Below are 115343 nucleotides of genomic sequence, written 5' to 3'. Positions count from 1 at the left end.
GCTGCAGGTAGCGCTGCAGCAGCGGGTCGGCGGCCTTGCGGAAGGCCGGCATGTCGACCTCGTTGAACTTGATGCCGAAGTCGGCCACGGCCTGGCGGGCGGTGTTTTCCGAGGCATCCCACTGCTCGCGCATCACCTGCACCGATTCACGCGCGGTCTCGATCACCAGGGTACGGTCGGCCGGACTCAGCGCTTCGAAACTCTGGCGCGACATCAGCAGCACGTCCGGTGCATAGGAGTGATCGCTCTGCGACCAGTAGTGCGCGGCCTCGAAATGACGGCTGGAGTGGAAGCTGCGCATGTTGTTTTCCGCACCGTCGATCATGTGCGTTTCCATGCCCGAGAAGGTGTCGCCCAGCGACATCGGCGTCGGGTTGGCACCGAGCAGGCGCATCAGCTGGATGAAGATGTCCGACGACGCCACGCGCAGCTTGAGACCGTGCAGATCCTTGGGCTCCACAATCGGGTGCTTGGTGTTGTAGAAACAGCGCGCGCCGGAATCGTAGATCGCCAGACCGACCAGATCGCGGGTTTCAAAGCCCTGCAGGACCGTATCGGCGACGCCGCCATCGAGTGCGCGGCGCATGTGCGCCACCGACTCGAACACGTAGGGCAGGCACAGGCCCTGGGTCAGCGGAAATGCGTTGTTGAGCGCGCCGGAGTAGACGCGGGTGATATCGATGGCGCCGAAGCGGGCCATGTCGATCGCCTCGGACTCACGGCCCAGCTGGCCGGAGTGGTACTGGCGCAGCCGCAGCCGGCCGCCGGTTTTTTCTTCCAGCGTCTTCCCGATCCATTTCACCGCGGTGACAGTGGGGTAATCGGCGACGTGGACGTCGGTGGCGGTCAACAGCTGCGCACCGGCCGGTGCGGCGTTGGACGACCGCGAACAGGCTGTCAGCGCGGGCGCGGCAAGCGCGCCCAGACTGGTAGCCAGGAAACTTCTGCGAGTGAACATCTGCGCCCTCCCAAGCGTGCTCGCCATGTCCGCGCGGTCAACCGGCGGCGATGGCCTTGCAGGTAATGTCGCCGTAACCGACGAAACGGATCAATGCTTCCTGGCCCACGGCGATGTCGTGGATGCCGGTGGCGTTCCCACTGGCGATCAGATCGCCGGCCTTCAGCGGCCGCCCACGCTGCGCCGAGCGGCCCAAGGCGAACGCGTAGGCGGTACGCAGGCCACCCGGCAGCAGGGTCGCGCCACCGGTACCGACCACCTGGCCTTCGATGCGGGTTTCCGCACGCAGATCGGCATCGTCCAGGCGGGTCCAGTCCGGGATTTCCGGCCCGAGCACCAGGCCGTTGTTGTTGCCGAAGTCCGACACCACCACGCGCGGGCCGAGCTTGTTGATGGTCGCCAACGGGCTGCTGGCCACTTCAACGCCGATGAAGAGCTTGGCGGCCAGCGCCTCGGCTTCTTCCGGGGTCCAGTGCAGCTTGTCCGCCGGCGCGTCTTCCTGCAGCTGGATCACGTACTCGGCCTCGACGGCGCCGAAGCCGCCGACGAACACCGGAATCTCCACTGTTCCACCGGTAGCATTCCAGAGCTGACGCGAAAAGATCGGGCCCAGCAGCCGGTCGTCGCCGGAGACGTCGCGGCGCTCGGCTGCGATGTAGCCGACCTTCCAACCCACCACCTGGTCGTCCCACAGCGCGATGGCCTGGTCCTGTACCTGGTAGGCGGTGACGAGGTCTTCCGGGATGTTTCCCGGGAAGTCCGGCAGGGATTGGCCATGTTGGCGGGCGCTGACGAAGTGGCGGGCGATCTCGCCCAAACCCTGGTCTGGCAGGTCCTGTTTGCCGTGTTCGTTGCTCAAGCGGGTCTCCCGGAAAATTTGTTGCACTGCCAATCGACAGTGGCTGGATGAGCTGTATATGGTAAACCGGTGTCATTGGCAATGTGCAGCGCATCAGAAGTGCTGCCGGTCGGGCACGATGGCCGTTCCCACCCAGCCTGGAAGGATCCCATGCGGATGCCCCGCACCGTGTTGATGCCCCTGTTGACCCTCGGATTGCTGGCCTGCAGCCTGGCCCATGCCGCCGAGCGCGCCGTTCCGGATACCGAGCCGCCACCCGGTGCGCCCGACCGCATTGCACTGTGGCCGGAGGGCCAGGTGCCCGGCGAAGCCGGGCCGGCCACGGCCCCCAACGTGGTCGAGCGCAGCACCGACCCGGCACGGCCGGACCGCTATATCGACAACGTCAGCGCGCCCTATCTGGTGGTGTACCGCCCGGCGCGCCCGAACGGCAGCGCCCTGCTGGTGGTGCCGGGCGGCGGTTACCAGCGCATCGTGCTGGACAAGGAAGGCACCGCGCTGGTGCCGGCGTTCGTCGATGAGGGCGGCGTGACCCTGTTTGTGCTGCGCTACCGGCTGCCGGCCGGCCGCAGTGATCGTCAGGCTGCGCTGGCCGATGCGCAGCGCGCGATGCGGGTGATCCGGGCCGATGCTGCGCGATGGAAGATCGATCCCGAGCGCATCGGCGTCATGGGTTTCTCGGCCGGCGGGCACGTCGCCGCGCGGTTGAGCAGCGGCTTCGATGCACCTGCCTACCCGCACCGCGATGCGATCGATGCACTCAGCGCGCGCCCGGATGTCGCGCTGCTGATCTACCCGGTGATCGACATGGGCACGCATGCGCATACCGGCTCGCGCGAGCGCCTGCTCGGACCTCGCCCGGATGCGGCGCTGCAGCAGCAGTTTTCGATGCAGGACCAGGTCCGCGCCGATACACCGCCGACCTTCCTGGTGCATGCGCAGGACGACGATGTGGTCTGTGTCCACAACAGCCTGATCTATTACCAGGCGCTGCTGCGCGCCGGTGTCACCACTGAAATGCATCTGTACCCGTTCGGCGGGCACGGCTTCGGCGTGCGCATCCCGGCCGGTCTGACCGTCGCTCAGTGGCCCGAGCTGGCCCTGCGCTGGATTCCCTCGCGCCACACGGAGCCTGCGCGCCATGACTGATTCTCCCGCCGATCTGCAGCGGCGCCGTTTCCTGCGCGACAGCGCGCGCTATGCGCTGCTGCTCGGTGCGACCAGCCTGCCGTTGCTGCCCGCCTTCGCCGGCGTGCCCGGCCCGCGCCACGATGCCGCGCCGCTGGCGCGCGTGCGCAGTGGCCGCGTGCGCGGGCAGCTGGAGCAGGGCATCCACGTGTTCCGTGGCCTTCCCTACGGCGCCGATACCGCCCCCCGGCGCTTCCAGCCCGCCGTGCAGGAATCGGCCTGGCGCGGGGTGCGCGATGCACTGGCCTACGGCAATGCCGCACCGCAGGGCGGCAGCGAAGGCCCGGGCAGCGAAGACTGCCTCTATCTCAACGTGTGGACCCCGGCACTGCGCGACGGGGGCAAGCGCCCGATCGTGTTCTACATCCATGGCGGCGCCTACAACAACGGCTCGGGCAGCGATCCGCTGTATGACGGCAGCGCGTTGTGCCGGCGCGGCGACGTGGTGGTGGTCACGGTCAATCATCGCCTCAACGTGTTCGGCTATCTGTACCTCGCGCAATTGGGCGATGCGCGTTTCGCCGATTCCGGCAACGTCGGCCAGCTCGATCTGATCCAGGCACTGCAGTGGGTTCGCCAGCATGCGCACGAGTTCGGTGGCGATGCGGGCAACATCACCGTGGTGGGGCAATCCGGCGGCGGGGCGAAGATCGCCACGCTGATGGCCATGCCCGCCGCGCGCGGTTTGTTCCAGCGCGCGTGGACCATGAGCGGACAGCAGGTCACCGCGGCCGGCCCGCGGGCGGCCACCCAGCGCGCGCAGATCGCGATGCAGGCGATCGGGGCGGCCGATGCCGAGGCGCTGCGCACGATGCCGATGGAAGCGCTACTGGCCGCCACCCGTGCGCGCGACCCCTCGCGCGTGGAAAACAGCAGTCTCTACGTCGGGCCGGTGCTGGACGGGCGTTCGTTGCCGGTACATCCGTTCTGGCCGGAGGCGCCCGCACAGTCCGCCGGGATTCCGATGGTGATCGGCAACACCCACGATGAGACCCGCGCCTTCCTCGGCAACGACCCGGCCAACTTCGCCCTCACCTGGGAGACGCTGCCGGCCAAGCTGGAAAAAGAGCAGTACGTAGACCTGTTGCCGGCGGTGGTGATCGCCGAGTACCGCCGCCTGTATCCGCACTACACACCTTCGGAGGTGTTCTTCGCGGCCACCACGGCCGGTCGTTCATGGCGCGGTGCGGTGGAGGAACTGGAGGCGCGTGCGCGCCAGGGCGCACCCACCTGGGCCTACCAACTCGATTGGGGCTCGCCGCTGGACGGCGGCAAGTTCGGTGCGTTCCACACGCTGGATATCCCCTTGGTGTTCGACACCACCGACCGCCCCGGCTCGCGCACCGGTGACGGCGAGGAGGCCACACGCGTGGCAGCCACGATGAGCGAGGCCTTGATCGCCTTCGCCCGCCATGGCGATCCGAATCATGGCGGACTGCCACGCTGGCAGACCTATTCGCTGGCCCGCCGCGAAACGATGCTGTTCGATGCCACCTCGCAGCAGGCCGACGACCCGCGCGGTGGCGAGCGTCGTCTGTATCAGCAGGCCCCCTTCATTCAACGAGGTACGTTCTGATGCGGTGTACGTCCTGGTTGCTGCGCAGCGCGCTGCTCGGCCTGATGAGCACGGCGCAGGCCGCCGTGGATCCGGCGGTGCTGGACCGCCCGGCACCGACCCCGATCCGGGCCAGCAAGATCGTGCTGGTCGGTGATTCCACCACGGCCGTGCAGGGCGGCTGGGGCCCGGCGTTCTGCGCCCGGCACGTGACCTCGTTCCTGACCTGCACCAACCTGGCCCGTGGCGGCCGCAGCACTTACAACTACCGCGCCGAAGGCTCGTGGGCGCTGGCCGAGGCGGAGATGCGCACACCCGGCTATGCGCGCACGTGGGTGCTGGTCCAGTTCGGCCACAACGACCAGCCCGGCAAGCCGGGCCGTTCCACCGATCTGCAGCGCGAGTTCCCGGACAACCTGCGCCGCTACGTAGGTGAGATCCGTGCCGCCGGTGCGCAGCCGGTGCTGCTGACCCCGTTGACCCGCCGCCAGTTCGCCGATGGCGTGCTGATCGATGACCTGGCCCCCTGGGCCGAGGCGGTGCGCACGGTCGCGCGCGAGATGCAGGTGCCCCTGGTGGACCTGCATGCGCGCAGCCGCGCGGTGGTGCAGGCGCTGGGGCCGGTCGCTTCGATGCCGCTGGCGCAGGCCGCGGCCACACCCGCCCAGGTCAGCGCGGCGCTGGGTGGGACCACCGTGGGTGCTGCGCCCGTGGCTGGCGCACCGGCCACGCAGAACAACGCCGTCACCGAGCCCATGGGGCAGGCCAAGGTCGCCTTCGATTACACCCATCTTGGCCCGGATGGCGCGGCGCTGTTCGCCACGCTGGTCACCGAGGAACTGGCCCGGCAGGTCCCGTCGTTGCGACCGCTGCTGATTCCCTGATCGATAGGCAGACCCTTCGAATTCTCTCGAATGGATTGCTACGTCGGGCATTGTGGGCCGATTGGATGTGATTCAGGTCAAACACGCTGTTCACCGCGATCGCCTAGACTCGGGGTATGCAAGAGCAATGCAACCCGTTTCCTCCGTTCCATGGCCGTGATCGATTGATCGCTGCGGTCGACCATGCCGTCCAGCACGAGCACGCGCACCAGATCGCCGCCACGCTGCGCACGGCGCTGCGCGAGGCGATCGCCGACAGCCGCATCCAGCTGCCGGCCTGCGTGCACCACCCGATCGAGGATCACTACGCCCGCCGTGAGCTGTACCGCAGCCCGGTGCACGGCTACAGCATCGTCGCGATGAGCTGGGGTCCGGGCCAGGGCACGCCGCTGCACGACCACAGCGGGCTGTGGTGCGTGGAGGGGGTCTGGCTGGGGCAGTTGGAGATTACCCAGTACCGGTTGCTGGAACGCGACGGCGAGCGGTTCCGCTTCCGCCCCGAGCCGGCCGTGCTGGGCGACTGCGGCAGTGCCGGCAGCCTGATCCCGCCGCACGAGTACCACACCATCCGCAATACCAGCGATCAGGATCTGGCCATCTCGGTGCACGTCTACCAGGGCGAGATGACCCGCAGCGCCCTCTTCGAACCCGAGGCCGATGGCTGGTACCAGCGCCGGGTGCAGGTGATGGAAACCGACGCGGCCTAGCGCCGGCGGGGTGCCGGCGCGACAGCAGCCATGCATGGCAGGGCGCTACCGGTCGAGCGTCACCACGTTGTTGCGCTGGGTCACTTCCGCCGCACCATCGGCCTGCATGACACGCACGCGCAGACCACGGTGATCCCCGGCGGGCAGCGGCAGGCTGACCGTCGTGGTCTTCGGCACCAGATCGCTCGGCGCGGCCAGGCTGGGGATCTCGACCCGGGCCAGCTCACGGCCCTTGGCGTCTTCCAGCACCGCCGCGCCCACACCGGTTGCGACATGGCCCAGGCTGTGCACGGTGACCTGTACCTGGTGCCCGTCCACGCGCACATCGCCGCGCCCGATGCCGAGGTCGGCACGCTGCTCGACCGGTGTCCCGGCCTGCACCAGCTCGAACTCGAACACCTGGCTCTGGCCCGGCGCGAAGCGCAGCATGGTCGAGGCACTGCGTTCCAGGGTGAGATCACGGGTGGTGGCCTTGCCGTCGATAGTGTCATCGCCGTCGCGGTCCACGCCGCTGGTCATCCGCCATTGCCCGGCGGTGACGTTCCAGGTGCTCATCTCCGCGTCCACTGCACGCGAGCCCAGGTTGTAGGCGATCACCTTGAAACGGTCCGGCGAGGGCGCATGCACCAGCAGCGCGACCTGCTCGGCCGCCTCCGGCTGGGCGAAGCGCCAGCTGACGGTGTGGCCCGGCCAGCTCTGGTTGCGCTTGAGCGCGATGCCGCCCAGGCGCGCACGCTGCAGGAACTCGCTCGGCGCTTCGACACGGTCAGACCACCAGTGCCCTTCGGTGTTCATGTATTCGCGCTGCGCCTTGGCCTGGATGCCATCGGCATGCAGCGCCTCCAGGTACTTCTTGTCGCCGGTGGCCTGCCACGCCATCAGGCTGGCGAAGCCGGTGCTGCCACCGTCGGCATCGCTGATGAAGCGCGGGTTCCACTCGGCACCGCGGCCCAGTGCTTCCACGTAGTTCTCGCCCAGATTGGACAGCGCGCCCGGCCCACCGCGCTCGACGCGGTAGTCCAGCGCCTTGAGGTATTTGTCATCGCCCGTCCAGCGCCATGCCGCCCAGAAGGTATGCATGATGTCGCCGCTGCCCGAGCCGTTGTTGAGCTCGCCGCCACGGGTCTTGCCCGTCGCCCAGTTGATCTCGTTGGGCAGCGCCCAGCGGCCCTTGTCATCGGTGTAGGCGTGGGCCAGGTAGCCATCGGCCAGCCCGGTGACCAACTTGCGACCGGTCGGATCGGCGTTGTACTGGCCGATCAGGAAGGCCGGGTGCAGCACCGGGAAGGAGTACGGCTTCTGCCATTGCCAGTTCGGTTCGCGGTAGACCTTGTTGCCGCCGAACCAGTTGCTGGAAAACAGCAGATGGCCCTGCGGGTTGGGCAGGATGATGCGCTCGTCGAAGGCCTTCACCGTTTCCATCAGGCGCTCGACGGTCAGCGGATCGCCCCAGTTGAGGTAGAGCATCGCACTGTTGGTGTTGATGCCTTCCTCGTACGCGTGCAGCTCATCGGTTTCGATGGTGCTCAAGCCGTTGCTGAACATGCCATTGCGATACACCGCATCGGACAGCGCGGTCAGCGAGGCATTGAGCTTGTCCGGCTGCACGCCCATCAGGGCCAGGCCCGGCCACTGCTGGGTCAGATCGGAATCGTCGGAAATGCCGCCGCCGAAATCACCGTAGGCAATCTGGCGGTGGTCGATCCACCACTCGATGAAGCGGCGCACGTACTTGAGGTCTTCGGTCTGCCGGAACGCCCACAGCGGCACGCCCTTGGGCGCCTCGGGCTGGGTGAACGGCGGCTTGCCCTGGCTGTTGTAGCTGATGTAGTTCCAGTACAGGCGGCCGAGTTCGTGGTCCGGGTCCACCCGCAGCAGATCGCTGAGATCGGCATACACGCGCGCGTACAGGCGCTGGCGCTTGGAGGTGGTGTGCTCTTCGACCAGGAAGCCCCAGTTGTCACGCACCTGGTTGAAACGGTCGGCGATGTGTTCTTTCTTCGCCTCGTCGCGGTCCTTGTAGACCATGCGGATTTCCGCACCGTCCAGCGAGGTGGCGTTGAATCCCGGTGCGGCCGAGGCGATGGAGATCCACAGGCTGTCGGCGGTCAGGATACGATCGCGCAGGTCCAGCCACAGGGTGCGCTTCTGGCCCGGCTTGACCGAGACCGACACATCGATCATGTCGCGCGCCGGCCAGAGCGGGTCCTTGATGCGGATGTTGAGCGGGATCAGGCCGTCATGGGTCGCCGGCAGGTCCAGCTTGGGCAGATCGATCGCGATGCCGTCCAGGCCGTCATACATGTTCTCCCAGCTGTGCGCCCAGCTGCGGATCAGCGGCTGCGCGGCCGGTGCGTCGCTCACGCCGGAGGGAATCAGCACGTGCACGATGGGCAGCGGCTGCGCGGGCAGCGTGTCGGCCGTGCGCTTGCGTGAGCCGGCACCCTTGGGCAGCGCCATCACCGTGCTGCGTTCGGCCACCGGGTAGCGGCCATCGATGTACTCGCGCAGCGCCGCGATGTTGGTGTAGTCCGGCAGGGCCTGGCTGTCGATCAGGTAGCGCTGCTTGACCGTGTCCTCCGGCTCGGCGGCATCGCTCACCTGGTAGGCCCAGATTTCCTGGATCGGGGTTTCCTGCGCCGTGTTGCGGAAGTGCAGCACGCCACCGTCCTGCGCGGGAATCGTATTGACGCTGCGCACCACGCCCTGTGGGCGCTCGAGCAGCGTCTGCGCGGGCTGGCCGTCCCCGCTGTGGCTGAGCACGCCGAAGGCGGCGCCGCGCACTTCGATGCGGTTGACGGTCTCACCGGCCGGCAGGGTCAGGTCGAGCTGCTGGCCACCGTCGACGTAGGTGTTCCAATCGGGCAGCTGGAAATAGTCATCGCGCCCGGCCAGGCGCGAGCGGTTGTACACGCCCGGCCAGGTGGTCTCGGCGATGCCATCGGTCGCCTTCCACATCCACTGCTTGTGGTCCTTGGTATCGGCGAACTCGATCTTGCGGATGGTGGTGGTCGGTGCGGTCAGCGCCGGTGGCGGCGCAGCGTCCCAGCCGTGGCGATGGCGCCAGGCGCGCATCGGGTCCGGCTCGGCCACCGCCGTGCGGGGCGCGGCATTGCGGGCCAGCGCGGCCATGCCGGCCGGGTCGAGCAGGCGGTCATAGACGCGGATCTCGTCGAAATCGCTGCCACGCAGGAAGTTGTAGCGGCTCTGCACCTGGTAGGGCGCCATCACGCGACCGGCCAGGCCGAGCTGATCGAGTGCGGCGTCGTAGTCGGCGGTGGTCTCCTGGCGGGCGACCTCCTTGCCATCCACGTACAGCCGTACGCCGTGGTTCTCATCCCAGCCGAAGGCGATGTGCTGCCACTGCTGGGGCGAGGGGTTCTGGTCGAGCTTGAACGACACGCGCGTGCGCGCCAGGTTGGCATCGGTGACGAAGGCATCGAAGCCGTGGCCATTCCAGTCGATGCGCAGCCAGGCCATGTCCCAGCTGCTGTGGTCGGCATACCCGACCCGGAAGATCACGAACGGCGCTTCACCCACCGCATACCGCGAGCGCCAGAAGAAGCCGAGTGTGCCGCGCTGGGCCTGGATGTTGCCCGGTGCGTTCCACGACAACACGCCGTCATCGGCCCATTCGATCGCGCTGCCTGGCGCGCCGTTGGGCACCCGCTTCACCTTGTCCTGGAAATTCGGGACCGGGTCACCTGCGGCGGTATCGGCCTGCAGGCTCTGGTCGGCCGACACGTGGAACAGCAGCTGCGGCGCGGTCTGCGCCCAGGCGGTGCCACTGCCCGCGAGCAGCAGCGCCAGCAGGCTGGCGGACAGGCGGGAGGGGCGGATCGAGGGGGCGACAACGCGATGCATGAGACCTTCCTTTCGACAGCAGAAACAGTACAGCGGAACCAGCAGCGGGGGTCAGCCGCTCACGGTGGCCTCCCGCCCCGGCACCGCGCCCGCCATCCCGGAGAGAAGGACGGGGACGGGTGCGATAGCGGTGGCGGAAGACGCAGCACGGTCAGAACTTGTAGCGCAGGCCGAGGTAGTACTGGCGGCCGGTATGGGTGTAACGGTCCGGCAGCGACAGCGCCGAATCGACATAGCGCTCATCGGCGGTGTCGAGCAGGTTGATCGCTTCGAAGGTCAGCGAGAGGTTCTTGTTGACCTTGTAGGACATGTTGAAATCCACGTTCTCCACGCTGTACTTGCCCTGCACATCGGCGGTGGCGAACGGGTTGCCGTCCAGGTCCCACACGTTCTCCTGCGACAGGATGGTGCTGATGTACGCGTCGCGGTAGCTGGTGGAGACGCGGGCGCTGAAGCGGCCATCGTCGTAGTACAGCGTGGCGTTGTACGAGTTCGGCGAGAGATTCAGCAGGTCGTTCTCGGTGTACGTGGTGACGATCGTGCTGCCGGTGCCCGAGCTGAACATGTATTTGATCTTGGATTCGACGTGCGTGTAGTTCAGCTGCACGCCGAAGTTGCGCCAGAAGCCGGGCAGGAAGCTGAAAGGCTGCTGGTAGGACACTTCATAGCCCTTGAGCGGGCCGCCCGGGGTGTTGAAGTAGCTCTGCACGTTGAACACGGTGTCCGGGCTGAAGCCGGCCGGCAGCAGGTCCAGGGAGTAGCCCATGTCCGCCCAGGTGGTGAGCAGGCGGGTGCGCTGCACATAGCTCTCGATGTCCTTGTAGAACACCGCAGCCGACAACAGCGCGCCTTCGTCGAAGTACCACTCCGCGCTCAGGTCGTAGTTGGTCGAGCGGAACGGATCCAGCTTGGGATTGCCCAGGTTGATGGAGTAGCTGCGGTCGTCATCGAAGTAGGCGGTGGGACCACCGCTGACGCTCGGCGACAGGTTGGACAGGGTCGGGCGGGCCATGGTCTTGGCCGCGCCGAAGCGCAGCACGAAGGTGTCGCTCAGGTCCCAGGCCAGGTTCAACGAGGGCAGCCAGTCGTCGTACTTGTGGCCGACCCGCGTGCCGACCTGCAGGCGCTCGCCCGGATCAGCCGTGGCGCTGGCCACGCCGAAGAACGGTTCGCACGCCGAGGACAGATCGTTCGCGTTGGTAGCCGTGCACGGCGCATAGCCATCGGCGGTGATGCGGGTCTGCACGTAGCGCACACCCAGGTTGCCGCGGAACGCACGGCCCAGCAGATCGGTGTTGAAGTCCAGCTGCAGGTAGCTGCCGTAGCTCTTTTCGTTGACGTCGAAGTTGTTGTTCGATGCGCCGAAGTGACCGACGCTGGCCAGGCGGTAGTCGCCGCCGAGCGTGCCGGTGTTGCAGTTGCAGTAGATGTCCAGGAGCTTGGCGATCTGGTTGAAGTCCGGCACCAGCCACGCATTGGGCAGGTTGCCGTCCATGCCCTTGCCGAAGCCGCTCAGGGTGTCGCTCAGGTCACCCACGCCCACACCGGCCGGCAGCGCCTGCGACAGGCGCCCGTAGCTGATGTTGCGGAACTCCTGCGTGCTCATGTCGTAGTCCTTGTAGGCCAGACCGCCGCGCAGGGTGAAGGTGGGATTGATGTTGAACGTGAGGTCGACCTTGGCCGTGTCGAAGGCGTTGTCGACATACTGCGGATTCAAGCGCACTTCGCTGATATTGCCGCCACGCGCGGTACCGTTGGCATTGACCGGCGTGCTGCCGTAGCCCAGCCACTTCCAGTTGTCGGCCGCGTTGAGATCGAACGGGAAGGACATCGCCGGCACCTTGCCGTTGCGCATGTCCAGCACGAAGCCATCCAGATTGCTGTTGTCGAAGCTGACCATCGAGAAGATCGGCCGCTCATAGTTCGATTCGGAGTGACCGACCACCGCATCCAGGCGCACCGCGTCGTTGAAGCGATGTTCCAGGTTCAGGCTGAACTGCTTGAACTCGGTGCTCTCTTCGATGGCGGTGGATTCGGTGCGGAAGTCGACGTTGTCGAACACGCCATAGGTCAGGCGGTTCTGTTCATCGGCCTGCGCTTCGCGGACCACGATCTGGGTCTTGCCGCCGTACTGCGCGGTGCGATGCAGGTTGGCGCCGATGGAATCTTCGCGCACGTTCTTGTCGAGCTTGGAGTACAGCATGTCCAGGTTCAGCTGTGTGTCGTCGCTGACCTTGAACTGCAGCGCACCGGTGACGCCCAGGCGCTCGATCTCGTGTTCGGTGCGGATGTAGCGCGGGTAACGCGGAATCCAGGCGTTGGTCGCGGTCTCGTAGGCGGCGATGTTCTCGGCCGTCGCAGCGGGGCGGTCCAGGCCGGGGCCGCAGTGGGTGGCATCGATGCCGTAGCTGCCCCAGCCATTGCTGCGCGCCTGGTTGGCGGCGCTGCCGACACCGGCGGCGGTCTCATTGGACAGCGGATTGCGCGGGGTCTGCGGGTTGTAACCGGCCGGGCTGCAGAAGCCGTAGGTGCCGTTGTTGGCCGCGGTGCTCTGGTTGGAGTTGCGGTAGTTGCCGTGTTCCCAGCGGACCGGGTTGTAGCCTTCCTCGAAGATGGTGCGCTTGCTGTAGGCCACCGACATCAACGCCCCCACCCGGCCGTCGGCCCAGGTGTTGCTGATCAGGCCGGAGATGCGCGGATCCTTGTTCTTGGACAGCTCGTTGTAACCGTACTGGCCACCGAGCGAGGCCTGGAAGCCCTCGAAATCGAACGGGCGCGAACCGCGCAGATCGACCGTGGCACCGAGCGAGCCCTCGTCGGTCTGCGCCGACTGGGTCTTGTTGATCTTGACCCGGCTGAACAGCTCCGAGGCGAAGGTGTTGAAGTCGAAGCCGCGGCTGCGGTTGACGCCGGTGGTGCCGCTGCCGGCGGTGGACAGTGCTTCCAGACCGTTGATGCGCACGCGGGTGAAATCCGAGCCCAGGCCGCGCACGGAGATCTGCTGGCCTTCACCGCCTTCGCGGTCGATCGATACGCCGGCAATGCGCTGCATAGACTCGGCCAGATTCAGATCGGGGAATTTGCCGATGTCCTCGGCGTAGATCGCATCGACCTGTTCGACGCTGTAGCGCTTTTCATCCAGCGACTGCTGCAGGCTTTCACGGTAGGTCGCTTTGACTTCCACCTTGTCCAGGTCGACCGCGTTGAGCGCGGCGGCCTGTTCGGGCGTCTGCTGGGCGGCGGCGATGCCGGCCGCGCTCTGCAGCGCGAACGCGATCGAGACCGCGAGCAAGGTAACCGGTGTCTTTTTGCGGGTAGTGAGTCGTTCCATCGTGTGTAAGCCCCTCCCAGGGTTCGCCGCCATGCGACCGTGCTGTTGATGAGTCATGGACGTCCGGCCTCCCCCGGAACGTCTGTCGCGCATGTGCCGCAGTGATACCGCTGGTCATCCGGAACGTAACAAACCCTTCACGTGCCGGCATCTTGCGCCGCAGCAGCGTGCCCCGTGGGGTGAGGGTGTGGATGGCCGCGAGTGCCGCACGCGCGCAGCCGGCGGCGTGATCGCTCACGCCGCCGGTGGGTAGTGCCGTTGAATCAGAACTTGTAGCGCACGCCGAGCAGGAACTGGCGGCCGGTTTCGGTGTACTGCAGCGGCAGGCGACCGGTGGCCGGCGAGTAGACCCACTCGTCGGACGCTTCGTTGGTCAGGTTGATGCCTTCCAGGCTCAGTTCGAGCTGGTCGCTGATCGTGTAACGGATCGAGGCATCGATGACCGTGGTGCCGGTCATGCCGTGGTAACCGTCGAGGTTGAAGCCGGTTTCCGTACCCGGTGCCTGGGTCAGGTAGTCATCGCGGTTGGTCGCCGAGACACGGCCGGAGAAGACCTTGCCTTCGTAGAACAGCGTGGCATTCCAGGACGACTTGGACAGGCCGGTCAGGTCGGTCTTCATCACCGGCTGGCCAGCGGCGTTGAGGTACTGGATCTGCGATTCCACCCAGGTGTAGTTCAACTGCACGCCGAGGTTGGACCACTTGCCCGGCAGGAAGGTGAACGGCTGGGTGTAGTTGGCTTCCACGCCGTGCAGTTCACCACCCGGGGTGTTGACCGGACGGCTGTAGGTGAAGTCATCCGTGGGCGAGGCACCGGTGCCGATCAGCAGCGACGCAGGCAGACCGCTGTCGGAGTACGGGCGCACTTCGCGGGTGGTCTGCACGAAGCTCTCGATGTCCTTGTAGAACAGACCGATGCCGGCCATCGCGCCTTCGGAGAAGTACCACTCGAAGCCGAGGTCGACGTTGGTCGCGCGGATCGGTTCCAGATCCGGGTTGCCGCTGGAGATGGTGCGTGCACCACCGGCCACGGCCACCGTTGCGCCAGGCGTCAGGCTGCCCAGGCCCGGGCGGCTCATCACCTTGGCCGCGCCGAGGCGGATCAGGAAGTCCGGGCTGACTTCAGCCACCAGGTTGAACGAGGGCAGGGTGTCGTTGTACGTGCGGTTCTCAGTGGTGGACACCGTACCGGTGGCCAGCGTGGACAGGCCGGTGGAGCTCTGCTTGGTGCGCACGTAGCGCACGCCCACGTTGCCCGACAGCGGCAGCGCGCCGATCTCGGTGGAGAACTCGCCCATCAGGTAGGCACCGCGGTCCTTCTCTTCGACGCTGCGCACGTTGTTGGCGCGCGGGGCGACGGCGAAGATGCCGCTGTTGCTGTAGATGTCGAACTGATCGGCGATGGCGTTCAGATCCGGCACCACCCAGTTGGACGGGCTGCCGTTGATGCCTTTCAGGCCCGCCTGGTCGGTCATGTCGACCGGCACGATGCGGGTGCCACCCGGGAAGGTCGGCACGGCCAGTTCGCTGGCACGGCGCAGCTCGGTGGTCTTGAAGGTGTAGTCCTTGGCGAGCACGCCACCCTTCAGGCGGAAGCCCGGGCTGATGTTCCAGTTGAAGTCCAGCTGGCCGGTGTCGAAGTCATTGTCCACGTACTGCGGACGCAGACGGATTTCGGCCAGTTCCCAGCCTGCCGGGTTGGTCGGATCGACGCCGTAGTTCAGCGTCGGGAACCGGCTGTTGCCCCGGTAGTCGTAGCTGTAATTGTCGACGTCGTACTTGTCCATGATGATGGTGGTCTGCACCGGGTTCTCGTGCTTGGAGCGCGAGATGCCGAGCTTGCCGGACAAGGTGAAGTCGTCGCCGAAGCGGTGCTGGCCGTTCAGGCTGAGCTGCTTGAATTCGGTGCTCCACTCGTCGTGACGGTTTTCCGAGCGGATGTCGACATTGTCGAATTCGCCGTAGACCAGTGCGTTGTTCTCGATCACGCCGTTCTTGACGACCATCGCCGGCTTGCCGGCCAGGCGCGGCTGCGCGGTGTTGGCGCCACGGCTGAAGGAGATCGCTTCGATGTAGTGCTCGTCGCGGGTCGCATCGATCTTGGAGTACAGCGCGTCCAGCGAGAACTCGGTGGCATCGCTGGGCTTCCACTGCAGGGTGCCGGTCACGCCCAGGCGCTTCTGCTCATGTTCCATCTGCACGTAACGCGGGAAGCGCGGGTGGTAGACGTTGGCCGAGCGCGCGGCAGCGAACGGCGAGGCCGCGTTGAAGCCACCGTTGCTCGGACCGTTGGCCCAGCGGCCGGTGTTGGAGCCTTCTTCCAGCGCCTGGCGCTCGGAATAGGCCACCGACAACAGCGCCCCGAAGGTGCCGTCGGCGAAAGTGTTGGAGATCAGCGCGGCCATGCGCGGATCGGCCTTCTCGGCCATCGCGTTGTAACCGGCCTGGCCGCTGGCGGCGAAGGTGAAGCCGTCATAGTCGAACGGGCGCGCGGTGCGCAGGTCGACGGTGGCACCCAGCGAGCCTTCTTCGACATCGGCCGAGGCAGTCTTGCGCACCAGCAGCTGCGAGAACAGGTCAGAGGCGAACACGTTGAAATCGAAGCCGCGGCCACGGTTGGTACCGCCGCTCTGGTCACCGGCGCCGACCGTGGTCAGTGCCTCCATGCCGTTGATGCGCACGCGGGTGAAGTCCGGGCCGAGGCCGCGCACGGAGATGTTGCGGCCTTCGCCGGCTTCACGGGTGATGACCACGCCCGGGATGCGCTGCAGCGACTCGGCCAGGTTCAGATCCGGGAACTTGCCGATATCCTCGGCGACGATGGCATCGACCACGCCGGCTTCGCCACGCTTGATGTCCAGCGCCTTCTCGACACTGGCGCGATAGCCGGTGACGGTGACGGTATCCAGGTCGGTGGGGTTGGTGCCCGCATCCTGGGCCAGCGCGGTACCACTCAGCGCCAGGCCGATCGACAATGCCAGCAAGGTAACCGGTGTCTTTTTCTTCGTGTTCTGGACTTGCATGTTTTCCCTCTCCCAAGGTGCTACATGAAACAGCTATCCAACGACATGTCAGTGCAATGACACCGCTGGTCAGGGCGGACGTTAACAGCCCGTTACCGATCCGGCATCTTGCACCGCAACAGACTTTTATTGTCCCGTAGACGCTTGCGGGACAATGCTTCCGACATTCAGGACAGGTGGACGGGCGGTCGTCCATCGCTAGAATGACACCGCTAGTCATTGCTGCCGTCCGCCCTTGCGGCGGTCTGCGGCCCTCACAAGGATCCAGGACCATGAGTCGTGTTGTCTGTTTCGGAGAGTTGTTGCTGCGCATGAGCGCACCCGGCCGCGAGCTGCTGTTGCAGCAGCCGCAGCTGGCGGTGCACGCCGGGGGCGCGGAGGCCAATGTCGGTGTCTCGCTGGCCCACCTCGGGCACGCGGTGGCGGCGGTCAGCACGGTGCCGGCCAACCCGCTGGGCGAGTTTGCGGTGGGGGAGCTGCGCCGGCATGGCGTGGATACCTCGGCAGTTCGCCGTACCGAGGGTCGGATGGGCCTGTACTTCCTGACCACCGGCGCTGTGCAGCGTGCCAGCGAAGTGGTCTACGACCGCGCCGATTCGGCCTTTGCCAACAGCAGCGCCACCGACTACGACTGGGACACACTGCTGGCCGGTGCCGACTGGCTGCACCTGTCCGGGGTCAGCCCGGCGCTCAACCCGGCCATGGCCCAGGCCACGCTGGCCGCGGCACGCGCGGCGTGCGCGCGTGGCGTGAAGGTGTCCTTCGATGGCAACTTCCGCCCGTCGCTGTGGGCGCGCTGGCAAGGCGACGCGCCCGGCATCCTGCGCGAGCTGTTCGCCTGCGCCGATCTGGTCTTCGCTGACTACCGCGACATCGGCGTGGTGCTTGGCGGTGAGTTCGAGCAGGCCGACGTGCGTGAGCGGGTCGATGCGGCTGCCGCGCAGGCCTTCGCCGCATTCCCGCGGTTGCAGTGGATGGCCTGCACCCAGCGCACGCCGCACAGCGTGGACAACCATGCCCTCGGGGCGATGCTGATCGGCCGCGATGGCACCCGCGCGGTGGCGCCGACCCGCGAGATGATCGGCATCGTGGACCGCATCGGCGGTGGTGATGCCTTCGCCGCCGGCATCCTGCATGGCATGATGCGCGGCTTCGCGCCGGACGCGACCGTGCGCTTCGGCCTCGCCGCAGGCTGCCTGAAGCACTCGATCCCCGGCGACTTCAACCCTGTCAGCGAGGCTGACATCATGGCCCTGACGGGCGAGGAGCGATTCGATGTCCGGCGCTGATCCGCGCGTACGCGCAGTCCTGAAACTGGCCCCGGTGATTCCGGTATTCACCCCGGAAGACATCGACGATGCCGTCGAGGTCGCGCGCGCACTGTTCAACGGCGGGCTGCCGGTGATCGAAGTGACGCTGCGCACGCCGATGGCGATGGACGCGATCCAGGCGATGGTCGAGGCCGTGCCCGATGCCGTCATCGGCGCCGGCACCGTGCTGACCGCCGCGCAGATGGAGAAGGTCAAGCAGGTGGGCGGGCGCTTCGCGGTATCCCCCGGCGCCACACCGCGGTTGTATGCGGCAGCGCGCGATACCGATCTGCCGTTCCTGCCGGGCGTGGCGACCTCGTCGGAGCTGATGCTCGGCCTGGAGCACGGCCTGGATACCTTCAAGTTCTTCCCGGCCGTGCAGGCCGGTGGCGCGGCCATGCTGTCGGCATGGAACGGCCCGTTCGGCGATGTGCGGTTCTGTCCCACCGGCGGCATCAGCGCACAGACCGCGCGCGATTTCCTGCACCTGCCCAACGTGCTGTGCGTCGGCGGTTCCTGGCTCACCACACGCGCGCTGCTGCAGGCCAGAGACTGGGCCGGCATCGAGCAGCTCGCGCGCGATTCGGCGGCGCTGGTCGGCTGATCCCGCACGGCCTGCCGCCTCAGTGGCGGCGGGCCGTTGATCCAACCCGGCGATATAGTGTGCTGCGGCTGATGCCCAGCGCGCGCGCCGCCTGGGTGACGTTGCCATTGCTCGCGCGCAGGGCATCGCGCATTGCGGTTTCGGTCATTGCCTCCAACCCTTCCGCGGTGGATGGCAGGGCCGGTGCGGGCGCCGTCTGCAGATAGGCCGGCAGCATGCCGTGCCGGATCACCTCACCCGGATCACTCAGCGCCACCAGCGTGCGCAGGCACGAACACAACTGCCGCACATTGCCCGGCCACGTATAGCCGGCCAGCGCATCGAGCGCGGCGGCCTCGAGTTGCCGGCCCTGGCCCAGCCTGTCCCACAGACCACGCACCAGCGCCGCACGTTCGGCATGCTCGCGCAGGGCGGGCAGGCGCACACTGTGATCGGCGATGCGGTAGTAGAGATCGCTGCGGAACTCACCAGAGGCCATCGCCTGATCGAGATCGCGGTGGGTGGCGCAGATCAAGGCGAAATCCAGCTGCACCGGCTTGCCGCCCCCCAACGGTGACAGCGTGCGCTCCTGCAACACCCGTAGCAGACGTGGCTGCAGCGGCAGCGGCATGTCACCGATTTCATCCAGGAACAGCACGCCGCCCTGAGCCTGGCGCAGCAGGCCGGTATTGCCGCTCTTGCGCGCGCCGGTGAAGGCACCTTCCTCGTAACCGAACAGCTCGGCTTCGATCAGGCCTTCCGGCAGCGCCGCGCAGTTGACCGCGACGAACGGTTTGTCGGCACGCGTGCTGCGCCGATGCAGTTCACGCGCGAACACCTCCTTGCCGGTCCCGGTCTCGCCCTGCAGCAGCACCGGCAGCTGCGCATCCAGCACGCGGCAGGCGCGCTCAAGCACCTGTTGCTGGGCCGCATCGAACAGGGGCGTGGCATCCACCCGCACCGCCGCCGCGGCGACACGCGCGGGTGCGGCGGCGGTTGGACGCGCGGGCAGCGGCGAGCGGACCGTGGTGCCACCGGCGGGGCTCAGGTGGCCGTACAGCGCGCGTCCCTGGCGGTCGACCAACGCGCCATCATCATGCAGCCGCGAGAGCGGACCATCGAACAGCGCCTCGTAGGGCGCCCTGCCGATGTCGCCGTGGTCCAGCCCGAACAGGGCCAGCCCAGCACGGTTGGCGGCCACCAGACGGCCATTGCGGAAGCCCAGTACGCCTTCGCGCGCGGTACCCAGCAGGCCGGCGTCGTGATGCAGGCGGACCACCTCGCAATCGCCCAATCCCGCCTCGAAGTAACGGTGCTCGATATGCGCCACCGCCTGCCGTGCCAGCACACGGGCATGCAGGTGCTGCTGGCGCGCGTCGCCGGAAATGTCGAGTACGCCGACCCGCTGCCCGTAGGGATCGAAAATCGGCGTGGCCGAACAGGTCAGGATCCCGTGCGGTGCGAAGTAATGCTCACCACCACGGACCTCCACCGAGCGGCCTTCGACGATGGCCGTGCCGATCGCGTTCGTGCCCACCGTGGTTTCATCCCAGCGCACGCCTGGCATCAACGCCACCCGCCCGGCCTTGTCCAGGAAGGCGGGGTTGCCCTCGGCATCCAGGATCCAACCCGCCTCGTCGGTCAGCAGCGCGATGCTGCCGGTCGCGGCAATGTCGGCGGCCAGGCCATCCAGCTCCGGTCGCGCCAGCCGCCACAGCGTTTCCTGACGCTGGCGCAGCTCGCGCAGGCGTGCATCCGGCAACGGCTCGACGTCCGGCTGTGCATCGACCGAGAGCCCGCCGCGCCGGCAGCGCTGCCACGACTGCAGGATGGTGTCGGGCACGCTGCCGACCGGCGCCGCGCCGCGCTCGAAAAAGGAGCGTCGCGCATTGCCGACACGGTGCTGGAGCGGGAGCTGGGACACCTGGATTCTCCAGTGTCGCAATCTGCGACAGTTGTAGCGGGGCCTGTTCCGATAAACACCACACCCGGCGTTACCGCGCAATGACCTGCCGTGGTGCACTGCATCAGTTTCCAGGCGCCCCTCCAATACGCGCGCAGGATCAGGCCATGCCGCGCTGCACCACACGGAACCTGGCATCGTCCTTGCGCCATGGAACAGACCCTTATCGGGCCTGTCCACCGCCATCCGGAGATGCACCATGAATGCCGTCACGTCCGCCAAGCCGCACGCCACCGACCCGCAGTCCATCTTCAAGCCGCGCTACGGCAACTACATCGGCGGGGAGTGGGTGGCCCCGCGCAGCGGCCAGTATTTCGAGAACACCACGCCGGTGACGGGCAAGGTGTTCACCGAGGTCGCCCGTTCCAACGCCGAGGACATCGAAGCGGCGCTGGACGCCGCCCACGCGGCCAAGACCGCCTGGGGCCAGACCTCGACCACCGAGCGCGCCAACATCCTCAACCGGATCGCCGACCGCATCGAAGAGAATCTCGAGCTGCTCGCCCATGCCGAAACCTGGGACAACGGCAAGCCGATCCGCGAAACGCTCAACGCCGACGTGCCGCTGATGGCCGATCACTTCCGCTACTTCGCCGGCGCGGTGCGCGCGCAGGAAGGCAGCCTGTCGGAGATCGACAAGGACACCATCGCCTACCACTTCCACGAGCCGCTCGGCGTGGTCGGGCAGATCATCCCGTGGAACTTCCCGATGCTGATGGCGGCCTGGAAGCTGGCGCCCGCGCTGGCCGCCGGCAACTGCGTGGTGCTCAAGCCGGCCGAGCAGACCCCGGCCTCGATCCTGGTACTGATGGAAGTGATCGGCGACCTGCTACCCAAGGGCGTGCTCAACGTGGTCAATGGCTTCGGCGTGGAAGCGGGCAAGCCGCTGGCCTCCAACCCGCGCATCGCCAAGATCGCCTTCACCGGCGAAACCACCACCGGCCGCCTGATCATGCAGTACGCCAGTCAGAACCTGATCCCGGTGACGCTGGAGCTGGGTGGCAAATCGCCGAACATCTTCTTCGCCGATGTGATGGCCGAGGACGATGACTTCCTCGACAAAGCGGTGGAAGGCTTCGTGCTGTTCGCCTTCAACCAGGGCGAGGTCTGCACCTGCCCCTCGCGCGCACTGATCCAGGAATCGATCTACGAGAAATTCATGGAACGCGCGCTCAAGCGCGTGGCCGCGATCAAGCAGGGCAATCCGCTCGATCCCAACACGATGGTCGGTGCGCAGGCCTCCTCCGAGCAGCTGGAGAAGATCCTTTCCTACTTCGACATTGGCAAGCAGGAGGGTGCCGAGGTGTTGATCGGCGGCGAGCAGGCCAAGCTGGAGGGCGACCTGGCCGGCGGCTTCTACGTGAAGCCCACGGTGTTCAAGGGCCACAACAAGATGCGCGTGTTCCAGGAAGAGATCTTCGGGCCGGTGGTCTCGGTGACCACCTTCAAGACCGAAGAAGAGGCGCTGGAACTGGCCAACGACACCCTGTACGGCCTCGGTGCCGGCGTGTGGAGCCGCGATGCCTCGCGCCTGTACCGCATGGGCCGCGGCATCCAGGCCGGACGGGTGTGGACCAACTGCTACCACGCCTATCCGGCGCATGCCGCCTTCGGTGGCTACAAGCAGTCGGGCATCGGCCGGGAGAACCACAAGATGATGCTCGACCACTACCAGCAGACCAAGAACCTGCTGGTCAGCTACTCGCCCAAGAACCTGGGCTTCTTCTGAGCCCGCCCCGGGGTTGATCCCGATCAAGGCGCCGGCATGAGGCCGGCGCCACAGTGCAGTCCTTGGCAATCCACGGAGATACACGCATGAACAAGACCATGAAGGCCGCGGTCGTCCGCGAGTTCGGAAAGCCGTTGCGTATCGAGGAAGTCGAGGTGCCGCGTCCGGGGCCCGGCGATATCCTGGTGAAGATCGAAGCCTGTGGCGTGTGCCACACGGACCTGCATGCGGTGGACGGGGACTGGCCGGTCAAACCCAACCCGCCCTTCATTCCCGGCCACGAGGGCGTGGGTCACGTGGTGGCGGTGGGCGCCGGGGTCAGCCATATCCGCGAAGGCGACCGCGTGGGCATCCCTTGGCTGTACTCGGCCTGCGGCTATTGCGAACACTGCCTGGGCGGCTGGGAAACCCTGTGCGAAGCCCAGCAGAACACCGGGTACTCGGTGAACGGTGGATTCGCCGAGTACGCCCTGGCCAATGCGGCCTACGTTGGCCTGCTGCCCAAGGGCGTGGGCTTCATCGAGGTCGCGCCGATCCTGTGCGCCGGCGTCACGGTCTACAAGGGCCTGAAGGTCACCGATACCAAGCCCGGCCAGTGGGTGGTGATCTCCGGCATCGGCGGGCTGGGCCACATGGCCGTGCAGTACGCCAAGGCGATGGGCCTGAACGTGGCCGCAGTGGATATCGACGACGGCAAGCTCGCCCTGGCCGAGCGGCTGGGCGCGACGATCACCGTCAACGCGCGCAACACCGATCCGGCCGCGTTCCTGAAGAAGGAGATCGGCGGTGCGCATGGCGCACTGGTCACGGCTGTGTCGCCGAAGGCTTTCGAGCAGGCATTGGGCATGGTCCGCCGTGGTGGCACGGTCTCGTTGAACGGCCTGCCGCCGGGCAACTTCCCGCTGGACATCTTCGGCATGGTGCTCAACGGCATCACCGTGCGCGGCTCGATCGTCGGTACCCGCCTGGACCTGCAGGAATCGCTGGCGTTCGCCGAGCAGGGCAAGGTCACCGCGACGGTCACCCGCGATTCGCTGGAGAACATCAACGACATCTTCGCGCGCATGCAGGCCGGCACGATCGAAGGCCGCGTGGTGTTGGACATGAGCGCGTAACCGGCTGCGCGGTGCCGTCCTGCGCCACTACCCCTCTCCCGGTGGCAGCAGGACGGCAGCGCCGGTTCTTACATCCTGCCGGCCACTGGCCGGCGCCCATGGCACCCCGATCATGACCGACCTCCCGCTCCAGGTGATGGCCACGCTCCCGGCCCTGCAGCTGATCGAGACACTGCAGGCCCGCCACGGCGACCTGCTGTTCCACCAGTCCGGTGGCTGCTGCGACGGCTCCTCGCCGATGTGCTTCGCCCAAGGCGATTTCATCGTGGGCGACCGTGACGTGCGCATGGGCGAGATCGGCGGGGCGCCGTTCTACATCAGCCCCGCGCAGTTCGAGTATTGGAAACACACCCAGCTGATCATCGACGTGGTGCCCGGCCGTGGCGGCATGTTTTCGTTGGAGAACGGCGAGGGCGTGCGTTTCCTGGTCCGCTCACGCTTGTTCAGCGATGAGGAGTTCGCTCAGCTCCAAGCCGCCGGCCGGGTCTGAAACTCTCTGCGGCAACGCGTCCATAATGGCGGCTCTCCCGCCGTGATGTCGCCGCCATGCCTGTGTGGTCCGCCCTGAGGAATCCTTTGCTGTCCGTGCTGGCCGTCGTGTTCGCGTTCGCGGTCATGGTGCTGGTCAACAGCGTCGGTTCCTGGCTGGTGCCGTTGCTGCACATTCCGCCGGGCGGCGAGCCCCAGCTGGCGTGGGACCTGGCCTGGACGATCCTCAGCGGCGTCGCCGCGATCGCCTTCGCCAGCCGCTACGCACCTACCTGGCCGCGTGTGCACGGCGGTGTGGTGTGGGCGGTGATCGCGGCCGCATCGATCTACACCGCGTGGGATTTCGGCAGCGATTTCCCGTTCTGGTTCGTGGTGATTCTGCTGGTGTCGCTGCCGGTGCAGGCATTCGCGGGTGTGTGGGTTGGCACGCGGTTCCGGCCCGCGCGCGCCTGATCAGCTGCCGGGCAGCACCTGCTTCACCTGCTCAATGCCCTCCCACGGATCCTGCTTCAACCGCTCCGCGCGCTGCAGTGCCTTCGCCATCGGGAAGGCGTCCGGTGCCGCGATGCGGCCCAGTTCTTCCCAGCGCAGCGGCACCGCCACGCCGGCCCCCGGCCGCGCCCGCAGCGACCACGAGCTCACACTGGTGGCGCCGCGCGCATTGCGCAGCCAATCGATGAAGATCACCCCGTCGCGCTTGGCCTTGCTCATCGTCGCCACGTAGCGGTCCGGTGCCTGGGTGGCCATGGCCTGCGCAAACGCCTCGCAGAAGTCCTTGGCGTGCGCCCAGTCGGCCTTGGGCTGCAGCGGCACCACCACGTGCACGCCCTTGCCGCCGGAGAGCCGGACGAAGCTCTCCAGCCCGGCTTCCTGCAGGCGCGCGCGCACATCGCGTGCGGCGGCCTTGATCTTCGTCCAGGTCACGCCCTCCCCGGGATCCAGATCGAACACCAGCCGGTCCGGGTGCTCGGGATCCTCGACGGTGGCGCCCCACGGATGCAGCTCCAGGGTGTTCATCTGCACCAGCTGCAGCAGCCCGTCCACATCCTCGATGTAAAGGTAATCTTCGAGTCCGCTCTTCTGCTCCAGCGGGATCGCCTTGACCGCACCGCCCAGGCCGGTGCCGTGGTGTTTCTGGAAGAAGCAGGGTTTGTCCACGCCGTCCGGGCAACGCAATACGGACAGCGGACGGTGCGCCACCTCAGGCAGGATCCAGCGCGCCATGCGCCGATAGTAATCGGCCACTTCGCCCTTGGTGATCTTCGCCTTGGCGAACACCACGCGTTCGGGATGGCTGATCGCTACGGCGCTCTCTTCCTGCGCAGCCGCGGCCTTGTTCCGGCCGCTGGTTTTCGCCGCCGGGGCGGAGGCGGACGCAGCGGTGGTAGCGACGTTGGCTGCCGCGCCCAGATCCTTCGGCTGTTTGTCTTCGCGCAGCCGCTTGAAGCTGGCCTGGCGCAGCAATCCTTCCTTGGCCCACCCACGGAAGGCGACCTCTGCCACCAGCACCGGCGTCACCCAGTGCACGCTGCGCGCGGTGAACGGCACATGCGCGGGCAGCTCCACCACCGCGTCCTTCACCGTCAGCGGCGTCAGTTGCTTGGTCAGCGCGCGCAGCGCGGCATCATCGAAGCCGGTGCCGACGCGGCCGACATAACGCCACCCGCCCTTGTCCGGGGTGGCCATCAGCAGCGAGCCGAAGCCGCTGCGCGACCCCTTCGGCTCGGTATAGCCGACGATGAGGAACTCATCGGTGTTCTCGTGCTTGATCTTGATCCAGTCGCGCGAGCGCGCGTTGACGTAGGGCGCATCGATCCGCTTGCTGATGATGCCTTCGAACCCGGCCTCGCCACTGGCGGCGAACACCGCCGGGCCGTGGTCGCGCACATGGTCGCTGTAGGCCAGGGTGTCCGGCTTGCTGCCCAGCAGATCCTTGAGCAGCGCCTTGCGCTCCAGCAGGGGCACCCGGCTGACATCCACCCCGGCGATGCCGGGCATGTCGAACACCACATAGCGCAGCGGCTGTTTCGCGGTGCCGTCGATGACCTTCTGCAACGCGGTGAAGTCACTGCGGCCCTGCGCATCCAGGACCACCAGTTCACCGTCCAGACGCAGATCGCGCACCGGCAGCCGTTCGATCGCCTGCACCACCTCGGGGAAATCCTCAGTCCAGTTCAGTCCGCCGCGCGAGCGCAGCGACACCACACCTTCGCGCACGTCGGCCAGCAGGCGATAGCCATCCCATTTGATCTCGTGCAGCCACTGCGCGCCGTCCGGCGCGGTGGCACGGTGGTCGGTCAGCTGCGGCTTGAACTCGTGTGGGTAGGGCCTTTCGCGTGCGCCTTCAAGCGCCAGCGCGCGTTTGGACCAGCGCGCATCGGCCTTGCGTGCGGCGCGGGTCGTCACCGCCTTGGCGGGGGCGGTTTTCCTGGCCGCAGCGACCTTCGTTGTGTTGGCAGCGGCGTCCTTCCTGGTGCCCGTGCGCTTGGCGGCCTTCGGTGGCGCCTCCAATAGATCATCGGCCTCCATGTCCCTCGCCTCGGCGTCGTCGCGTTTGATCAGCAGCCACTGGTGCTGCTTGCCCTTCATCGCGGTGCGCACCAGCTTCCAGCCCCCTTTCAGCCGCTCGCCGTGCAGCACGAAGTCCACCTTGCCCGCCGCGATCGCCTCCAGCGGATCGCCATCGCAGGCCCAAGTGCCGTGGTCATAGACATCCACATGGCCAGCGCCGTAGTGGCCGCTGGGGATATCGCCGGCGAACGTCGCATAGGACAGGGGATGGTCTTCCACCTCCACGGCGAGCCGTTTTTCGCCGACACGCAGCGAGGGGCCCTTCGGTACCGCCCAGCTCTTGAGCACGCCGTCAGCTTCGAGCCGGAAGTCGTAATGGCGCGAACTGGCATGGTGCAGCTGCACCACGAAGATCGGTCGCCGCGCCAGCGCCCCGCGGCGCTCGGCGTCCGGCTCGGGGGTGCCGTCGAAGCGGCGCTTGCGGCGGTATTCCTGCAGGGACACGTGGGCTTACCCCGCTTTGCGTGCGGGTGCACGCTTGGTGGTTTTCTTGGTCGCTTTGTCTGCGGTCTTGGTCGCCTTTTTGGCTGCCGTGGGTTTGGCGACCTTGGCCGTGGCCTTCTTCGCCGCTGTCTTGGTAGCGGCCGGCGTGCGCTTTTTGGCATCCAGGCTTTTCTGCAGCAACGACATGAAGTCGACCACATTGGTCGCATCGTCGTCGCGCGGGGCCGGCTCTTCCTCCACCTTTGTGGTGCCGCCCTTGGCCTTGATCCGCTTTTTCAGCAGCGTGTGCAGGCGCTCGCGGAATTCATCGTGGTACTCGTCCGGCTTCCACTCGCCGGCCATCGACTCGATCAATTGCTCGGCCATGGCGGTTTCCTTGCTGCTGATGCGGTACTCGGCCAGGCTGCCGCTGGGCAGCTTGTAGTCTTCCGGGTCCACCAACTCCTGCGGATAGCGCAGGATCATCAGCACCAGTGCATCGCCATGCGGCATCACCGCGCACAGGTACTCACGGGTACGCACCACCACCCGCGCGATGCCGACCTTGCCGGTGCTGCGCAGCGTTTCGCGCAGCAGCACGTAGCCTTTCTCGGCTTTCTTGGCGGGCACCAGCAGGTAGGGCTTCTCGTAGTAGCGTGGGTCGATCGTGCCGGCATCGACGAAGGTTTCCACCTCGACCGCCTCGTGACTTTCCGGCGCAGCCGACCGGATGTCATCTTCCTCCAGCACGACGTAGCTGCCCTTGTCGTACTCGTAGGCTTTGACGATGTCCTTCCACGGCACTTCTTCGCCGGTATCGGCGTTGACGCGCTCGAAGCGGATCGGCTTGCGGTCGCGCGAATCCAGCATCCGGAAGTGCAGATCGACGTTGCGTTCGCCGGACATCAGCGACACCGGGACATTGAGCAGCCCGAATGACAGCGTGCCGGTCCAGATCGGTCGGGCCATGGTGGCGCCACTCCAACACTACAGGGAGGGCAGCTGTACCGCGCGGCACGTGAAACGCCCGTGTCCGGCCCGTGCAGGCCGGCTGCACGCCGCGGCTACTGCAGCAGACCGTGCACCGCCGCCGCAGGCATGTGGTCCAGCGCCAGCCACGCATCTTCGACCACGGCGCGGGCCTGGTGCCAGCCCAGTCGCGACTGCCCGCGCATCTGTTCCCAGTGCTCGGCCAGCTCGCCATCGGTGTCATCGGCGCCGCGCGGCCAGTCCGCATAGTGGGTGGTCAGCGCGAAGGCATAGGCGGGGTACAGGTCGCGCCAGCTGCGGCGGCCGTGACTGCGGCGCTGCTCATAATCGCTGCGCATGTACTGCAGGTAGTCCTGTGCAACCGCCTGCGCGTCCTCGGCACGGTCACGGCGCGCGCGGCGCCCGCTCCGTTCCGGCTGCAGGTAGGCGTTGAACAACGCGGGTGCGGCACGGCGGTCCAGGCGGGGCATGACACGACTCCGACAGCGACGGGGCAGGCAGGAATAGTCCCGCCGCCGTTATCCAGCCGTGACAGAGTCGTTGATGCGGCGGGATTCGCAGCGACTTCACCCGCCGCGCGCTGTAGTGGGGCGCACAGCTACTGGAGAACTCCCATGCCACGCGACCCCCTGCGCGACGCCACTGCCCCGATCCCGGGCGAGCAGCGCGCCAAACATGACAATCAGGACGCCGAAAACCGCGGCGCCGATATCCGCCCCTCGGCAGACGCCGATGCTGCGGCCGAGCGTCCGGGCGAGGTGGCACCGCACGCCTACCGCGACCGCAAGGATTCCCCGCCGGGTGCCCAGGGCCCGGCCGGTCATCACCGCCGCGAAGATGAATACCAGCGCCGCCAGCGCAAGGAACACGCCAGCGACAACCAGGACGAGGCGCTGGAAGAGACCTTCCCGGCCAGCGACCCGACCTCACCCTTCGTGCCGGCCAAGCCGCCGCGCTAGGTCAGGGCGCCCACTGCCACTGCAGCCCCACGTTGTAGCGGCGGTCCGGGCCGGGTTCGAAGAAGCGCTGGTTGCCATCGTTGACGATCACCGAGCCGATGTAGCGCTGGTCCAGCGCATTGTCGACCCGGGCGAAGGCTCGCAGGGTGCCCTGCGCGGTCGTCCAGCGCCGCGATACCTCCAGGTTCAACAGGGCATAGCCCGGCGCGCGGTCGGTGGCCAGATCGTTGACCACGGTGTCGCTGGAGGCCACCACCTCGGCCGCCCACTGCCACGGGCCGGGGCGGTACTGCACTCGTGCGTTCCACTGCTGCCTGGGTACACCGGGCAGGCGTGAGCCGGCGGTCACCGTGTTGCAGCCCGCAGCCGCGCACAGCGCATACGGATCACGCACGGTGGCCTCGATCCAGGTGTAGGCCAGCGAAAGGTCCGCCTGCGCCCCCAGCGGCTGCCTATAACTCGCCTCGGCGCCCTGGCGGCGCGTACGGCCGATGTTGCGGTAGGTGCTGCGGCCGCCGCTGTTGCTCGCCACGGCCAGCTCGTCATCGGTATCGGCGCGGAACACCGCCGCCTCGACCTGCGCGCCGCTCTGCCCAAGCCACTTGCTGCCGACTTCCAGGTTGCGGCTGCGGGCGGCCGAGAGATCCAGCGCCAGCCCGGCCTGGCCATCGGCGCGGTAGCCCAGCTCGTTGAAGGTCGGCGTTTCGAAGCCACGTCCGGCCGACGCGTACAGCCGCCAGGCATCGCTGGCACGGAACACCACCCCGGCCACCGGGGTGGTCGCTTCATAGCGACGCGAACCGCTGTCGTCCGGATTGCCGGTGGTGATGTAGTGGTCGTTGGAGCGGAAACGGACCGTGCTGTGGCGCACCCCCAGCAGCAACGACCAACGCGGCGCCCACTGCCACCACGCCTGGGCGAACTGGTCCACGTTCTCGACCCGGTCGCTCTGGTCGCGGCGCAGGCGGCCCTTGATGCCGACCTGATCGCCGACGAAATTCTCGTAACCGCGGCGATCCTGCTGCTGACGGTCGGCATTGGCCCCGATCACCACATCCAGCGGGCGGCCGGCCCAGTCACCGTGCCACGCCCAGCGCGCGTCGAGACCGCCATAGGCCCCGTCCAGATCGATCACCCCGCCGGCATGCAGCGGGTTGGCCTGTGGCCCCGGCGGTATCGCCAGATACTGCTCCACGCTGCGCTGACCGGCATAGCCCATCGCACGCCAGGTCTGCGCGCCCTCGGTTCGGGTGAATACCAGCCCGGCCTGGGCCTGGCGCGCGGATTTGCGGGTGTTGTACTGGGTGGCCACCGCGGTGGCCTGGCGCGGGTTCTCGCGCACCTGGGCGCGCGTGAGACCGAGCGGATCCTGTGCGTCAGGCGCATCGAAGTAGTTCAGGACCAGATCCAGCTGGCCGCCGCCGACATCCGTGCCCAGTCGGGCATTGACCGATTCGCGTCGGGCCTGACTGTGATCGCGCCAGCCATCGGTGCGGAAGTGGTTGGCGGCCACGTTGTAGCGGACCGGGCCCTGCACGCCGCGCACCTGGGCGCCGGCGCTGAGGCTGTTGTCGCTGCCGGTATCCAGCCGCAGGCGCCACGGGTCACCCTCGGCGCCGTCCGCGCTCCACACCTGGACCACGCCGCCGGAGGAGTTGCCGTACAGCGCCGAGAACGGCCCGCGCAGCACTTCCACGCGCTGCGCCGACAGCAGGCTGGCGTGGGAGAGCTGGCCCTGGCCGTCGGGCATGGTGGCCGGCACACCGTCCACCAGCACCCGCACGCCGCGCACGCCGAAGGTCGAGCGCGCGCCGAAGCCACGGATCGAGAGCTGGGTGTCCTGCGCATAGTTCTGGCGATCACGGGCAACCACCCCGGGAATGCCGTTGAGGGCCTCGGAGAGCTGGGCCAGCGGCCCGGTGCGGTCCTCGTCCACCCAGACCGTGGTCAGCGAGGCCGGCAGGTCGATATCGGCCACCTGCGCCACGCGCGCGGCCTGGACCTGGACGGTGGGCAGCCGCTCGATCGAAGAAGAGGGGGCGGGGGTGTTCTGGGCCTGCGCCAGCGATGGCAGCAACACGGCCGAGGCCAGCGCACAGTGGCGGGCCAGCGGGGTAAGACGGAGCATGCGGGGCGGGATCCTCGGTAAATGGGCGTGCCGCACGCCATGGTACGGAAGGTGACGTGACGACGGCCTCGGCGCCCTCGACAGGGCTTTGTTACGATGGGTCGGTTTTGGCTGATTCTGCCGCCAAATCCGCGTCGCGCCACACTCCCCCTTCCGTCATCCGAATGAGTACCGCCGTGTCCTTCTTTGCAAATGTGGAACTGGTCCCAGGCGACCCGATCCTGGGCCTGACCGAGGCTTACAACGCCGACAGCCGCCCGATCAAGGTCAACCTGGGCGTGGGCATCTATTACGACGAGAGCGGCCGCATCCCGCTGCTCCGCGCCGTGAACAAGATCGAACAGCAGCTGGCCGTTGACGCCAAACCGCGCGGCTACCTGCCGATCGACGGCCTGCCGGCCTACACCCAGGCCACCCGCGAACTGGTCTTCGGCAAGGACTCGCCGCTGCTGGCCGCCGGCCGCGTGGCCACCTCGCAGACCATCGGCGGCAGCGGTGCGCTGCGCGTCGGCGCGGACCTGCTGCACAAGCTGCTGCCGCACGCCACCATCGCCATCAGCAACCCGAGCTGGGAAAACCATCGCGCGGTGTTCGGCGCGGCCGGCTTCGACGTGGTCGATTACACCTACTTCGATGCCGCCACCCATGGCGTGGACTTCGACGGCATGCTGGCCGACCTCGGCAAGCTGCAGCCGGGCACCGTGGTGCTGCTGCACGCGTGCTGCCACAACCCGACCGGTGCCGACCTCACCGTCGCGCAGTGGAAGCAGGTGGCCGAGCTGTTGAAGGACCGCCAGCTGTTCCCGTTCATCGACATGGCCTACCAGGGCTTCGACAAGGGCATCAGCGAAGATGGCGCGGCCGTGCGCATCATCGCCGAGGCCGGCATCGACAGCTTTGTGGTCGCCAACTCGTACTCCAAGTCGTTCTCGCTGTATGGCGAGCGTGTTGGCGCGCTGTCGGTGGTCGCCCCGGACGCGAACGCGGCCAAGGCCGTGCAGTCGCAGGTCAAGCGCATCATCCGCACGATCTACTCCAGCCCGTCCAACCACGGCGCCGCACTGGTCGCCGGCGTGCTCAACAGCGTCGAGCTGCGCCAGCTGTGGGAAGCGGAACTGACCGAGATGCGTGAGCGCATCCACGCCCTGCGCCATGGCCTGGTGGAGAACCTGGTCGCCGCCGGCGCACCGGAGTACGCGTTCATCAACGACCAGGCCGGCATGTTCTCGTACTCGGGCCTGAGCCGCGCCCAGGTGGACCGCCTGCGCGACGAGTTCGCGATCTACGCCGTCGGCACCGGCCGCATCTGCGTGGCCGCACTCAACCAGGGCAACCTGGAATACGTGGCCAAGGCCGTGGCGACCGTCAGCAAGGGCTGAGCAGTATTGCCCCGGTGAAGCAGAACGGCCGCCCTGCGCGGCCGTTCTGCGTTACGGCATCGGCAGGACGGGGCATGGCGTGGGAACGGTTACGGCTGCCCGCGCCTCGTAATGGCTCCGGCGAAGGGCGACAATAGGCGCTTCCCCTTTGAAGGCCGCCTGATTCCATGTCCCAGACGTCGCTGACCCGCTATCTGATCGAAGAGCAACATGCCGGCCGCATCAACGCCGATCTGCGTCAGCTGATCGCTGTCGTGGCCCGCGCCTGCACCAGCATCTCCATTGCGGTCAGCAAGGGCGCGCTGGGCGGTGTGCTCGGCGAAGCCGGTACCGGCAACGTGCAGGGCGAGGCGCAGAAGAAGCTGGACGTGATCAGCAATGAGATCCTGCTGGAGGCCAACGCCTGGGGCGGTCACTTGGCTGCCTGTGCCTCGGAAGAAATGGATCACTGCCAGCCGGTGCCCGACACGTATCCGCGCGGTGACTTCCTGCTGCTGTTCGATCCCCTTGATGGCAGCTCCAACATCGACGTCAACGTGTCCGTCGGCACCATCTTCTCGGTGCTGCGCTGCCCGCCGGGCACCGAGCAGCCCAACGACGCCAGCTTCCTGCAGCCGGGCACCGCGCAGGTCGCGGCCGGCTACTGCATCTACGGGCCGAGCACGCAGATGGTACTCACCGTCGGCCACGGCACGCACGCGTTCACCCTGGACCGCGAGAAGGGCGAGTTCGTGCTGACCACGCCGGACATGCAGATCCCGGCAGACACCCAGGAATTCGCCATCAACATGTCCAACCAGCGGCATTGGGAAACCCCGATGCAGGGCTACGTGCAGGACCTGCTGGCCGGCAAGGAAGGCGCGCGCGGCAAGAACTTCAACATGCGCTGGATCGCCAGCATGGTGGCCGACGTGCATCGCATCCTGACCCGCGGCGGCATCTTCATCTACCCGTGGGACACGAAGGATCCGTCCAAGGCCGGCAAGCTGCGCCTGATGTACGAAGCCAACCCGATGGGCCTGCTGGTCGAACAGGCCGGCGGCGCCGCCACCACCGGTCGCGTGCGCATTCTCGACATCCAGCCCGATCAGCTGCACCAGCGCGTGCCGGTCTTCCTCGGCTCGCGCAATGAGGTGGAAGAAGCCACCCGTTACCACCGCGAACACGACAGCGCGGCAGGTTGATTTCCTACACAGGGCTGGCCGTCAGGTCAGCCCTGTTGATACGTGGCAACGGCGTGACATCGGCCACGGCAGCGGTCACCATCGGCCATTCGTGCCCACGGATGACCCCATGACTGCCGACGCGCCGCTCGATTTCATCGAAGTAATCCACAACGCCGTCCCCAACGAGGTCTGTGCGGCCCTGCAGGCCCAGATGCGATCCAGTGCGCAGTTGCAGCCGGGCGAAGTGGGCAGCGGTGTGTTCCCGGAACTCAAGCACAGCAAGGATCTTCGCATCAGCGGGCGCCCCGAGTGGCGGCAGGCGGAAGCAGTGCTGCAGCAGGCGGTTTTCAAGGGTTTGCTGACTTATCTACGCCGTTATCCACAGGCCCTGATCTCGCCGCTGATGCTGCAGATCCAGGACAGTCAGGGGCAACCGCGCCGGTTGGCGGCCGAGGATTTCCCCGACATGGACGACGCCACGCTGTCCGACCTGGCCCGCACCTGCCTGCGGCCCGGTGCCATCAATCTGCAATGGTATGCCGCGGGCGAGGGTGGCTATCCGTACTGGCACTGCGAGCTGTACCCACGCGATCCGGCCGGCGAAACGCTGCACCGCCATCTGCTGTGGACGCTCTACCTCAACGACGATTTCGACGCCGGCGAAACCGAGTTCCTGTTCCAGGGCCGCAAGGTCGCGCCGCGCACGGGCAGCCTGTTGATCGCACCGACCGCGTTTACCCACACGCACCGGGGCAACCGGCCGCAGGGTGGGGACAAGTTCATTGCGACGAGCTGGGTTCTTTTCCAGAGTGCGCAGAAATTGTTTGGTGGGAATTGATCAGCGCGCCCACACCAGCAACACAGCACCCACCACTACCACCACGGCCAACACCATCACCGTGATCAGCACATTGCGCCCGGTGCGCTTCGCCTTCGCCTTCAACCCGGCCAGCACGTCCAGATCCAGATAGAGACGATCAGCGCCCGCGTCGCGGATGACGCCGTTGTCGCGGTAGTACTTCAGCGCTACCTGCAATGCAGGGTCGATGCTGTCCGCCGCGATCGCGCTCTGCGGCGACAGCGCCTGATGGCCGGTGAAGTGTGCGATCAACGCGTCGCGCTGCTGCTGCACCGCGGCGGTGATGGCGGCGTTGATCGCGATGTTGGCCGCGTTCGACGCGGCCGAGGTGGCTGCCGATGACATGTGGTTCCCCCTGGATATCCGATATGGACGTCAGGCCACCGCGGCGCGGTGCCTTGGCCCGATTGTTGGGCGGGTGCGCCCTAAAGTCCATCGGGGGCTGATCAGAACAACGAGCCCTGCGGTGACTCCGCCCGCGGCGGCAACGGCCGCAGGAAGCGGGTGCAGTCCAGCTTCGGCCAGTGGCTGTGCTGCGCGTCGAAGCCCAGGCGCTTGCGGGCCAGCTTGAAGCGGTTGGACAGCAGATCCGCGTAGACGCCTTCGCCGCGCATGCGCGTGCCGAACTGGCTGTTGTAGTCCTTGCCGCCGCGCAGCTGGTTGATGGTGCTCATCACGTGCGTGGCACGGCCCGGATGGTGGGTGTCGAGCCAATCGCGGAACAGCGGCGCCACTTCCAGCGGCAGGCGCAGCAGCACGTAGCCGGCGGTGGAGGCACCGGCATCGTGAGCGGCCTCAAGCACAGCTTCCAGTTCGGCATCGTTGATCCACGGGATCACCGGCGCGACCATCACCCCGACCGGGATGCCGGCATCGCTCAGGCGACGCATCGCGCGCAGCCGTGCATGCGGTGCCGAGGCGCGCGGTTCGAGCTTGGCGGACAGGTGCGGGTCCAGCGAGGTCACCGAGAAGTGCACGCTGACCAGCTGCTTTTCCGCCAGCGGTGCGAGCAGGTCGATGTCTCGCTCGACCAGCGCGTTCTTGGTGATCAGTGAGAACGGGTGCTGCGTTTCCAGCATCACCTCGATCAGCTGGCGGGTCAGTTTGAGCTTGCGCTCGATCGGCTGGTAAGCATCGGTGTTGATGCCCAGCGCGATCGGCTGCGGCACGTAGCCAGGGCGCGAGAGCTCCTTGCGCAGCAGCTGCGGCGCATTGGTCTTGGCGAACAGCTTGGTCTCGAAGTCCAGCCCGGGCGAGAGATTGAGATAGGCGTGCGAGGGTCGGGCGAAGCAATAGGAGCACCCGTGCTCGCAGCCGCGGTACGGATTGACCGACTGGCTGAAGCCGACGTCCGGCGACTTGTTGCGGCTGATGATGCTGCGGGCGGTCTCGGCGCGCACTTCGGTGCGCAGCCGCGGCGCGGCGAACTCCTCGCTCTCGTCCGGCGCCCAGCCGTCGTCCATCGCTTCGCTGACGGTGACCTCGAAACGGCCCGCCAGGTGCGTGCGGGAACCCCGGCCTTTGATCGCAATACCCATGGTCAAAGGCTATCGCCGGGAGGTCTCAGGGAATGAGACGTCGTGGCGTCGGAACGGCGGGCATGGGAGATATCCATGATTAGTAGTATTACTAACCACAGGGCTAATTGGAAGTGAAACCCTTGCCACCAAAGGTCTGCCGGGGGAGGGAATCGGATTGATCCCCAAAATTATCCACAGGGGGGGAGCGCGTGCCAGAGCCGACCAACGGTCGGCTCCAACCGGGTCTCAGCCACGTTACGCGGCACGGGGACGCGCCGGCATCAGAGCAGCCGCAGATATCCCTTCACCGTGGCTTCCAGCCCGTCGTACAGCGCCTCACTGATCAGGGCGTGGCCGATCGAGACTTCCAGCACGTCCGGCACGGTCCGCAGGAAATCGGCCAGGTTGTCCTGCGACAGGTCGTGCCCGGCGTTGACCCCCAGGCCGGCCGCCTGGGCGCGGCGCGCCGCGTCGGCGAACACGGCCAGCATGGCCGAGGCGTCACCGGCGGCATGCGCCTCGGCGTAGGGGCCGGTGTAGAGCTCCACGCGGTCGGCACCGATGGCCGCGGCTTGGGCGATGTCGGGGTTGCCTGCGTCCACGAACAGGCTGACCCGGCAGCCGTACGTCTTCAGCTCGGCGATCAGCGGGCGCAGGCGCTGTGCATCACGGCCGAAATCAAAGCCGTGGTCGGAAGTGAGCTGGCCGTCGCTGTCCGGCACCAGGGTGGCCTGGGCGGGGCGGGTCTGCGCGCACAGCGGCAGCAGCCCGGGGTACCCCTCACGCGGGGGCGCGAACGGGTTGCCCTCGATGTTGAACTCCACGCCGCGCTCGGCCGTCAGCGCGGACAGGGCCAGCACGTCCTCGGCGTGGATGTGGCGACGGTCCGGGCGCGGGTGCACGGTGATGCCGTGCGCACCGGCATCCAGGCAGGCACGGGCGGCCTGCAGGACGTCCGGGTCGGTGCCGCCGCGCGAGTTGCGCAGGACGGCGATCTTGTTCACGTTGACGCTGAGTTGGGTCATGGCACTACGAGGGGTCGGACTCACCCTGAGCGGTCGGGGTGCGCGCCTGGAGGGCGAGCTCCCGCAGCCGACGGAGTTCGTTGGGATCGGTGATGGCCGCACGGGTGGCCTGCACATCGCCGAAGCGGGCCACATAGAGGCCGCGGACCCACGCCAGCAGGAACACCAGGGTGCCCAGCAGCGACAGCGCCATCAGCCCCATGTGGGGGGTCTTGAGCGCCATGCCGAAACAGGCCAGCGCCAACAGCAGAAACAGCCAGTACATGTCGTTCTCCCCGATTGACCGGGCCAGTGTAGCGCTGGCGCCCGGTGCGGTTCCACGGGAAGCAATGGCTACAGCAGCGGCGAGGCCAGGCGCGCGAACGCTTCGGGCACACGGTGCCGCCACAGCGAACGCTGACGATCGTTGTAGACCGGTGAGGCGCTGCTGTACTCGGCCAGCAGGATCTCGGCCAGCGCTGCCACCCGGTCGGTATCGCTGATCATCATCGAGAGCTCGAAGTTGAGGCGGAAGCTGCGGTGATCAAAGTTGGCACTGCCGACGATGCAGACGTCGTCATCGGCGATGAAGGCCTTGGTGTGCAGCATGCGCGGGCCGTACTCGTAGATCTTGACCCCGGCCTGCAGCAGCTCATCGAAGTAGGAGCGCGCGGCCTGGGTGACGAACCAGGAGTCGCTCATCTTGGGCACCAGCAGGCGCACGTCCAGCCCACCGAGTGCGGCCGAGGTCAGTGCCATGCGCGCGGCTTCGCCCGGGACGAAGTAGGGCGTCACCAACCAGACGCGCTCCTTGGCTTCGTGGATCGCCGCCACGTGCAGCCGGTGAATGGTTTCCCACGACGAGTCCGGGCCGGAGACCAGCACCTGCGCGCTGATGCTGCCCTCGTTGCGGCTGGGCATGGTCTCCGGCCACAACTGCGCGATCTTGAAGCGCGCCGGCTCCTGGCCGGTGGCGTAGATCCAATCCTCGATGAAGACCAGCTGCAGGCTGCGCACCACGTGGCCGCGCAGGCGCATGTGCAGGTCGCGATACGCATCCGGGCGGACGCTCTCGTCCTCCTCATCGGTGATGTTGATGCCGCCGGTGAAGGCCTGCAGGCCATCGATGATGACCAGCTTGCGGTGCGTGCGCAGGTTCAACCAGGGCCGCTTGAACGGCTTGAGCAGCTGCCGCGGATGGAACCAGACCACTTCGGCACCGGCATCCAGCAGCGGCTGCAGGAAGCGCTTGCGGATGGACGACGAACCGACCGCGTCCAGCAGCAGCCGCACGCGTACACCGGCGGCGGCACGCTCGGTCAGCGCATCGCGCAGCGCGGTGCCGGCGTGGTCCGGATTGAAGATGTAGTACTCCAGATGCAGATGATCTTTCGCCGTGGCGACCGCAGCGAGCAATGCGCTGTAGGTGGCCGCACCATCGACCAGCCACTCCACTTCGGTGGCCGAGCTCGGTGACAGCCCGGTCGTGGCCTGGGCGATCTTGGCCAGCTCGGTGCAGTCCGCATCCGGTGGGCAGACGCTGCTGTAGTGCTCCATGCCCGAGCGCGAGCGACCGCGGCGCAGGCGTTGCCGTTTGACCTTCTGCGGGCCGAGCAGGTAGTAGATGAAGAGCCCGAGATAGGGCAGGGCGGCCAGCGACAGGATCCAGCTCAGCGTGGCGACCGGCTCGCGCTTCTGCAGCATGATCCAACCGATCAGCCACAGCAGATAGAGAATGTAGGCCGCCACCATGAGGGGGCGCAGGTGGGGGATGGCATCAAGCCAATCCCCGAAGACGTCGAAGGTTGCGAGCATGGCCGGATGATAGCGGTCGGCGTGGCGCTGGCGCGTATGCGCGACCGGTGGCACAAAAAAAACGCCCCTGTTTCCAGGGGCGTTTTCCAGTCGCGTCATGACTGCGTCTTGCGCATTACTGCTGTACGAAGCCGATCTTCTTCATCTGAGCATTCTTCGCGGCAGCCAATACCTTGGCCATCACGTCGTACTCGGAGTCCGGGCTGGCATCAATGCGCAGTTCCGGCTGGTTGGTCGGATCGCGCTGCACTTCCTGCTCCATACGCTGCTGCAGTTCGCCCACAGCCACGGGGCTGTTGTTCCACGACACCTGGTTGCTGGCGTCCACCTTCAGCTCGATCGGCGGCGGCGGTTCGACAGTCACCGGCGGTGGGTTGAGCACACGCTGCGGCAGGTCAACGGCGATCGGGTACGTCATGATCGGCGCGGTGACGATGAAGATGATCAGCAGCACCAGCATCACGTCCACCAGGGGCGTGACGTTGATGTCGGCCATGGGGCCTTTGTTACCACCAGTACTGAACGCCATGGCTTACTGCCCCTTTACTTTGGTGGCGACGAAGCCCACGTCGAGCATGCCCTGTTCCTGCGCGACCTTCGTCATCTCATTGATGACGCGCATCTTGGTGGTGCGATCACCACGCAGGTTGAGGGGCGGCTGCGGGGTCTGCTGGGCGGCGGTCGCCAAGCGCGACTCGAGCGTCTGCTTGTCGATTTCCTCGTCGTTCCAGTAGATCGAGCCGTCTTCCTTGACTGCCAAGGTGATCGGGCTCGCCCGCTTTTCAGCGTCTTCCGGATTCTGCACCAGGTTGGCCTCAGGCAGATCCACCTTGACCTTGTGGGACATCAGGGGCGCCGTGATGATGAAGATGATCAGCAGCACCAGCATCACGTCCACGAGGGGCGTAACGTTGATGTCGGCCATGGGGCCGCCGCTGTTACCACTACTGAAAGCCATAACGGGCTCCGTCTAGATCGTGTTGACTACGTTCTCGCTGGGTGACGCGCGTCGCTATTAGCGAACGCGCGAACCGGTGGCGAAGAAGTCGTGCAGGTCGTGAGCGAACGTATCGAACTTGCTGATCGTGGCGCTGTTGATCTTGCTGAAGAAGTTGAAGGCGAACACGGCCGGGATAGCCACGAACAGACCGATGGCGGTCATGATCAGTGCTTCACCCACCGGGCCGGCAACGGCGTCGATCGAGGCGGAACCGGTGGCACCGATCTTGATCAGCGCGCCGTAGATGCCCCACACGGTACCCAGCAGACCCACGAACGGAGCGGTTGCGCCGACGGTGGCCAGCAGGGTCATGCCCGACTGCAGGTTGTTGCTTTCGCGGGTCACGGCCTGACGCAGGGCGCGATCGACGAACTCCGAACGGCTCAGGTTTTCACCCAGGCCACCCGAGGTGCCGCCTTCCGAACGCTGGTGGTGCGCAGCAGCCTGTGCAGCGTCCAGAGCGATCTTGGAGAAGGGCTCCGAAGCCGGCTGTTCTTCCATCGCACGGATGGCGTCCTGAGCGTTCGGGGTATCCCAGAACAGGCTCACGACCTTGTCGGCAGCTGCCTTCAGGCGGGTGGCGCGGAAGATGTTGATGACGGTCCAGTACCAGGACATGGCCGACATGATGATCAGGGTCAGCAGCACGACCCAGGAGACGGCGAAGTCACCCGGCTGGGTGGTCATCTCGTGGATCAGGTGCTCGAAGCCCATCTGCGACAGGGCGTTGGAGTTGCCCCCGGCAGCAGCGGCGATGAAAAGTTCCTGCAGCATGACGCTTACCTTTGTTGTGTGTGGTGATAAAGGGTATTGCTAGAAATAACCGCTAGAGGCGGTGGCCGGCGGGCCACCGGCCACTATCAGTTCAGCGCAAAGTTGACCGGGACGCGAACGCGACCTGCGACCTTCTTCCCGCCCGATTCCGCGGAACGGAAGCTCCACTTGCGAGCTGCTTCCATGGCGGCGCGGTCAAGGTCACGGTTACGGCTGGACTTCTCGACCGACACATTGGTGACGTTGCCATTGGCATCGACGTCAATGATCAGGATGACTTCACCCTGGATACCAGCACGGAACGCGGCCGGCGGGTAACGCGGGGGGTTCATGTTCTTCGACGAGATGTCGACGCTTGCCTCAATGGTGCTCGGCGGCTGCGGCGGCGACGGCGGCGAAGGCGGCGTGACGATGTCGGTCGGACGCGGGTCCGGGATATCGACCACAGGGGCCTGCGGCGGCGGCGGAACCGGGGACGGCTTCGGCGGCGACAGGTTTTTCACCGGCGGCGGCGGGGTGTCATCCGGCGGCGGCGGCGGCGGCGGCGGTGGGGGCGGCGGCGGAGCGTCGACCAGGGTCACCATGATGTTGCGTTCTTTCTCCGCAGCGGCCTTGGGAGCCACAGCCGGGATCAGAAGCATCATGAAGGCGGCGAGATGCAGTGCGATTACAAAAGCGATACCCACGATACGCGGCCAGGAGAGGCCGGTGTCATCGCGTTGTTCGTACCTGTGAACGACTAGTTGTTCCGTCATGCGCCAAGAGCTCATTAGTGGGGCCGGGTACCCGGGGACAGGTAGCCCATGATCAGCGGTGCATGACACCGCAGGAACCTCCAAGCTTATACCAATCCTGAGCGCCTGCGCATCACTCGTGCAGGCATTCAGGCGTTATTCCTACTTACTTCAGGTTGATGATTTTCTTGGCATCCGCCTGGTTCTTCACACCCTTCGCCAGCGCCTGCTGGGCGGCCTGCTTGGCCTCCGGAATGCGACCTTCCGAATGCAGCACGCGTGCCAGATTCAGGTAGGTCTCGCCGTCCTTGGAAAGCGGGGCAGCCTTCTGCCACGCTTCGATCGCCTTGTCCGCCTGCTGCGGCTCAGAGTAGTAATACGCCTGAGCCAGCGCCAGGTACACCTGATAATCAGGCTTCAGGATGTTTTTCTGCAAGCCATCATTGATAACGGCAATGACGTCTTTTTCTTTGTTCTCGCTGTTGGCGTAGATCGAGTAGAGCTGCTTGTACTCGCGCTCGTCGGTCAGCTGGCCGGCGCTGTACAGCTTGCCCATGATGGCGCCCGCCTGGTCCATCTGGTCTGCCTGCATGTACATGCTGGCCAGGTTCAGCTGAGCCTTCTTGTCATTCGGGTTCTTGGCGGCGAGCGCCTCGGCCTGCTTGACCGCTTCACCGGTCTGGCCCGCTTCGGCCATGGCGGCCATCAGCAGCTGGTTCCAGTTGTCCTTCGGCTCCGGCGAGCCGGCGATGGCCTGCTGCAGCACCGGGATCGCCTCGGCGTAACGCTCGGCCTGGTACAGCGCCTGTCCCTTGGCGATCAGCTCTTCGGGCTTGTTCGACTTGGTCTCGGCGAAATACTTGTCCAGCGTGGCCAGGCCCTCGTTGATCTGGTCGTCCTGCAGCTGCAGCTGGCCGAGCATCAACATCGACTGGTAGTGGCCGTTGTTGTCCAGGCCCCCCATCTGCAGCACCTGCTCGAGGTACTTCTTGGCGGCGGCGGTGTCGTCGAGCTGGTAGGCGGCCTGCGAGGCCAGCTGCGCAGCGAGCGACTTGTCGTAGTTGTTCGCGGCCGGGTTGGCCAGGATCTCTTCGGCCTGCGCGCGGGTTTCCGGGAACTTCTGATCGTTGTAGCTGTCAATCAGCTTCTGCAGCTTCGGGCCGACCTTGGCCGAAGACTTCTGCTCCGGCTCCTGACGGGTCGCGTTCGGGTAGAGCACTTCGGCCTTCGCCTGCTTGCCGCCGCGGTTGCCACGCTCCGAGGAACGGGACTGGGCGAACGCATCGGTGACCATGGCGCCACCGATAGCGGTCGCGATGAGGACGGAAAGGACGGCTTGCTTGTGGTTGCTGAAAATCATCTTTCACCTCGATCGAACCGCCGCGGCGGCATCAAAACGGACTGTCAGAAAAATCTGAGCCGCCAAACGTATCAGAAACTGATGACGTGAGAAATCGTTTCCGATGCTGCAATACAGCATCTTCTGGTCGTATCCGGGTGCGTCAACCGCACTTCGGACGCCGTCCGGCGGCCTGGGCTTGTTGGTATACACCACTGAGCGAGGGTGCGTCTCGCTGAAGTTCACGGATGCGGTTGGCGGGATCGGGGTGGGTGGACAGCCACTGAGGCGAGCGTCCGCCGCTGGCGGCCATCATGTTCTGCCACAGATCCACCGCCTGGGCCGGGTTGAAGCCCGCTTCGGCCATCAAGCGCTGACCGACGATATCGGCCTCGCTTTCCTGGGTGCGTGATCCCGGCAGCAGGAAGGCGGCCTGGGCGCCGGCGCCACCGAGCTGGCTGACGGTACTGGCCGCGCCCTCACCGTAGGCCGCACCCGCCAACGCGCCCAGGACCGACAAGCCGGTCTGCGCGCCCATCTGGCGGGTGATGCGCTCTTCGTGGTGCCGCGAGATGACGTGGCCGATTTCATGGCCGATCACGGCAGCCAGCTGATCCTGGTTTTTAGCGACGGTGAAGATGCCGGTATTGACCCCCACCTTGCCGCCGGGCAGGGCGAACGCGTTGGGTTCTTTGTCCACCATCAGCGCCGTCTCCCACCGTACGCCACGGTACTGGGCGGGGAGCTGTGCAACGAGCGCATTGACCACGCACTGCACGTACGCGTTCTGCTTTGGATCGGTACTGAGCGTGCCTTTGGATTTGGTTTCGGTGAATGCCTGCGCGCCGAGTTGATCCAGCTCGGCCTGCGAGACACCGCCAACCATCTGGCGACGGCCGGTGGGCGAAGTGGTGGTGGCGCACGCGCTCACCAGCATGGCAATGGCAATTCCCAACAGCACCGGTTTCATGTGCATTCCCCCGTGTTCATGTAGGCAGTGTGGAACGCGGCAACGTAAATTTTCGTCAAGCCGCGTGATGGATCAATGCAGACCAAGGAACATCAGCGCGGCCAGGGCAATGCCATTGTTCAGGGCATGCGCGGCGATCGGTGCCCACAAGGTGCCGGTGCGTTGATAGAGCCAGGCGAACGCAGCGCCCATGCCGCCGTAAACCAGCCAGAGTTGGGCGATTTCCAATGGCCCGTTGTCGCTGGTGCCGGGAATTTCATGCACCAGCGCAAAGGCCAAGCTACTCAGCACGATGCCCAGCACGGGGCGGCCAGCCTGCCAGAGGCGGCCAAACAGCACGCGGCGGAACAACAGCTCTTCGTACGCGGGGGCGAGCACCACGGCAAACAGCGCGAGGAACCACGGGAAGCGCGTCATCGCCTGTTCCATCAGCGCCAGATTCGTCGGCACCGGTTCGATGCCCGCCTGTTTGGCCAGCCACGCGATCAGGTTGCTGCCGATGATCACCGCGGTGGCGACCAGGAGCGTCCAGCCCCAGGTCGAGGGGCGGCCTGCGGCTTGGAACGACAACGCACGTTCGGCGGGCGTGGCCCGGCGGCGGAAGAAGTACAGCACCAGTGCAGCACCGCCGGTCGCGGTCAGCGCCATCAGGATCTGGGCGAGGGCACCGGGTTGCCCCAGTTGCTGGGTGAGACCGGCTACGGCGGAGGCATCGGCGCCGTCGCGAGCCGCCTGGTACCCGATGATCGCGCCGCGGTACAGCCCCCAGATCAGGCCACCGATCAGGCTCAGGGACAACAGGACTGCGATGCCAATGCCCAGATCGATGAAGAATCCCGCGAGCGGGGAGCCCGGCTTACGCGGTGACAACGGGGCGGCGGGAGGCAGCGGAGGCGGCATGGACGCCGGAGGGGTAGCGGACATCGGATTCCTGGCATCGGGGAGCGATGGCCGGCCGGATGCAGGTCGCATCCGGGCCGGCCCTGTCCCGATTGTGTCAGATATCCAGGTTGGCGACCTTCAGCGCATTGTCTTCGATGAAGTCGCGGCGCGGTTCAACCACATCGCCCATCAGCGTACTGAAGATCTGATCGGCCGCCACGGCATCTTCGATCCGCACCTGGAGCAGGCGACGGGTGTCGGGATTGACCGTGGTGTCCCACAGCTGCTCCGGATTCATTTCACCCAGACCCTTGAATCGCTGGATCTGGCGACCCTTCTTGGCCTCATCCAGCAACCAGTTGCGCGCTTCGGCAAAGCTGCCGATCTCGGCCGACTTGGCACCACGGCTGATCTTCGCCCCGGCGCGAACCAGGCCGTGCAGCAGCAGCGAGGACTGGTGCAGCGCACGCAGTTCACCGGTTTCAAACGCGCCCAGCGGGAGCACCTGGATCAGCTGCTCGCCCATGTGGCGACGGGTGACCAGCACGGCGGCCGGTCGCTCCTCGGTGGGTTCCTGGAGTTCCAGCGAATAGCGCGGCGAGCCGAGGCTGCCTTGGTTGAGGCGGGTTGCCAGCGCGGCCAGACCTTCGTCGGCGCCGGCCTTGCGCAGGTGCTCCAGATCCATCGGTGTGAAATCGATCAGTGCTTCGAGCACCTGGCGATCGTAGCGATGGCTGTTGCGTGCGATGGTTTCCTGCGCCGACGCGTAGGAGAGCAGCAGCTTCTCCAGCGCCACGCCTTCGATGCCCGGCTCGCTCTCGGCCGGGATCAGCGAGGCATTTTCCACCGCGCTGCTGGCCAGGTACGCATCCAGCGCCGGGTCGTCCTTCAGGTACAGCTCCTGCTTGCCCTGCTTGATCTTGTAAAGCGGCGGCAGGCCGATGTAGATGTGACCACGCTCGATCAACTCCGGCATCTGACGGTAGAAGAACGTCAACAGCAGCGTACGGATGTGCGCGCCGTCGACGTCGGCATCGGTCATGATGATGATGCGGTGGTAGCGCAGTTTGTCCGGGTTGTACTCGTCCCGGCCAATGCCGGTACCCAGCGCGGTGATCAGCGTACCGACCTGATCCGAGGCGAGCATGCGGTCGAAGCGGGCACGTTCCACGTTGAGGATCTTGCCGCGCAGCGGCAGCACCGCCTGGTTCTTGCGGTTGCGTCCCTGCTTGGCCGAACCACCCGCCGAGTCACCCTCGACGATGAACAGCTCGGACAGTGCCGGATCCTTTTCCTGGCAGTCGGCCAGCTTGCCCGGCAGGCCGGCGATATCCAGCGCGCCCTTGCGGCGGGTCAGATCGCGCGCCTTGCGGGCCGCTTCACGTGCACGCGCCGCGTCCACGATCTTGCCGGCGATCGCCTTGGCTTCGTTCGGGTTTTCCTGCAGGAACTCTTCCAGGCGCTGGCCGAAGGCGCTTTCCACGGCCGGGCGCACATCCGAGCTGACCAGCTTTTCCTTGGTCTGGCTGGAGAAGCTCGGGTCAGGCACCTTCACCGACAGCACCGCGATCATGCCTTCGCGCATGTCATCGCCGGTCAGGTTGATCTTGGCCTGCTTGGCGATGCCGTTCTGCTCGATGTAGTTGTTGAGCACACGGGTCAGCGCGCCGCGGAAGCCGGCCAGGTGGGTACCGCCATCCTTCTGCGGGATGTTGTTGGTGAAGCAGTACATCGTTTCCTGGTAGGAATCGGTCCACTGCAGCGCCACGTCCACCACGATGCCGTTGGACTCACCGGTCACCGAGATCACGTTCGGGTGCAGCGGGGTCTTCAGCTGTGCCAGATGCTCCACGAAACTGCGGATGCCGCCTTCGTAATGGAAGTCATCGCGACGGCCATCGCCGCGCTCGTCGACCAGCACGATCTTGACGCCGGAGTTCAGGAAAGACAGTTCGCGCAGGCGGCGGGCCAGGATGTCGTAGTGGAACTCCACGTTGTCGTGGAACGCCTTCACCGACGGCCAGAAGCGCAGGGTGGTACCGCGCTTGGTGCTGGCTTCGACCTGCTTCAGCGAATTGACCGCAGCACCATCAGCGAATTCCTGCTGGTAGTGGAAGCCGCCCTGGTAGATGTCGAGCAGTAACTTCTGCGAGAGCGCGTTGACCACGCTGACGCCCACGCCGTGCAGACCGCCGGAGACCTTGTAGCTGTTGTCGTCGAACTTGCCGCCGGCATGCAGGACCGTCATCACGACCTCGGCCGCGGACACTTCGCGGTCGAGCTTCTTGCTCATCTGCTCGTGCTTGCCGGTCGGGATGCCGCGCCCGTTGTCCGACACCGACACGGAGCCATCGGCGTGGATCATCACCGACACGTGGTCGGCGTGGCCAGCCAAGGCCTCGTCGATGGAGTTGTCGACGACCTCGAACACCATATGGTGCAGACCGGTGCCGTCATGGACGTCGCCGATGTACATACCAGGACGCTTGCGGACAGCCTCGAGGCCTTCCAGGGCGGTGATGCTGTTGGCGTCGTAGTTGCCGCTGTTTGCGGGGATGTTCTGTTCTTCAGTCATTGCGCTTGCCGTAGGCTCCGCAGGTCGGGCCGCCGCCATGAGGCGGGACGCCGAGTAATAAGGGGTTGCAACAGCAATTATACCAGCCGGGCACCGTGGCCCCTGGGGGACCACTATGGCACAGGCTGGACCTGTCCATGTTCCACGTGGAACCGAGTGATATCTGTTGCATCGACCAGCGCCGCCGGCACCTCGGTGGCGGTGATGAAGATCTGCGCAGGGCCGGCCTTCAGCCGTTCCAGCACCCGCGCCTGGTGATGACGATCCAGTTCCGAGGAGAGATCATCCAGCGCGATCACCGGCCACTCTCCGCGCTGCTGGGCATAGTCTTCTGCCTGTGCCAGCAGGCAGGTGAGGGCGGTCAGCTTGGCTTGGCCGCGTGAAAGGGCATCTCGGCCGGGAATGGTCTCGAACCCGACGCTCCAGTCAGCCCGGTGCGGGCCGACTGAGGTGTAGCCAGCCATGCGGTCACGCTCCCGGGCCAGGAGCAGGGCGTCCGACAGCGATACCTCCTGCTTACGCCAACCAGGGCTGAGGCTGAGTGACTGGATCCCCAGATTCGGGGCCAGCACGGCAGCAAGTTCCACGGTTCGCTCCTGCAACCGCTCCAGGTAGTGCTGGCGACGGGTGGTCAGCGGTTCTCCGGCCTCTGCAAGCTCGCGATCCCATGCATCCAGCGCGTGCGGATGCCCGCCTTGTTTGAGCAGGGCATTGCGCTGCTTCAGGGCCCGCGAATACCGCCGCCAGAGTCCCATGAAGTCTGGTTCCACGTGGAACAAACCCCAATCCATGAATCGTCGACGGGGTTCGCCGCCGCCACTGACCAGCGCATGGCTACCAGGTTCGAAGGTCACCACCGCCAGCGCCGCGCAGAGGGTTCCCAGCTGAGCGACATCCTCGCCGTCCAGTCGGCCTTTCCATTCCTGGCCGCTGTGACGAAGCCCGGCCTTGCGGCGGGTTGGGGTCTCGGCGCCTTCGCGCTGCTCATCCCATTCCACGAACACATCCAGCGCATCCCGACCCTGACGCACCAGACCATCCCGGACACGGCCGCGGAAACTGCGCCCGTATGCCATCACGTGCAGCGCCTCCAGGACACTGGTCTTGCCGGCGCCATTGTCACCGGTGATCAGATTGATGCCCGGTTGCGGTGCCAGTTCGACGGTATCGAAGCGGCGGACCTGGTGCAGGGACAGACGGCGGATGTGCATGCGGACGATCAACGCCGCACAGAGCGGCAGATGGGTAGGGGGAATCGATCAGCTTACTGCATTGCCCGGGTTCCACGTGGCCGGATGCGTCGCGCGTCGCGGGTGGGTACCTGAGCCGTCGCCGAGGTCGGAAGGAGCCGATCGGCCTGTCCCGGTGTTCCGCGCGGTGGCGGCTCGGTCTGCCACGCGTCCATTTCGGGTGGCGCCAACGGTCATTGGGTCAGACAAGTGCGATGTTGGCCGCCGACGTCAGCGCCGCGGCCAGGACCGCCACGTGAAACGTGCGTTTACTGCCGCATGGCCCGCCGAAGCGGCCTGAATTTCTTCAAATCTGCGACCTGCGCAGCACTGAGGTGCTGCAGATTTCAACGAATTCGCACCGTTTTCTGCCCGCCTTGCGACTCAGGACGCAGCCAGTGCCCTGTTTTTTTTTAAATCTGGACGTGAGGTTCAATCGCCCCAGAGTAGAACCCGAGCAACGCGCGCAGACCCAAACGAGACTGTCCACACCCGCTCTGTATGGCTTATGCACAGCCTATGGGCAATCTGTGGATAAAAAAGGCCTCTTGAACTACCTCGAAAGATATCCACAGGATCACCCCCAGGCTCAGACCCTGTTTTACCGGGGGTTTCGAGCCTACATTCCTTTTTAAAACCAACCACTTAACCTACTTTTCAACCAAATCTGGCCCTACCACCACCACCAAGCTTTAGATTTATATACAGTTTTTAAAAGCATAGAGCTGTGATCCAGCGGTCAAAACGCCGGGTACCGCAGTGCTTCGGAGCGGACGAGCAATTCGCGCCATTCGCTCGGTTGACGCATGCACAATCGACAGGCGCGGCAGCCGTTCATCGCCAGTCTGCCGATGATCCCGCCGGGTGCCGCACCGACCGAAGGACCAGGGGGGCAAAACGGGGTTGTCACCTCGTGGGCTCGCTTCCCAACCGCCGACTGGCTGCTTGGCATCGGTCTCACGAGAGTTGGGCTGGGTCGGGAAAGGATCAGACCAACAGTCCGGCTACAGCCAAAGCTCTACCGCAAAACAAATGCTCCACGTGGAACATCGCTCTCCCGCCCAAAAAGAAACCCGGCAATGCCGGGCTTCTCAGAACCACTCGGTTCCACGTGGAACCTGCGCGTCTCAGGTCACAGACGCAGCGGCATTACCACGTGACGCGACTTCTCGCTGCTGGCCTCACGGACCAGGGCTGAGGAGTTCGAATCGCGCAGCTGGATCACGACGTGCTCGTCGCGCAGTGCGGACAACGCGTCCAGCAGGTAGTTCACGTTGAAGCCAATCGCCAGATCGCTGACCGTGGTATCGGCCTCGATCTCTTCCTGGGCTTCTTCCTGCTCCGGGTTGTGGGCGCTGATCTTCAGGTTGCCCGGCGAGACTTCCACGCGGATGCCGCGGTACTTCTCGTTGGACAGGATCGCAGCGCGCTGCAGCGAGGCACGCAGGGCTTCGCGATCCACCTTCACTTCGCGGTCGGCACCGATCGGAATCACAGCCTCGTAATCCGGGAACCGCCCGTCGATCAGCTTGGAGGTGAAGGTCACATCGTCGCGCTTGACGCGAACGTGGCTGCGACCGACTTCCAGCTCGATCTCGCGATCGCCGCTTTCCAGCAGACGCTGCAGCTCGGTCACACCCTTGCGCGGCACGATGATCTGACGCTTGGCGCCGCTCGCTTTTTCAAGCTCGGTTTCGCACAGCGCCAGGCGGTGACCGTCGGTCGCCACGGTACGCAGGGCATCGCCACGCAGGTCGAACAGCAGGCCGTTGAGGTAGTAGCGCACGTCCTGCTGGGCCATCGCGAACGCGGTGCGTTCGATCAGTTCCTTCAGGGTCGCTTCGCCGATCGCCACGCGCTCGGTGGCTTCGACTTCGTCGACAGACGGGAAGTCGTTGGCCGGCAACGTTGCCAGGGTGAAGCGGCTGCGCCCGGCCTGTACGGTGATCTTGTCACCGGTCTGCGAGACGGTGATCCGGCTGCCATCGGGCAGGGCGCGGATGATCTCGAACAGCTTACGGGCGGGGATGGTGGTCTCGCCGTCCTGGGCATCTTCCACCGCGATCCGCGACACCATTTCCACTTCCAGGTCCGTACCGGTCAGCGAGAGCTGTCCGTTCTGGACCTGAACCAGGAAATTAGCCAGAACCGGCAGGGTCTGGCGGCGTTCGACCACGTTGACGACTTGTGCCAACGGCTTGAGAAAGGCTTCGCGCTGCAGTGTGAAACGCATGTGGTTCCGTGCCCCTATGCTTTAAAAAAATGTGGAATAAATCAAAAGCTTGGTGGTGCTGGTAGGGCCAGAATCGCGGGAAAACACGACTAAGCCTTTGTAAACAAAAGGGTTTTTGATCTCGAAACCCTCTGCATTACTAGCCCCCAAGGGGTGGGGAAAGGTGTGGATAACTTTACCGCCGAATCGAGCGGCTTTTTTATCCACAACCTATCCCGCGCTTACTACCGGATTCTGCACCGTTTTATGCGATGACGCCTTAGCGGCGTACATGCATCATTCGCTCAACTTCCGGATCAGCTTGTCCCAGTCTTCCCGCAACTTGCCGTCCGCTTCCATCAACGTCCGGATCTGCCGGCAGGCATGCAGCACCGTGGTGTGGTCCCGGCCGGCAAAGGCGTCGCCGATTTCCGGCAGGCTGTGCTCGGTCAGTTCCTTGGTCAGGGCCATGGCGACCTGACGGGGACGGGCCAGCGAACGGGTCCGACGCTTGGACAGCAGATCCTTGATCTGCAGCCCGTAGTAGTCGGCCACGGTTTTCTGGATGTTGGGAATGCTGATCGCCTGCTGCTGGGCGCGAAGCAGGTCGCGCAGGGTTTCCTGGGCGAAATCAGTGGTGATCGCACGGCCGGTGAAGTTGGCGCGTGCGGCCAGGGTATTCAACGCACCTTCGAGGTCGCGGACATTGGAGCGCATCTTCTTGGCAATCAGAAACGCCACATCGTCGGGGATATCGGTGCCACGCTCGCGGGCCTTGGCCAGCACGATCGCTGCGCGCGTCTCGAAGTCCGGCGGCTCGATCGCCACCGACAGGCCCCAGGCCAGTCGCGACTTCAGCCGTGCTTCCAGCCCCTCGACTTCGCGCGGGTACCGGTCGCAGGTCAGGATGATCTGCTGCTTGCCGTCGAACAGGGCGTTGAACGTGTGGAAGAACTCTTCCTGGGTGCGGTCTTTGCCGGCGAAGAACTGGATGTCATCGATCAGCAGCGCGTCCACCTGCTGGAACTGGCGCTTGAACTGGTCCATGGTTTTTTCCTGCAGCGCACGGATCATCGCGCTGAAGAACTGTTCCGAACGCAGGTACAGCACCTTGGCCGCCGGATTGGCCTGACGCATCGCATTGCCGGCCGCGAACATCAGGTGGGTCTTGCCCAGGCCGGTCCCGCCGTACAGCAGCAACGGGTTGTGGGCCCGGTCGCCCGGCTTCTGCGCCGCCTGGAACGCCGCGGCCAGACCCAGCTGGTTGCTGCGGCCTTCCACGAAGTTGGCGAAGGTGTAGTGCGAATCCATGTTGCCGGCGAACGGCACCAGGGGTTCGGCCGGCGCCGCCGGTGCGGACAGACCCGCAATCGGCGCGATCTGCGCCTCTACCGGACGCGGACGCGAGCCGATTTCAAGAAAAACGTCGCCGAAACCGGCGAAATGCGCCAGCAGCTCCTTGATGCGCGGCAGATACAGCTCGCGCACCTGGTCGACGATGAAGGCGTTTGGCGCATAAAGCACCAGGCTGTCCGCGCGCAGATCTGCCTGCAGCGGCTTCAACCAGGTGTGAACATCCTCGGGCGGAAACTCCGCTTCGAGGCGTTCGAGAGAACGAGACCAGGCATCCATCGGCAATAATCGTCTGGGGCCAGCGGATAGGCGAACAAAAGCGCCGCACCGCAGGCCGGAAGGGGGGAAGAATGGATGGCGCAGACTACCACCGACGAGGGGGGCCGGGAATGGTTGTCCCAAAGTTATTCACAAAACGATCCACAGCTATTGCACAGCCCGGTGAATTCCCGTAGTGACAGACACTTGACGGGACCTCGATGAGGTCTATAGAATTTCCGGTTCTTTCCGTCCCCTTCATATAGAGGCCCGCATGGCCACCAAGCGCACTTTCCAACCCAGCAACCTCAAGCGTAAGCGCGACCATGGCTTCCGTGCCCGTATGAAGACCGCTGACGGCCGCAAGATCCTGTCGCGTCGCCGCGCCAAGGGCCGTAAAGTCCTGAGCGCTTGATTGCAATGCCGCTTCCCGCGGCAGACGCAATCCTGACTGTGAGCAGTTCCGACCCGCGCAAGCGATTTCCTCGCTCTGCGCGGGTTCGTACGCGTGCCGAATATACAACGGTCTTCAACGGCGCCCGCCGTGTGTCCGATCCGCTGATGACCCTGCACTGGCTGAAGAGCGATACGCCAGCCAGGTTGGGTCTTGCGGTGTCGCGCAAAGTCGATCCCCGAGCCGTGGGTCGCAACCGAGTAAAGCGTGTGCTGCGCGATGCCACACGCCACCTACGGCCGTGGATGAGTGCCGGCGATTACGTCGTCGTTGCCCGCAGTGCCGCCCGTACCGCCAGCAATCCAGAAATCCGCCAGGCCTTTGAGCGCCTGCTGCGCCGCCTTGGCGCATTGCCCATGCCGGGCGCGGACGGCACAATGCCGCCGCCCCTGGGCGTTGCACCCCTTTCCCAGTCCGAGCCGGCATTGCGTGCCGGCCCCGTCGAGCCTGCACGCTGATGAACCAGACCCGTGTTTTCCTGATTTTTGCCTGGCTGATGGTGGCCGTATTGCTGTGGATGGAGTGGGGCCGCGACAAAGCCGCGCCGCCGACCCCCGCCGTGGCGACCCAGACCACCCAGGCCAGCGTGCCAGGTGCCGCTGCCGGCAGCATCCCCGGTGCGCCCGTACCGCAGGCGGATGGCTCCCTGCCGGCGGCACAGCCGACCGCCCAGACCGAGGCCGGTCCGGCCCGCGTGACCATCACCACCGACGTCCTGCGTCTGGTCCTGGACGGTGGCACGGTGCTGGATGCCGAACTGCTGCAGTTCCCGCAGACCAAGGAAGAAGGCAGTCCGCCGGTCCGCCTGCTGACCGAAGAGGCGACGCACCCGTACCGCGCGGTGAGTGGCTGGATCAGCGAAGACAAGACCATGCCGGTGCCGGCGGCCAACGGCTTCAAGCTGGTCGGCGACAACCACGACTTCGTGCTGGCCAAAGGCCAGGACGAGGTCACGGTGCCCTTCGAATGGACCGGCCCGAACGGCGTGACCATCCGCCGCACCTACTCGCTGGGTCGCAACGAGTACGCGATCACGGTGAGGGATGAAGTGGTCAACGGCGGCAGCGCCCCGTGGAGCGGCTACGTGTTCCGCACCCTGGACCGCACCCCGACCATCCTCTCGCGCAGCATGACCAACCCGGACTCGTTCAGCTTCAACGGCGCGACCTGGTTCAGCCCGCAGGACGGGTACGAGCGTCGCGCGTTCAAGGATTACCTGGACGACGGCCACCTCAACCGCACCATCACCGGCGGCTGGCTGGCGATGCTGCAGCACCACTTCTTCACCGCGTGGATTCCGCAGGCCGACCAGGCCGCGCAGTACTCGCTGGCGCAGAACAACGGCCGCGACCAGATCGAAGCGCGTGGCCCGGCCTTCACCGTGGCCCCGGGCCAGCAGGTCAGCACCGAAGCCCGCCTGTGGGTCGGCCCGAAGCTGGTCAACCTGATCGCCAAGGAAGACGTGAAGGGCCTGGACCGCGTGGTCGACTACAGCCGCTTCTCGCTGATGGCGATCATTGGCCAGGGCCTGTTCTGGGTCCTCAACCAGGTCCACAAGGTCGTCAACAACTGGGGCTGGGCGATCGTCGGCCTGGTGGTGCTGTTGAAGCTGGTGCTGTATCCGCTCTCGGCGGTGCAGTACAAGTCCGGTGCCAAGATGCGTCGCTTCCAGCCGCGCATCGCGCAGCTCAAGGAACGCTATGGCGATGACCGCCAGAAGTTCCAGACCGCGATGATGGAGCTCTACAAGAAAGAGAAGATCAACCCGATGGGCGGCTGTCTGCCGATCCTCATCCAGATGCCGATCTTCTTCGCGCTGTATTGGGTGCTGGTGGAATCGGTGGAACTGCGCCAGGCCCCGTGGCTGGGCTGGATCCAGGATCTGACCGCGCGTGACCCGTACTTCATCCTGCCGGTGATCAACGTGGCGGTGATGTGGGCCACCCAGAAGCTGACCCCGGCGCCGGGCATGGACCCGATGCAGGCCAAGATGATGCAGCTGATGCCGCTGGTGTTCGGCGTCATGATGGCCTTCATGCCGTCCGGTCTGGTGCTGTACTGGGTCGTCAACGGTGGCCTGGGCCTGCTCCAGCAGTGGTGGATGACCAAGCGTCATGGCAGCGATCCGCTGCCGGTCGTCACCGCAAAGAAGTAAGCCACACAGGAGACCCGCCGCAAGGCGGGTTTCCTGCATCTGCGGCCCGGCCAACCGTGCGGTCCGTAGAATGCCCCCTGATTCCCCGCACGCTGCAGTGAGCCCGACATGACCCACGTCCCCGACACCATCGTGGCCATCGCCACCGCGCCCGGCGCTGGCGGCGTCGGCATGCTGCGGCTGTCCGGCCCGCAGGCGCGTCCCATCGCCGAGGCGATCGGCGCGCGCGCGATGCAGCCACGTCATGCGCATTACGCGCGCTTCCGCGATGCGGCCGGCGAGGTGATCGATGACGGCATCGCGCTGTGGTTCCCGGCGCCGAACAGCTTCACCGGCGAAGAAGTGGTGGAACTGCAGGGGCATGGCAGCCCGGTGGTGCTCCAGCAACTGGTCGCGCGCTGCATCGCACTGGGGGCTCGGCAGGCGCGGCCGGGTGAGTTCAGCGAGCGGGCCTTCCTCAACGGTAAGCTCGACCTTGCCCAGGCTGAGGCGATCGCCGATCTGATTGCCGCCAGCGATACCCGCGCAGCGCGCGCGGCACGCCGCTCCTTGGACGGGGTGTTCTCGCGCCGCGTGGACGAGGTGGCAGAACAGCTTGTTCTGCTGCGGATCCACGTGGAGGCGGCAATCGATTTCGCCGACGAACCACTCGATACCCTCGGCGGCGCGCAGGTCCGCAGTGGCCTGGTCACCGCGCTGCAGGCGCTGATCCGCCTGCGCGACGACGCCGAACGCGGGCGCAGACTCCGCGATGGCCTGCACGCGGTGCTGGTCGGCCCGCCGAACGCCGGCAAGAGCTCGCTGCTCAATGCACTGGCCGGCAGCGAGCGGGCGATCGTCACCGACATCGCCGGCACCACCCGCGACACCCTGCGCGAAACCATCCGCATCGATGGCCTGGAACTGACCCTGGTCGACACCGCTGGCCTGCGCGAAGGCGGCGATGCGATCGAGCGCGAAGGCATGCGTCGCGCCCGCGAAGAAATGCAGCGCACCGACCTGGCCATCGTGGTGGTCGATGCGCGCGATCCGCAGGCCGGCCGCGAGGCGGTGGGCGACAGCATCGCCGACGTGCCGCAGCAGCTGTGGATCCACAACAAGAGTGATCTGCTGGACGCGATGCCGGTCGACGTCCCTGCGGACGTGGTGCATGTCTCGGCCGCGACCGGCCTCGGCCTGGATCAGCTGCATGCACGCCTGCGCGCGCTGGCCAGCGGCAGTGCCGGCGACAGCGTGGACGGTGAGTTCTCCGCGCGCGCCCGCCATGTAGAGGCGATCGGTCAGGCCATCGGCCACGCCGAGCGCACCGAAGCGGAGCTGGTCCACGAGCACCTGGAGTTGGCCGCGGAGGAACTGCGTCTGGCCCACGAGGCACTGGGCGAGATCACCGGGCGGATGAGTGCGGATGATCTGCTCGGGCGGATTTTCTCGAGCTTCTGTATCGGCAAGTAGGCACGCGGCCTTTCTTCGCGCTGTCACAGCCTTGCAGCAGACTGACCGGGTTCTTTATCGACAGGGATTTGCAGTGTCCAAGCAGTTGTGGGGATGTGTGTTGCTGGTGTCGCTGGCCGTGGCACCATCGGTGGCCATGAGCGCTGAATCGTCTTCCTCCACGCCGGCCAAGGCCGCCGTCTACGGCCACCGCGGCGCCAGTGCGCTGCTGCCCGAGCACACGCTCGCCGCGTATGCGCAGGCCATCGCCGATGGCGCCGACTACATCGAGCCGGACCTGGTGATGACCAAGGACGGCGTGCTGGTATCGCGCCACGAGAACGAGATCGGCGGAACCACCGATGTGGCCGCGCATCCCGAGTTCGCCAGCCGCAGGACTGTCAAGACCATCGACGGCGAGCGCATCGAAGGCTGGTTCACCGAAGACTTCACCCTGGCCGAACTAAAGACGCTGTACGCCCGCGAGCGCCTGCCGCAGCTGCGCAGCACCGCCTTCGACGGCCAGTTCCGCATCGCCACGCTGGACGAGATCATCGCCTTCCTGGTGCAGCAGGCCGGGCGCGCCAACCGCGGCATCGGGCTGGTGCCGGAGATCAAGCACGGCACCTACTTCACGCGCATCGGCCTGCCGATGGAAGACAAGGTGGTCGCCGCGCTGCAGGGCAACGCCTACACGCGAGTGGCACCGGTGACGATCCAGTCCTTCGAGGTCGGCAACCTGCGTTACCTGCGCGGCAAGCTCGGCCGCGACAGCAACATCCGCCTGCTGCAGCTGCTCGGCGATCCCAAGCAGCAGCCCGGTGACGTGCTGGCCACCAAGGGTAGCCAGCGCTATGCCGACCTGATCACCCCGGCCGGGCTGCGCGAGGTCGCGACCTACGCCGACGGCATCGGCCCGAGCCTGCGCATGGTCATTCCACTGGATGCGCAGGGGAAGCTGGGCACCCCGACCTCGCTGGTGCGCGATGCGCATGCGGCCGGGTTGATGGTGGTGCCGTATACGTTCCGGCCCGAGAACTACTTCCAGGCCGCGGAGTTCCGCAGCGGCGAGCCGAATGCCCGCAATGCCGAAGGCTCGGTCGCCGAGATGCGCGCCTATCTGGCCACCGGTATCGATGCGTTCTTCACCGATGACCCGGCGCTGGGCCGCCGCGCGGTGGATGGGGATGGCACCACCGCAGCGAACCCCTGAGCGTGTAGAGCCACGCCATGCGTGGCGCTACCGTGGCATGCAATCAGATGGCGCTGCCGGTCAGTCCAGCGATGACCCTTCATCGCGCCGCCGGAACGGCAGCACCACGAAGTCGCGGCCCTCGCGCGGTTCCCACAGCACCGGCACGCGGGTCGGGGAGGGCGGTTCCAGATCGGCGTCGCGTGCAGCCTCGATGTCGTCCTCTTCCTCATCCTCCCAGCTGTAGCGCTTGCGCGGCGCCATCGGGTCGGACAAGCGGAACAGCAGCGCGCTGATGATGCCGGCGAAGGCACCGCCCATATGCGATTGCCAAGACACGCCCGGCTCGTGCGGGAGGATGGTCAGCAGCATGCTGCCGTAGAACAGGAAGGCGATCAGCCCGGCGGCGATCGCTGGCCGGTCGCGGCGCAGCAGGCCGAGCACGAACACCAGGAACATCAGGCCGTGGGTGATGCCACTGGCGCCCAGATGGCGGCTGCCCAGATCGCCGAGCAGCCAGGCACCGAGCCCCGAGCCGACCCATAACAGGGGCAGCGCGCGCAGGGTGGCCTTGGGATAGACGCTGCCGGCCAGGGTGCCGAGGATCAGCAGGGCCGCCGCATTGGCGCCCAGATGCTGGATCGAGCCGTGCAGCAGCGGTGCACCGAGAATGCCGAGCAGGCCGGCCCTGTCCAACGGGGCCACGGCCCAGGGACGCCAGTCGAAGTGGCCTTGGGCGGTATAGACCGCGACCAGCAGCAGCACGAAGGCCAGGCTCAGGTTGAACGCCCGCAGTACACCACCACGGTCGTTGCGGGACGGGACCGGCGGCGCGCCGGTGGGCTGGGGCAGGTTGGCGTTCATACCCTTAGGGATGGCGTCGCCCCGGATGAACACAAGGGCAACGCCGTGGGAGAGAGAGGTACCGCCTGCGGGACAATCCCGCAGGCGGCACGGTTGGTCAGGCGTGACCGCCTTCCTTCGGCGGGTTCTTCAGGCTCAACACCACGGTCGCGGCGATGATGACCGCCACCACGCCCAGCGAGATCGGGGTGGGGATCTTGAAGATGTCGATCAGCATCATCTTGATGCCGATGAAGGCCAGCACCAGGGCCAGGCCGTACGGCAGCAGGTGGAAGCGATCGGCCATCCCGGCCAGCAGGAAGAACATCGCACGCAGGCCCAGCACCGCAAAGACGTTGGAGGTCAGCACGATGAACGGGTCCGTGGTGATCGCAAAGATCGCCGGGATGCTGTCCACCGCGAAGATCACGTCGGTCACCGCGATCAGGATCAGCACCACGAACAGCGGGGTGTACCAGCGCTTGCCATCGCGCATGACGCTCATCGCGTTACCGGCGTAGTCCGGCAGCAGGCGCAGGTGCTTGCGCATCCAGCGCAGGGCGGGGTTGGTCTCCAGATCCGGTTCGCTGCCGGCCGAGAACCACATCTTCCAGCCGGTGAAGAGCAGGAACGCGCCGAACACGTAGAGCAACCAGTGGAACTTGGTCAGCAGCACGCTGCCGGCGAAGATCATGATCGTACGTAGCACGATCGCACCCAGGATGCCGATGATCAGCACCTTCTGGCGCTGTTCCTCGGGCACCGCGAAGTAACCCATGATCATCAGGAACACGAAGATGTTGTCCACGGCCAGGGCTTTCTCGACCAGGTAACCGGTCAGGAACTCCAGGCCCACCTTGTTGGCCACCACCTGGCCGGCGGTCTCGTTCAGGTAATACCAGAGGCCACCGTTGAACGCCAGAGCGAGCACGACCCAGCCGATGGACCACCACAGGGCCTCCTTGAAGGTGACCTTGTGCGGCCCGCCGTGTCGCATCAAAACGAGATCGACCAGCAGCGCGATGATCACCACCGCGCCGAAGCCGCCCCACAACCACACATTACCGATCGTCTGCATTGGGTTTGTCCGTTGGAAAAAATAGAGTGCCTCAAGCCGGACGGCGAGGATCTGCAACGGAGGATCGGGGGGATCCAGGGACAGAGCTTCGCCATACGGCGAAGGTCTCGCTCGCAGTCCCGATGGGTGGGACTGCCGTTGCACCGGAGCCTGCGGGCTCGAATTGACGGCGACAACGTCTGGGAGCTACTCCCCTTCTGGGGCCGATTCTGCGGGGTGCCGGGGCCGGCGTCAAATGGTTTCCATGCCCCGTTCGTGATGAATGATCGCCCCCTGAGTCAGGGGGCAGCGCCGCAGGCGCGGGGGTGTGGTTGCGGGTATGACGGGGCCCGCGGTATGCGCAGCAGACCGTGGGGCGGCAGCGCGCATGCGGTGGCGCGTCATACAATGCGTACATGAATACCCCTGCCCCCGTTGTCCGCCTCAAGAACGCCTGGCGCTCCAGCCACCCGTGGATCTTCCAGAAACTGGTCGAAAAGCCGGCCGTCCGTCCCAAACCCGGTGCCATCGTCGACGTCGTCGGCGTGGACGGGGAGTGGATCGGCCGTGGCTTCTACAACGGTCATTCGCGCATTGCCGTGCGCATCCTGGAGACCGATCAGGCCATTCCGGTCGACGCGGGCTGGTTCTCGCGCAAGATCGCCCAGGCGGTGTCGCTGCGCCGTGAGGTGCTCAAGCTGGACGAGATCTCCGACGCGTGGCGCGTGGTCCACAGCGAAGGCGACGGTCTGTCCGGCCTGGTCGTGGACCGCTATGGCGACCTGGTCGTGGTCGAATTCTTCGCCGCCGGCATGTTCCGCCACCGCGAGTGGGTCTACGAGGCCCTGCGCGAACAGTTCCCGGGCTGCCGTTTCCACAGCTTCGCCGACGAACACGTGCAGAAGCAGGAGAGCTTCGACTTCCACGGCAACACCACCACCGAAGCCTCGGTGATCACCGAGTACGGCGTGAAGTTCCGCGCCGACCCGGCCGGCGCGCACAAGACCGGCTTCTTCGCCGATCAGCGTGAGAACCGCCAGTGGTTGAGCCAGCAGGTGGAAGGCAAGACCGTGCTGGATCTGTGCTGCAACACCGGTGGCTTTGCGGTGTACGCCGCCGCGCGCGGTGCGGCCGAGGTGGTCGGCATCGATATCGATGAGGACGTGATCGCCATCGCCAAGGGCAACGCCAAGCTCAACAACGTGCGCCCGAAGTTCATCCAGTCCGACATCTTCCCGTGGCTGCGCGATGCCTCCAACCGCGGCGAGCAGTACGACGTGGTGATCCTGGATCCGGCCAAGATGACCCGCGACCGCGACCAGGTCATCACCGCGCTGAAGAAGTACCTGGACATGAACAAGCTGGCGCTGGGCGTGGTCAAGCCCGGCGGCCTGCTCGCCACGTTCTCGTGCACCGGCCTGGTGGCTGAGGATCAGTTCCTGGACATGCTGCGCCGTGCCGCGTTCTACGCCGGCCGCACCATCCAGATCCTGAAGGTGGCCGGCGCAGGTCCGGATCACCCGTTCATGGCCCACGTGCAGGAATCGCGCTACCTCAAGGCCGTGTTCTGCCGCGTGGTGGATTGAGAAGCACCAGGATCCCGGCCACGTTCGGCACTACCGTTTGTTGTCCTCTCGGCGCTATGGTCTGACGCTTCCCAACCAAGGTGAGGCGTCATGACGTTGCGCAGTCTGTCTTTGCTGGTCTCGCTGGCGTTGTGCACGCCGCTGGCCGCCCACGCGATCGCGTTCACCCCGCAGGAACTGGCCAAGGCGTCCGCGCTGCAGCAGCGGATGCTGACGCTGGACAGCCATCTGGATACGCCGGCCAACTTCCACCGCGACGGCTTCGACATCACCCAGCGGCACGACCACAACGCGCTGTCGCAGGTGGACTACCCGCGCATGGTCGAAGGCGCGCTGGATGGCGGCTTCTGGGCGATCTACACCGATCAGGGCGACCGCAGCGCACAAGCGCACCAGCATGACCGCGATGCCGGCCTGCTGCGCCTGACCGAGATCCGCGAGATGCTCGCCGCGCATCCGGACACCTTCCAGCTCGCGCTGACCGCCGCCGATGCCGCGCGCATCAAGGCCGCCGGCAAGCGCGTGGTCTACATCAGCATGGAGAACGCCAGCCCGCTGGTCGACGATCCCACGCTGCTCAGTTACTACCACCTGGCCGGCCTGCGCCTGCTCAGCACGGTGCACTTCGCCAACAACGAGTTCGCCGATTCGGCCACCGATCCCAAGGGGGCCGAGTGGAAGGGCCTGAGTCCAGCCGGCAAGGCGCTGGTGGATGAAGCGGTGCGGCTGGGCATCGTCATCGATCAGTCGCATGCCTCCGATGCGGTGTTCGATGACCTGATCGAGCGCATGCCGGTGCCGTTCGTGCTCTCGCACAGCTCGGCCAAGGCGATCTACAACCATCCGCGCAACCTCGACGATGCACGCCTGAAACAGCTGGCCAAGGCCGGCGGCGTGATCCAGGTCAACGCCTATGGTGGTTATCTGATCGACACCGCCAAGAGCGAGGCACGCAAGGCGGCCGAGACGGCCCTGATGGAACAGCTCGGTACCGATTACGACGGCATGAGCATCCAGCAGGGTGTCGCGCTGAAGAAGGGGTTGGAGGAGATCGACCAGCGCATCCCGCTGCGCAAGGCCACGCTGGACGATTTCCTCGCCCATTTCGAGCACATCCTCACAGTGGTCGGCCCCGAACACGTCGGCATCGGGCTGGACTGGGATGGCGGCGGTGGCCTGGCGGATCTGCCCGACGTGAGCCAGTTGCCGAAGATCACCGCGTGGTTGCTGCGCAAGGGCTACAGCGAGAAACAGATCGGCGGTATCTGGGGCGGCAACCTGCTGCGCGTCATGCAGCAGGCACAGGATCACGCGGCCAAAGTTGCCGCCGCGAAGTCCTGAGTACAGGGGGCATTACGCGCGCTGCCCGGCAGCGCGGCTTCACCAGCGCCCACAAAGAAAAAGGCAGGCCCAGGGCCTGCCTTTTTCACACCCGGTCATCGCCGGCCGGTGGCCGGCGCGATCGCTCAGCGCTTGCCCAGCACCGCATTGCGACGCCCGTAGGCGAAGTAGGCGATCAGGCCCAGAACGTTCCAGCCCAGGAAGTACAGCTGGGTGGTGCTCGGCAGGCTGAAGAACAGGTACACGCAGCCGATCATCGCCAGCGGGCCGACCACGTAGGCCAGCGGCGTGCGGAACTTGCGCACGCGGTTGGGCTCGCGCTTGCGCAGCACCACCAGGCACAGGCCCACCGCGGTGAACGCGGCCAGGGTGCCGGCGTTGGCCAGCGCGGCGATCTCGTCCAGGCGTGCCACGCCGGCCAGCGCGGCCACCAGCACCGCGGTGAACAGCGTGGTGGCAACCGGGGTGCCGGTGCGCGCGCTGACCTTGGACAGCCCACGCGGCAGCAGGCCGTCGCGCGACATGACGAAGAAGATGCGGCTCTGGCCGTACAGGAAGGCCAGCAGCACGGTCGGCAGCGCGATCACGGCGGCAGCGCCGATCCACTTGGCCGCACCCGGGCTGCCCAGCTCGCGCAGGATCAGCGCCAGCGGTTCGGCGCTCTGGCCGAAGATCGTGTAGCTCATCGCACCCACGGCCGCCAGCGCCACCAGCACGTAGATGATGGTGCAGCCAACCATCGAGCCGATGATGCCGATCGCCAGATCGCGCTCGGGCTTCTTGGTTTCTTCGGCGGCGGTGGAGATCGCATCGAAGCCGTAGAACGCGAAGAAGATGATCGCTGCCGCCGCCATCACCCCGCGTTCGACGCCATCGGCGCCCAGCGACTTGACGAAGCCGAACGGCATGAACGGCTCCATGTGGCCGGTATCGAAGTGCGGCAGGGCGATCGCCACGAACACGGTCAGTGCGATGATCTTGATCACCACCAGGACCGCGTTGAGGGTCGCGCTTTCCTTGGTGCCGGCCATCAGCATGCCGGCCACCACGAAGGTGATGAGCACTGCCGGCAGGTTGATGAAGCCGCCTTCCACGTGGGGGCCGGCGGTCAGCATCAGGGGCAGGTCGATGCCGAAGCCGTGCAGGAAGCCGACCGCGTAGCCGGACCACCCGACCGCGACCGTGCTCACCACCAGCGAGTACTCCAGGATCAGGCTCCAGCCGACCACCCAGGCCACCACCTCACCAAGCGCGCTGTAGCTGTAGGTATAGGCGCTGCCGGCGGCCGGCATCATCGTCGACAGCTCGGCGTAGGACAGGGCCGCGCAGGCGCAGACCGCGCCGGCGATGGCGAAGGAAATCAGCACCGCGGGGCCGGCCAGGTTCGCGCCGACACCGATCAGGGTGTAGATGCCGGTGCCGACGATCGCGCCGATGCCCAGCGCGATCAGGTGCGGCCAACTCAGGGTCGGGATCAGTTGCCTGCCGGCTTCATGGACGGTGACAGTGTCTAGGGACTTGCGCCGGAGCAATGACATGGGGCCTCGCGGTGGATGACTGTGAACGACAAGTCTGCGAGTTTTACCGAACGCGGCGCAGCATTACTACTGCCAAGCGTCGTAAGCGGCTGCACGGTTCCCATGACTGGGGGGAAGGTGACGAAACCGGCACAAAGATCGGCGCCTATCCCCCGTGGCAGACGGTGGCACCTCAGCGGTTCAAGGTTGCCATGGCCGCCGGGGCATAGCGCGCGCCGGCGGCGGCATGGGCCGGGAAGATCGCGTCGATCCGGGCCAACTCGTCGGCAGTGAGCCGCACCTGCAGCGCGCCGAGGTTTTCCTCCAGATACGCCAGCCGCTTGGTGCCCGGGATCGGCACCAGGTCCTCGCCCTGGGCCAGCACCCAGGCCAGGGCGAGCTGCCCGGGGCTCACGCCCTGGGTCTTGGCCATCGCAGTGACCGCATCCACCAGAGCCAGGTTGCGGTCGAAGTTCTCGCCCTGGAAGCGCGGCGACTGGCGCCGGTAGTCATCGGCATCGAAATCGGCCGGGCTGCGGATCGCGCCGGTCAGGAAGCCACGGCCCAGCGGCGAGTAGGGCACGAAGCCGATGCCGAGCTCGCGCACCGTCGCCAGCACTCCGTTGTCCTCCGGATCGCGTGACCACAGCGAGTACTCGGTCTGCACCGCGGTGATCGGGTGCACGGCATGGGCGCGGCGGATCGTGCCGGCTGAGGCTTCGGAGAGGCCGAGGAAGCGCACCTTGCCCTGTTCGACCAGGCGTGCCATCGCGCCCACCGTGTCTTCGATCGGCACCGTGCCGTCCACGCGGTGCTGGTAGTACAGGTCGATGTGGTCCACGCCCAGGCGCTGCAGGCTGGCCTCGCAGGCGGCCATCACATACTCGGGGCGGCCATCGACGCTGCGCGCGGCGGTATCGCTCGGCTCCAGCCGGATCCCGAACTTGGTGGCGAGAAACACCTGGTCGCGGCGGTCGGCGATCGCCTTGCCGACCAGTACTTCGTTGGTGTGCGGCCCGTACATGTCGGCGGTGTCGAGCAGGGTGACACCGCGCTCCAGCGCGCGGTGGATGACCGCGATCGATTCGGCATCGCTGCTGCGGCCGCCATAGAAGGCGCTCATGCCCATGCAGCCCAGGCCGAGCGCGGAAACAGTGGGGCCATCGCGGCCAAGGGTACGGGTCTGCATGCGGTACTCCAGTGGGAAGGGCGGGAACACGCTCAGCATCCTCTTCCGGACTATGTGGATAAACTGGCTTCCCCTGCATCGTCCTTGAAGCCTGTCTTCACAATGAGCGTCCAGCATCCCCTGCCTGCCGTGGTCGCCTTCGCCCGCGTCGCGCACCATGCCAGCTTCACCCGCGCGGCCGACGAGCTGGGCGTATCGCCCTCGGCCCTATCGCAGACGGTGCGCGCGCTGGAGGCCCACCTTGGCGTGCGGCTGCTGCAACGGACCACGCGCCGGGTCGGCCTGACCGAGCAGGGCGCGCGCTTCCTGGCGCAGGTACGCGAGGGCCTGGCCCGGATCGATGCCGCGTTCGAAGACCTGGATCAGGTGCGCGATGTCCCCGCCGGCAAGCTGCGCATCAACGTGCCGCGGATTGCTGCCGAACTGCTGGTGCTGCCGCACCTGCCCGGCTTCCTGGCGCGTTATCCCCAGATCGAGGTGGAGCTGTTCGTGGAAACCGCGCTCACCGATCTGGTTGCCGGCGGCTTCGACGCCGGCATCCGGCTGGGCGAAAGCCTGGCCCGCGGCATGATCGCGGTGCCGATCGGGCCGCTGGAGCGGCAGGTAGTGGTGGCTACGCCGGACTATCTGGCCATGCACGGTGTGCCCGCCACCCCGGCCGACCTGGTTGCGCACGAATGCATCGTGCACCGGCTCAGCACGGGCCGGCGGATGGCGTGGGAGTTCACCCGTGAGGGGCGTGACTTCGAGGTGGAGGTGGCGGGCCGGTTGGTGTTCAACGACGCCGGGCTGATCCATGCCGCCGTGATCAGAGGCATGGGGCTGGCGCAGGGCTTTGAGGCACTCTACGCCGGCGATGTGGCGGCCGGACGCCTGCAGTGCGTCCTGCAGGATTGGCAGCAGCCGTTCGCCGGCTTCCACCTGTATTACCCGGCACGCGAGCAGATGGCGCCCAAGCTGCGGGTGTTCATTGACCACCTGCGCGAGGCGATGCGGCGCTGACGCTCTCGGCTCATCCGGCGCCTAGCAACAGGGCGACCGCCCAGTCCGCGAGCGGGGGATGACCCTGTGGATAGATCACCTGCGCACGCGCCGGGGAGGCGACGTTGGACGATGGCGCCGATTGGACACGTCACCGGTACGCAGGGGAATCTCAATGTTTGCATGAGAACCGAGCGTCGCGATGATGCTGCCTATCCGCGGGCGAACACGACGCGCGCTGTCGTCGTGCACCACGTCTGCCCGCAAGGGCTCAGCCGCTCACGCCCAGCCGCACACCGAACCCGACCAGGAACACCCCCGCCACCCGCCTCAGCCAAAGCCCGACACGCGGGTGCTGAAGAATCCGACGGCGCAGCAGATTGCCCACCCCGATCAGCACCGAGCAGTACGCCAGCCCCATGACGAAAATGATCAGCGCCATGGTCGCAAACGTCACCACGCCCTGGTGACGGGCCGGATCGATGAACAACGGCAGGAAGGCCATGTAGAAGATGATCGCCTTCGGGTTGAGCAGGTTGATCAGTACCGCCTGGCGGAAGTAGTGGCCCGGCGTGAGGCGGATGCCGCCTTCCTCGCCCTGCGCGCGCGGCTGGCGCAGCAGGCCGATGCCGATCCACACCAGGTACGCCGCGCCGAGGTACTGCACCGCGTGGAACACCAGCGGGTTGGCCTTGAGCAGCGCGGCAACCCCGGCCACCGCCAGCCACATCAGGATCTGGTCGCCCAGCAGCAGGCCGAACAGCGCCGTGTACCCGCCGCGCACGCCGCCGCGGCCGGTGGCAGTGAGCAGGGTGAAGGTGCCTGGGCCCGGCAGTGCCAGGAACACCAGCACGGCCGCAACAAAGGTCCACAAATCCTGGATGCCCATCCACGGCATGGCGGCGACTCGACTACGGGGGGAGGGGCATTGTCCGGCAGCCGCGCGCCGGGCGATAGCGTCAGCGCGCGCGGGCCGGCAATCCCGCGAGCAGGGGCTGCAGCCGTTGCGCGAACATCGCATGCAGCTGGCGGATGGCGGGTGAGAACTGCTTGCGGTGCGGGCACACCAGGTTCAATGGCAGGCTGTCGCCGGCGCCGTCCAGCAGCACCTGCAGGCGCCCGGCCTGCACATCGGCGCAGATATCCAGCCATGACTTGAACACGATGCCTTCCCCGGCCACTGCCCAGCGCCGGACCACGTCGGCATCGTCGCAGACCATGTTGCCGCGCACCGGGATGACCGTGCGCCGGCTATCGACCTCGAAGCTCCAGCGGTCATACGGGCGCCCGGCGAGCTGGTAGAGCAGGCAGTGGTGCTCCTTCAAGGCCTCCAGGCTGTCCGGCGTCCCGTGCCGGGCCAGGTAGTCCGGTGAGGCGGCCAGCACCCGGCGGTTGCCGGGCAGCAGGGGCAGGGCGACATAGCTGGCGTTGTCGAAGCGGCCCAGGCGGAAGGCGATGTCGACCGGATCGCGGAACACATCGGCGACCTGGTCGGACAACTGCAGGCGCAGCTGCAGCTTCGGGTGCGCGGCGCGGAACTCGGTCAGCCAGGGCAGCAGCAGGTTGCGGCCCAGATCCGAGGGCGCGGCCACCTGCAGCGTGCCGCGCAGCTCGGCATCCTCGCCCCGCACCCGGGCCTCGCCCTCGCGCAGCGCGGCCAGGACCTCCTGCGCGTAGGGCAGGTACAACGCGCCCTCGGCGGTCAGGCGCAGGCTGCGGGTGGACCGCACGAACAGGCGCAGGTCCAGCTCGCGCTCCAGTCGCGCCACCGCCGCCGCGACCTGGCCTGGCAGCAGATCGGCCTCGCGCGCGGCGTTGGAAAAGCTGCCCAACGCGGCGGTGCGGACGAACAGGGCAAGATCCTCGAACCGGACCATTTTCATTCCTGCTGTGAAAGTGCTGCCCGATTTTGCGCCTTTCTCCACCCCGCCGTGAAGCGCAGGCTGTCCGTCTTCCCCACTGGATCTCCCCCGATGAAAGCCGTCGCCTATACCCAGCATGGCCTGCCGATCAGCGACCCCGCCGCGCTGGTGGACATCACCCTGCCGATCCCCACCCCCGGCCCGCGCGATCTGCGGGTCGAGGTCCGCGCGATCTCGGTGAACCCGGTCGATACCAAGGTGCGCAACGGCGTGGCGGTGACCGAGCCGCGCGTGCTGGGTTTCGACGCGGTCGGCATCGTGGATGCGGTGGGCGAGGAGGTGACGCTGTTCCAGCCCGGCGACGCGGTCTTCTATGCAGGCGCGATCGGCCGCGCCGGCAGCAACGCCGAGTACCAGCTGGTGGACGAGCGCATCGTCGGCCACAAGCCAGCCAGCCTGGATGACGCCGCCGCCGCGGCGCTGCCGCTGACGGCGATCACCGCCTGGGAGTTGCTGTTCGATCGCCTGCGCATCGCGGAAAACGGCGGCGAAGGGCAGACCCTGCTGGTGATCGGTGCCGCCGGTGGGGTCGGCTCGATCCTGGTGCAGCTGGCCCGCCAGCTGACGCGCTTGACCGTGATCGGGACCGCCTCGCGGCCGGATACCCAGGATTGGGTCTATGCGCTGGGTGCGCACCACGTGATCGACCACACCCAGCCGCTTAGCGAGGGCCTGCAGCGCCTGGGGATCGCCGAGGTCAGTCATGTGGCCAGCCTGACCCATACCGACCAGCACTACGACCAGATCGTCAGCGTGCTCGCCCCGCAGGGCCAGCTGGCGCTGATCGATGACCCCGGCCAGCTCGACGTGATGGCGCTCAAGCGCAAGAGCCTGTCGCTGCACTGGGAATCGATGTTCACCCGCTCCAGCTTCAACACCCCTGACGTGCAGCGCCAGCATGAGCTGCTCGAGCGCGTGGCAGCGCTGATCGATGCGGGCGTGCTGCGTACCACGCTCGGCGAACACTACGGCCGTATCAACGCCGCCAACCTGCGCCAGGCGCATGCCCTGATCGAAAGCCACCGCGCGCGCGGCAAGCTCGTGCTCGAGGGGTTCTGACGCAGCCATTGAGACCGGCGCGGCCTACACTTGGCGTATGCAAACCGAATCTCTGATCCTTGGCGGCCTGGTGTGTGCCGTCCTCGTGCTGCAGCTGCTCGCGCTGCTGCGGCGTTCTAGCAACGGCGCCCTCGAACAGACCCTGCGCGAGGAAGCGCGGATCGGCCGCAGCGAACTGCGCGAGCAGCTCGAAGGCCTGGGCCGCCAGCAGGACGCGCGGCTGGAAAGCTTCGCGCGCGCGTTGACCGATCTGTCCACCCGCACCGACCAGCGGCTGGACCTGCTGCGCGACGCGCTCGGCGAAGACGCGCGCAAGGCCCGCGAGGAAAGCACGCTCAGCCAGCAGCGCACCGGCGACCTGCTGGCGCTGCGCATGCAGGAAGTGCGTGCGCAGCTGGAAGCGTTCGGGCAACAGCAGCAGGCGCGCATCGAAGCGTTCGGCCAGCAGCTGGTGGAACTGACCACGCGTACCGACAGCCACATGGCCGCGCTGCGCCAGGCCCTGGCCGACGACGCGCGCCTGGGCCGTGAGGAAACCGGGCAGTCCCAGCAGCGGCTGGGTGAATCGCTGGGCCTGCGCCTGCAGGAGATGACCCAGCGCAACGAGCAGCGTATCGGCGAGATGCGCGCCACGCTCGAGCAGCAGCTCAAGAGCCTGCAGAGCGACAACGCCGAAAAGCTCGACCAGATGCGGGTGACCGTGGACGAGAAGCTGCAGACCACCCTGGAAACGCGGCTGGGCGCTTCGTTCCAGCTGGTCTCCGAGCGGCTGGAGCAGGTCCAGCGCGGCCTCGGCGAAATGCAGCAGCTGGCCACCGGGGTGGGCGACCTCAAGCGCGTGCTCACCAACGTCAAGAACCGCGGCAGCTGGGGCGAGGTGCAGCTGGACAACATCCTCGAGCAGACGCTCACCCAGGAGCAGTACGCGCGTGGCGTCAAAGTACGCCCGGACAGCAACGAGATCGTCGATATCGCCGTGCGCCTGCCGGGCCGCGGCCATGAAGACACGCCGGTCTGGCTGCCGATCGATTCCAAGTTCCCGCGCGAGGATTACGAGCGCCTGCTCGATGCGCAGGAGCAGGGCGACGTCGAGGGGGTGCGCGTGCAGGGCGCTCAGCTGGAGCGCGCGATCCGCATCCAGGCCAAATCGATCTGCGACAAGTACATCGCCCCGCCGCACACCACCGATTTCGCAGTGATGTTCCTGCCTACTGAAAGCCTGTACGCCGAAGTGATCCGCCGCCCCGGTCTGATCGACCTGCTGCAGCGCGACCATCGCGTGGTGGTGGCCGGCCCGACCACCGTCACCGCGCTGCTCAACAGCCTGCAGATGGGCTTCCGCACGCTGGCCATCGAACAGCGCTCCAGTGAAGTGTGGGGCCTGCTCGGTGCGGTCAAGAGCGAGTTCGGCAAGTTCGCCGGCATCCTGGAAAAAGCCGAGAAGCAGATCACCACGGTCGGCCGCAGCCTCGGCGAAGCCAGCCGCAAGACGCGCACCATCGAGCGCCGCCTGCGCAGCGTGGAAACGTTGGGCAGTGAACAGACCCAGGACCTGCTCGGCGACATGAGCGGCGAAGACGAGGACGTGACTGGCGACGAAGCCAGCCCGCTGCAGGACTAAGCGCCGACGCGACGCATGCATGCGATCGCGCATGCTGCGTGGCACGTCTTTTCCCCGCCTTCTCCCATCGTTCAAGGAACCGTCCATGCGCCTGCCCCTGATGCTGTCCCTCCTGTTCGCCCTGGCCGGGTGCAGCAGCACCCCACCTGCAGACACCACCGCGGCCACGCCCGCGACGCCCAGCGCCGCCGAATGCACCGCCGCCGGTGGCAGCCTGCAGCCACTGGGCCGCCTGCAGCGCGTGCAGTGCGTGGTGCCCTACGCCGATGCCGGCAAGGTCTGCAGCGCCAAGGCCGACTGCACCGGCCAGTGCCTGGCCACCAGTGATGTCGCGCCGGGAACGGCCACGCGCGGTGTCTGCCAGCGTGATGTCAGCCAGAACTTCGGCTGCCGCCAGCGCATTGATGGCGGCGTGGTGCTCGGCACGATCTGCGTCGACTGACCCCCCCACGGCACGGCTATGCTGTGCCTCCCCCGATGCAACACAAGGAATCCGCAGTGAGCCAGACCGTCTACGACATCCCCGTGACCACCATCGAAGGCCAGCCGACTTCGCTGGCCGACTACCGCGGCAAAGTGCTGCTGGTGGTCAACGTCGCCTCCAAGTGCGGCCTGACCCCGCAGTACGAAGGCCTGCAGGCGCTGTACGCCGACAAGCAGGCCGCCGGCCTGGAAGTACTGGGTTTCCCGGCCAACAACTTCCTGGCCCAGGAGCCGGGCAGCGAAGCGGACATCCAGCAGTTCTGCCAGCTGGAGTACAACGTCAGCTTCCCGATGTTCGCCAAGATCAGCGTGGCCGGTGAAGACACCCATCCGCTGTATCAGCAGCTGACCGCCGCCCAGCCGGCCGCCACCGGCGAAGGCCCGATGCGCGAGAAGCTGCAGGGCGCCGTGGCCAAGTATCCGGAGCTGGTGGTCAACCCGGCGCCGGGCGTGCTGTGGAACTTCGAGAAATTCCTGATCGGTCGCGACGGCCAGGTCATCGCACGCTTCGCCCCGGACGTGCCGGCTGACGATGCCCGTCTGGTGGCCGCGATCGACGCTGCGCTGGCGGCCTGATCCACGCGCAGTGCATCGCGTGGTGCTTGTGCGCGCCACGCGATGCAGCGAGGATGTTCGATGCCGCTACGCCTGCGGTACGCGACTGGGGAAGGGGACATGGAGTTGTTGACGCTTGAACACTTTGCCGGCTGCGTGAACGAGACGTTCGCCGCCGAGTTTGATGGCATGCAGATGGAGTTCGTGCTGGTCGAGGCGCGGCCACTGCCGCAGACGCGCGTGGATACCGCACGTGCGCCGTTCTCGCTGTTGTTCCGCAATGGCGCGCCGATCGTCTTCCCGCAGCAGATCTATCCGATGCGGCATGCGCGGGTGGGCGAGGTGGGCATCTTCCTGGTGCCGATCGCGCAGGAACGTGCCGGTTTCCTGTACCAGGCCGTCTTCAACTGACAGGACGGTGCGTGGGCTCCCAGCGCATGGGCACGTAGAGTTCGCCCGCCGCCGCCGCGGTGGCGACAAACCCCATCCGCTGGTACAAGCGGAACGCAGCGTGGTTGTGCTGCATCACATGCAGCCGCAGCGCGCGACCTCGCACCGCACAGGCCTGTTGCTGGCAACCGATCACCGCCGTGCCGATGCCGGTGCCGCGCGATGACGGCAACAGGCTGATGTCCACGATGAGATCCTCCTCGCCGTCTTCATCGACATAGAAGCGCCCTACCGGCTGGCCCTCGCGCAGGATCGCCAGGTAATGCGCGCGCGGGTGGTGGGCCAGATAGTGCTGGTGCTGGGCCACGAACTGCTGCGACAGGAACTGCCGCTTGGCAGTGTCCGGCCAGGGCACCGACCGGAGTTCCTCCTCGCGCGTGCTCGCATACAGCGGCACCAGCCAGGGCAGGTCATCGTCGCGCAGCGCGCGCCATTGCCATCCGGTGCCGTCGGCGACCCCGGCCAGCGCCGGGCGCCGCTCCGGAGGGAACGGCGCCAGCGTCGCGGGCAACATCAGTCGAACGCAGGGTAATCGCCCTGCAGGGCAATGCAGAAGTTCACCGCCAGGTAGGGCTGCTGGTTGTCGTGTGGCTGGTTGCCACCGCTGCTGGGGAGCAGCATGGACGGGGACAGCGGCGTATCCGGCGTCGCATTGCTGAAGGGCTTGACCGCGTTGGACCCCGGCTGGGAAAGACCGCCACCGGCCACCGGCACGCCGCTGCGCTTGCCGGTGTCGGTCTGCGCGAACGCGGTCAGCGTGTGCTGATGGGCGGGCATCTCCAACGTGCTCAACGCCACCTGGGAGACGCCGAACGTGTCGCCGATCAAGCGGGGGGTCAGGCCGTTGCCGGTGCCCGTCCCTCCGGCAGCGCGAGCGCTGAAATTGGGCAGCTGGAAGGTGCTGGTGCCGTTGCCGCCGTACTGGATGCCGAGCAGCGAAAACAAGGCGGCATTCTGCTGGATCGCGAGCGTAGCGCCGTTGCAGAACGCCCACCCGTTCGGGGCGAAGTTGAAGCCGAACGGCTGGATCTGTCCGATGTAAGGTTCGGTCATGTCGGTTCTCTGCGCGTAACGAAGGAAGGGTCAGGACTGCGAGGGGAAGACGCCGGCCCAGGCGATGCAGTACTGCACCGTCAGGGTGGGCATGCAGTTCTCGTGCGCCTGGTTGCCACCACTGCTGGTCACGGCCAACGCCTCCATCGCCAGTGGGGTCGCCCCGTTGGTGTCGGTGACATAGAAGGTCTCGCCACTGACGGCGCCCGGCAATGCGGTGGCGGCGGGCGTCTCCAGGGTGGCTGCCGCGGTGCTGACCGACAGTGCATGGGTGTGGGCCGGCATCTGTGGCAGGGTCAGCGTGACCGTCTCGGACCCGGACATCATGCCGGGCAGGCGATTGCTCAGCCCCGGGCCCTGGCCCATGTGCAGCGGCACGCGGCCGCGCAGGTCCGGCACGCCGAAGGTGCTTTGGCCGTCACCGCCGTAGGTCGTGCCGAGCAACATAAAGAGCACGTCGTAGTCTGCGATCGATACCACTGCGCCGTTGCAGGCAAGCCATCCACTGGGAACGCGGTTGAATCCGAACATCCGGATTTCGCCGATGAAAGGTACGCTCATCTGATCATGCTCCTTGTGAGTAACGCATGGCCGGCCACGGCCGGCCCCGTGATCAACCGCGGGAGGGGAAGATTCCCTGCAGCGCGATGCAGAAGTTGAGCGTGGTGTAGGGCTGCATGTTCGGATGGGCCTGGGTGCTGCCCGCCGGGGCGACCGACGACGGTGCCTGTGCAACCAGGGCGCCGCCCTGGGCTGCATACAGCTTGGCCGTGCCGCCGCCGGCGAACGTGCGCCCGGTGGGGTTGCGGTTGTCGCCCGCGGCGGCCACGCCCACCACCTGGTGGCCATGCGCAGGCAACTGCGTGGGCAACAGCGTCACGTTCTCGGTCCCGGCCCGCTGGCCGATCTGCAGGGTCGGTGGCTGCCATGTCGCATCGACCGAGGGCGCATACGCGACGGGTGTGCGCCCGCGCAGGTCGGGCAGGGCGAAGTTGGTGACGCCATCGCCGCCGTACTGCGTGCCCAACAGCGAAAACAGGGCTTGGTTCTGGTTGATGGGCAGCAATTGCCCGTTGCATTGCGCGAAATACCTGGGTGCAAAATTGAACCCGGCCATCATGATCTGGCCGACGAAGAATTCGCTCATCTGATCCCCCTTGGATGCTGAGCGCGGCGCCGGACTGGCGCGCAACTACTCTGAACGCCATTCAGGCTGTTCACAAGTCCCGCCGCCGCGCCCCTTTCCTCGCCACGGGGACTCTGTTCCAATGGCGCCAAAGGGGGGAGGCGTGGAATGCCTGCCGCTGGCGACGTCAGGGAACGACGGGAGCAGCATGCTCCCGGGGCAGCCGGCACGGGACGCGCACCTCGATGGTGTTCTGCATCCAGGTGGATTCTTTCCAAGGGGGAAAGGTCATGGCATTCCGTACCCGATACGCGCGTACCGCGCGTGTTTTCTCGACCCTGATCGTCCTGTTCTGCGCCGCGCTGTGGTCCACCGCCGCGTGGGCCGCGCACACCTCGCTGATCTGTCCGGCCCAGTCGGCGACCGTCGGCAATGGCGGCACGGTGGCGATCAACGTCTCGGCCTGCGCCAATCCGGTCGCCCTGGCCGGCGAGGGCCCCGTGGACGGTCCGCAGTTGCCGCAGCACGGCACCGCCAACCTGCGTATCACCAGCGGCAACTGGTTCGTCGATTATGGTCACGGCGGCGACACCGCCACCAGTGATGTCTTCGAATTCTCCGACACCGATGGCGACACCGTCCGCGTCACGGTCACCATCTCCCCGGCCAACTCCACGATCGTGGTGGCACCGGCCGCGCTCACCCTGACCGCCGGCACGGCGGTATCGCAGACGCTCAGCGCCAGCGGCGGCACCGCGCCGTACACCTTCACGCTGCAAGCCGGTACCCCACCGCCTGGCATTACCCTCAACGCCGGAGTGATCAGCGGCACGCCCACCCAGCGCGGCGCGTACACCTTCACCGTACGCGCCACCGATGCCACCACGGCCACCGCCGACAAGACCTACAGCGGCACCGTGCAGAACCCCAGCCTGAGCCTCACCCCGGCGGCGGCCACGGCCATCCAGGGCGTACCGTTCTCGCAGACGCTGGCCACCACCGGTGGCGTTGCGCCCTACACCTACGCGATGGAAGCCAGCAGCCTTCCCGCCGGTTTGACGCTCAATGCAGGCGTGATCAGCGGTACCACCGCCGTGGCCCCCGGCGCCTATCCGGTCACCATCCGCGTCACCGACAGCAGCACCGGCACCGGCAGCTATTTCGAGGTGGAGAACTTCACCCTGACCGTGAGCGCGGCGCCCAGCGTCAGCATCGCCGTGGCGCCGGCCAGCGTCAGCGAGGACGGGGCGACCAACCTGGTCTACACCGTCACCCGCAGCCTCAACCTGTCCTCGCCGACCGTGGTCAACCTGACCACCGGCGGCACCGCGACCAGTGGCGTGGATTACACCGGCGGCGTGGCGACGGTGAGCATTCCTTCGGGCGCCACCACCGCCACGGTCACCATCAACCCGACCGCCGATGCCACCGTGGAGGCCAACGAAACGGTGATCCTCACCGTCGCGGCCGGCAGCGGCTACACCGTCGGTGCGCCGGCGAGCGCCACCGGCACGATCCTCAATGACGATGTGCCCATTGCATCGATCACGGTGTCCCCGGCCTCCGTCAACGAAGACAGCGGCACCCCGCTGGTCTACACCGTCACCCTGGACCAGCCGAGCCTGGTGCCGCTGTCGATCGCCTACACCGTGGGCGGTACCGCCACCAGCGGCACCGACTACGCAGCGGTGTCCTCGCCGCTGTCGATCGCAGCCGGGGCCACCACCGGCACGATCACCGTCACGCCCACGGCCGACAGCGCCGTGGAAGCCAATGAGACCGTGGTGCTGACGCTGGCTGCAGGCTCCGGTTATGGCGTCGGCGCACCGACAAGTGCGACCGGCACGATCATCGACGACGACCAGCCGGCGTTGAGCATCAATGACGTCAGCCTCAATGAAGGCGACAGCGGCACCACGGCGTTCACCTTCACCGTGTCGCTCAACGCGCCGGCGGGCCCGGGCGGGGTCAGCTTCGACATCGCCACCGCCAACGGCACCGCCACCGCCGGCAGCGACTATGTCGCCCAGGCACTGGCCGGGCAGACCATTGCAGCGGGCAGCAGCAGCGCGACCTTCACCGTGCTGGTCAACGGCGACACGTTCAACGAGCCCAACGAAACTTTCCTGGTCAATGTCAGCAACGTCACCGGTGCCACCGTCGCCGACGCGCAGGGCTTGGGCACGATCATCAATGATGATGCGCTGCCGTCGCTGTCGATCAATGACACCTCGGTAACCGAGGGCAACGCCGGCACAGTCACCGCCACGTTGACGGTGACGTTGTCGGCGGCCAGCGGGCAGACGGTCACCGTCAACTACGCCACCGCCAATGCCAGCGCGGTCGCGCCCACCGACTACACCAGCGCCAGCGGCACGCTGACCTTCGCACCCGGCGCGACCACCCAGACCATTGCGATCACCGTCAACGGCGACACCACGCCGGAGAACGACGAGACCTTCGCGGTCAATCTGACCGCACCCACCAATGCCACTCTCGCCGATGCGCAGGGCATCGTGACCGTGCTCAATGATGACCAGCCGGTCACCGTCGCGCCGGCGGCGCTGCCGCCTCCGGCGATCGCCGTTGCCTACAGCCAGGCCCTCGTCGCCAGCGGCGGCAGTGGCAGCTACAGCTATGCGGTCACCACCGGCTCGCTGCCGCCGGGCCTGACCCTCAGCGCGGGCGGCCTCCTGGCCGGTACGCCCACCGCCGGTGGTTCGTACGCCTTCAGTGTTACCGCCACCGATACCAGTACGGCACCTGGACCCTACACCGGTACGCAGGCCTACGTGCTCACCGTGGGCGCACCCACGCTGGTGCTGCCGGGTGGCCCATTGCCGGGGGCTACGCTCGCCCAGCCGTATACCGCCACGGTCGGCCCGGCCAGCGGCGGTACCGCGCCGTATGCCTACACGATCACCGCCGGCAGCGTGCCGCAGGGATTGAGCATGGCGGCCAGCGGTGTCTTCAGCGGCACCCCGACCGCGTTGGGCACGTTCAACTTCACCGTGACCGCCACCGACAGCAGCACCGGCGTGGGTGCGCCGTATTCGACCAGCACCCCGATGTCGATCACCGTGGCCGACGGCCTGCCGGTGGCCGGCAACGTCAACACCTCGGTGGCCTACGGTGCGCCGGCCGCGGCGGTGACGCTCGCGCTGTCGGGCGGGGCGGCCAGTTCGGTCGCCATCGGTACGGCCCCATTGCACGGCACCGCCACGGTGACCGGCCCGACCTCGATCAGCTACCAGCCGGCCGCAGGCTTCGCCGGCACTGACAGCTTCACCTACACCGCCAGCAACGGCACCGGCACTTCATTGCCGGGCACGGTGACGGTCAGCGTGGGCACCCCGACGATCACCGTCAGCGCCAACAGCGTGTTCTCGGCGGTGGCCGGCGTGCCTTACAGCCAGACCTTCACCTGGTCCGGCGGCGCTGCGCCTTACAGCGGCTACCAGGTGGCCAATCTGCCGGTCGGCCTGTCGATCACCGCCAGCACCGCCGACAGCGTCACCGTCAGCGGTACCCCGACCCAGGCCGGCAGCTTCAACCTGCAGGCCTCGGCGACCGACAGCAGCACCGGCACTGGCCCGTTCACCACCGGCCAGGGCTTCGTGCTGAACGTGGCCAGCCCGACCCTGACAGTGACCCCGGCCACCTTGTCACCGGCCACGGCGGGCAGTGCGTACCAGCAGCCGATCACCGCTGCCGGCGGCGTCGCACCGTACACCTACGCGTTGAACGGCACGCTGCCCAGCGGCGTGGCGTTCGACACAGGCACCGGTGTGTTGTCGGGTACGCCGACCCAGGCTGGCAGCTTCGCGCTGATCGTCACCGTCACCGACAGCACCACCGGTACCCCGGCCAGCGTGGTCCAGAACTACACGCTGCAGGTGGCCACGCCCACGCTGAGCCTGACGCCGGCCGCCGGCGCCCTGACCCCGACCACGGCGGGCAGCGCCTACCAGGTAGCCTTCGCTGCCGGCGGCGGCGTAGCGCCGTACACCTTCGCCATCACCACTGGCACCCTGCCGGCGGGCCTGGCGCTGGATGCTGCCAGCGGTGGCCTGTCGGGGACGCCCACCGCGGTGGGCACGGTTGCCTTCAGCGTGACCGCCACCGACAGCACCACCGGCACCCCGGCCACCGTGACCCAGGCTTACACGCTCAGCGTGGCTGCGCCGGTGCTGACGCTGACCCCGTCGACCCTGCCGGCCGGGTTGTTCGCCAACGCCTACCAGCAGCAGCTCTCCACCAGCGGTGGCACCGCCCCGTACACCTACGCGGTAACTACCGGCGCGCTGCCCGGCGGCCTGGCGCTGGCAGCATCCGGCGCGCTGACCGGCACGCCCACCGCCGCGGGTGCGTTCGCCTTTACCGTCACCGCCACCGATGCACTGGGCTTCACCGGCACGCGCGACTACACCGTGCAGGTGACCCAGCGCCCTGACCCGACCCGCGACCCGGAAGTGCGTGGGTTGCTGTCGGCGCAGGCCGACGCCGCGCGGCGCTTCGCCAGCTCGCAGATCGAGAACCTCCAGCAGCGCATGCAGCGCCTACATGGCGCCAGCCGCAGCAACGGCTTCAGCAACAATCTGGGCCTGGCCTACGGGCCGCAGCGCTGCGATCCGGCGGTGGGCAGTCTGCCCGGAAGTGACTGCGACGCTCAGCGCCGCCAGCCGTTCGATCGGGAACCGGGGCTGGATGCGCCGGCCGCGACCGGCACTGGCTCGCAGGCACCGCTTGGCTTCTGGGTGGGCGGCACGATCCGCAGCGGCCGGACCAACGGACACGGGAGTGCCGGCGGTGACTTCAACACGGACGGCGTCACCCTTGGCAGCGACCTGCAGGTGGGCGACGACCTTGCCGTCGGCGTCGGCCTGGGCTATGGCCGCGACCGCACCGATGTAGGTGAGAACGGCAGCCGCAGCGATGGCCAGGCCTTCACCCTGGCGGTGTACGGCAGCTACAGCCCCGGCCAGCATCTGTTCGTGGATGCACTGTTGGGCCACCAGTTGCTTGACTACGACCTGCGCCGCTACGTGACCAGCGACGGCAGCTTCGTGCATGCCCGTCGCGATGGCAGCCAGTGGTTCGGTTCGCTGTCTGTCGGTGCCGACCTGCTCCGTGGCAGCTGGCAGTTCACCCCGTATGCGCGACTGGACGCGTCGCGCGGCACGCTCGACCGCTATGTCGAGCAGGGCAGCGACCTGTTCTCCCTGCGCTACGGCGATCAGGACGTGGACACCAGCACCGGTAACGCGGGCTTGCGCATCGAGTCGCGAAAGACCGCAGCATGGGGTGCCTGGACGCCGCAACTGCGGGTGGAGTACCAGCACGACTTCAGCGGCAGTGGCACGGCCACGATGCAGTACGCCGACCTGGTCGGGGTGCCGTTCTATCGCACCACGCTGGATGGCTTCAACCACAACCGCTGGATGCTGGGCGCCGGGGTGATGTTCGACTTCGGCCGGGCATGGGGCCTGCGGGTGGACTACCGTGGGCTGGTCGGCAGTGATGACCGCGACCACGGCGTCCAGATCAGTCTGGACAAACAGCTGTAGGACATCGCCACCGACCCGCGGTGGCACAATGCAGAGCAATAAAAAACCCCGCAGTGGCGGGGTTTTTTATCTGTCTTCAGTTACCCCAGTTCGGCATCGGCATCGCATCGACCGGGATCGGCGCGGTGTCGTCGGCGTCCTTGCCGCGCGCATGCTTGCCACGCAGGTCGTTTTCGATCTGATAGTTGCGGCGCTGCAGCCATGCGTCGCGGGTAAGGGCGTACTCGTCAACGGCGTTGTCGCGGATGTCGTCCAGCGCCATCAACTGCGATCGCATGTCCACCAGCTGCAGACCCTGAAGACCAATTCGGACCTTGTCTTCTTCGATGGTCCGGATCGGCGAGAGCGGGATGTCGCCCGCCAAACCGAACACGTCGCGCACCGTCCGCGGGCCGAAGAAGGGCAGTTCCACATAACGCGAGCCGCGCCAGCCCCAGGCACCCAGGGTCTGGCCGAAGTCCTCGCTGCGTCGCGGCACCATCGCCTTGCTGGCCGGATCAAACAAGCCACCCAGGCCCAACGTGGAGTTCATCAGGAAACGACCCAGGCTGTCCCACGCATCATCCGGACGGCCCTGGAGCAGCTGGTTGGTGATCGTCACCGGCGCGCGCAGGTTGCTGAAGAAGTTGGTGACACCGGTACGCGCAAAACGCGGAACCACGCGCGTGTAAGCGGTGGCGAGCGGTCGTGCCACGGCGCGGTCGACCACGTTGTTGAAACTGTGCACCTTGCGGTTGAAGGGTTCCCAGGGGTCATAGGCAGCACTGCCGCCTTCACTGCCCTCCGCCGTGGGGGCCGGACCGCCGTACAGCGCAGCGAAGTCGTCCTCGGCATTGGTCGGCGCGGTGCCGGTGGTGGCCGCTGCGGCCGCCGGATCGGTGCTGGTCTGCGTTGCTTCGGTGGCCGTGTCGGCGACGGCCTCGGCCGGTACCGCATCGGTGTTGGCGACATCGGCAGCCGGTGCCGCCGTCGGGGCGACCTCGACGCTGACCGGTGCGCTGTCGCGTGCGGGTTTGCCGGCACAGGCGCTCAGGGCCAGCGTCAGTACAAGGAGGGGGAGGGTGCGTATGACGTTCATGTCAGCTCGCCGCCGAAAGGGCATGGAAATCCAGGGTGGGTGCCAGCCGGTAGGCAGCACTGAGGTCGGTGAAACCGTCCGGGCTGCCGACGATCGTCGGCGTTGTCCCGTTTGCACGCAGGCGTGCGGCCAGCTCGGCCAGCAGCGCCAGACCGGCGCTGTCGAGCCGGCTCACCGCCGCCAGATCCACCTGCTGCACGCCGTCCAGCGCGGTCAGCGAGGGCCACAGGGCCGTCACCGCCGCGCGGTCGAGCGGCCCGCTGAACACCAGCGAGCTGCCATTGCGCTGCACGCTGGCGCTGTTACTTGCCACGCGGGGCCTGCCCGGCCTGCATGCTGCCGTTGCGCAGTTCGGTGGCCACCTGCTGGATCGACTTCTGGCGCAGCGGGGCGTCGAACTGGGTCTTGAAGGTCTGCACGTAGGAGATGCCTTCGATCATCACGTCGAAGATCTTCCACTGGCCGTTGACGTTGCGCATCAGGTAGTCGACCGGGGTCGGCTCACTGCCGGCGCGGATCAGCTCGGTGGACACGCGCACGCCGCGGTTGCCCGGCAGCGGCGACTCGCTCTTCAGGCGGAAGGTGGGCTTGCCCTGGATCTCGAGCAGGGCCGAGCCGTAGCGCTGCATCAGGTTGTCAGCCATGGCATCGGCGAACAGCTTGACGTCGGCATCGGACGCGCCGCGGCCGTGCACGCCCAGCACCAGGCGGGCGGCGTAGTCGCGATCGAAGGTCTTGTTGAGCTCGCTGTTGATGAAGTCACGCAGCACGGCCGGGTTGGCGCGGAATTCGGTGCGGCGCTGCTGCAGCGAAGTCAGGATGCGGGTGCTGGCGTCCATCACCGCCTTGCCGGCCTGGCCCTGCTGGGCGGCGGCGGCAGCCGGAGCGGCCTGGGCGAAGGAGAGCGAGGGCGTGGCGGCGAGCAGGGCCGAGGCGAGCAGCGCCGGGATCAGGGTCTTTTTCATGGTTGCGGTTCCGTTGCAGGCGCGGGCGCGCCGTTGCCATCGTGGGAGTCAGCGCTACCGGTGTTGGCCGGACCGCTGAACATGTACTTGCCGACCAGCTGGAGCAGGTCCACCGCCGGCTGGGTGAAGACGATCTCGTCGCCGGACTTGAGCACGTCCGGATCTCCGCCCGGCTGCAGTCCGATATAGCTCTCGCCGAGCAAACCGCTGGTGAAGATGCCGGCCGAGGTATCGGCGGGCAGATCCTTGAACTTGCCGTCGAGCTTGAGGGTCACGATCGAGTCGAACTTCTGGGGATCCAGTTCGATGCCCGAGACCTGGCCGATGGTGACGCCACCGATCTTGACCGGGGCCTGCTTGCGCAGCTGGCCGATCTGGGTGAAGCGCGCCTTGAGTTCGTAGCCGCTGCCACCGGTGCCCCACCGTTGATTGGTGGAGGCCACGGCCAGCACCAGCAGCGAGGCCAGCGCCAGCAGCAGGAACGCGCCGACGGAAAATTCGAGTCTGGGACCGCGGATGGCCATGGGATATCTCACTGTTCTTTGTCAGGTGCCTGGACAGGTGTCCGGGCGGGAAGTCTTTGCGTATCGAAGACGCGCACCGACCAACGGTCGGTACCTACTGGAACATCATGGCCGACAGCACGAAGTTGAAGACCAGCACCAGCAGCGAGGCGTTGACCACCGCACGCGTGGTGGCGACCGAGGTGCCTTCGATGGTGGGTTCGGCATGGAAACCGACATAGGAGGCCACCAGGGCCGCCGTGCCGCCGAAGATCGCCGACTTCAGCATCGCCACGCCGAAGTCGTCCCAGAAGTCCACGCTATTGCTCAGCGCCGACCAGAACACGCCATTGTCCAGGCCGAGCACATGCACGGCCTCGAAGTAGCTGGCGCTGATCGCCAGCGAACAGAAAATGCCGGTCAGCAGCGGCACGGTCAGCACCGCCGCCCAGAAGCGCGGCGCGACGACCTTGGCGACCGGGTCGATCGCCATCAATTCCAGCGCCTTGATCTGATCGGTGGCCCGCATCAGGCCCAGTTCGGCGGCGATGGAGCTGCCGGCGCGGCCGATGAACAGCAGCGCGGTCAGCACCGGGGCCAGTTCGCGATACAGCGACAGGCCGAGCAGGGTGGACAAGGCATCGGCGGCGCCGAAGGTGGTCAGCGTGCGGTAGCCCTGCAGCGTCAGCACCAGGCCCACGAAGGCCCCGCCCACGGCGATGATCGGCAGCGAACGTGCGCCGATCTTGTAGATCTCGCGGGTCAGCTCGGCCAGGAAATCGGCGGTCGGCAGCGAGCCGCGCAGCACCGTCAGCGAGAACAGGCCGGCGCGACCGAGCGAGCGGGTGGCGTCAACGAACGGCATCAGGCAACCCTCGCACGCGGCGCGGCATCGAACGGGATCGGGCCGTCCGGCTCTCCATGCAGGAACTGCCGCAGCAGCGGGTCCTGGCTGGATTCGAGCGCGGCCGGGCTGCCCTGGAACACGATGCCGCCGTTGGCGATCGCGATCACCTGGTCGCAGATCGGCAGAGTCTCGTGCACGTGGTGGCTGACGATGATGCTGGTCAGCCCCAGGCTGTGGTTGAGGCGCTGGATCAGGCTCATGATCACGCCCGAGGCGATCGGGTCCAGCCCGGTCAGCGGCTCGTCGTAGATCATCAGCGGCGGGTCCAGTGCCAGCGCGCGTGCCAGGGCCACACGGCGCGCCATGCCGCCGGACAGCTCGCGCGGCCAGGCATCGGCAGCGGCCAGCAGGCCGACCGCATGCAGCTTCATCTGCACCAGGCGGCGCAATACGGGCTTGGGCAGGCGGGTGTGGGTGCGCAGCGGCAGGGCCACGTTCTCGGCCACGGTCAGATCGGTCAGCAGGCCGTTGCCCTGCAGCAGCACGCCCACGCTCTTGCGCATCTCCAACAGCGCGCGTGCGCCGGTCGGGATGGGCTGGCCGAACAGGGTGACCTGGCCGGCAACGGGGCGCAGTTCGCCGGTCAGCGCGGCCAGCAGCGTGGACTTGCCACTGCCCGACGGGCCGAGCACGGCAGTGATGCTGCCGCGCGGAACGGTCAGCGAAACGTCGCGCAGGATCGTACGTCCGCCGCGGTCGATGCGGACGTTGGACAACTGCACCAGACTTTCTTCGGAAACCGTCATGGGCGCCATTAACAAAATTCCAACGTTGTAAGATCGTGGTGAACGGCTGAACATAACCGAACTGGACCGTGCAGTATTGTCGCACGGGCAGGTGGGAGCAGCGCCCCGGAGACCATGCCGAGGGCTGCAACACAGCGTGTCGGGCCGGTGTCGGCCGCTGCCTTTTCGGCGTCCAGGTACGCGTCGGCGCTGCGTTCGTGCGCGGGCTGCGGCACACTCCTGCGATGACCGACGCTGCTTCAGACTTCCGCCTGTACCACTCCAACTCGCTCGATGTGCTGGCCGCCCTGCTGGCCACGACGCTGCGCACGCCGGTGCCGGGCCAATCGATCCTGGTGCCGGAGGTGGTGCTGATCCCGCAGGTCGCCATGCGCCGCTGGCTGCAATCGACCCTCGCGGCCGAGTATGGCATTGCCGCCAATCTGGCGTTCCTCACGCCCGGCGAGCTGGTGGCGCGCGCTCTCAACGCCAACGTGCCCGGCGAACATGACGATCTCAATGCCGAAGGCCTGCGCTGGCGGTTGTATGCCGCGCTGCGTGATCCGGTGCTGATGGCCCGGCCGCCGATGGCGGCCCTGCAGGCGTATCTGTCCTCAACCGATCCGCTCAAGCCATGGGCCTTGGCCGGCGAACTGGCCTCGGTGTTCGAGAAGTACCAGGCATGGCGTCGCGATTGGCTGCTTCGTTGGGAGGCCGGCGCAGCACCGAATGACCCGCAGGCCATCCTGTGGCGGCACATCGCCCAAGGCGAGCAGTACCGCGCGCGCCGCATCGATGCCTATCTGGCCCGCTTCGAAGGTGCCGGGCAGCCGCTGCCGCAGGGCCTGCCGGCGCGTGTGTTCGCCTTCGCCACGCTCAACATCTCCCCGGACGTGCTGCGGGTGATGGCCACTCAGGCGCGGGTCGGCACGATGCACTTCTATCTGCCCACGCCGACCCAGGCCTATTGGGGTGACCTGCAGACCCTGGGCGAGAAGCTGCGCAGCGGCGCGCCCGATCCCTTCGGCGAGGCGGCCGGGGAGAACCGCCTGCTGCAGGCCTGGGGCGCGGCCGGGCGCGACTTCATGGCGGTGCTGGGCAGCTATGAAGTCGTCCACCCCTCCGGGGAGATCGCCGCCTACGATGATCCCGAAGACGATGCGCGCCCGGACATGGCCGACGGCGGCTTGTCCGACAGCCTGCTGCACCGCCTGCAGCGCGACCTGTTCCACCGCCGCGGGCAGCCGGCCGGTGCGCTGCGCGATGGGCTGCGCTACGACGACCCCAGCCTGCAGGTGCATGCCTGCCACACCCGCCTGCGCGAACTGCAGGTGTTGCACGATCAACTGCGCGGCCTGCTGCAGGACCCGCGCTTCGATCCACCGCTGCAGGCGCGCGACATCGCGGTGCTGGCACCGGATATCGATCCGTACGTGCCGTACCTGGAAGCGGTGTTCGGCGGCCGCAGTGGTGGCGACGAGCACATTCCCTATGCGTTGGCCGACACCAGTCCGCTGGCCGGTGAGCCGTTGGCCGATGTGTTCGTGCACCTGCTCGGGCTGCCGGTCTCGCGCTTCGGCTTGAACGAAGTGCTGGATCTGCTCGCCAGCGCGCCGCTGGCCGAGGCGGCCGGTCTGGACGCGGCGGCGTTCGACCGCCTGCACGACTGGCTGCAGGCTGCCGGTGCGCGCTGGGGGCTGGATGCCACCCATCGCGGCCAGCACCAGGCCCCGGCCGATGATGCCTTCACCTGGCAGTTCGCACTTGATCGCCTGTTGCTGGGTCATGCCAGCGGCAGCGACGGCGATATCGCCGGGGTCGCGCCGTGGCCGGAGCTGGAAGGCAGCGCGCTGGATGCGCTGGACCGGCTGCTCGGTCTGCTGCGGGTGCTGGCGCGATACCAGAAAGCATTGGGTGAGGCGATGTCACCCGGCCAGTGGCGGCAGCGTCTGCTGGCCCTGCTGGACGCGCTGCTGCCCGAACCGCCGCAGGCGGCCAACAGCCAGCGCGCGCTGGAGCGCCTGCGCAAACTGATCAACGAGTTCGCCCGCGACGCCGATACCGCCGGCTTCGAGGGCGACGTGCCGCCGGAGGTGCTTCGCGCGCATTTCGCTGGCGTGCTTGCGCAGGCCGATACGCGCGCCCCGCTGCTCACCGGCGGGGTCAGCTTCGGGCGGATGGTGCCGATGCGGCTGCTGCCGTTCCGGGTGATCTGCGTGCTCGGCCTGAACGATGGCGATTTCCCGCGTCGCGATCCGGCTGCCGGGCTCAACCAGCTCACCGCCGAGCTGGGCACCGACAAGCGACGCCACGGCGACCGCTCGCTGCGCGAGGACGACCGCTTCCTGTTCCTGCAGCTGTTCGCCTCGGCGCAGGACGTGTTCTACCTGAGCTACCTGGGCGCCGACCCGCGCGATGGCAGTGTGCGCGAGCCCTCGGTGCTGGTCAGCGAGCTGATCGATGCGGCGGCCGAGTACCACCTGGATCCGCCCGCGGCGGCCAAACGGATGACCGTGCGGCATTCGCTGCAGCCGTTCGCCCCGGCCGCGTTCGGGGGCGGTGAGGAACCGCGGCGTTTCAGCTACCGCCAGCAATGGCACCCGGCCGCCGGCTCGCTTGGCGGTGCACGGCGCGCGCTGGCGCCCTGGTTCGCCAAGCCGCTGCCGCCGATGGAGAGCGGGGTGGGCGAGGCGGAACTGAGCGTGGATGCGCTGCGTCGCTTCCTCACCGATCCGGCCAGCCAGTTCCTGTCGCAACGGCTCGGCCTGCGCCTGCCCGACGACGTCGACAACGCCGAGGATGTCGAACCCCTGGTGATGGCGGCGCGCGGTGGCGACACCGTACTGCTCCAGCAGGCGGTAATCGAAGCTACCCTCGGCGAAGAGGCCGCGCCGATGTACCCCCGGCTGCGCGCACGTGCGCTGCTGCCCTCCGGTGCACTGGGCGAGCGCCAGTTCGCGCTGCTGCAGGTGCAGACTGAGCCCTACGCGCAGGCCCTGGCCCAGTGGCAGGCCGGTACCGCGGCCGGCAGCCGCCGCTACGAGGTGGAGATCGATGGCGTGCGCCTGCACGGCCGCGTGCAGGGCCTGCATCCGCACGGTCTGGTGCGCCTGCGCCCGGGCCCGCTCAATGGGCGTGCCGCGATCCGCCAGGGGCTGGACTGGCTGCTCGCCAACGCCGCCGGCGATGCGCTGCCGCTGGTGCAGTTCCACGAGGCGGGCGATGACGGGCTGGGGCCGCACACGCTGCCGCCGCTGGAGGCCGAGCGCGCGCGCCAGGTGCTGCGCCGCCTGCTGCAGCTGCGCAGCGAAGGGCTGCGTGCGCCGCTGTTGTACGGCCCGTCCACCGGCTGGGTGCTGTACACCGCCGCCGAGGCCAAGCGCGAAGCCGAGGGCCGCGCCAAGTGGCATGGCAGCGATCGCACCTGGGGCGAAGCCACCGGCGCCGGCTACCAGCTCGCGCTGCGTGGCCATGATCCGTTCGCCAGCGCGGACAGCTACCGACAATTGCTGCACAACAGCTTCGTGGTGTTCACCGCGGTGCGGGAGGGCCGGGTGTTCCCGGGCTTTGACGAGGAAGGAGCCCTGCGATGATCGACCACGACCTGCTCACCGATCCCTATCTGGCGCTGCCGCTGGAGGGCGTGCGCCTGATCGAGGCCAGCGCCGGTACCGGCAAGACCTTCACCCTGGCCACGCTGTTCACCCGGCTGGTGGTGGAGAAGGGCTGGCGCATCGGCCAGATCCTGGCGGTCACCTTCACCGATGCCGCGACGCAGGAACTGCGCAAGCGCATCCGCGAGCGCCTTGCATTGGCCGCACAGCTGGTCGAGCGCGCGCCGAGCGAACAGGACAGTCCGGAGGTCGTCCTGACCCGGGTGATCCTCCACCGCCAGCTTGCCCTTGGCGAAGAAACACCGGCCGCGCTGGCGCGTCGGCTGCAGACCGCCGCCGATGAAATCGATCTGGCCTCGATCTTCACCATCCATGGCTTCTGCACCCGCGTGCTGCGCGAACACGCGCTGGAGAGCGGCCACACCTTCGATCCGCCCACCCTGCTGCCGAGCGAACGCGCGCTGCACGAGGAACTGGCCGCCGACCTGTGGCGCGTGCATGCCACGGATCCGGCTACGGTCGATGCGTTGACCTGGCTGTGGGCCTCACCCGAGGCGCTGGCCGGCGATCTCTCCACGTTGATCAAGCCGTTGCCGTTGCTGCCAGCGCGGCCGAGCCACACCTTCGACGACCCCGCCCCGCAGCTGCGGCTCACCGCGACTGCTTTGGCCGATGCCATCGCAGCGCACGCCGAAGACGCGCAGACGCAGATCGCCACCGCCTTCGATCGCAAGGTCTTCGATGGTCGCCGTGCCAAACGGCCCAGCTTCGACAAGGCCTTCGGCGAGCTGTTTGCCGGCCGCAGCGCGCAGCACTGGCCGCGCGGCGACAAGAGCCACCTGGGCAAGCTGCTGCCGGTGCAGTTGCTGGCCTTCTGCAAGGACGGCATGGAAGGCCAGTGCCCGGCGTCGCCGCTGTTCGATGCGTTGCAGGCCTGGTGGCATGCGGCCGATGCGCGCGAGCAGTGGCTGCGCCAGCAGGCCACCGCCTTCCTGCATGACCTGCGCGATGAAGCGCGTGCGCGCCTGGCCGAGCTCAAGCGGATCGGACGCGTGCAGACCTACGATGACCTGATCGACGGCGTCGCCGATGCACTCGACGGCCCGCATCGCGCCACCCTGGTGCAGCAGCTGCGCGCGCAGTACGCGATCGCGCTGGTGGACGAGTTCCAGGACACCGACGACCGCCAGTGGGGCATCTTCCAGCGCGTGTTCGGCGATTCGCAGGAGACCCGTGAGGCCGGCCTGGCCCCGGCGCTGTTCCTGATCGGCGATCCCAAGCAGGCGATCTACGGTTTCCGCGGCGGCGATATCCACACCTATCTCAAGGCCAAGCGCCAGGCCGACGCAGCGCCCGCGCTGGACCGCAACTTCCGCTCGCGCCCGACGGTGCTGCACGCGATCGAAGCGCTGTACGCCAACGCGGGTGAACGCGCCTTCCTCGAAGCCGACATCGCGTTCGAACCGGTGCACCCCGGCAGCACCCGGGTGGATGCGGACTTCGTGCGCGACGGTGTCCCCGCGCCCGGCCTGACCGTGCGCGTGCTGCACAACACCGAGGGCGGCGACCTCAAGGCTGATCCTTCCCGACAGCAGGCCAGCGACGCCTGTGTCGCCGCGATCCACCAGATCCTCAGCGAGGCCCGGCAAGGCCGCGCGCTGCTGCGCGATGTGCCGGTACAACCCGGCGACATCGCGGTGCTGGTGCGCTCGCACAAGGAGGCCACGCGCATCCAGCAGGCGCTCGGTGCGGTGGGTATTCCCGCCGTCGCCGCGGGTAAGCAGAGCCTGTACGCCACGCCGGAAGCGCACGACCTGCGCCTGCTGTTGCTGGCCCTGCTGCAACCGGCCGATGAAGGACGGCTGCGCGCGGCGCTGTCGACCGTGCTGCTTGGCGAAGATGCCGAGGCGATCGATGCGCTGGAGCGCGAAGGGGATGCACAACGCTCGTTCCAGGTGCGGCTGCTGGAATGGCGTGAGCGCTGGCAGCGTGGCGGCCCGTTCGCGGTGATCGCCGATCTCTGTGCCGAACACGCCGAGCGCCTGCTCGGCCTGCTGGATGGTGAGCGCCGCTTGACCAACTACCTGCAGCTGGGCGAACTGCTGCAGCAGGCCGCCGGACAGACCCTGGGCATGCACGGCCTGCTGGACTGGCTGCAGGTGCAGATGGCGCATGCCGACCAGGACGACGAACAGCAGCTGCTGCGCCTGGAATCGGATGCGCGCCGCGTGCAGATCATCACCCTGCACAAGAGCAAAGGACTGGAGTATCCGCTGGTGTTCCTGCCGTTCGTCGGCATCGGTGGTGGCGCGCCGAACACCGAGGCGAACTGCACGGTGTACGCCAACGGTCGCCGCGAGCTGCACTGGAAACTGGACAAGGACGACAGCTGGAATGCGGCCAGCATGCGCAGCGCGCAGGAACAGGAAGCCGAGGATGCGCGCCTGCTCTATGTCGGGCTGACCCGCGCCGAGCACGCGCTGTGGATCGCCGCCGGCGATCTCGCCGGCCTGGCAAAAACCCGACTGGCACCGATGCTGTCGAACATGGCCGCCCTGCGTGACCACCCGGACATCGCCGTGATCGACGGCCCGGTGGAACCCCGCCCGGCACAGCTTGCGTTCGAACGCGAGGGCGAACTGCCGCCGGTGCGCGCGCTGACCCGCCGCGTGCCGCACGACTGGTGGGTCTACAGCTTCACCCAGTTGGCGCATGCCGACGCCGGCCACGACACCGACGCCGCCGCGACCGAAGTGCCGGCGCCTGCGGCCGACGAACCGGCCGGCGTGGATCTCACCCTGGACGCCGAACAACCGGCCATGGTCAGCGACGACGTCGACCCGCGCTTCATGGGCAGCCGCTTCGGCAATGTGCTGCACGACGCGCTGGAGAACACCGATTTCGCGGTGTGGGGCGGCTGGCAAGCCGGGCAGCCCGCACCCGGCGAGGAAGCCGACGTCCTGCGCGCTTCGCTGCGCGCCGAAGGCTATGCCGAGCAGGACCTGGACGATGGCGTGGCCATGCTGACCGGGCTGGTCGGCCAGACCCTGACCGCGCCCCTGCCGGAAGGCGGCGCATTGCACGACCTGCCGGCCGATGCACGCCGTGCCGAGATCGAGTTCCACTTCGCGATGCAGCCGACCGCCGTGCCCGCCCTGCTGAGCCTGCTGCACGCGCACGGACTGGTCCGCGACCGCCATGGCTTCGGCACACGCCGGCGGCTGGAAGGCCTGATGACCGGCAAGATCGATCTGACCTACGTGCGAGCGGACCGCTGGTATGTGCTCGACTACAAATCCAACCGCCTGCCGAGCTACGACGCGGCCCGGCTGACGAGCGCCATGCAGCGCAGCGAGTACGACCTGCAGGCGCTGATCTACACCGTGGCACTGCATCGCTGGCTGCGCTTCCGGCTGGGTGCGCAGTACGACTACACGCGTGACATGGGCGGTATCCGCTATCTGTTCTGCCGTGGACTGGATGCCGGCCGCGACGACAGCCCCGGCCTTTACGCGCATCGCTTCGATCCCGCTCTGGTGGATGCACTGGATGCGCTGTTCGCCGGTGGCGAACACGCCCAGGCCCGCATGGCCGCGCGCGCGCGGGGGGACGCATGAGCCTGCTTACCACGCTGTACCGCGGCAACGCGCTGCGCACACTCGATCACGCACTGGCGCAGAGCCTGCGCCGGTTGCGCCCGGACACGCCCGAGGCGGTGCTGCTCGGTGCTGCACTGGCGTCGCTGGCGGTCTCGGAAGGGCATGCCGGTCTGGATCCGACCCAGCCGCAGCGCTTGATCGAGGCCGATGTCGACTGGCCGGCACCCGACGCCTGGCTGGCGCAGCTGCAGGGGTCGCCGTGGGTGGACGTGCCGCATGCAGATGACGTGGTCGCCGGCGATGCACCGCTGGTGCTGGAAAACGGGCTGCTCTATCTGCGCCGCTACCGTGAGTACGAACGTCGGCTCGCTGAAGGCCTGCAACGCATCGCCACCCATCCGCTGGCCGAGGCCGATCCCGGTACCTTGGCCAGCCTGTTTGGCCAGCTGTTCCCGCAGGCGCGCGAGGGCATCGATCACCAGGCCCGCGCCGCCGCCGTCGCGCTGCGCCATCCGCTGGTGCTGGTGACCGGTGGTCCCGGTACGGGCAAGACCACCACCATCGCACGCCTGTTGGTGCTGCTGGCCGCCCAGGCAGTGCAGGCAGACCAGGCATTGCCACGGGTCGCGCTGGCTGCGCCCACCGGCCGTGCCGCCGAGCGCATGGCCGAGAGCCTGCGCCTGGCCGTGCAGCGTCTGCGTCTGCTCGGCATCGCCCCGGCGCTGTGCGATGCGATGCCGAGCACCGGCACCACCCTGCATCGCCTGCTCGGGGTGATCCCGGATTCGCCGCGCTTCCGCCATCACGCCGACAACCCGCTGCCGTATGACGTGGTGGTGGTGGACGAGGCCTCGATGATCGATCTGCCGTTGATGACCAAGCTGGTGGAGGCGGTCGCCGATGGCAGCCGGCTGGTGCTGCTCGGCGATCCGGACCAGCTGCCCTCGGTGGAAGCCGGTGATGTGCTGAGCGCGATCCTGCGCGCCAGTGGCGATGGCCTGGGCACCCAGGCCGACGATGCGCAGGCATTGCGCGCGCTGCTCGCGCCCGAGGCGCTGCAACCGCTGGCACCGCCACGCCGGTTCGCGGGCCGGCGCGTGCAGTTGCAGCGTGGCTACCGGCAGACCGACGCACTCGATCTGGCGCCGCTGGCGCATGCCGTGCGCGAGGGCAACAGTGCCACCGCACTGGCCCTGCTACGCGTGGGCACGCTGGCCGGTGTGCACTTCCACGAGGACCAGAGCGATCCGCTGCAGCATCATCGCGAACACCTGTTCGGGCATTGGCGGGGCCTCGGCGAAGCCGCCGATCCTGGTCAGGCGCTGGCCAATGCCGGCCGCATCCGCCTGCTCACTGCTGTGCGCGAAGGTCCACAGGGTGCGCGCGGGCTGAACGCGCGCATCGAAGCGCTGCTGGCCGGTGTGCCGCGGCCGGGCATGGCACCGGGCTATTTCCACGGCCGGCTGCTGCTGGTCACCGAGAACAGCTACCGGCACCGCCTGTTCAACGGCGACATCGGCATCTGCCTGATCGACCGCCAGGGCAGTGTCACCGCCTGGTTCCCCGGCGAGACACCGGATCAACCGCGCGGTTTCCACCCGGGGGCGTTGCCCGCACATGAAAGTGCGTTCGCGATGACCGTGCACAAGGCACAGGGCTCGGAGTTCGATGAGGTCTGGCTGCAGCTGCCGCGACGCGACAACCGCGTGCTCTCGCGCGAGCTGATCTATACCGGCATGACCCGTGCGCGGCAGTCGCTGCACGTGCTGGGCAGTGCGGAGGTACTGGAGGCCGCATTGGCGCGGCATGCCAGCCGTTTGTCGGGCCTGGCGGCGCGCCTGCAGGGCGGCCAGGGGGACGCGGTGGCCGACACCGTCGTGACAGCGCCGGCCCAGGGGCAGCTTTTCTGATGACAGCCGCAATGAACAGATGCTCTGTAGTTTCTGTCTCGTGACGCCTGCCTGCAGGAATCTCGCTCTGGTCTTTTGACCGCCTCTGACGCGCTGCTATCGTGCGCGTTGTACTGACTGCTGGCAGGATCGCAACATGGCGATGGTAGGACTCGATGACCCCCGCTGGGCACAGCTGAGCCATGCATATGGTGCAGCGGATGACATTCCCCAATGGCTTGTCGCCATTCGATACCCAAGCGGTACGGATCATGCTGAGCATGGTGAGGGAGAGCCGTGGCATGAGCTCTGGAGCAGCCTATGTCATCAAGGCGATGTTTACAGTGCTTCCTTCGCTGCGGTACCGCACATCGTCGATGTGATTATCCAGCATCCGGATCGGGCGACGTGGGAGTTCTTCGCTCTGCCTGTCTGCATTGAGATTGAGAGAAGACGAGCAGGCATCGAGGTTCCGGAGGAAATGGAGCCGGAGTACTCCCAGGCGCTTCAGCACATGGGGCGGTGCGCCGCTCGATTGGCGTCAGCTCAGCAGGATCAGACAATGAGTGTGTCTTTGCTGGCGGCCATCGCATTGGCACATGGAAATCTCGGCATCGCCAGGATGCTCATAGAGATTCCTCCAAGCGAGGCTGATGAGGCGGTTGAGTTGTTTATGAGTCGCTGATGCGGGACAAGAGGTCAGAGCGCTGCTTCTGAAGAAACAGGCTCCAACCCCGTAACCGTGCCCGTTCTTACTCCGGAATCACCACGGTGCCATCCGGGAACACGATGGCGCCGTCGCCGCTGACATCGAAGAAGCCCAGCTGGTGTGTATTGGCCAGCACCTGCACCAGACCATGTGCGTTCTCGGCCACTTCGTCATCGAACGAGGCATAGACCACGTGCTGGCCGATGCTGTAGTCGGTCACTTCCGGGCGGTCATCTTCGTCATCGGACAGCGGGCCATCCATCGGCGGGTAATGCTCGGCGAGCGCGGCGAAGAACGCCTGCAGCGCCGGCACCGACACCTTCGGGTCGTCGTAGTCGTGCGTCTCGTTCCACTCGGTCTGCGCGTCGTACCACTGCAGGAAGGCCTCGGCCTCGCGCGGGGCGACGGCGGGGTCGAACACCATCAGGTCGTAACTCATCGGGAATCACCTTGATCCATGCGCAAATGCATGCGTCAGGATAGCCCTGATCGGTGGGGGCCGGCCGGCCCGCGGCCAGGCCGGTTCAGCGCGGCGCGGGCAGGCCGGGTGCCGCAGTGGCGGTCTCGGCCGGGGTATCGACCACGGCCGACTCGGGGAAGAGGGCGAAGCGCAGCCCGATCAGACCCATCAGGGCCTCATCGCGGGCCTTGCCAGCCTCCACGGTCTGCACGCGCTTGAGCGAGGCCTCCAGCCTGGCCTGCAACCCGGCCGGTGCAGGCAATGGCCGCCGCCGGGCGGCCTGTGCACGGTAATGCGCCGCCACCTCGTCCAGGATTGCGTCGATCGCGGCCACGCTGGCCGGGGGCAGGCCGTGCCGTGAGCGGCGCAGCTGCAGGATATTCAGGCCGATCCGCGCTTCGGTGAGCATGTCCACCGAGGCGATGTCGCTGCCTTCCGGCGTGGCCGCCAGGCGCGGCGCGAGCAGGCCGAGCAGATCGAGCATGCGCGCGGCGAACTGCTGGCGGTCCTGCTGGCCACGGCCCTCGGCCGCATCGGCCAGCGTGTTCCAGCCCTGGCGCACCAGCCGGCGTGCGGTCCACTCGGCGCCCACCGAGCGGAACAGCCGGGTCATCACCACCGCAAAGCCGATCCCGATGAACATTGCGACGGCAGAGTTGATGAAGCTCTGGATGTTGGCGCTGTAGGTGTTCTGCACGTTCAGCAGCGCGACCAGATTCACCGTCAAGGGCAGGCCGATCAGCGCGGTCTTGGGCCGGTGCAGCAGCAGGCCCAGCGGCAGGAAGATCACCGCCAGCACCAGGGCCAGGCTGCCGAAGTCGTGCACGGCGGGGAAGATCCCGAACAGGTACACGCCGGCCACCAGACTGGCGACGATGGCCCAGAGCAGGAAGGACAGCATGCTCGGTGCGGGATCGTCCTGCGCGGCGAAGAACGCGGCGGCCACCGCAGCCATCATCGCGCCGTTGCCACCGCCCTCCCAGCCAAGCCCGATCCACAGCACGCAGTACGTCATCAGCGCAACGCCCGCACTGGCGGCGGAGAACAGTGCCATGCCGTAGTCCACGTGGCGCACGTGGTCCACGCGCTGGGTGCGCACGCGGTAGTGCGCGGCATCGCTGGGCGCGGTGCCGGCATCGATGGCGGCGTGCAGGGTGGTGCAGTCCTGCCAGAGATCCACCAGTTCTTCCAGGCGCAGCAGCAGGGTGACCAGCAGCAGGTGATCCAGCTCGCCATCCACCGCCGGCTTGAGCGCGACGATGCGCGCGCGCAGCGTGGCGTACGCGCTGGCGCTGGAGCGGCCGGGCTGCTCCAGCCACTGGGCCAGATCGGCGATCAGCGTCTCCAGCCCGGGCGGCAGCGCACGGCCACCCGCACGCAGCGCGCCCAGCCGGTCGGCGATCGAAGACAGCACCGGCAGCATCAGCAGCATGCGCTCGCGCAGCCGCTCCATCGAGACCGCCGCACCGGCATGGCGCGGGTCGTCGCGACGCATGAATTCGATCAGCGCCTCGAACTGGACCAGATCGGCGGCGAGCCGGTTGCGCGGGCCATGCGCGTGGCCGCGCGTCAGGATCTGCCGGCACCAGTCGGCGGCATCCCCCATCCAGTTGCCGATCCGTGAGCGCAGCATCGGCCGCACCGAGGCCGGGAAGAACAGCGAGGCAAACAGCACCGCCACCACCGTGCCGAGGATGATCTCCTCGCTGCGCGCCACCACGGTGTCGAAGATGGTGTCCGGCGAGGTCACCGCCGGGAAGCCGATGAAGGCGGTGGTGTAACCGGCCAGCAGGAACGCGTAGCCGCGCGGGCCGCGGTTGAGCAGGGCGATGAACAGACAACCGGACAACCACAGCGACATCGCCGCGCTCAGCAGCAGCGGCGTTTCCACCAGGTGCGGCAGCATCCACAGCGTGGCCGCACCGGCGATCAGCGTGCCGAGGATACGGTAGGCGCCCTTGGCGCGCGTCGGGCCCAGCATCGGCTGGGTCACGATGTAGACGGTGGCCATCGCCCAGTACGGGCGCGAGAGATTGCCGGCCAGCCCGATGTACAGCGCCGCGAGCGCCGCCAGGAAGGTCTTGACCGAGAACAACCAGGCTTGTCTGTCCAGCAGCAGCATGGCTTACCTCGCGGCCGTGCCGGTGGCGACGGCATCGGCATTCCAGCCGCCGCCAAGCACCAGGAACAGCTGGATCTGGTCGCGCGAGACCTGCGCCTGGGCCTCGGCCAGGGTCGCGTCGGCGCTGGCCAGGCTGCGGTCGGCATCCAGGCTGGCCAGATAGGGCGTGCGCCCGCCCTGGTAGAGGCGGCGGTTCTGGCTGGCGGCCAGATCGGCCTGCTGCTGCGCCTGCTGCAGGAACTGCAGGCGCTGCAGGTCCTGGGCATAGCGGCTCAGCGCGGTCTGGGTTTCGCGCAGGGCCTGCAGCACGCTGTGGTCGAACTCCGCCTGCGCGGCATCGGCACCGGCTTCGGTGGCGTGGATGCGCGCATGCGTGCCGGAAGAGGGCAGCGTCCAGGAGATCAACGGGCCGATCGACCACTGTTGGGTCAACGGCGTGCCGAAGTCTTCCAGCAGGCCAGCCGCACCGACCGAAGCGCCGAGGCGGATGTCCGGGTAGAGCTCGGCGGTGGCGACGCCGATCCGCGCGGTGGCGGCCGCCAGCTTGCGCTCGGCCTGGCGGATGTCCGGGCGGCGCTGCAGCAGCGCGCGGCCATCACCGATCGGCAGCGCCTGCGCCAGGGTCGGGGCCTCGCTGCAGTCGCTCACGCCCTCGGGCAGCTGGCCCGGGGTGCGGCCGAGCAGAGCGGCCAGCTGGTATTCGGAGGCCTGGCGGCGCGCGCGCAGCGGCGGCAGCGCAGCCTGCAGCATCGCCACCTGCGCATTGGCGCGGGCCAGCTCCGGCGGGGTGCCGCGGCCCGCCGAGATCAGGCGCTGGGTGACCTCGCGGCTGCGCTGCTGCAGCTGCAGCGAGTGCTCGGCCACGTGCAGCTCATGGTTGGCATGGCAGATGTCCACGTAGCTGCCAGCCACCTGCGCGACCAGCGACACGCGCGCCAGATCCATCGCGGCGGCGGTGGCCTGCTCGTCGGCATGCGCGGCCTCGGAGGCGCGCTTGAGCTTGCCGAACAGATCGAACTGATAGGACACCGCGAACTTGCCATCGGCCAGGTTGATCGGCGGCAGTTCGTGTTCAAGCAGGAAGGATTCGGCGGACAGCTGCGCGCGGCTCACGCCGGCCTCGGCCTCGTACTCGAAACCACCGGCATCCAGCGTCTGCTCGTACACCGCGGCGGCGCGGCGCAGGTTGGCATCGGCGACCTTCAGTTCGACGTTGTCGCGCAGCGCCTGCTGCACCAGCGCATTGAGGGTGTCGTCCTGGTACAGCTCCCACCAGCGCGCGGGCAGCTCGGCCCCGGCGGCGACCTGCGGGTTGCCGGTGTCGAGGAAGGCGGCGTTCGCCTCCGGCCGCTGGAAGGCGGACCCGGCCGGCACGGCGTAATCCGGGCCGACGGTACGGCAGGCGGCCAGCGTGGTCAGCGCCAGCCCCAGCGCGATGCGGTGCAGCGCCGGGCGGTTCACAGCGCCGTCCGTGCCGGTTGCGCCGGCGTGGCCGGGGCGGTGTCCGGCTGGATGGTGACCGTGGCGGTACGCCCAGCGATCAGGTTGACGCCGGCCGGCACGCGGTCGATATGGATGCGCACCGGAATGCGCTGGGCCAGCCGCACCCAGTCGAAGGCCGGGGTCACGTTCGGCAGCAGGCTGCTGCCCTCACTGCGATACCGGTCTTCGATGCCGGCGGCGATGCTCTGCACGTGGCCCTGCAGCGGCTGCGCTTCGCCCATCAGGCGGATGTCGACCTTCTGGCCGGCATGCACGCCCTGCAGGCGGGTCTCTTCGAAGTAGCCGTCCACGCGGAACGAGCCGGTATCGAGCACCGCCATCACCGGCCGCCCGGCGGTCACGTAGTCGCCGGCGCGTACGGTGCGGTCGTTGACGTGGCCAGCGCTGGGGCTGCGCACTTCAGTGCGGGCCAGATTGAGCTTGGCCAAGTCGACCGCCGCCTGCGCGGTGGCCATCGAGGCCTGCGCGGCGAGCAGCTTGGCCCGGCGCACTTCGGCGTCCTCGGCGGCGACCAGATCCTGCAGGCTGCGGTCGCGCGCGATCTCGCGGCGCAGCTGGTCCAGCGTGGCGCGGCGCTCGCCCAAGGCGGCCTGGGCCTGTTCCAGCGCGATCTCATAGCGCGCGCGGTCGACCACGAACAGCACCTCACCGCGCTTGACCGGCTGGTTGTCGGCCACCTTTACGGCCTCCACCAGCCCGGACACGTCCGGCGCGACCTGGACCACGTCGGCGCTGACGTGCGCATCGCGCGTCCACGGTTCGTCCATGTAGTACGCCCACAGGTGGCGCAGCACCAGCACGGCGGCCACTACGGCCACGGCGGTCAACACGACCGGGAATGTCTGCTTGAGGATCTTGTTCACGATTGCATCCAACGCATCAGGGAAAACAACCCGCCGAGCACGATCACGTACACGGCCAGGTTGAACAGGGCGGGGTGCCAGATGTGGCGGTAGGCGCCGGTGCGCTGCAGGACCACGCGCAACCCGCTCTTGAGCAGGTAGGCAAGCAGCATCAGCCCGAGCAGGGTCGGGACGAACACACCATAGAGACTGAATTCACCGTACATCGAGGCAAAGGATTCGCAGGGGAGCGGAAAGGGGATCGCCCGGCGTCGAGGGACGACACCGGGCGGTACAACGGGGGAACGGCTTACGTCACGCGGTCGGCCGCATCGGCCAGCAGCTGCCACAGCTTCAGCACGGTGCGCAGTTCGTCAGTGCTGAGTTCGCCGAACACGTCCTGGCGCAGGCCGATCAACTGGGTTTCCAGCTGGCTGACCAGCGCCTGGCCCTTGTCGGTCAGCCACAACAGATTGGCGCGGCGATCGCTGGCATCGCATTCGCGGCGGACCAGATCGCTGGCGGCCAGCTTGTCCAGCAGGCGTACCAGCGAAGGGCCTTCCATGCCCAGCTGGTGGGCCAGCGCCACCTGGCGGATCCCGCCGCCGGCGCGCCCGATCATCAGCAGCGGCATGGTGCAGGCGGCCGAGATGCCATAGCTGCCCAGGGCCTGGTCGGCCAGGCGCTGCCACTGCCGCCCTGCGTAGAGCAGGCCGGAACTGAGCTGCATCTGCAGCTGGGTACGTTCGTCGAGGGATCGGTTCATCAGAATAGATAGGATACTACTAATTTCCATCCTATCAATACCCGTGGCACAACCGTCGCCCAACGGGGGCCTGCGCGGGCAGGGCGGCCGCGGCCGGGCGCAGGACGCCCGAGGGGTCTGTCGGGTACGATGCTCGCCCCCCTTCGGGTGCTGTATGTAATGAGCAAGCAAGACAACGACGCCAACCCCGTCACCCAGGCCGAGGCCGAATCGGCGGTGCGCACCCTGCTGCGCTGGGCCGGTGAAGATCCGACCCGTGAAGGCCTGCTGGATACCCCGCGCCGCGTCGCCGAAGCCTATGGCGACTGGTTCAGCGGCTACCGCGACGACCCGCGCGCCTACATGGAGCGGACCTTCGAGGAAGTGGCCGGCTACGACGAACTGATCGTGCTGCGCGACATCGAGTACGAAAGCCACTGCGAACACCACATGGCGCCGATCATCGGGCGCGTGCACGTCGGCTATCTGCCGGCCGGCAAGGTGGTGGGCATCAGCAAGCTGGCCCGCGTGGTCGAGGCGTACGCACGCCGCTTCCAGGTCCAGGAAAAGATGACCGCGCAGATCGCCCAGTGCATCCAGGACGTGCTGCAGCCGGTCGGCGTGGGCGTGGTGGTGGAAGGTGCCCACGAGTGCATGACCACCCGCGGCATCCACAAGCGCGGCGTCAGCATGGTCACCTCCAAGATGCTGGGCAGCTTCCGCGAGGACGCGCGCACCCGCGCTGAGTTCCTGCGTTTCATCGAAGTGGGCGGCAAGCGCTGATTCCCCGCGCTGTCGCGCGCGGCCGGCAGGCGCTGGGCTTCGGCCCGGCCCGGCCGGTGCGTGCGCGTCCCGTTTCCCTCCCGGCCGCCGCGACCCGCGCGGCCCGTTTTCCTGTCCCCGGTCTCGAATGAAACATCGCGAGCGCATTACCCGTTACCGCCACCTGCGCGAACAATCGCAGTGGAAGCTGCTGGCGGCCGATCACGCGCCGGAGATCATCGGCCTGCTGCAGAGCCTGCTGATGCAGGACGAGCGCACCCTGTCCACCGCGGTGCTGCACGAACGCCTGCAGCGCGCGCTGGACGATCTCAAGGCCGATGAGCTCTCGCGCGATCTGCCGCGCACCGCGCAGGCCTACATCGCGCATTGGCTGGCCCAGGGCTGGCTGGAACGCCGCCTGCCCGAAGGCGCCGACCAGGAGCAGTACGAACTGTCCACCCAGGCCGCGCAGGCGATCCGCTTCGCCGACAGCCTGGAGCAGGCGCGCGCCGCCGCCACCGAGAGCCGCCTGGCGCTGGTGATCGAGCAGCTCTCGCAGCTGGCCGCGCTGACCGAATCCAATCCGGATGCGCGCCTGTCCGCGCTGCGCGACGAGCGCGACCGCATCGATGCCGAGATCGCCCGCGTCAGCGGCGGCAAGGTGTCCTCGCTGGATGGCAAGCGCGCGCTGGAACGGACCCGCCAGATCATCGGCCTGGCCGACGAGCTGACCGAAGATTTCCGCCGCGTGCGCGATGACTTCGAACGCCTCAACCGCGAATTCCGCGAGCGCATCATCGATGACGAGGGCGAGCGCGGCGACGTGCTGTCCAAGTTGTTCGAGGGCGTGGACGTGATCGGCGACAGCGACGCCGGGCGCAGCTTCGAGGCGTTCTGGCGCCTGCTCAACGATGCCGAACAGAGTGCCCAGCTCGATGCCGCGCTGGAGACCGTGCTCGCACGCGGCTTCGCCCGCAAGCTCGATCGCAACGAGCGCACCTTCCTGCGTGGCTTCACCACCACCATGCTTGAGCGCGGCAGCCAGGTTCACGACGTGCTGCAGCACTTCGCGCGCAGTCTGCGCGGTTTCGTGCAGAGCCGCGGCTATCTGGAACAGCGCCGCCTCAACCAGCTGCTCAAGCAGGCCCAGGGCGAGGCGCTGGGCCTGCGCGACCACATCCCGGCGCAGCGCGGCATCGGCCGCGACCTGCAGCTCACCACCAGCCGGCTGCGCTCGCTGTCGCAATGGAAGCTGCACGATCCGCGCCAGGCGCAGGTGGATGGCAGCGTGCAGCGCAACGACACCGCCGCGATCTCGCTGGAAAGTGTCGGCGACCTGGTGGCCGCCTCTGAAATCGACTTCCGAACCCTGCGCCGCGATCTGCACGACCTGCTCGGCGCGCAGCCGCGGCTGTCGATCGCGCAGGTGCTTGAACACCGCGAGGCCCCGCAGGGGCTCGGCAGCATCATCGGTTACCTCTCTCTCGGCACCCGCCACGGCGAGGTCGCCACCGATCAACAGGAGATCGCGCAATGGCGCGGCGGCGATGGCCAATGGCGTCGCGCCCGCATTCCGCTGATCTGGTTCACCCAGGAGAAACGCCATGAGCTGGCATGAACAATCCACCGACACCCCGATCGACGGCGGCGCAGACGAGCACGACGACGAACCGGTCGTGGTGACGCCCGTCCTGCGGCGTAACAACGACGTGTTCTACATGGGCGACACCGGCCGGCTGCCGCTCGATGGCCGCCGCGCGCTGTGCCAGCTGCTGATCGGCCCGAGCATCGACCAGCTGCGCCACGCCAAGCTGTGGCCGGCGCTGATCCGCAGTGAAGCGGCGATCCGCTCGGCGCTCTCGGACCTGTTCCTGGAACTGGTGCTGGACCGCGAGAGCGGGGTGGCCTTCACCCGCCAGGCCGACACCGAGGATATCGAGGCGCCGGTGCTGCTGCGCACCTCGCCGCTGACCTTCATCGATTCGGTACTGCTGCTGCACCTGCGCCAGCAGCTGGCCGAAGCCGATGCGCGCGGCGTGCGCGCCGTGGTCGAGGACGGTGAACTGGCCGAAGCACTGGCCGTGTACGAGCGCCACTTGTCCACCGACCGCGCCGGCTTCAACCGCCGCGTCGCCAGTGCCGTGCAGAAGATGAAGGACAACCACATCCTGACCCGCCTCGGCGGTGACGATGCGCGTCATGAAGTCTCGCCGGCACTGAAACTGATGTTCTCCGCCGAAGATGTCGCCGCCCTGGCCCAGGTGTACCGCCGCCTGCGCGAAGCGCCGGCCGACCTCGACGCCTGAGCGCGCGCCCGCGCGCCGCTGCCCTGCCTGGATTGCTAGCCCTGCCATGACCGTCCACATTCCCGCACCCGCCCTGTTCCCCGGCGACCAGCCCGACCCGCGCGCGCAGCAGTTCCGCATGCGCCGCCTGCAGGTCCACAACTGGGGCACCTTCTCCGGCCTGACCGAAGTGCCGATCGCCGAACGCGGCTTCCTGTTCGTCGGCCGCTCCGGCTCGGGCAAGTCGACCCTGCTCGATGCGATGTCCGCGCTGCTGGTGCCGCCGGCCCTGGTCGACTTCAATGCCGCCGCGCGCGAAGCCGAACGCAGTGGCCGCGACCGCAACCTGGTCTCCTACGTGCGTGGCGCCTGGGCCGACCAGCAGGACAGCGGCACCGGCGAAATCGCCACCCAGTACCTGCGCAAGGGCGCTACCTGGACCGCGCTGGTGCTGGAATACCGCAGCAATGACGGCCGCATCGTCAGCCTGGTGCGCCTGTTCTGGATCGCCGGCAACGGCGCCGCGGCGGCCGATGTGCGCAAGCACTACATGGTGGCCGAGCGCAGTTTCGACATCGCGCGTGACCTTGGCGGCTTCGACCTGGACCTGCGCAAGCTCAAGCAGCGCCTGGGCGATGTGCATCACTTCGACAGTTTCGCCAGCTATGCCGAACGGTTCCGCCACGTGCTCGGGATCGAGAACGAGATGGCGCTGCGCCTGCTGCACAAGACGCAGTCGGCGAAGAACCTCGGCGATCTGAACGTGTTTCTGCGCGACTTCATGCTCGATGCGCCGCGCACCTTCGATGCCGCCGAGCGGCTGGTCGATGATTTCGCCGAACTCGATGGCGCCCACCAGGCCGTGGTCACCGCGCGCCGCCAGGTCGAAACCCTGCTGCCCGCACGCGGCCACTACGCCGATCTGCAGGCACTGCGCCGCCAGCGCGAAGACCTGGACGAGATGAAGCTGGGCATCGACGGCGTGCGCGAGCAGCGTCGCCTGGCCCTGCTCGAGGCGCGCCTGCTGGAACTGGATACCCGCGACCGCGGTCTGTCCGGGGAAGAAGGCCAGCGCCGCAGCGCGCTGGACAACCATGAAAGCCACCTCGCCGAACTGGAAGCGCAGCGTCGCCAGCAGGGCGGCGAGCGCATCGAGGAACTGGAGCGCGAGCAGGGCCGTGTCGCCCAGGAGCGCGACCGCCGCCTGGCCAAGCGCAGCCAGGCCAACCATGCCAGCCGCGAACTGGGGGAAACCCTGGCCGAGACCGCGCACGGGTTTGCCGAGCAGCTCGCCCGCGCCCAGGCCCGCCTGGACGACGGCCAGCGCGCCGCGGCCGAGCTGGATGAAGCCATCGCCGAGCGCATGGGCGGCAAGCGCGACGACGAACGCCGCTTCGCCGAGGTGCGTTCGGAACTGGAGGCGCTCAAGCGCACCCCGTCCAGCATCCCTGCACCCATGCAGCAGCTGCGCGCACGCCTGAGCAGCGATACCGGCATTCCCGAGGCGGCGCTGCCGTTCGTGGGCGAACTGCTGCAGGTCCGCGACGAAGACGCCGCCTGGCAGGGCGCTATCGAGCGCGTGCTGCACGGCTTTGCGCAGTCGCTGCTGGTCGATGAGCGCCACCACGCCCAGGTCTCGGAGTGGATCAATCAGACCCACCTCGGTACCCGCCTGGTCTATTACCGGGTGCGCCGCAACGACGATGCACTGCATGGCCGCGAGCCGGGCGCACGTTCGCTGCTGCACAAGCTGGTGCTGCGTGAGCACGGCTATGCCGGCTGGCTGCGCCGCGAGCTGGGCAAGCGCTTCGACTACGAATGCGTGGATGCACGCCACCTGCGCGATACCGACCGCGGCATCACCAAGGAAGGCCAGGTCAAGCACCCGGGTGAACGCTTCGAAAAGGATGATCGCCACAACATCAGCGACCGCCGCCGCTGGCTGCTCGGCTTCAACAACCGCGACAAACTGGACCTGTACGAGCGCGAAGCGATCGAACTGGCCCAGCGCATCGCCGCCTGCGACAGCGATGTGGCCAGCCTGCGCGCGCAGCGCGAACAGGACGGCAAGGCGCGACTGGCCTGCCATCAACTGTGCACGCTGGGCTGGGACGAGATCGATGTGGCCGCACCGCTGCAGCGCCTGGACGACATCGCCCAAGCCCTGCACGACCTGCGCGAAGGCAATGCCGATCTGCGCAGGCTGGGCGAACAGATCGAGAAGACCCGGGCCGATGTGGCCCAGGCCAAGCGCACCTATGAAGACGTGCGCGTGGAGCGCGGCCAGCTCGGTCGTGAGCACGAACGCCTCGAACGCCTGCACGAGCAGTGCGTGCCGCTGGCCAAGCGCGTGGTCACCCCCCTCCAGCAGCAGGGCCTGGACGAACGCCTCAAAGCGCTCGGCGTGCTCAGCCTGGAGAACCTGGAAGCCCACTTCCGGCAGATCAGCAACACCCTCAATGAACAGCTCGGCGGTTCCCAGGCCGAACACAACCGGCTGGAGAACCTGCTGCTCGGCTGCTTCCGCCGCTACTGCCAGGCCTGGCCGGAAGACAGCGGCGATTTCACCGTCAGCTTGTCCAGTGCCGAAGATTTCCTGGCCCGCCTGCAACGGCTGGAGAACGATGGCCTGCCGCAGCACGAGGCACGCTTCTTCGATCTGCTCCAGAGCCAGAGCAAGAACAACCTGCTGGCGCTGCAGCGCCACACCGCCGAGGCGCGCAAGTCGATCGCCCAGCGCCTGGACGAGGTCAATGCCTCGCTGGAGCAGGTGCCGTTCAACCGCGGCACCCTGCTGACCATCGAACTCACCGACCGCCGCCTGCCCGAGGTACTGGATTTCCACCAGCGCCTGCGCGACGTGCTGTCCCAGCAGCAGACCGACCAGCGCGAGCTGGCCGAAGCACAGTTCGCGGTGCTGCGTGAGCTGGTCGCCAAGCTCGGCTCGCAGGAAGGCGAGGACAAGCGCTGGCGCGAGCTGGTGCTGGATGTGCGCCTGCATGTGGAGTTCGTCGGCGTGGAGCTCGATGCCGCCACCCGCCAGCAGGTCGAAATCTACCGCAGCGGTGCGGGCAAGTCCGGCGGCCAGCGCCAGAAGCTGGCCACCACCTGCCTGGCCGCCGCGCTGCGCTACCAGCTCGGTGGCGCCGACGGCCAGCTGCCCAGCTACGCGGCGGTGGTGCTCGATGAAGCCTTCGACAAGGCCGACAACGAGTTCACCGCGCTGGCGATGAACATCTTCGACAACTTCGGGTTCCAGATGGTCGTGGCCACCCCGCTGAAGTCGGTGATGACGCTGGAACCGTTCATCGGCGGTGCCTGCTTCGTGGAGATCAGCGGTCGCCATGACTCTGGCGTGTTGCTGATCGAATACGACGACGAGGGCAAGCGTTTGAAGCTGCCCGAGCGCGCCCGCACCGGCGAGACGACAGCGGCACCGGCACCGGCCGTGATCGCCGCGCCTGACGTGGTCGATGCCCCCGAGGTGATGGCCAATGAGGTGCTGGCGGCCTCGGTCGACGAGGAAGCCCACGTCGCGGCCGAGGTCGTGGCCGTGGAGGCACCGGCAGCGGTGCCGGCGTCGCGCCCGAAGAAGGCCGCGCCCAAGGCACCGGCAAAGAAAGCGGCAAAGAAGACGGCCACCAAGGCCGCACCCAAGGCAGCTGCAAAGAAGCCGGCCAAGCCCAAGCGCTGAGCAATCAACGGGTCAGCCCCGGGGCTGACCCGTCCTGCTAACCGGCGAAGGTATCCCAGCCCATCCGGGCGATCAGCACCACCACCAGGCCGACGAACAGCTTGCGGATGAAGGGCGTGCCGCCGCGCAGCGCCATCCGCGTACCGACCACCGAGCCGATGATGTTGGCCGCGGCCATCGGCAGCGCGAACAGCCACAGGATGTTGCCGGTCGGCACGAAGAACGAGATCGCCGCCACGTTGGTCGCCAGGTTCACCACCTTGGAGGCGGCCGACGCACGCAGGAAGTCCAGCCCGAAGAAGCGCACGAACAGGAAGATCAGGAAGCTGCCGGTGCCGGGCCCGAAGAAGCCGTCGTAGAACCCGATCACGGCACCGATGGCCAATGCGGTCACCAGCTCCTTGCGGCCGATCTCGCGCGGGCGGTGCAGGGCACCGAAGTCCTTCTTCCACAGCGTGTAGCCGAGCATCGCCACCAGCAGCACCAGCACCAGTGGGCGTACTGCGTCCTTGGGCAGCAGGCTGACCGCCGTGGCCCCGGCAAACGAGAACACAAATGCCGTGCCCGCCGCGAACAGCACCGGCCGCCACGGGAAGCGCACATTGCGCGCATAGCGGAACGCCGCCGCGGCGGTGCCGAACATCGAGCTGAACTTGTTGGTGCCGAACAGCATCGCCGGCGTGTGCTGCGGCAGGACGGTGAACAACCCGGGCAGCTGCACCAGCCCGCCGCCGCCGACGGCGGCATCGACCAGGCCGGCGATGAAGGCGATCGCCACCAACCAGAACAGCTCAGGGGGAACCATCTCAAGCACGGCGGGGCATCGCAACGCAGGGCGCGCAAGCATACGCCCGGTCATCGCGCGACAATACCCCCATGACCACCGTCTCTTCCGATCCCTGTCCCTGCGGCCGCCCGCTGGCCTACGCCGCCTGCTGCGGCCTTTACCATGCCGGCACCCCCGCGCCGGATGCCGAAGCGCTGATGCGCTCGCGCTACAGCGCTTACGTACGGCATCTGGGCGACTACCTGCTGGCCAGCTGGCACCCGTCCACGCGCCCGGCCGAGCTCTCGCTGGCCGAAGCACCCGGCCAGCGCACCCAGTGGCTGGGGCTGACGATCCACGCCCACACCCGCTCAGATCCCGACCACGCCCAGGTCCGCTTCACCGCGCGCTACAAGGTCGGCGGCGGCAGTGCGGTGAAAATGCTGGAACACAGCCGCTTCGTCCGCGAAGACGGCCGCTGGTTCTATCTCGACGCGCTGCCCTGAGCCAGTGCGGTCGCGCGCACCGGCACGGTGCCCTGCTGGCCAAGTGCACACACACAGTTGCGGCCGGCGTCCTTGGCCGCATACAGCGCCTGGTCGGCGGCCTTGATCACCGCTTGCGCGCTGTCGGCAACCCGGCTGTCGGCCACGCCGATGCTCACCGTCACCTGCACCACCGCACCGTTGCCACCACGCCCACGCTGCAGCTGCCCCACCGCATCGTCGCGGCTGCGCGCGGCGCGGTCGCGCAGATGCATACGCACCCCCTCGATCCTCGCGCGGACCTCTTCCACGGCCGCCACGCAGGCCGGGGCAGGGCGATCCAGGAACACCAGCGCGAATTCCTCACCGCCATAGCGGAACGCGCGGCCACCCCCGCCCACCTCGGCCAGGCGCGCGGCCACCAGCTTGAGCACGTCATCGCCGGCATCGTGGCCGTGGGTATCGTTGAAGCGCTTGAAGTGATCCACATCGACCATCGCGATGGTGTAGGTGGTGCCCACGCGCTGCAGATACTCATTGAACGCGCGGCGCCCGGGCAGGCCGGTGAGTTCATCGCGGAAGGCCATGTGGAACGCCTCCTGCAGCATCGCCGAGACGATCAGCAGCAGTGCCATGCAGCTCACCGCCGGCAGCAGCGCCGGCGACACGAACACCCGCGGCAGCAGCCACCACAGGCAGAGCAGGGCGATCAGCAGGGCGGTATGCAGCGGGCGGGGGCGTCGCCAGGCCTGGACAGCCAAGGCCACCGTCGTAATGAGAAACAGCAGCGCCGGGAGTTGGGCCAGCGCATTCCAGTCGCTGGGCAGCCAGGCCAGGTGGCGATCGGACAGCAGCGCCTGCATGCCGTCGGGAACCTGCGTGGCCAACAACAGGAAGATACCCAGGGCCGTTCCGCTGACCACGCCTCGCAGCAACAGATCCTGGCGCAGCCGTCCGCGTTCAGGCCACAGCCCATGCAGCAGAAACAGCAGCGGCAGCCACCATGACACCGCGTGGAAGACCAGGGGCGTCTGTGCCGAAATCACCCCATCACGCAGGAATGTGCCGACCACACCATGCAGCAGGGCGAACGCCAGGGCGATGGCCAGCATCAGGCACAGCGCCCGGACGCGGTTGTAGATCAGCGCCAGGCCGACGCCCAGGCAGGCCAGCACCATCGGCAGCAGGCGATGCACCGGGCTGCCGGCTTCCGCCGCGGGGGTAGCCGCCCACAATCCCAGCGCGACCAGTACTGCAGGCAGCACGAACAGATAGTGACTGGGCTGGCGTAGCAGATGCGTCCGCAAGAGGGGGGTCCACGTGGTGGCCGGCGCGCCGTGGCTGCAGCGTGCAAACCGGACTACACAGGCGATGGGTCTTCCCCGGTAGCGGCCTGGGCGTATTCAACTTGAGCAATGTCACCGAATCGATGCGGTGCCATGACGTGGCACTCACCCCGGCTGGTCGATCCTCACCGCAATGAATACCGCCGTCGCTGCCGCACTACCGCACACTGCCGCCCCGCCATCGCCGCTGGCCGTCCGCTACGCCACCGTGCGTGCGCGGACGCTCGCCTTGGCCGCCCCGCTCAGCGCGGAAGACGCCATGGTCCAGAGCATGCCCGACGCCAGTCCGGCGAAATGGCACCTGGCTCATACCACCTGGTTCTTCGAGCGCTTCGTGCTGGCGACCCGCCCGGGCTACGCGCCGATCGACGCGGACTGGCACTACCTGTTCAACAGTTATTACCAGAGCATCGGTCCGGCCCATGCACGCCCGCAGCGCGGTCTGCTCTCGCGCCCGACGCTGGACGAGGTGCTGCACTTCCGCGCGGAGATCGATCAGCGCGTGCTGGCCGCACTGCAGGCCGGCAACCTGAGCGAACAGGCGCAGCATCAACTGCTGCTTGGCCTGCACCATGAGCAGCAGCACCAGGAATTGCTGTTGACCGACATCAAGCACGCGTTCTGGTCCAATCCACTGCAACCGGCGTACCGCACCGATCTCCCGGCAAGCCCGGCGCGTGCGCTTCCGCTGCAGTGGCGCAGCAGCCCGGAGCAGATCGTGCAGATCGGCGCACCGGTCTGGCCCACCCAGCCGGCGTTTGCGTATGACAACGAATCGCCCGTCCACCGTGCGTTGGTGCCCGCACATGCGCTGGCCAACCGCCCGGTCAACAACGAGGAGTACCGTCAGTTCGTCCAGGCCGGCGGCTATCGCGAGCCACGCTGGTGGATGAGCGAGGGCTGGACGCTGTGCCAGGAACAGCAGTGGCAGCACCCGCTGTACTGGGATGACGCGCTGGAGCGCGAGTTCACGCTGGGCGGCTGGCGCGCGCTCGATCCGCACGCACCGGTCTGCCACCTGAGCTATTTCGAAGCCGACGCCTACGCGCGTTGGTGCGACGCCCGCCTGCCCACGGAGTTCGAATGGGAAGCGGCGACGGTGGGTCGGCCGCTGCGGGGGCGGTTCGCCGATGCCGACCAGCTGCACCCCGGCGGCGCGGACGAGGCCGGCGATATCGTCCAGTTGTTCGGCGATGTGTGGGAATGGACCAGCAGCGCCTACGGGCCCTATCCCGGCTTCCGTACTTTCCCGGGCAACCTGGGTGAGTACAACGGCAAGTTCATGTGTGGGCAGTGGGTGCTGCGGGGCGGCAGCTGTGCCACCCCGGCCGATCATCTTCGCGCCAGCTACCGCAATTTCTTCGCACCGTCGGCCCGGTGGCAGTTCGCCGGGGTCCGCCTGGCCCGGGACGTCGCATGAGCTCGGTCCGCGATGCGCTGGGTGCACTGACCGATCTGCAGCCGGATCGCGGCCAGATCACCGCCGAGATCCTGCACGGGCTTTCGGCTACGCCGCGGCAGCTGCCGTCCAAATACTTCTACGATGCGCAGGGTTCGGCCCTGTTCGAGCAGATCACCCGGCAGCCGGAGTACTACCCCACCCGCACCGAACTGCAGCTGTTGCAGGACTGTGCGCATGACATCGCCAAGGTGGTCGGCCCGCGCCTGCACGTGGTGGAACTGGGCAGTGGCAGCGGGCGCAAGACCGAACTGCTGCTGCATGCGCTGCGTGACCCGGTCGCCTACACCCCGATCGAAATCTCGCGCGCCGCGCTGCTGGACAGCATCACCCGGCTCGCACCGTCGCTGCCGGACATCGAAATGCTGCCGGTCTGCGCTGACTTCACCCAGCCGGTGCAGCTGCCCATCCCGCAGCGCGAGCCGGCGCGCCACCTGGTCTTCTTCCCCGGCTCGACGCTGGGCAATTTCGCCCATGACGACGCCATCGCACTGCTGAAGGCGATGCGCCAGACAATGGGTCCGGATGGTATGGCCCTGATCGGGATCGATCTGCACAAGGACGCGGCGTTGATCGAAGCGGCGTACAACGACGCTGCCGGGGTCACCGCCGAGTTCACCCTCAATCTGCTGCGTCGGCTCAACCGCGACATCGGCAGCGATTTCGATCTGGACGGCTTCCGCCACCGTGCCCGCTACAGCGTGCCGCGGCTGCGCATCGAAACCGAGCTGGTCAGCCAGCGCGACCAGCGCGTGCAGGTGGATGGTCAGAGCTTCGATTTCGCCGAAGGCGAGGCGATGACCGTCGAGTACAGCCATAAATACACTGACGCGGTGTTCTCCCGTATGGCCGCCGATGCCGGCCTGCAGGTGACCGCGCATTGGAACGCGACGGATCCGGCCTTCGGCCTGCGCCTGCTGCAACCGGTCTGACCTGCGCGGCATTGCCGCTATGATGCAGGTCCACTGGCTGCAAGGATTCCTGCCAATGCGATGGTCGCCCCTGTTGTTGGCCGGGCTGTGTCTCGGCGCACCGTTGATCGCGGTTGCCGCGCCGGACGCATTCTCCACGTGCCTGGTCACCCTCAAGGCCCAGGCCGGCAAGCAGGGCATCACGGCCGAGCGCTTCGACGCACTTACCGCCGGGCTGACCCCCGATCCCAGCGTGCTGCCGCTGCTCGATGCGCAGCCGGAGTTCACCACCCCGTTGTGGGATTACCTGGCCGCATTGGTGGATACCCAGCGCGTGGCGGATGGGCGCGCCCGCCTGGTCGAGCACCGTGATCTGCTGTCCCGGGTATCGTCGGAGTACGGCGTGGACCCGGCCACGATCGTCGCGGTCTGGGGCGTGGAGAGTGATTACGGCCGTGTGTTCGGCAAGCGCCCGCTGTTGCAGTCGCTGGCCACGCTGTCCTGCGAGGGCCGCCGACAGCCGTTCTTCCGCGGCGAGCTGCTGGCGCTGCTCAAGCTGATCGACGCTGGCGACCTGCGTGCCGAAGGCCTGACCGGCTCGTGGGCCGGCGCCTTCGGCCACACCCAGTTCATGCCCTCCACCTATGCGCGTATCGCGGTGGATGGCGACGGTGACGGTCGCCGCGATCTGGTCGCCTCCATTCCCGATGCGCTGGCCTCCACCGCCAACTACCTCAAGAAGGCGGGCTGGCGAACCGGGCAGCCATGGGGCATCGAAGTGAAGATTCCGGCTGGCTTCAACGCCAGCGTGGCCGGGCGTACCCAGCGCAAGCCACTGGCCGACTGGCGCGCGCTGGGCATCGTCCCGGTGGCCGGTGGTGCTCTGGCGCCCGCCGGGCTCCCGGCCGACAGCAACGCCGCGCTGCTGCTGCCCACCGGGACCAAGGGCCCGGCCTGGCTGGTGTTCCGCAACTACGATGCGATCTACGCCTACAACGCCGCCGAGAGCTACGCGCTGGCGATCGCAACACTGGCCGATCGCCTGCGTGGCGGAACCGGCATCGCCGCCGCCTGGCCAACCGATGATCCCGGCATCGGCCGCACCGAACGCCGTGAGCTGCAGACCCTGCTGCTGGCCCGTGGCCACGATATCGGTACGGCGGACGGCATGATCGGCAACGCCACCCGCCGCGCCATCCAGGCCGAGCAGCAGCGCCTGGGCTGGACCCCCGCCGATGGCCGCGCCGGCCAGCGCATCCTCACCGCCCTGCGCGGTGCTCCTCCTTCTTCAACGCCGACCATGCCCGCATCCACCGTATTCACCCTGCCGCCCAACCACGCCCAGTACGTCCAGTCCCCGGCCGCGCCGCGCGCTGCCCTGCCCAAGGTGCCTGGCCTGAGCCTGGCCGACATCCAGGGCTTCCCGGCGTGGACGGTCCAGACCCCGTTCGCCACCGCCGCGATCAGCGTGTTCGGTGGCCAGCTGCTGTCCTACGTGCCCAAGGGCGGGCAGGACGTGATGTGGCTCTCGCCGAGCGCCCAGCCGCTGCCGACCCCGATCCGCGGGGGCAGCCCCGTGTGCTGGCCGTACTTCGGCCGCCAGGGGCAGGGCAATGACGTGCCCTCGCATGGCTTCGTCCGCAACGTGCCGTGGACCTTGCAGCAGGCCCGTCGCGAGGCCGATGGCACCATGGTGCTGACCCTGGCGCCGCCCGTGCTGGAGAACCTGGACCTGCGCCTGCGCATGGAGCTGCGGATCGGCCGCACCCTGGAGCAGCGCCTGATCACCGACAACACCGGCCGCCAGCCGATTGCCTTCACCCAGGCGCTGCACAACTACTTCCAGGTCAGCGATGCGATGCAGGTCAGCGTGGAGGGCCTGGACGGCCTGTCCTATCTGGACAAGTTCGAGAACTACGCGACCCCGCGCCAGCAGCAGGGCGATTGGAGCCTGCGCGACCCGCGCGATCCCGGCCGCAGCGACCGCATCTATACGCAGGCCGGCGGCCGCTACGTGCTCAAGGACCCTGGCCTGAAGCGCCGCATCGAGATCACCACCACCGGCAGCCGCTCGCTGGTCGCCTGGAACCCGGGTGAGGCCGGCGCCAGCAAGATGGCCGATGTCGGGGCCGGCTGGCGCAACTATCTGTGCCTGGAAGCGGCCAACGCCGGTCCGGATGTGGTGACGCTGGCGCCGGGCGCGCAGCACGTGCTGCAGCAGACGCTGGCGGTCCGCCCGCTATGAGCAAGGTTCCGCCCTCGTCCGGGACGGACGAGAGTGTCGACAATCCTTATCGCGCGCCCAGCACCGCCATGCATGAGGCCATGATCGACGCCCAGATCGACGCGGCCGTGGCGGTGCATGACCGCCATCCGCTGCTGGCGAAGGCGGTGGGCGACAACTTCGCGTTGTATGCCCGTCGCTGGCATCTGGATGACGCCGGTGACCGCTGGCCGCGTCCGTGGCACTGGCCGGCCGTCCTGTTCGGCTTCCACTGGCTCATGTACCGGCGCATGTACCTGGTGGCATTGGCGGTGCTGGTTGCCGATTTCGCCATTGGCATGGCGATGGTCCTGCTGGACCTGGCCGTGGGCGGCGTCGTGTTATCGCTGGGTGTGCAGCTCTCTCTTGGCATCTTCGGCAATGCCCTGTACCGCTGGCATTGCCGCCGTATGGTGGCGCGGGCGCAGGCCCGTTTTACCGGGCAGCCGGAGCGGATCAACGCGGAACTGGTGCGCCGCGGGGGGACCAGCCGGCTTGCCCTAGGCCTGGGCCTGGCACTGTTCGTCGTACTGCGTATCTTCGAAGGCGCCTGAAGCGCGTGAAGCGTCAGCGGGCGCCCGGGCGCGGTCGCAGCGCTACCAGGCAGATGCCGCCGGCGACCAAGCCCCAGAACGCTGAGCCGATCCCGGCCAGCGACAGGCCCGAGGCGGTGACCAGGAAGGTCACCAGCGCCGCTTCGCGATCAGCCTCCTCACGCAGCGCCGTCGCCAGGCTGTTGGCGATGGTGCCCAACAGTGCGATGCCGGCCACGCAGGCCACCAGTTCCTTGGGGAAGGCGGCGAACACGGCCGCCACCGTCGCCCCGAACAGGCCCACCACGATATAGAAGGCGCCCGCGGCCACCGCGGCGGTATAACGGCGGGCCGGATCCTCGTGCGCCTCGCGGCCCATGCAGATCGCGGCAGTGATCGCCGCCAGGTTGAGTCCATAGGCGCCGAACGGGGCGAGCAGCGTATTGACCACCCCGATCCAGCCGATCACCGGCGATACGGGAGTGTCGTAGCCGGAGGCACGGATCACCGCAACGCCCGGGATGTTCTGCGAGGCCATGGTCACCACGAACAGGGGCAGGGCGATGCCGAACACGGCCGACCACGACAGCGTCGGCCAGGTGAACACCGGCGTCGCCAGTTCCAATCGCACCTCGTCCATATGCAGCAGGCCCTGACCGGCGGCGACCAGGACACCCACGAGCAGGGTGGCGATCACCGCATAGCGCGGCACCACCCGTCGACCGATCAACCAGGTGACGAACATCGCCAGTGCCATGCCGAGCTGGGTGCCCATGGACACGAACACATCCAGTCCGAAGCGCAGCAGCACACCAGCAAGCATGCCCGCAGCCAGCGCCATCGGCACACGCTTCATCAGCTTCGCGAAGATGCCTGAGAAGCCGGCGAGCATCCCCAGCACGGCAGCGAGAACAAACGCACCGATCGCATCGCTGTAGCCGGCCGCACCCGCACCCACCACGAGCATTGCCGCGCCCGGCGTGGACCATGCAGTGACGACCGGCATCCGATAGCGCAGTGACAGACCAATACACGTCACGCCCATGCCAAGGCCCAACGCCCACATCCACGAGGCGATCTGCGCCTGGTCGGCACCCACCGCGCGTGCGGCCTGGAACACGATCACCGCCGAACTGGCGAAGCCCACCAATACGGTAATGAAGCCTGCCATTACCGCAGGCAGGGAGAGATCGCGCCACAACGAACGTTTGCCTACCGCCGACATCGCATGCATTCCTGATGACTAGAGATGCATTGTTAGCAAGCCTTCGGCAGCACGCGCAACGCGCGTGCTGCCGCGCTTGTTGATGAGCAGCACGTACGGATGACGCGTTGATGAAAAAGATCGACGAAAACGCTTGACGAATTTTCAGAAGTCTTTAGTATTCGCTCCCTCGCTGCGACGCGGTCTTCACCCCGGTGAACACCCACCCGCAGCGACGGCAACAAGCTTCGAAAGAAGGTGTTGACGGAAACGAAAAGCCTGACATAATAGGCGGCTCGCTTCGACGAAAAGACCTCCGGGTCGCACGACGAAGCGGCATCGGCAACAACGTCTCACTTCGGTGAAACGGCCTTGAAAAAAGGTGTTGACGAAGCAGATAAGCCGGCTATAATGGGCGGCTCGCAACGACGGAAACGTCGGGGCACACGGAGGAAGGCGCTGAGGCCGACTCCAAAGTTCTTTGACAGTATGCGCAGGTATCTTGTGAAGGCGCCTGCAGGAAGGATGTATGTCCATCTTGCAGACGTTTGATCAAGCAACATATCAATTGTTTTAAAGCAAGCGAAACGTTGCCAGCGGTCAAGCATCTGCAGCTTTAAATTTTTAGTCCTCGGACTATGCGTTTTTAAGTGAAGAGTTTGATCCTGGCTCAGAGTGAACGCTGGCGGTAGGC

General features: G+C 67.2%; 92 protein-coding genes and 1 rRNA gene (2 of these 93 cut by a window edge). 42 read left to right on the top strand and 51 right to left on the bottom strand.

The window, feature by feature from the left end; genetic code table 11:
• Together AC13F7_RS13600 and AC13F7_RS13595 are read right to left on the bottom strand one after the other, a co-directional pair.
• Window positions 1-958, bottom strand: the 5' portion of a protein-coding gene (locus AC13F7_RS13600) for a TRAP transporter substrate-binding protein (protein WP_483001301.1). The gene continues 47 nt to the left of window position 1, outside the view; only the first 958 of its 1005 coding nucleotides appear in the window; its start codon is at window positions 956-958; the stop codon falls past the left edge of the window.
• 37 nt (window positions 959-995) lie between these two features.
• Window positions 996-1817, bottom strand: a complete 822-nt coding sequence (locus AC13F7_RS13595; RefSeq protein ID WP_483001299.1) for a 2-keto-4-pentenoate hydratase — start codon at window positions 1815-1817, stop codon at window positions 996-998.
• A gap of 150 nt (window positions 1818-1967) precedes the next feature.
• Here AC13F7_RS13595 and AC13F7_RS13590 point away from each other — a divergent pair, with 150 nt between their 5' ends.
• The 4 genes from AC13F7_RS13590 (at window position 1968) to AC13F7_RS13575 (ending at window position 6151) form a co-directional block, all read left to right on the top strand.
• Entirely contained in the window at window positions 1968-2966 is a 999-nt protein-coding gene (locus AC13F7_RS13590) for an alpha/beta hydrolase (protein ID WP_483001298.1), read from the top strand.
• Entirely contained in the window at window positions 2959-4581 is a 1623-nt protein-coding gene (locus tag AC13F7_RS13585; RefSeq protein WP_483001293.1) for a carboxylesterase/lipase family protein, read from the top strand. Before AC13F7_RS13590 ends, AC13F7_RS13585 begins: the two co-directional genes overlap by 8 nt.
• Entirely contained in the window at window positions 4581-5444 is an 864-nt protein-coding gene (locus AC13F7_RS13580) for a rhamnogalacturonan acetylesterase (protein ID WP_483001289.1), read from the top strand. Before AC13F7_RS13585 ends, AC13F7_RS13580 begins: the two co-directional genes overlap by 1 nt.
• Before the next feature lie 116 nt (window positions 5445-5560).
• Window positions 5561-6151, top strand: coding sequence for a cysteine dioxygenase family protein (locus AC13F7_RS13575; RefSeq protein ID WP_481467681.1), 591 nt, complete (start codon window positions 5561-5563; stop codon window positions 6149-6151).
• A gap of 45 nt (window positions 6152-6196) precedes the next feature.
• On the opposite strand, the gene AC13F7_RS13570 is transcribed toward AC13F7_RS13575, so the two are convergent.
• The 3 genes from AC13F7_RS13570 to AC13F7_RS13560 all read right to left on the bottom strand — a co-directional run bounded on the left by AC13F7_RS13570 (window position 6197) and on the right by AC13F7_RS13560 (window position 16369).
• A complete protein-coding gene (locus tag AC13F7_RS13570) occupies window positions 6197-10015 on the bottom strand; it encodes a LamG-like jellyroll fold domain-containing protein (protein ID WP_483001286.1) in 3819 nt (1272 codons plus the stop codon).
• A 151-nt stretch (window positions 10016-10166) separates the two neighbouring features.
• Complete coding sequence (locus AC13F7_RS13565) at window positions 10167-13346, bottom strand: TonB-dependent receptor (protein ID WP_483001283.1); 3180 nt, start codon at window positions 13344-13346, stop codon at window positions 10167-10169.
• Window positions 13347-13609: 263 nt separating this feature from the next.
• Window positions 13610-16369, bottom strand: coding sequence for a TonB-dependent receptor (locus AC13F7_RS13560; protein WP_481467675.1), 2760 nt, complete (start codon window positions 16367-16369; stop codon window positions 13610-13612).
• Window positions 16370-16641: 272 nt separating this feature from the next.
• Here AC13F7_RS13560 and AC13F7_RS13555 point away from each other — a divergent pair, with 272 nt between their 5' ends.
• On the top strand, window positions 16642-17658 hold the full coding sequence (locus AC13F7_RS13555; RefSeq protein WP_483001279.1) for a sugar kinase: 1017 nt from the start codon (window positions 16642-16644) through the stop codon (window positions 17656-17658).
• On the top strand, window positions 17645-18283 hold the full coding sequence (gene eda / locus AC13F7_RS13550) for a bifunctional 4-hydroxy-2-oxoglutarate aldolase/2-dehydro-3-deoxy-phosphogluconate aldolase (RefSeq protein ID WP_483001278.1): 639 nt from the start codon (window positions 17645-17647) through the stop codon (window positions 18281-18283). The genes AC13F7_RS13555 and eda overlap by 14 nt, the downstream gene beginning before the upstream one ends.
• 19 nt (window positions 18284-18302) lie before the next feature.
• Here eda and AC13F7_RS13545 read toward each other — a convergent pair whose 3' ends face one another.
• Complete coding sequence (locus tag AC13F7_RS13545; RefSeq protein ID WP_483001277.1) at window positions 18303-20186, bottom strand: sigma-54-dependent Fis family transcriptional regulator; 1884 nt, start codon at window positions 20184-20186, stop codon at window positions 18303-18305.
• Window positions 20187-20424: 238 nt separating this feature from the next.
• Between AC13F7_RS13545 and adh the strand changes: the two genes are divergently transcribed.
• The 4 genes from adh to AC13F7_RS13525 all read left to right on the top strand — a co-directional run bounded on the left by adh (window position 20425) and on the right by AC13F7_RS13525 (window position 24011).
• Complete coding sequence (adh, locus tag AC13F7_RS13540; RefSeq protein WP_483001276.1) at window positions 20425-21954, top strand: aldehyde dehydrogenase; 1530 nt, start codon at window positions 20425-20427, stop codon at window positions 21952-21954.
• 86 nt (window positions 21955-22040) lie between these two features.
• Window positions 22041-23069, top strand: coding sequence for an alcohol dehydrogenase AdhP (gene adhP / locus AC13F7_RS13535; RefSeq protein WP_483001275.1), 1029 nt, complete (start codon window positions 22041-22043; stop codon window positions 23067-23069).
• Window positions 23070-23181: 112 nt separating this feature from the next.
• Entirely contained in the window at window positions 23182-23559 is a 378-nt protein-coding gene (locus AC13F7_RS13530) for a DUF779 domain-containing protein (RefSeq protein WP_121043783.1), read from the top strand.
• Between the two features lie 56 nt (window positions 23560-23615).
• Window positions 23616-24011 (top strand): hypothetical protein, encoded by a 396-nt coding sequence (locus AC13F7_RS13525; RefSeq protein ID WP_483001274.1) that lies wholly within the window; start codon window positions 23616-23618, stop codon window positions 24009-24011.
• On the opposite strand, the gene ligD is transcribed toward AC13F7_RS13525, so the two are convergent.
• The 3 genes from ligD to AC13F7_RS13510 all read right to left on the bottom strand — a co-directional run bounded on the left by ligD (window position 24012) and on the right by AC13F7_RS13510 (window position 28012).
• The gene (gene ligD, locus AC13F7_RS13520; RefSeq protein WP_483001273.1) at window positions 24012-26573 is read right to left on the bottom strand and encodes a DNA ligase D; all 2562 of its coding nucleotides are present in this window, start codon (window positions 26571-26573) and stop codon (window positions 24012-24014) included. It abuts the gene before it with no gap.
• Window positions 26574-26579: 6 nt separating this feature from the next.
• Complete coding sequence (ku, locus tag AC13F7_RS13515; protein WP_483001272.1) at window positions 26580-27521, bottom strand: non-homologous end joining protein Ku; 942 nt, start codon at window positions 27519-27521, stop codon at window positions 26580-26582.
• A gap of 95 nt (window positions 27522-27616) precedes the next feature.
• The gene (locus AC13F7_RS13510) at window positions 27617-28012 is read right to left on the bottom strand and encodes a hypothetical protein (RefSeq protein WP_121043771.1); all 396 of its coding nucleotides are present in this window, start codon (window positions 28010-28012) and stop codon (window positions 27617-27619) included.
• A 144-nt stretch (window positions 28013-28156) separates the two neighbouring features.
• Between AC13F7_RS13510 and AC13F7_RS13505 the strand changes: the two genes are divergently transcribed.
• Window positions 28157-28501, top strand: a complete 345-nt coding sequence (locus AC13F7_RS13505; RefSeq protein WP_483001271.1) for a hypothetical protein — start codon at window positions 28157-28159, stop codon at window positions 28499-28501.
• Between the two features lies 1 nt (window position 28502).
• Here AC13F7_RS13505 and AC13F7_RS13500 read toward each other — a convergent pair whose 3' ends face one another.
• Window positions 28503-30629: a TonB-dependent receptor family protein gene (locus AC13F7_RS13500; protein ID WP_483001270.1), complete on the bottom strand. Its 2127-nt coding sequence runs from the start codon at window positions 30627-30629 to the stop codon at window positions 28503-28505.
• Between the two features lie 176 nt (window positions 30630-30805).
• Here AC13F7_RS13500 and AC13F7_RS13495 point away from each other — a divergent pair, with 176 nt between their 5' ends.
• The 3 genes from AC13F7_RS13495 (at window position 30806) to AC13F7_RS13485 (ending at window position 34012) form a co-directional block, all read left to right on the top strand.
• Entirely contained in the window at window positions 30806-32008 is a 1203-nt protein-coding gene (locus tag AC13F7_RS13495) for an amino acid aminotransferase (protein WP_483001269.1), read from the top strand.
• A gap of 167 nt (window positions 32009-32175) precedes the next feature.
• Entirely contained in the window at window positions 32176-33192 is a 1017-nt protein-coding gene (locus tag AC13F7_RS13490) for a class 1 fructose-bisphosphatase (RefSeq protein WP_088435276.1), read from the top strand.
• A gap of 109 nt (window positions 33193-33301) precedes the next feature.
• Window positions 33302-34012 (top strand): 2OG-Fe(II) oxygenase, encoded by a 711-nt coding sequence (locus tag AC13F7_RS13485; protein WP_346471675.1) that lies wholly within the window; start codon window positions 33302-33304, stop codon window positions 34010-34012.
• Here the strand turns inward: AC13F7_RS13485 and AC13F7_RS13480 are convergent, their stop codons facing one another.
• From AC13F7_RS13480 to dnaA, 16 genes are all read right to left on the bottom strand, one after another.
• Complete coding sequence (locus AC13F7_RS13480) at window positions 34013-34378, bottom strand: hypothetical protein (protein WP_483001268.1); 366 nt, start codon at window positions 34376-34378, stop codon at window positions 34013-34015.
• Between the two features lie 101 nt (window positions 34379-34479).
• The gene (locus AC13F7_RS13475; protein ID WP_483001267.1) at window positions 34480-35571 is read right to left on the bottom strand and encodes a PA0069 family radical SAM protein; all 1092 of its coding nucleotides are present in this window, start codon (window positions 35569-35571) and stop codon (window positions 34480-34482) included.
• A gap of 263 nt (window positions 35572-35834) precedes the next feature.
• Window positions 35835-36578: a pyridoxine 5'-phosphate synthase gene (locus AC13F7_RS13470; RefSeq protein WP_481467651.1), complete on the bottom strand. Its 744-nt coding sequence runs from the start codon at window positions 36576-36578 to the stop codon at window positions 35835-35837.
• A 4-nt stretch (window positions 36579-36582) separates the two neighbouring features.
• Entirely contained in the window at window positions 36583-36843 is a 261-nt protein-coding gene (locus tag AC13F7_RS13465; protein ID WP_481467649.1) for a hypothetical protein, read from the bottom strand.
• Window positions 36844-36911: 68 nt separating this feature from the next.
• Window positions 36912-38372: a cardiolipin synthase gene (gene cls, locus AC13F7_RS13460; RefSeq protein ID WP_481467647.1), complete on the bottom strand. Its 1461-nt coding sequence runs from the start codon at window positions 38370-38372 to the stop codon at window positions 36912-36914.
• 115 nt (window positions 38373-38487) lie between these two features.
• On the bottom strand, window positions 38488-38901 hold the full coding sequence (locus AC13F7_RS13455; RefSeq protein ID WP_046272258.1) for an ExbD/TolR family protein: 414 nt from the start codon (window positions 38899-38901) through the stop codon (window positions 38488-38490).
• Window positions 38902-38904: 3 nt separating this feature from the next.
• Window positions 38905-39330, bottom strand: a complete 426-nt coding sequence (locus AC13F7_RS13450; RefSeq protein WP_046272259.1) for an ExbD/TolR family protein — start codon at window positions 39328-39330, stop codon at window positions 38905-38907.
• 57 nt (window positions 39331-39387) lie between these two features.
• Window positions 39388-40146 carry a TonB-system energizer ExbB gene (exbB, locus tag AC13F7_RS13445; protein WP_019184055.1) on the bottom strand — a complete coding sequence of 253 codons (759 nt, stop codon included), beginning with the start codon at window positions 40144-40146 and terminating at the stop codon, window positions 39388-39390.
• Between the two features lie 86 nt (window positions 40147-40232).
• The gene (locus AC13F7_RS13440) at window positions 40233-40901 is read right to left on the bottom strand and encodes an energy transducer TonB (RefSeq protein WP_429000542.1); all 669 of its coding nucleotides are present in this window, start codon (window positions 40899-40901) and stop codon (window positions 40233-40235) included.
• Window positions 40902-41046: 145 nt separating this feature from the next.
• On the bottom strand, window positions 41047-42240 hold the full coding sequence (locus tag AC13F7_RS13435) for a tetratricopeptide repeat protein (RefSeq protein ID WP_481467645.1): 1194 nt from the start codon (window positions 42238-42240) through the stop codon (window positions 41047-41049).
• 142 nt (window positions 42241-42382) lie between these two features.
• Window positions 42383-43189: a M48 family metallopeptidase gene (locus tag AC13F7_RS13430; RefSeq protein WP_019184052.1), complete on the bottom strand. Its 807-nt coding sequence runs from the start codon at window positions 43187-43189 to the stop codon at window positions 42383-42385.
• A gap of 72 nt (window positions 43190-43261) precedes the next feature.
• Entirely contained in the window at window positions 43262-44113 is an 852-nt protein-coding gene (locus AC13F7_RS13425; protein ID WP_481467642.1) for a CPBP family intramembrane glutamic endopeptidase, read from the bottom strand.
• A gap of 73 nt (window positions 44114-44186) precedes the next feature.
• Window positions 44187-46646 (bottom strand): DNA topoisomerase (ATP-hydrolyzing) subunit B, encoded by a 2460-nt coding sequence (gene gyrB, locus AC13F7_RS13420; protein WP_483001243.1) that lies wholly within the window; start codon window positions 46644-46646, stop codon window positions 44187-44189.
• A 113-nt stretch (window positions 46647-46759) separates the two neighbouring features.
• Window positions 46760-47857 carry a DNA replication/repair protein RecF gene (gene recF / locus AC13F7_RS13415; RefSeq protein ID WP_481467894.1) on the bottom strand — a complete coding sequence of 366 codons (1098 nt, stop codon included), beginning with the start codon at window positions 47855-47857 and terminating at the stop codon, window positions 46760-46762.
• Between the two features lie 1150 nt (window positions 47858-49007).
• Window positions 49008-50108 carry a DNA polymerase III subunit beta gene (dnaN, locus tag AC13F7_RS13410; RefSeq protein ID WP_019184048.1) on the bottom strand — a complete coding sequence of 367 codons (1101 nt, stop codon included), beginning with the start codon at window positions 50106-50108 and terminating at the stop codon, window positions 49008-49010.
• Window positions 50109-50384: 276 nt separating this feature from the next.
• On the bottom strand, window positions 50385-51719 hold the full coding sequence (gene dnaA, locus AC13F7_RS13405) for a chromosomal replication initiator protein DnaA (RefSeq protein WP_481467640.1): 1335 nt from the start codon (window positions 51717-51719) through the stop codon (window positions 50385-50387).
• A 253-nt stretch (window positions 51720-51972) separates the two neighbouring features.
• Between dnaA and rpmH the strand changes: the two genes are divergently transcribed.
• The 5 genes from rpmH to AC13F7_RS13380 all read left to right on the top strand — a co-directional run bounded on the left by rpmH (window position 51973) and on the right by AC13F7_RS13380 (window position 56951).
• A complete protein-coding gene (rpmH, locus tag AC13F7_RS13400; protein ID WP_006404565.1) occupies window positions 51973-52113 on the top strand; it encodes a 50S ribosomal protein L34 in 141 nt (46 codons plus the stop codon).
• Between the two features lie 5 nt (window positions 52114-52118).
• Complete coding sequence (gene rnpA, locus AC13F7_RS13395; protein WP_483001235.1) at window positions 52119-52610, top strand: ribonuclease P protein component; 492 nt, start codon at window positions 52119-52121, stop codon at window positions 52608-52610.
• Entirely contained in the window at window positions 52610-54307 is a 1698-nt protein-coding gene (yidC, locus tag AC13F7_RS13390; RefSeq protein ID WP_483001232.1) for a membrane protein insertase YidC, read from the top strand. The genes rnpA and yidC overlap by 1 nt, the downstream gene beginning before the upstream one ends.
• Before the next feature lie 108 nt (window positions 54308-54415).
• Window positions 54416-55759 carry a tRNA uridine-5-carboxymethylaminomethyl(34) synthesis GTPase MnmE gene (gene mnmE, locus AC13F7_RS13385; RefSeq protein WP_483001230.1) on the top strand — a complete coding sequence of 448 codons (1344 nt, stop codon included), beginning with the start codon at window positions 54416-54418 and terminating at the stop codon, window positions 55757-55759.
• A gap of 136 nt (window positions 55760-55895) precedes the next feature.
• The gene (locus AC13F7_RS13380) at window positions 55896-56951 is read left to right on the top strand and encodes a glycerophosphodiester phosphodiesterase (protein ID WP_481467892.1); all 1056 of its coding nucleotides are present in this window, start codon (window positions 55896-55898) and stop codon (window positions 56949-56951) included.
• A gap of 60 nt (window positions 56952-57011) precedes the next feature.
• On the opposite strand, the gene AC13F7_RS13375 is transcribed toward AC13F7_RS13380, so the two are convergent.
• Together AC13F7_RS13375 and AC13F7_RS13370 are read right to left on the bottom strand one after the other, a co-directional pair.
• A complete protein-coding gene (locus AC13F7_RS13375) occupies window positions 57012-57794 on the bottom strand; it encodes a rhomboid family intramembrane serine protease (protein ID WP_483001226.1) in 783 nt (260 codons plus the stop codon).
• Between the two features lie 97 nt (window positions 57795-57891).
• Window positions 57892-58851 (bottom strand): TerC family protein, encoded by a 960-nt coding sequence (locus tag AC13F7_RS13370; protein ID WP_353086671.1) that lies wholly within the window; start codon window positions 58849-58851, stop codon window positions 57892-57894.
• Window positions 58852-59246: 395 nt separating this feature from the next.
• Here AC13F7_RS13370 and AC13F7_RS13365 point away from each other — a divergent pair, with 395 nt between their 5' ends.
• Both AC13F7_RS13365 and AC13F7_RS13360 read left to right on the top strand, forming a co-directional pair.
• Window positions 59247-60416 carry a class I SAM-dependent rRNA methyltransferase gene (locus tag AC13F7_RS13365; RefSeq protein WP_481467632.1) on the top strand — a complete coding sequence of 390 codons (1170 nt, stop codon included), beginning with the start codon at window positions 59247-59249 and terminating at the stop codon, window positions 60414-60416.
• A 90-nt stretch (window positions 60417-60506) separates the two neighbouring features.
• Complete coding sequence (locus tag AC13F7_RS13360) at window positions 60507-61757, top strand: dipeptidase (protein ID WP_483001214.1); 1251 nt, start codon at window positions 60507-60509, stop codon at window positions 61755-61757.
• Window positions 61758-61882: 125 nt separating this feature from the next.
• Here AC13F7_RS13360 and AC13F7_RS13355 read toward each other — a convergent pair whose 3' ends face one another.
• Both AC13F7_RS13355 and AC13F7_RS13350 read right to left on the bottom strand, forming a co-directional pair.
• On the bottom strand, window positions 61883-63295 hold the full coding sequence (locus AC13F7_RS13355) for an amino acid permease (protein ID WP_481470457.1): 1413 nt from the start codon (window positions 63293-63295) through the stop codon (window positions 61883-61885).
• A gap of 172 nt (window positions 63296-63467) precedes the next feature.
• Entirely contained in the window at window positions 63468-64463 is a 996-nt protein-coding gene (locus AC13F7_RS13350; RefSeq protein ID WP_483001208.1) for an aldo/keto reductase, read from the bottom strand.
• A 102-nt stretch (window positions 64464-64565) separates the two neighbouring features.
• On the opposite strand from AC13F7_RS13350, the gene AC13F7_RS13345 reads away from it, so the two are divergent.
• Window positions 64566-65465 carry a LysR family transcriptional regulator gene (locus AC13F7_RS13345; protein WP_481470455.1) on the top strand — a complete coding sequence of 300 codons (900 nt, stop codon included), beginning with the start codon at window positions 64566-64568 and terminating at the stop codon, window positions 65463-65465.
• A gap of 250 nt (window positions 65466-65715) precedes the next feature.
• Here AC13F7_RS13345 and leuE read toward each other — a convergent pair whose 3' ends face one another.
• Together leuE and AC13F7_RS13335 are read right to left on the bottom strand one after the other, a co-directional pair.
• Complete coding sequence (gene leuE, locus AC13F7_RS13340; protein ID WP_102788761.1) at window positions 65716-66342, bottom strand: leucine efflux protein LeuE; 627 nt, start codon at window positions 66340-66342, stop codon at window positions 65716-65718.
• 61 nt (window positions 66343-66403) lie between these two features.
• A complete protein-coding gene (locus AC13F7_RS13335; protein WP_483001197.1) occupies window positions 66404-67327 on the bottom strand; it encodes a LysR family transcriptional regulator in 924 nt (307 codons plus the stop codon).
• 90 nt (window positions 67328-67417) lie between these two features.
• On the opposite strand from AC13F7_RS13335, the gene AC13F7_RS13330 reads away from it, so the two are divergent.
• The 5 genes from AC13F7_RS13330 (at window position 67418) to AC13F7_RS13310 (ending at window position 71495) form a co-directional block, all read left to right on the top strand.
• The gene (locus AC13F7_RS13330) at window positions 67418-68425 is read left to right on the top strand and encodes a zinc-binding alcohol dehydrogenase family protein (RefSeq protein ID WP_483001192.1); all 1008 of its coding nucleotides are present in this window, start codon (window positions 67418-67420) and stop codon (window positions 68423-68425) included.
• 37 nt (window positions 68426-68462) lie between these two features.
• Complete coding sequence (locus AC13F7_RS13325) at window positions 68463-70046, top strand: DNA recombination protein RmuC (protein ID WP_483001188.1); 1584 nt, start codon at window positions 68463-68465, stop codon at window positions 70044-70046.
• An 85-nt stretch (window positions 70047-70131) separates the two neighbouring features.
• Window positions 70132-70488, top strand: a complete 357-nt coding sequence (locus AC13F7_RS13320; protein ID WP_481470452.1) for a hypothetical protein — start codon at window positions 70132-70134, stop codon at window positions 70486-70488.
• 56 nt (window positions 70489-70544) lie between these two features.
• Window positions 70545-71105 (top strand): glutathione peroxidase, encoded by a 561-nt coding sequence (locus tag AC13F7_RS13315; RefSeq protein WP_483001179.1) that lies wholly within the window; start codon window positions 70545-70547, stop codon window positions 71103-71105.
• 99 nt (window positions 71106-71204) lie between these two features.
• A complete protein-coding gene (locus AC13F7_RS13310; protein ID WP_265309836.1) occupies window positions 71205-71495 on the top strand; it encodes a DUF6916 family protein in 291 nt (96 codons plus the stop codon).
• On the opposite strand, the gene AC13F7_RS13305 is transcribed toward AC13F7_RS13310, so the two are convergent.
• From AC13F7_RS13305 to AC13F7_RS13290, 4 genes are read right to left on the bottom strand one after another with little or no spacing between them, the layout of a single operon-like run.
• Entirely contained in the window at window positions 71488-72048 is a 561-nt protein-coding gene (locus AC13F7_RS13305; protein WP_483001172.1) for a GNAT family N-acetyltransferase, read from the bottom strand. The genes AC13F7_RS13310 and AC13F7_RS13305 overlap by 8 nt on opposite strands.
• Window positions 72048-72587: a phage tail protein gene (locus tag AC13F7_RS13300; protein ID WP_481470448.1), complete on the bottom strand. Its 540-nt coding sequence runs from the start codon at window positions 72585-72587 to the stop codon at window positions 72048-72050. The genes AC13F7_RS13305 and AC13F7_RS13300 overlap by 1 nt, the downstream gene beginning before the upstream one ends.
• A 30-nt stretch (window positions 72588-72617) precedes the next feature.
• The gene (locus AC13F7_RS13295; RefSeq protein WP_259208108.1) at window positions 72618-73148 is read right to left on the bottom strand and encodes a phage tail protein; all 531 of its coding nucleotides are present in this window, start codon (window positions 73146-73148) and stop codon (window positions 72618-72620) included.
• 52 nt (window positions 73149-73200) lie between these two features.
• Window positions 73201-73734 carry a phage tail protein gene (locus AC13F7_RS13290; protein ID WP_259208110.1) on the bottom strand — a complete coding sequence of 178 codons (534 nt, stop codon included), beginning with the start codon at window positions 73732-73734 and terminating at the stop codon, window positions 73201-73203.
• A gap of 269 nt (window positions 73735-74003) precedes the next feature.
• Here AC13F7_RS13290 and AC13F7_RS13285 point away from each other — a divergent pair, with 269 nt between their 5' ends.
• On the top strand, window positions 74004-79280 hold the full coding sequence (locus AC13F7_RS13285; protein WP_483001156.1) for a putative Ig domain-containing protein: 5277 nt from the start codon (window positions 74004-74006) through the stop codon (window positions 79278-79280).
• 76 nt (window positions 79281-79356) lie between these two features.
• Here AC13F7_RS13285 and AC13F7_RS13280 read toward each other — a convergent pair whose 3' ends face one another.
• The 6 genes from AC13F7_RS13280 to AC13F7_RS13255 form a co-directional block, all read right to left on the bottom strand.
• Window positions 79357-80358 carry an MlaA family lipoprotein gene (locus AC13F7_RS13280; RefSeq protein WP_483001153.1) on the bottom strand — a complete coding sequence of 334 codons (1002 nt, stop codon included), beginning with the start codon at window positions 80356-80358 and terminating at the stop codon, window positions 79357-79359.
• A 1-nt stretch (window position 80359) separates the two neighbouring features.
• Entirely contained in the window at window positions 80360-80671 is a 312-nt protein-coding gene (locus AC13F7_RS13275) for an STAS domain-containing protein (RefSeq protein WP_483001150.1), read from the bottom strand.
• Window positions 80661-81323, bottom strand: coding sequence for an MlaC/ttg2D family ABC transporter substrate-binding protein (locus tag AC13F7_RS13270; RefSeq protein ID WP_481470443.1), 663 nt, complete (start codon window positions 81321-81323; stop codon window positions 80661-80663). The genes AC13F7_RS13275 and AC13F7_RS13270 overlap by 11 nt, the downstream gene beginning before the upstream one ends.
• A complete protein-coding gene (gene mlaD / locus AC13F7_RS13265; protein ID WP_483001142.1) occupies window positions 81320-81847 on the bottom strand; it encodes an outer membrane lipid asymmetry maintenance protein MlaD in 528 nt (175 codons plus the stop codon). Before mlaD ends, AC13F7_RS13270 begins: the two co-directional genes overlap by 4 nt.
• 94 nt (window positions 81848-81941) lie before the next feature.
• Window positions 81942-82691 (bottom strand): MlaE family lipid ABC transporter permease subunit, encoded by a 750-nt coding sequence (locus tag AC13F7_RS13260; RefSeq protein ID WP_019183993.1) that lies wholly within the window; start codon window positions 82689-82691, stop codon window positions 81942-81944.
• Window positions 82691-83479, bottom strand: coding sequence for an ABC transporter ATP-binding protein (locus AC13F7_RS13255; RefSeq protein WP_353086655.1), 789 nt, complete (start codon window positions 83477-83479; stop codon window positions 82691-82693). The genes AC13F7_RS13260 and AC13F7_RS13255 overlap by 1 nt, the downstream gene beginning before the upstream one ends.
• Window positions 83480-83703: 224 nt before the next feature.
• Between AC13F7_RS13255 and recC the strand changes: the two genes are divergently transcribed.
• The 4 genes from recC to AC13F7_RS13235 all read left to right on the top strand — a co-directional run bounded on the left by recC (window position 83704) and on the right by AC13F7_RS13235 (window position 93245).
• Window positions 83704-87051, top strand: coding sequence for an exodeoxyribonuclease V subunit gamma (gene recC / locus AC13F7_RS13250; RefSeq protein ID WP_483001132.1), 3348 nt, complete (start codon window positions 83704-83706; stop codon window positions 87049-87051).
• A complete protein-coding gene (gene recB, locus AC13F7_RS13245; protein ID WP_483001127.1) occupies window positions 87048-90689 on the top strand; it encodes an exodeoxyribonuclease V subunit beta in 3642 nt (1213 codons plus the stop codon). The genes recC and recB overlap by 4 nt, the downstream gene beginning before the upstream one ends.
• Entirely contained in the window at window positions 90686-92581 is a 1896-nt protein-coding gene (gene recD / locus AC13F7_RS13240) for an exodeoxyribonuclease V subunit alpha (protein WP_483001124.1), read from the top strand. Before recB ends, recD begins: the two co-directional genes overlap by 4 nt.
• Window positions 92582-92717: 136 nt before the next feature.
• Window positions 92718-93245, top strand: a complete 528-nt coding sequence (locus tag AC13F7_RS13235) for a hypothetical protein (protein ID WP_483001121.1) — start codon at window positions 92718-92720, stop codon at window positions 93243-93245.
• Between the two features lie 67 nt (window positions 93246-93312).
• Here AC13F7_RS13235 and AC13F7_RS13230 read toward each other — a convergent pair whose 3' ends face one another.
• From AC13F7_RS13230 to AC13F7_RS13205, 6 genes are all read right to left on the bottom strand, one after another.
• Window positions 93313-93708, bottom strand: a complete 396-nt coding sequence (locus tag AC13F7_RS13230) for a hypothetical protein (protein WP_346471704.1) — start codon at window positions 93706-93708, stop codon at window positions 93313-93315.
• 85 nt (window positions 93709-93793) lie between these two features.
• Window positions 93794-95851, bottom strand: coding sequence for an FUSC family protein (locus AC13F7_RS13225; RefSeq protein WP_483001113.1), 2058 nt, complete (start codon window positions 95849-95851; stop codon window positions 93794-93796).
• A gap of 3 nt (window positions 95852-95854) precedes the next feature.
• Complete coding sequence (locus tag AC13F7_RS13220) at window positions 95855-97312, bottom strand: efflux transporter outer membrane subunit (RefSeq protein ID WP_483001111.1); 1458 nt, start codon at window positions 97310-97312, stop codon at window positions 95855-95857.
• On the bottom strand, window positions 97309-98217 hold the full coding sequence (locus tag AC13F7_RS13215; RefSeq protein ID WP_483001109.1) for an efflux RND transporter periplasmic adaptor subunit: 909 nt from the start codon (window positions 98215-98217) through the stop codon (window positions 97309-97311). Before AC13F7_RS13215 ends, AC13F7_RS13220 begins: the two co-directional genes overlap by 4 nt.
• Window positions 98214-98423, bottom strand: a complete 210-nt coding sequence (locus tag AC13F7_RS13210; protein WP_019183984.1) for a DUF1656 domain-containing protein — start codon at window positions 98421-98423, stop codon at window positions 98214-98216. Before AC13F7_RS13210 ends, AC13F7_RS13215 begins: the two co-directional genes overlap by 4 nt.
• An 83-nt stretch (window positions 98424-98506) precedes the next feature.
• Window positions 98507-98962 carry a MarR family winged helix-turn-helix transcriptional regulator gene (locus AC13F7_RS13205; RefSeq protein WP_483001106.1) on the bottom strand — a complete coding sequence of 152 codons (456 nt, stop codon included), beginning with the start codon at window positions 98960-98962 and terminating at the stop codon, window positions 98507-98509.
• 159 nt (window positions 98963-99121) lie between these two features.
• Between AC13F7_RS13205 and folE the strand changes: the two genes are divergently transcribed.
• From folE to AC13F7_RS13185, 4 genes are all read left to right on the top strand, one after another.
• The gene (gene folE / locus AC13F7_RS13200) at window positions 99122-99724 is read left to right on the top strand and encodes a GTP cyclohydrolase I FolE (RefSeq protein WP_019183982.1); all 603 of its coding nucleotides are present in this window, start codon (window positions 99122-99124) and stop codon (window positions 99722-99724) included.
• Window positions 99725-99851: 127 nt separating this feature from the next.
• Window positions 99852-101321, top strand: coding sequence for a DUF3375 domain-containing protein (locus AC13F7_RS13195; protein ID WP_481470435.1), 1470 nt, complete (start codon window positions 99852-99854; stop codon window positions 101319-101321).
• Entirely contained in the window at window positions 101308-102009 is a 702-nt protein-coding gene (locus AC13F7_RS13190) for a DUF4194 domain-containing protein (protein ID WP_481470434.1), read from the top strand. Before AC13F7_RS13195 ends, AC13F7_RS13190 begins: the two co-directional genes overlap by 14 nt.
• 46 nt (window positions 102010-102055) lie before the next feature.
• On the top strand, window positions 102056-105682 hold the full coding sequence (locus tag AC13F7_RS13185) for an ATP-binding protein (protein WP_483001098.1): 3627 nt from the start codon (window positions 102056-102058) through the stop codon (window positions 105680-105682).
• Window positions 105683-105719: 37 nt separating this feature from the next.
• On the opposite strand, the gene AC13F7_RS13180 is transcribed toward AC13F7_RS13185, so the two are convergent.
• The gene (locus tag AC13F7_RS13180; protein WP_123730914.1) at window positions 105720-106496 is read right to left on the bottom strand and encodes a sulfite exporter TauE/SafE family protein; all 777 of its coding nucleotides are present in this window, start codon (window positions 106494-106496) and stop codon (window positions 105720-105722) included.
• A 62-nt stretch (window positions 106497-106558) separates the two neighbouring features.
• On the opposite strand from AC13F7_RS13180, the gene AC13F7_RS13175 reads away from it, so the two are divergent.
• Window positions 106559-106954 (top strand): YchJ family metal-binding protein, encoded by a 396-nt coding sequence (locus AC13F7_RS13175; RefSeq protein WP_481470432.1) that lies wholly within the window; start codon window positions 106559-106561, stop codon window positions 106952-106954.
• Here AC13F7_RS13175 and AC13F7_RS13170 read toward each other — a convergent pair.
• Window positions 106933-108240, bottom strand: coding sequence for a GGDEF domain-containing protein (locus AC13F7_RS13170; protein ID WP_483001091.1), 1308 nt, complete (start codon window positions 108238-108240; stop codon window positions 106933-106935). The two genes, AC13F7_RS13175 and AC13F7_RS13170, sit on opposite strands and share 22 nt — an antisense overlap.
• Window positions 108241-108412: 172 nt before the next feature.
• Here AC13F7_RS13170 and egtB point away from each other — a divergent pair, with 172 nt between their 5' ends.
• From egtB to AC13F7_RS13150, 4 genes are all read left to right on the top strand, one after another.
• Entirely contained in the window at window positions 108413-109699 is a 1287-nt protein-coding gene (gene egtB / locus AC13F7_RS13165; RefSeq protein ID WP_483001088.1) for an ergothioneine biosynthesis protein EgtB, read from the top strand.
• On the top strand, window positions 109696-110670 hold the full coding sequence (egtD, locus tag AC13F7_RS13160) for an L-histidine N(alpha)-methyltransferase (RefSeq protein ID WP_483001083.1): 975 nt from the start codon (window positions 109696-109698) through the stop codon (window positions 110668-110670). The genes egtB and egtD overlap by 4 nt, the downstream gene beginning before the upstream one ends.
• Window positions 110671-110725: 55 nt before the next feature.
• The gene (locus AC13F7_RS13155; RefSeq protein ID WP_483001078.1) at window positions 110726-112894 is read left to right on the top strand and encodes a lytic murein transglycosylase; all 2169 of its coding nucleotides are present in this window, start codon (window positions 110726-110728) and stop codon (window positions 112892-112894) included.
• An 80-nt stretch (window positions 112895-112974) separates the two neighbouring features.
• Window positions 112975-113466, top strand: coding sequence for a DUF2628 domain-containing protein (locus AC13F7_RS13150; RefSeq protein WP_481470427.1), 492 nt, complete (start codon window positions 112975-112977; stop codon window positions 113464-113466).
• A 13-nt stretch (window positions 113467-113479) separates the two neighbouring features.
• On the opposite strand, the gene AC13F7_RS13145 is transcribed toward AC13F7_RS13150, so the two are convergent.
• Entirely contained in the window at window positions 113480-114670 is a 1191-nt protein-coding gene (locus AC13F7_RS13145; RefSeq protein WP_483001072.1) for a benzoate/H(+) symporter BenE family transporter, read from the bottom strand.
• Window positions 114671-115296: 626 nt separating this feature from the next.
• Here AC13F7_RS13145 and AC13F7_RS13140 point away from each other — a divergent pair.
• Window positions 115297-115343, top strand: a 16S ribosomal RNA gene (locus AC13F7_RS13140) (it continues 1500 nt past the right edge of the window).

The sequence above is a fragment of the Stenotrophomonas sp. K-6 genome, from assembly GCF_056861555.1.
This window is presented reverse-complemented; position numbering and strand designations above follow the sequence as displayed.

What these genes read in the sequence shown, in the direction of transcription:
- AC13F7_RS13590 (WP_483001298.1), top strand. Translation starts at nt 1,968, where the DNA reads ATGCGGATGCCCCGCACCGTGTTGATGCCCCTGTTGACCCTCGGATTG.
- AC13F7_RS13585 (WP_483001293.1), top strand. Translation starts at nt 2,959, where the DNA reads ATGACTGATTCTCCCGCCGATCTGCAGCGGCGCCGTTTCCTGCGCGAC.
- AC13F7_RS13580 (WP_483001289.1), top strand. Translation starts at nt 4,581, where the DNA reads ATGCGGTGTACGTCCTGGTTGCTGCGCAGCGCGCTGCTCGGCCTGATG.
- AC13F7_RS13575 (WP_481467681.1), top strand. Translation starts at nt 5,561, where the DNA reads ATGCAAGAGCAATGCAACCCGTTTCCTCCGTTCCATGGCCGTGATCGA.
- AC13F7_RS13570 (WP_483001286.1), bottom strand. Translation starts at nt 10,015, where the DNA reads ATGCATCGCGTTGTCGCCCCCTCGATCCGCCCCTCCCGCCTGTCCGCC.
- AC13F7_RS13565 (WP_483001283.1), bottom strand. Translation starts at nt 13,346, where the DNA reads ATGGAACGACTCACTACCCGCAAAAAGACACCGGTTACCTTGCTCGCG.
- AC13F7_RS13560 (WP_481467675.1), bottom strand. Translation starts at nt 16,369, where the DNA reads ATGCAAGTCCAGAACACGAAGAAAAAGACACCGGTTACCTTGCTGGCA.
- AC13F7_RS13555 (WP_483001279.1), top strand. Translation starts at nt 16,642, where the DNA reads ATGAGTCGTGTTGTCTGTTTCGGAGAGTTGTTGCTGCGCATGAGCGCA.
- eda (WP_483001278.1), top strand. Translation starts at nt 17,645, where the DNA reads ATGTCCGGCGCTGATCCGCGCGTACGCGCAGTCCTGAAACTGGCCCCG.
- adh (WP_483001276.1), top strand. Translation starts at nt 20,425, where the DNA reads ATGAATGCCGTCACGTCCGCCAAGCCGCACGCCACCGACCCGCAGTCC.
- adhP (WP_483001275.1), top strand. Translation starts at nt 22,041, where the DNA reads ATGAACAAGACCATGAAGGCCGCGGTCGTCCGCGAGTTCGGAAAGCCG.
- AC13F7_RS13530 (WP_121043783.1), top strand. Translation starts at nt 23,182, where the DNA reads ATGACCGACCTCCCGCTCCAGGTGATGGCCACGCTCCCGGCCCTGCAG.
- AC13F7_RS13525 (WP_483001274.1), top strand. Translation starts at nt 23,616, where the DNA reads ATGCCTGTGTGGTCCGCCCTGAGGAATCCTTTGCTGTCCGTGCTGGCC.
- ku (WP_483001272.1), bottom strand. Translation starts at nt 27,521, where the DNA reads ATGGCCCGACCGATCTGGACCGGCACGCTGTCATTCGGGCTGCTCAAT.
- AC13F7_RS13510 (WP_121043771.1), bottom strand. Translation starts at nt 28,012, where the DNA reads ATGCCCCGCCTGGACCGCCGTGCCGCACCCGCGTTGTTCAACGCCTAC.
- AC13F7_RS13505 (WP_483001271.1), top strand. Translation starts at nt 28,157, where the DNA reads ATGCCACGCGACCCCCTGCGCGACGCCACTGCCCCGATCCCGGGCGAG.
- AC13F7_RS13500 (WP_483001270.1), bottom strand. Translation starts at nt 30,629, where the DNA reads ATGCTCCGTCTTACCCCGCTGGCCCGCCACTGTGCGCTGGCCTCGGCC.
- AC13F7_RS13490 (WP_088435276.1), top strand. Translation starts at nt 32,176, where the DNA reads ATGTCCCAGACGTCGCTGACCCGCTATCTGATCGAAGAGCAACATGCC.
- AC13F7_RS13485 (WP_346471675.1), top strand. Translation starts at nt 33,302, where the DNA reads ATGACTGCCGACGCGCCGCTCGATTTCATCGAAGTAATCCACAACGCC.
- AC13F7_RS13480 (WP_483001268.1), bottom strand. Translation starts at nt 34,378, where the DNA reads ATGTCATCGGCAGCCACCTCGGCCGCGTCGAACGCGGCCAACATCGCG.
- AC13F7_RS13475 (WP_483001267.1), bottom strand. Translation starts at nt 35,571, where the DNA reads ATGGGTATTGCGATCAAAGGCCGGGGTTCCCGCACGCACCTGGCGGGC.
- AC13F7_RS13470 (WP_481467651.1), bottom strand. Translation starts at nt 36,578, where the DNA reads ATGACCCAACTCAGCGTCAACGTGAACAAGATCGCCGTCCTGCGCAAC.
- AC13F7_RS13465 (WP_481467649.1), bottom strand. Translation starts at nt 36,843, where the DNA reads ATGTACTGGCTGTTTCTGCTGTTGGCGCTGGCCTGTTTCGGCATGGCG.
- cls (WP_481467647.1), bottom strand. Translation starts at nt 38,372, where the DNA reads ATGCTCGCAACCTTCGACGTCTTCGGGGATTGGCTTGATGCCATCCCC.
- AC13F7_RS13455 (WP_046272258.1), bottom strand. Translation starts at nt 38,901, where the DNA reads ATGGCGTTCAGTACTGGTGGTAACAAAGGCCCCATGGCCGACATCAAC.
- AC13F7_RS13450 (WP_046272259.1), bottom strand. Translation starts at nt 39,330, where the DNA reads ATGGCTTTCAGTAGTGGTAACAGCGGCGGCCCCATGGCCGACATCAAC.
- exbB (WP_019184055.1), bottom strand. Translation starts at nt 40,146, where the DNA reads ATGCTGCAGGAACTTTTCATCGCCGCTGCTGCCGGGGGCAACTCCAAC.
- AC13F7_RS13440 (WP_429000542.1), bottom strand. Translation starts at nt 40,901, where the DNA reads ATGACGGAACAACTAGTCGTTCACAGGTACGAACAACGCGATGACACC.
- AC13F7_RS13435 (WP_481467645.1), bottom strand. Translation starts at nt 42,240, where the DNA reads ATGATTTTCAGCAACCACAAGCAAGCCGTCCTTTCCGTCCTCATCGCG.
- AC13F7_RS13430 (WP_019184052.1), bottom strand. Translation starts at nt 43,189, where the DNA reads ATGAAACCGGTGCTGTTGGGAATTGCCATTGCCATGCTGGTGAGCGCG.
- AC13F7_RS13425 (WP_481467642.1), bottom strand. Translation starts at nt 44,113, where the DNA reads ATGTCCGCTACCCCTCCGGCGTCCATGCCGCCTCCGCTGCCTCCCGCC.
- gyrB (WP_483001243.1), bottom strand. Translation starts at nt 46,646, where the DNA reads ATGACTGAAGAACAGAACATCCCCGCAAACAGCGGCAACTACGACGCC.
- recF (WP_481467894.1), bottom strand. Translation starts at nt 47,857, where the DNA reads ATGCACATCCGCCGTCTGTCCCTGCACCAGGTCCGCCGCTTCGATACC.
- dnaN (WP_019184048.1), bottom strand. Translation starts at nt 50,108, where the DNA reads ATGCGTTTCACACTGCAGCGCGAAGCCTTTCTCAAGCCGTTGGCACAA.
- dnaA (WP_481467640.1), bottom strand. Translation starts at nt 51,719, where the DNA reads ATGGATGCCTGGTCTCGTTCTCTCGAACGCCTCGAAGCGGAGTTTCCG.
- rpmH (WP_006404565.1), top strand. Translation starts at nt 51,973, where the DNA reads ATGGCCACCAAGCGCACTTTCCAACCCAGCAACCTCAAGCGTAAGCGC.
- rnpA (WP_483001235.1), top strand. Translation starts at nt 52,119, where the DNA reads ATGCCGCTTCCCGCGGCAGACGCAATCCTGACTGTGAGCAGTTCCGAC.
- yidC (WP_483001232.1), top strand. Translation starts at nt 52,610, where the DNA reads ATGAACCAGACCCGTGTTTTCCTGATTTTTGCCTGGCTGATGGTGGCC.
- mnmE (WP_483001230.1), top strand. Translation starts at nt 54,416, where the DNA reads ATGACCCACGTCCCCGACACCATCGTGGCCATCGCCACCGCGCCCGGC.
- AC13F7_RS13380 (WP_481467892.1), top strand. Translation starts at nt 55,896, where the DNA reads ATGAGCGCTGAATCGTCTTCCTCCACGCCGGCCAAGGCCGCCGTCTAC.
- AC13F7_RS13375 (WP_483001226.1), bottom strand. Translation starts at nt 57,794, where the DNA reads ATGAACGCCAACCTGCCCCAGCCCACCGGCGCGCCGCCGGTCCCGTCC.
- AC13F7_RS13370 (WP_353086671.1), bottom strand. Translation starts at nt 58,851, where the DNA reads ATGCAGACGATCGGTAATGTGTGGTTGTGGGGCGGCTTCGGCGCGGTG.
- AC13F7_RS13365 (WP_481467632.1), top strand. Translation starts at nt 59,247, where the DNA reads ATGAATACCCCTGCCCCCGTTGTCCGCCTCAAGAACGCCTGGCGCTCC.
- AC13F7_RS13360 (WP_483001214.1), top strand. Translation starts at nt 60,507, where the DNA reads ATGACGTTGCGCAGTCTGTCTTTGCTGGTCTCGCTGGCGTTGTGCACG.
- AC13F7_RS13355 (WP_481470457.1), bottom strand. Translation starts at nt 63,295, where the DNA reads ATGTCATTGCTCCGGCGCAAGTCCCTAGACACTGTCACCGTCCATGAA.
- AC13F7_RS13350 (WP_483001208.1), bottom strand. Translation starts at nt 64,463, where the DNA reads ATGCAGACCCGTACCCTTGGCCGCGATGGCCCCACTGTTTCCGCGCTC.
- AC13F7_RS13345 (WP_481470455.1), top strand. Translation starts at nt 64,566, where the DNA reads ATGAGCGTCCAGCATCCCCTGCCTGCCGTGGTCGCCTTCGCCCGCGTC.
- leuE (WP_102788761.1), bottom strand. Translation starts at nt 66,342, where the DNA reads ATGCCGTGGATGGGCATCCAGGATTTGTGGACCTTTGTTGCGGCCGTG.
- AC13F7_RS13335 (WP_483001197.1), bottom strand. Translation starts at nt 67,327, where the DNA reads ATGAAAATGGTCCGGTTCGAGGATCTTGCCCTGTTCGTCCGCACCGCC.
- AC13F7_RS13330 (WP_483001192.1), top strand. Translation starts at nt 67,418, where the DNA reads ATGAAAGCCGTCGCCTATACCCAGCATGGCCTGCCGATCAGCGACCCC.
- AC13F7_RS13325 (WP_483001188.1), top strand. Translation starts at nt 68,463, where the DNA reads ATGCAAACCGAATCTCTGATCCTTGGCGGCCTGGTGTGTGCCGTCCTC.
- AC13F7_RS13320 (WP_481470452.1), top strand. Translation starts at nt 70,132, where the DNA reads ATGCGCCTGCCCCTGATGCTGTCCCTCCTGTTCGCCCTGGCCGGGTGC.
- AC13F7_RS13310 (WP_265309836.1), top strand. Translation starts at nt 71,205, where the DNA reads ATGGAGTTGTTGACGCTTGAACACTTTGCCGGCTGCGTGAACGAGACG.
- AC13F7_RS13305 (WP_483001172.1), bottom strand. Translation starts at nt 72,048, where the DNA reads ATGTTGCCCGCGACGCTGGCGCCGTTCCCTCCGGAGCGGCGCCCGGCG.
- AC13F7_RS13300 (WP_481470448.1), bottom strand. Translation starts at nt 72,587, where the DNA reads ATGACCGAACCTTACATCGGACAGATCCAGCCGTTCGGCTTCAACTTC.
- AC13F7_RS13295 (WP_259208108.1), bottom strand. Translation starts at nt 73,148, where the DNA reads ATGAGCGTACCTTTCATCGGCGAAATCCGGATGTTCGGATTCAACCGC.
- AC13F7_RS13290 (WP_259208110.1), bottom strand. Translation starts at nt 73,734, where the DNA reads ATGAGCGAATTCTTCGTCGGCCAGATCATGATGGCCGGGTTCAATTTT.
- AC13F7_RS13285 (WP_483001156.1), top strand. Translation starts at nt 74,004, where the DNA reads ATGGCATTCCGTACCCGATACGCGCGTACCGCGCGTGTTTTCTCGACC.
- AC13F7_RS13280 (WP_483001153.1), bottom strand. Translation starts at nt 80,358, where the DNA reads ATGAACGTCATACGCACCCTCCCCCTCCTTGTACTGACGCTGGCCCTG.
- AC13F7_RS13270 (WP_481470443.1), bottom strand. Translation starts at nt 81,323, where the DNA reads ATGAAAAAGACCCTGATCCCGGCGCTGCTCGCCTCGGCCCTGCTCGCC.
- mlaD (WP_483001142.1), bottom strand. Translation starts at nt 81,847, where the DNA reads ATGGCCATCCGCGGTCCCAGACTCGAATTTTCCGTCGGCGCGTTCCTG.
- AC13F7_RS13260 (WP_019183993.1), bottom strand. Translation starts at nt 82,691, where the DNA reads ATGCCGTTCGTTGACGCCACCCGCTCGCTCGGTCGCGCCGGCCTGTTC.
- AC13F7_RS13255 (WP_353086655.1), bottom strand. Translation starts at nt 83,479, where the DNA reads ATGACGGTTTCCGAAGAAAGTCTGGTGCAGTTGTCCAACGTCCGCATC.
- recC (WP_483001132.1), top strand. Translation starts at nt 83,704, where the DNA reads ATGACCGACGCTGCTTCAGACTTCCGCCTGTACCACTCCAACTCGCTC.
- recB (WP_483001127.1), top strand. Translation starts at nt 87,048, where the DNA reads ATGATCGACCACGACCTGCTCACCGATCCCTATCTGGCGCTGCCGCTG.
- recD (WP_483001124.1), top strand. Translation starts at nt 90,686, where the DNA reads ATGAGCCTGCTTACCACGCTGTACCGCGGCAACGCGCTGCGCACACTC.
- AC13F7_RS13235 (WP_483001121.1), top strand. Translation starts at nt 92,718, where the DNA reads ATGGCGATGGTAGGACTCGATGACCCCCGCTGGGCACAGCTGAGCCAT.
- AC13F7_RS13230 (WP_346471704.1), bottom strand. Translation starts at nt 93,708, where the DNA reads ATGAGTTACGACCTGATGGTGTTCGACCCCGCCGTCGCCCCGCGCGAG.
- AC13F7_RS13225 (WP_483001113.1), bottom strand. Translation starts at nt 95,851, where the DNA reads ATGCTGCTGCTGGACAGACAAGCCTGGTTGTTCTCGGTCAAGACCTTC.
- AC13F7_RS13210 (WP_019183984.1), bottom strand. Translation starts at nt 98,423, where the DNA reads ATGTACGGTGAATTCAGTCTCTATGGTGTGTTCGTCCCGACCCTGCTC.
- AC13F7_RS13205 (WP_483001106.1), bottom strand. Translation starts at nt 98,962, where the DNA reads ATGAACCGATCCCTCGACGAACGTACCCAGCTGCAGATGCAGCTCAGT.
- folE (WP_019183982.1), top strand. Translation starts at nt 99,122, where the DNA reads ATGAGCAAGCAAGACAACGACGCCAACCCCGTCACCCAGGCCGAGGCC.
- AC13F7_RS13195 (WP_481470435.1), top strand. Translation starts at nt 99,852, where the DNA reads ATGAAACATCGCGAGCGCATTACCCGTTACCGCCACCTGCGCGAACAA.
- AC13F7_RS13190 (WP_481470434.1), top strand. Translation starts at nt 101,308, where the DNA reads ATGAGCTGGCATGAACAATCCACCGACACCCCGATCGACGGCGGCGCA.
- AC13F7_RS13185 (WP_483001098.1), top strand. Translation starts at nt 102,056, where the DNA reads ATGACCGTCCACATTCCCGCACCCGCCCTGTTCCCCGGCGACCAGCCC.
- AC13F7_RS13175 (WP_481470432.1), top strand. Translation starts at nt 106,559, where the DNA reads ATGACCACCGTCTCTTCCGATCCCTGTCCCTGCGGCCGCCCGCTGGCC.
- egtB (WP_483001088.1), top strand. Translation starts at nt 108,413, where the DNA reads ATGAATACCGCCGTCGCTGCCGCACTACCGCACACTGCCGCCCCGCCA.
- egtD (WP_483001083.1), top strand. Translation starts at nt 109,696, where the DNA reads ATGAGCTCGGTCCGCGATGCGCTGGGTGCACTGACCGATCTGCAGCCG.
- AC13F7_RS13155 (WP_483001078.1), top strand. Translation starts at nt 110,726, where the DNA reads ATGCGATGGTCGCCCCTGTTGTTGGCCGGGCTGTGTCTCGGCGCACCG.
- AC13F7_RS13150 (WP_481470427.1), top strand. Translation starts at nt 112,975, where the DNA reads ATGATCGACGCCCAGATCGACGCGGCCGTGGCGGTGCATGACCGCCAT.
- AC13F7_RS13145 (WP_483001072.1), bottom strand. Translation starts at nt 114,670, where the DNA reads ATGTCGGCGGTAGGCAAACGTTCGTTGTGGCGCGATCTCTCCCTGCCT.